Raw genomic sequence first — 111,473 nt, forward strand, 5'->3', positions numbered from 1 at the left:
GGGACATCTGGGAGAGCGTCTCGACGACCGTCTCGCTGTCCGGCGACGAGGACGAAATCGCCCTCTCGCTGACCAGCGAGGACACCGGCGGTTTCAATCTCGATTCGATGGCGGTCACCGAGTCCGGCGAATCGATGCCCGAACCCGAGACCGCTCCTATCCGCGGCGAGACCGTCGACGCGTTCCAGTTCATCGAGGACGTGCCGGCCGCCGGCTGGGACGACACGCGCGTCCTCGACGCCGAAATCGGCGATTATATGATCACCGCACGGCAGAAAGACGAGGAGTGGTATCTCGGCGCGATGACCGACGAGGGCGGCCGCGCCGTCGACGTGCCCCTGGAGTTCCTCTCACCCACCTCGGACAGCGACGGGCAGGGGCCGGGGAACGACAACGGAAAGAAGAACGGAACGAACGGGGCCAGCGGCAACGAGAAGAGTAACGATACCGGCTCCAACGGCCCGAAGTACGTCGCCGAAATCTACTCGGACGGCATCGACGCGGCCTACGACGAGAACCTGACCGAGGTTCGCGTTGACGAGGCCGTCGTCACACCGGGGACGACCCTGCTCGCGTCGATGGTCGGCAGCGGCGGGACGGCTGTCCGCTTCCGGCGCGCAACAGGTCAGGAGATCAACGACCTGCCGGAGTACGAGCGGCCCGAGCAGGACTTCGACGTCACCATCGGCGACGAGGTGTTCATCCAGGAGCCGTTCATCCGGGCCACCGGGCGCAACGACGGGGCGTTCATCGGCGGGACTACGGTGACGCTCCGCGTCGACGGTGAGGCCGTCGGGACGGAGAACGTCCGCTTCCCGCCCAACGCCAGCGACGCCACCTACGACTTCGACTACAGCATCGACGCAGCCGGCGACTACGACGTGTCAGTCGCGCTCCCGGACGGCACGACGCTCGCCAGCGGAACGGTGACGGTCAAGCCGCCGGCGACGGTGGCCGAACTCGCTGACCCGTCCGGCGACGACACCGGTCCCGGCGGGTACACGTATCCGACCAGCGGTGACTTCGAGGACGGCGCGTTCGACTTGGAGTCGCTGACTATCGAGCAGACGCCGAGCCTCCACCGCTTTACTTTCGAGGTGGCAACCCTCTACAACGCCTTCGGTAGTAGCCGCGGCTTCTCGCCGCAGTGGTTCGTCCTCTGGCTGCGCGACCCGACCGCCGACAGCGGGTCGACGAGTAGCCTCGACGACCTCGGCACGAACGTCGACTTCGAGGACCCATGGCAGTACCGCATCGAAATCAGCGGCTTCTCGAAGAGCGCGGTCGACGCCAGCGGCGCGGCGCTGACCGACGCCGACGGGGACGCGGTCTCACTCGGCGAGGCCGTCGACGTGGACGCTGGGACAGTCACGCTCTCTCTCAATAGGGAAGCCGTCGGTGGCACTGACGCGGAGGATTTGGAAGTCGTCGCGATGGTGCAGTCCGAGGACCGCGGGTCGCTACGGCCCGTCGCCGAAGAAGCCGAGGGCTACGTCTTCGGCGGTGCCAAGCCGGACGCAGTCGAGAATGCTCCGCGAATCATGGACCTGACGACGCCCGAGGGCGTCAGCCAGTCCGACGCGCTAGCCTACAGCGCCGATTCGCGGGCGACGCTGCCGTTCGTCTCGCTCGGTTACCCCTCGGCGAGCGCGTCAATCGCCGCGTCGAGCGTGAACTGCCCCTCGTAGAGTGCGCTGCCGACGACGACGGCGGCGGCCCCTGCTGACCGGAGCGCAAGTACGTCATCGATGGTCGCGACGCCGCCGCTGGCGATGACGGGGATGTCGACGCTATCGACCAGCCGGCGGACCGGCTCGGTCCGAACCCCTTCGAGTTGCCCCTCCACGTCCACGTCGGTAAACAGGATGCCGCCGGCCCCGAGGTCGGCGTACCGCTCGGCGGCGTCGGCGGGGTCCAGACCGGTCCCTTCGGTCCAGCCCGACACCACGACCTCGCCCTCCTTTGCGTCGAGGCTCACGAGGACACTGCCGGGGTGCTCCTCGCTGATCTCGCGGACGATCTCCGGCGTCTCGACGGCGGCGGTCCCGAGGATAACACGGTCAAGCCCGCGGTCAAGCAGCGAGATGGCGTCCTCGGCGGTCCGGATGCCGCCGCCGAGTTGCACGTCCACGTCGGCTCCCACCGCGTCGAGGACGGCGTCGATGGCCGCCGCGTTCTGTCGCTCGCCCTCGAACGCGCCGTCGAGGTCAATGAGATGGAGCGTCCGTGCGCCGGCGTCCACCCACCGCTGTGCGGCCTCGACTGGGTCGCCGTAGGTTTTCTCCGTGCCGCGTTCGCCGCCGACCAGCTGGACCACCTGTCCGTCCTGCATGTCGACCGCGGGAACGACCTCGAACTCGGGATACATGGCCGGAGGTCCGGCGGCAGCCGTCGAAAGCGTGTCGGTCCGATACGTACAGGCGGCTGTCTGACCCAGTGTACCCCCATGCTTTTACGCTGTGATAGGAAAGGTCAGCTATGGTTATGGCAACAGCTGTCCTCACACCGCTCGCCCGTCGGCTCGAAGCAATCATGTTTGGGCGGTACGAGCGCGAATACCAACTTTTCGAACAGGCCGTGCTGGTCGTCGCTGTCGGGCTGGCGCTGGCCTGGGGACTGGCCGCGTTCGGTGTTTTGCCGCTCGGTGCTGGCACGGAGTCACTGCTTGCGACCGCTGCGAGCATCGCCATTTCGGCGTTCGTCGTTGTTGGCTTGCTGCAGTTCCTCGTCCTCGCGAACGTTCTCGAGCGGACAAACGAGGATGTCGCTACCAAAGCCGCTGAACTCGAAGAGGCAGCCGAGCAACTAGAGACGACTGCCGAGGAGCTAGAGACGACCGCCGACGAGGTTGAAAACGCCGCTGAAACGGTTGACGAGGCTGCAGAGGACGTCGAGCAGACGGCGGACGAAGTCGAGCAGACGGCCGACGAGGTGGAACAGACCGCGGGCGAGGTGGAAGAAACCGTCGACGAAGTCGAACAGACAGCCGAGGAGGTCGAGCAGACGGCCGACGAAGTCGAACAGACTGCGACCGAGACCGGCGACGAAGACGCCGCCGAGAAGGTCACCGAGGTCAAGGACAAGACGACCGAAGTCAAGGACAAGACAACGGAAGTCAAAGACAAGACGACTGAGGTCAAGGACAAGGCGACGGAAGCGAAAGACAGGACGACCGAAGTGAAAGACAAGACCACGGAGGTCAAGGACAAGACCAGCGACGCGAAACAGACCGCCGAATCCGTCACTGACGAGGTCGAAGCGGCCAAGGAAACGGCGAGCGAGGTCGAGGAGACCGCGGCGGAGGTCGAAGAGACGATGCCGGCCGACGACGAGCACCTCGCTGACGAGGCCAGCGAGGCCGACACCGACGACGAGGGCTCGGACGCGCCATCGCCGTAGCGGCAGCCGTGGCAGATCACCCGTTCGGTACGTTTTAACGCAGTGGGGGACTGGCATCTGTATGGTCGAAGTTCTCTTTGCACTCGGTGTTCTGGTGGCCATCTTCGTCGGATTCAATATCGGGGGATCTTCGACGGGTGTCGCGTTCGGGCCCGCAGTTGGGTCAGATACGCTTTCGAAACTGTCCGCGGCGGCCCTGATGACTATCTTTGCCTTGGCTGGCGGACTCATCGTCGGGCCGGAAGTCGTCGAAAGCCTCGGCAGCGACCTCGTCGAGACTGCCTTCTCGCCGCTCATCAGCATCGTCGTGCTGTTTTTCATCGGCGTCGCGCTGTTTCTCTCGAACGTGGTCGGTGTTCCGGCGTCGACCTCGATGACGGCCGTCGGCGCAATCGCCGGTCTCGGACTCGCTCGTGGGACGCTAAACGCCGCCCTGATGCTCGAAATCGTCTCGTGGTGGCTCGTCTCCCCGATCATCGCCTTCTGGGTCAGCGGCGTCATCGGCCGGTACTTCTACCCGCGTCTCGTCGAGTGGTTCGCTGTCTCCCAGAGCGAGGGGTCGCTGCTGGATTTCGACCGCTCGGGCGCGATACCCCGCCCCGCTCTCGGTGAGAACACGACACAGCGGGAGTTCGTCGGAACCGTCGTCGTCATCGGTATCGGCTGTTACATGGCCTTTTCTGCGGGCGCGTCGAACGTCGCCAACGCCGTCGCCCCCCTCGTCGGGAACGGCTCGCTGGAGATGTACCCGGCTATCCTGCTCGGCGGCGGTGCTATCGGCCTCGGTGCGTTCACCATCGCCCGCCGGACAATGGACACGGTCGGCAACGACCTGACCGACCTCCCGCTGGTCGCCGCAATCGTCGTCGCGACAGTCGCCTCCACCATCGTCACCTTCCTCTCCGCGCTGGGTATCCCGGCTAGTTTCGTCATCATCGCCACGATGAGCATCGTCGGGCTTGGCTGGGGCCGTGCAACGCGAACGACGAGCCTCTCCGACACTGTGCAAGGTGAGGCACCCGTCGCGTCTGTCGGCGCGCTGACCACTGACGCGGAAGCCGCGGATGCGCCGACTGTTGGCGGAAAAAAAGGGACACCGAAGCCGGCCGAGACCGAACCCATCGGCGAGGAATCGCGGGAGGATATCCCGTCGGCGTCGGATCTGTTCGAACCCGGGACCACTGCCAGAGTGATCTTCCTCCAGAACGTCGTCCCCTCGATTGCGACGCTCGCGGCCTATCTGGTGTTCAAGTTCCTGCCGATCGCCTGAGCAATAATCGGCCCCGAACAACTGCCGTCAGTTCTCGATGAATCCCCGCGTTGTCCCTCATTATTTTGCACGGCCTAAAACCGAAGGGCAAAGTCTAACAGTGCGGGGTTCGAACCAATCAGGTGATGCCCACGGTAGAGTACCTTAACTACGAAGTAGTGGACGATAACGGCTGGGACATGTACGACGACGACGTCTTCGCAGAGGCGTCAGATATGGACCTCGACGGCGAGGACTACGGGTCCCTCGAGGTGAACGAAGGCGAGTACATCCTAGAAGCCGCCGAGGCGCAGGGCTACGACTGGCCCTTCTCGTGTCGCGCCGGTGCCTGTGCGAACTGTGCTGCCATCGTTCTCGAAGGCGACATCGACATGGACATGCAGCAGATCCTCAGCGACGAGGAAGTCGAAGACAAGAACGTTCGGCTGACCTGTATCGGCAGCCCGGACGCCGACGAGGTCAAGATCGTCTACAACGCCAAGCACCTCGATTACCTGCAGAACCGCGTCATCTAACGCGGCTCCTGCAGCGCACTACACTTTCTTCTTCCAGTAGCGACTGCGTCCGACAGCCGTCGTACCGGAACCATTAGGGGAACCCCTGTACTGCGTATAGCCGTGCTCGGGTCGATACCGGACCTGCTTCGGCTGGTCGCCGTCCCGGTGTTCGGGTGGGCGGCCTACCGCGACGTGAAAACCCGCCGGGTGCCGAACCGGACCTGGACCCCGCTTGCCGTGCTGGCGGTCGTCCTCCTGCTGTGGGACGCCTACACCGTCTGGGCCGGCCCGATAGCGGTCGGCCAGCGGCTGTTCTTCATCAGGGTCGCGATCAGTCTCGGCTTCGTCATTCCGCTGTCGTACGGCTTCTGGCTCATCGGTGGCTTCGGCGGTGCTGACGCGAAGGCGTTCATGCTCGTCGCCGTCCTCTTTCCGGTGTATCCGGTGTACTACCTGCCGACTGTCGCCCTGCCCCTTCAGCAGACTGCTATCGGCGTCTTCTCGCTGACGGTGCTCTCGAACACCGTGCTTGCCGGCGTCGTCTACCCGCTGGCCGTCGCCGCCGGGAACCTCGCCCGGGGACGGTTTTCGCTGGCGATGTTCATCGGACGGCCCGTCGCCGCCGCCAACGTCACCGAGGAGTACGGCCGGCTGCTCGAATCGCCCGACGGGTTCGACCGCGGCGGCCTCGATCTCGACGCGCTCCGGATGTACCTCCAGTGGCGCGGCTGCTCGCTCGCCGATATTCGTGCCGACCCCGAGGGCCATCGGCTCCCGACCTCGCTGCCGCGGGTCCCGAACGACCCCGGCGACGGCTCGCTGGCGACCGACGGCGGCGACCCGGTGGCCGGCGACGGGACAAGCGGTCGTGGTGACGATGCCACGACGGAAGCAGTGACTGACGCCACCGACCAGATCGACGATCCGTGGGGTGCCGAGCGGTTCCTCGCGGATATCGACCACTCGGCATACGGCACGTCGCCGGCTCAGCTCCGGGACGGGCTGGACGTGCTTGCCGAACAGGACGAGGTGTGGATATCGCCGGGGATTCCGTTCCTCGTCCCGATGTTCGCCGGACTGGTCGTCTCGCTTACCTACGGCGACGTGCTGTTCTCGCTGTTGCAGGCGGTCGGGCTGGCCTGACTCCTGACAGCAGAAGACCTATTTTGCGGACACGCCTCGGCCCGAGTATGACCGATGTCGACCTCGCCTTCGACGAGCAGGAGTACATCCCGGCGGTCGCTCAGGACGCCGACTCCGGTGAGGTACTCATGCTCGCCTACGTCACCGAGGAAGCGCTTCGGAAGACCCGCGAGACGGGGGAAGCCCACTACTACTCGCGGAGCCGGGACGAACTCTGGCACAAGGGTGGGACGAGCGGCCATACACAGGCCGTCGAAGAAGTGCGGGTCGACTGTGACGGGGACGCGCTGCTGTACATCGTCGACCAGACCGGCGGCGCCTGCCACACCGGCTACGAGTCCTGCTTCCACCGGACTGTCGACGGCGAGACGGTCGGTGAGCAAGTGTTTGACCCCGACAACGTGTACTGATGGTGCGACCTGACACTGAGATCGAAAGCGGCGCGGGACCCCCCGACGCCGTGGAGCAACTCGAACAGGCCGCCGACGCGTACGCCCGGGCACAGGCACGCGTCGAGGAAATCGGCGCGAACGCACTTCGTGACTGTCGTGAGATCTACCGCGAACTGTGGAACCTGCTCGAAAGCTACGACGGCCGGGCGACCGGCGGTGGCGACTTCGAGGCGTTCATGGAGTTTCAGGGTCAGGTCGGAACGCTGACCGACGACCTCCCCGAGGAGTTGCCCGAACGGGAGACCTTCGAAGAAATCGACGATTTCCTCCAGCAACGGCGGCTCACCGAGGATGATTTCGAGCAGGCCCGCCAGATGCTCTCCCCCATCGGCGACCTCGTCGGGCGACTGGACGAACTCGACGACGCACGTGAGCAGTACAAGAAAGCCCGAATGGACGCCGGGCGTCGGCGCGACGAACTGCGCGACCGCATCGACGACCTCGAACGCCTCCAGCGGCTCGGCGACGCCGACCTCGACGCGCCGGTCGAGCGTCTTCGTGAGCCAATCGAGCGCTACAACGACGCCGTCACCGAGGCGTTCACCGAGTTCCGGCGCAACACGCCGGCCAGAGACGTTCTGGCCGTCATCGAACGGGCGGACGCGTACCCGCTCGTCGAGTTCCAGTCCCCGCCCTCGGAGCTGCTGACATACGTCCGCGGCCACGACGCCGGGACCGAGCCGATTCCGAAACTACTGGAGTACGCCGACTACTCCGCCTCGAAACTGGACCACTACGTCGACGACGCCGCAGCGCTCCGCAGCGCTGTCGCCACCCGACAGACGTACCTTCGGCGGCTCGACGCCGAGCCGGTGTGGATCGACTGGCCGCCGCCGGCGGCTGACGCCCTGCCGTGGTATTGCCGCGAGTACCGCTCGGTTGTCGCCCGCTTCGCCGACGAGTCGGTCGTCGCGGCACTCCGGGAAGTGCGTGGACTCGCGGAGCGAGACGACTACGAGCGACTGCGGGAGAGCGCCCTCGCTCGCTCGGAACTCACAGAAACAGAGCGCGAACGGCTCGCAAGCGGTGCTGTCGAGCAAGAACTGTCGGCTGCTCGTGAGGCCAGAGCAGCTATCGAGGACGCGCTGGACACTTATTCGTCGCTGTAGGTATTCGTCCGCTGGGTCGCTCGGCTGACCATCGTTTCGGCGAGTTCTTCGGCGCGGTCAAGTGTGCGCGCTTCTGCGTAGACGCGGACGACGGGCTCCGTCCCGGACGGTCGGGCAAGCACCCAGCCGTCGCCGTAGTCGAGGCGGTAGCCGTCAGTCGTGTCCAGGTTGGCCGTCGCGTCGTTGGCGTGCGATTCGATGCCTTCGAGCATCGCCTCGCGCTCTTCTTCGGTCTCGTATTCGAGGTTCCGTCGGACGTTGTAGTAGTCGTCGTAGTCCGCGGCGACTTCGCTTGCGGGCCGGTCAGCGACGAGTTCGAGGAACTTCGCGGCGGTGAACGCGCCGTCTCTGGCGATGCGGTAGTCGGGGAAGAGAATGCCGCCGTTGCCTTCTCCGGCAATCGCGACGTGGGTCCCCTCGTTTTGCAGTTTGCGGATGCGGCTGACGATGTACGTCGAGCCGATAGGAGTCAGTGAGAGGGTCGCGCCGGCGTCCTCGACCACGTCGACCAGGCGCTGGGAGGCGTTGACCGCCGAAACGACGCCGTCGCCGGACTCGATCTTCGCCGCCGCGAGCGCGGCCAGCGCGGCGTCGCCTTCGATGTGTGTGCCAGTCTCGTCGACGAACATCCCACGGTCGGCGTCGCCGTCGTGGGCGAATCCGAGGTCGGCGTCGGTCGCACGGACGAACGCCCGCAGGTCTTCGAGGTTTTCGGCGACGGGTTCGGGGTCGCGGCCGGGGAAGTGACCGTCGGGCTGGCTGTTGACGGTGTGGACTTCACAGCCGAGCTCGCGGAACAGGTCGGGGCTCGTGAGGGAGCCGGCACCGTGGCCGGAGTCGACGACGATCGTGAGGTCGGCGTCGGCAATGCGGTCGCGGTCGACGGCGGTAAGCACCTGTTCGCGGTATCGGCGGCGAGCGCTGTCGATGGCGGTGTCGGACCCGACAGTCTCCCAGTCCGCGTAGTTTGGAGTGTCCTCCCGGAGCGACTGTTCGACGTGGTCGAGCGTACTCCGTGTCAGTTCGACACCGTCCGCGCCAATGAGCTTCACACCATTGTACGCGGCCGGATTGTGACTCGCGGTAATCATCACGCCCGGAACTCCCTCGCGCTCGCAGTAGGCCTGCAACCCCGGTGTCGGCACGACGCCGAGCCGGTCGACATCGAACCCAACGGTCGTCAGGCCGCTGGTCGCGGCGTTGATGAACGTCCGCCCGGTCGTCCGCGTGTCCCGGGCGATTGCCACGCGGTCGTGGTCGTCACGCCAGACGTCCCCGGCGGCCTGTGCAACCCGAAGGACGTACCGCGGTGTCAGCTCGTCGCCCGCGACACCCCGGACGCCACTCGACCCGAACACTTGCATTCGAGCGAGTGTCTGATGCGGAGGGGCTTAGGAATGTCGCTGTCCGAATTCAACAATCATTAGCCCCGTGACCGTGCAGTAAGCGTAATGGCAAACGACGAACTCATCACGGCGCTGCGAGACGCTGACGCCGTCAAATTCGGAGAGTTCGAACTCTCCCACGGCGGCACATCGAACTACTACGTCGACAAGTACGTCTTCGAGACCAACCCCGACTGTCTGGACCTCATCGCCAGGGCCTTCGCCGAGCGCATCGCCGAGTGGGACACGGACGCCACGCTCGCCGGTGTCGCCCTCGGTGCAGTTCCGCTGGTCGCGGTCACCAGTGTTGAAACCGACATTCCATACGTCATCGCTCGCAAACAGGCCAAGGAGTACGGGACGGGCAACCGCATCGAAGGAGACCTGACCGACGGTGAGGAGGTCATCATCCTCGAAGACATCGCAACGACCGGCCAGAGCGCGGTCGACGCCGCCGAGGCGCTCCGCGAGGCCGGCGCTATCGTCAACCGCGTGCTCGTCGTCGTCGACCGCGAGGAAGGGGCCAGCGAGAACCTTGCCGACCACGACCTCGAACTGTCGTCGCTCGTGACCGCCTCTGACCTGCTCGCCGACGCGCCCGACGACATCGACGTGTAGCGCTGGCCGGAACGCTTTCGCCCCTGCACAGCCGGGACACACCACCGATGTGTTCTTGACGCTGGCTCGCTTATGAATGGGTGTAATGGCTAATCTCGAACTCTACGAGCTCGAAGGCTGTCCGTACTGTGCAAAGGTAATCAAGAAACTCGACGAGCTGGGCCTCGACTACGAATCCCACATGGTTCCGCGGTCCCACGGCGAGCGGACCGAAGTGAAGGAGGTTTCGGGCCAGACTGGCGTACCGGTACTCGTCGACAAGGACAACGGCGTCGACGGGATGCCCGAATCCGACGACATCGTCGAGTATCTCGAAGAGACGTACGGACAGTAGACCCGGCGCTTACGCTGTTTCTCGTTTTTACTTGGCAACGAAGACTGATAGCGCCCGCTCAGGCGACCTCTTCGCGGTCCTCGCCACGCTCCATAATCAGGTCCCGCAGATCGATGGCGTCCTCAATGTTCTCCATCTCCTCTTTCTCGATGAGCGCGGTTCCTTCGACAGACTCCCGCCGGAGTTCGTCGACGACGTACACCGACCGGGTCCGGGTCACCTCGCCGACTGAGGACATGATGCGGGCCCGTTTCTCGGCCGTCTCGGTGAACGCCGAGTGGCCGGCAAGGACCTGCCCGTGCTCGTCATCGCTCTCGTTGACGCTCTTGAACGGCGCGCGGTCCGTCGGGTGGACCTCGAAGCCGATACGGGTGAACACCGTCACAATCGGCTCGTCCTCCGGTGCGACATCGGGGTCGTCCGGTGTCGGCTCGTCGTCTCGGACCTCTTCGGCACCTTCGAGGACACTCACCGGCGAGGTCAGCGGCGCGTCGAACAGGTCTTCCAGTTCGGCGGCCACCTCGACGGAGGCGTCCATCCCGTCCTCGTATTTCGAGACTGTCCGCCGGGAGACGCCCAGTTCCTTCGCCAGGCGGCCCAGCGACCAGTCGCGGTCCTCGCGCACGTCGGCGAGAATCTCGGAGTCGATGTTGACGTAGAGTCCACCCGGGGCGGCGTAGATGAGCGGCGGCACCTCCTCGACGAACAGGTCCATCGCGGTGTCGGGCGACAGCACGGGGACGCCGTGCCGGAAGTAGACGACACCGGGTTTCAGCTCCTCGTCGCGCGTTCGGAGGCCGATCACGATCGGGGTGGCATTCAGATACGTGCCCAGTCGCCGCATCTCGCCTCCGGTCTGTGCATCGAAGGCGTCGATGTTGCCCAGTATCTTCAGGAGCAACACGTCCTCACCGCGACGGGCAGCGATGTCGAAACTCTTCGGACGGATCGCACAGCGGTCGCTGACGAGGAAGCCAGCGTCTTCGAGCATCGCCATGACGTTTTCCACCAGCGCCGACCGTGACATAGTACTCTGTACCTCTACTGAGTCTAGCCCGCTCACCCATTATATGTATTGCGCCGTCCGTTGACCTCTCAAGCCGAATCGAGGGCCCGTGACGAAAGGCGTTTGACCGCTTCGGGGCTACAGCGTAGCGTGACCGTCGTCGGCCTCGATGATACGGACTCGCGCGAACGGGGAATGTGTACGACCTACGCTGCCGCGACCCTCGCCGAGTCGATACGGAACGCTGGGGGGACTGTCGAGCGACTGCTCCTCGTCCGTCTGAACCCCGCCGTCGAACACAAGACTCGCGGGAACGCGGCGTTAGCGGTGCATACGGACCTCGACCCCGACAGAGCGCTTGGACTGGCCGAGGATGTGCTCGACATGGCTGAAACCGACGACCCACGGACCAACCCCGGCGCTATCGTCGCCGACTGCGACCCTGAAGATGTCCCGCCGCAGGTCGCAACGTTCGCCCGTGAAACAATCCGGTCCATACAGGACCCGATGGCCGCGACGACGCTAGCTGACGTGGTGGGGTTCGCTCGCTGCCAGCGGGGCAACGGCCGCGGACTCGTCGGCGCGCTCGCGGCGGTCGGAGCCTGGGCCGCGCTGTCGGACTGGACCTACGAACACATCGCCTACCGGGAGCAAGACCTGTGGGGCACTGAGCGGGCGGTCGACGGCGAGAGCGTCCGCGCCGCGGCTGAAGAGTACTATCCGGACGTGTGGGACACTGTCGACCGAGAGTCGGGGTATCCGGTCTGTGTGCCGCGGACGCCCTGTCCGATTCTCTACGGTATTCGCGGTGACGACCCCGACGCCTGTCGCGCCGTCGCGGATGCAATCAATAGTGAGCTCATCGCTTGCCGGGCGACGTTCGTGACGAACCAGGGGACCGACGTGCATCTACAGGACGCCGCTGTCGACGCAGTCACAGCCGACAGCGCTTACCGCGTCACCGGTGACGTGATCGAAACGCCGGAGACGCGGGCGGGGGGACACGTGTTTTTCACCCTCGAAGGCGACGGTGCGGCCCTCGACTGTGCGGCCTTCGAGCCGACGAAGGGCTTTCGCGACCGGGTCAGATCGCTTAGGGTCGGCGACCGAATCACCGCGTGTGGCGAAGTGAGCGACGGGACGCTCAAACTGGAGAAGTTCGCGGTTCGGGAACTCGTTCGGACGGAATCCGTCACACCGGACTGTCCGGGCTGTGGCCGGTCGATGAAATCCGCCGGCCGGAATCAGGGCTATCGGTGTCGGGACTGCGGGACCGGCGCTGACGGCAAGACCGAGCAGTCCATCGAGCGGGGACTGGAACGCGGCTGGTACGAAGTGCCGCCGGTCGCACGCCGCCACATCGCGAAGCCGCTGGTTCGCGGCGGGTTCGACGCGCCTACCCACCCATCTCGCTGAGACGGAGCGGTTCGAACCGGCTACCGGTGAGTAAGCACCACGAATATTCCGGTAATACGGGGATATACCTCGATTTAGACTACGGATAACAATATTGATATACCGTTATGTGCGGCCATGTGCACTGAGAGGTCGGATACCCAGCAGCGAAATACGGCAGACGGCGAAGTCGCCGAGAAGCTACTGACTATCGAACACGAACCGGCTGCGGGTGGCGGACAGCGGTCGATCCTGTATCCGCCCGGCAGCACGGGCTCCGAACTGGAAGCGAACTGGCTGGCCGTGTCGTCGGACCTGCTCGTCCCTCTCGACGACGTTCAGTAGTCCTTACGCCCGATAATCGACTGGTAACAATAATAACACCTGTCGTGAATCGGACCATGGACTCCGATACCCGGTCGACGAGCGAGGTGACGGCGGCGACTGACGCCGACGAGGGAACGCTGCCTGCCGTGGTACGCTCCCGTCCCGACGGCAGCGAGCGACTCATCTGCTACGCCCCGGATGTCGACACGGCAGACGTTGAGGATCAGTGGCTCTCCGTCGATGCCGAGTTTCCGGTTTCGACGCTGCTGATGCGTTAGTCGTTTCGTCCGGTCAACGCGACAACCACGTCGTCACCGTCCTGGAGTTCTCCCCGCTCTCTGAACTGAGTCAGCGCCGCTGTCGCCGTCGCACACGTCGGTTCCACGTGAAACCCCGCTGCACCGAGCCGATCACGTTCTCGCGCCGTTGCCGCCGCGGAGACAGCGACGGCGGCCCCATCAGTCTCGTCGATGGCGTGCCGTATTTGCCGGCCGCGCGGCGGGTCCCGGATGTGAATCCCGTCGGCGAGGTCGTTGGCGGCACCGTCGTCCGAACCACTCCCGTCCTCGTCGGCGATCGGACTGTACCCGACTGCCTGCGTCCCTAGTATGCGCGGGATAGTGTCTGTCCACCCGGCTTGCTCCAGTGCCCGGAATCCACGATAGAGACCGAGGAACAGCGTCCCGTGACCGAGCGGCGTAACGACGACGTCTGGGACGTTCCAGTCCCGCTGGGCGGCGATTTCGTAGGCGGCCGTCGCCGTCCCGGCGAAGAAGGCGGGGTTCCAGGCGTGGCTGGCGTACCAGCCCGAGCCGTTCTCCACGGCGGCGATACAGGCGTCGGTTACGGCCGCTCTGCTTCCCTCGACCGGGACCACGTCGGCTCCGGTCCGCTCGATTCGGCGAACCTTCGCTTCCTTCGCGCTCGCAGGGACGTATATCTCCGCGTCCAGACCCGCCCGTGCCGCGTAGGACGCGACTGCTAGCCCAGCGTTGCCTGAGGAGTCCTCAAGCACGCGGTCGGCCCCAACCTCAAGCGCTTCGGCGATGACCGTCGCCGCGCCGCGGTCCTTGAAACTTCCCGTCGGGTGGAGATACTCCAGTTTGAACGTGGCGTTCCACTCGGGCGCGTCGACTAGCGGCGTCCAGCCCTCGCCGAGGCTAACTCGTTCGTCCATCGGGAGGAATTCGGCGAAGTCCCAGACACCGCTGGTCCGTGAGAATTTCCCCGGGCGGCCGTCAGGCAGTGGCTGCGTGGCATAGTCGAGCGGTGCCCCGCAGGAACACCGCCAGGGTTCCTCACGCGGATACTCCCGGTCGCAGGCGCTACAGGTGCGCATAGAGGCACTGGGGCACCGATCGTTCAAAAACCGGCGGCATCTCCGGCCACAATCGTCGGTGTCTGTGGCCGCGGCGGAGCGCACAGAGCGGCGGCCGGGCGGCCGCTCCGTCGGCCGCCACGGGGAAAGGCAGGTCTGCAGGCGGGCGTACGCGGCGCTTTGCACCCCGTGCCACAGACCCGAGCGAAGCGACCGTGGTTTTGCCACGTTCACAGGAGCAGAGGTTCGCTGCGCGACCCCCCTGCAATAAAAAGTGGTTTCTAGTAGGTATCGATGTTCGTCCCGACCGAGCAAACGTACTCGCCGGTCGCGACCTGTGGGAGCCGGCGGGCACGCCAGAACACGCCGCTTGAGTCGGCAGTGATTTCGGCCTTCGGCTCGCCGAACACGTCGGTCACTTCGAACAGCGTCTCGCCGCGGGCGACGCGGTCACCGAGGTCGGGCTTGAGGTCGATAAGGCCACCGACAGGAGAGCCGTACTGTTCGAACCCGGTGGCGCGGGTCTGGGGGCGCGTATCGTGGTGGCCATCGAGGAAGCCGTAGTAGTGCAGTACGTTGAACACACCGTCGACGCCCCGCTGGATCGAGTCCTCGTCCCAGCCGACACAGCCGCCGAGTTCCGGGTCGATCGTCGGAACGCCCTCGTCGGGGGCGGCGCGGGCCAGCTGTCCGTCTGGGCCTTTCTGATCGAGGATGTAGCCACAGCCGAACACTTTCGCGAGTTCGAGACACTCCTCGTGGAGGCGATGGCGAGTGCCACACCGGACCCGAACCTCGTCGATCATCTGCGAGGTCGACCCCTGATGCAGGTCGAGCACGTAATCTGCGCTGATGGCGGCGTTAAACGTCGCTGCGGCGATACGCTCGCTCGATGTCCCCGTTTTGTCGCCCGGGTACGCCCGGTTCATCTTCGTGTCGTCGACCGGATTGCGGTGCTCGGCAACTTGGAACGCGTGGTAGTTGACGACGCCACAGACCAGAATCGTCCCGGACAGTTCCGTTGGATCGAGTTGCGGGAGTGTCCGCTGGATGACGCCGACGCCGTTCAGTTCGTCGCCGTCGCTGGCCGCCTGTATGTAGAGCGTCCGTCCGTCGTCGACACCGTTGACGACGGCGACCGGTAGCCCGAACGTCGACCCGTCACGGGTCTCACCGACCTCCAGCCGCCCCGTGTCTTTCTCACCGGGAGCGGCGGTCGCCGTACCGAAAGTAACCATTGTTCCCACGTTTGCCTTGGGAGCCTTTACTGGTTCGGATTTCGCCAACAGTTGCGCCGGACCGACGGCATCTTGGGGCCGCCGACCCTACCAGCCGGTGTGTCCCAGTCCGAGCCACAGAGCGGCAAAGCGGCGATGGTTACGGCACTGAACGTGCCACGCAATGCGAAAATCGGTTTTGTACTCGCTGGCCTGTTCACCGCGGGGCTGTTCGCTCTGTTCGTCCTGCCGGGAGCGCAGCGGCCGATCGGATTCTACGTGGCGCTTTCGTTCGTCCTTGTGACATCGCTTGGCGGGCTGCTGACAGCGCTGTTCACTGCTGTATCGGCCGTGCGACTCGCAAGGCGGTAACAGACCGCTACGTGTCCTTAGCCAGGTCGGTAAGCCGGTCGCCGCCGGTTCGAGTCCCTTTTGCGATAAGCACGTCGCCCGTCTGGATCTGCGTTTCCGGACCCGGTGAGACGACCCAGTTGCCCCCTTCGCGTCCGGTCCGCTCGCTTTCTCCAGCGCCGCGCCGAATCGCGATGATCCGCATACCCGTCGCCGTTTTGACTTCTGCGTCGCCGATGGTCGTCCCGGCGAGGTCGCTATCGGGGTACACCGTCGTTCGGACGATAATCTCGTCGGACTCCTGTACGGCCTCGGCGACGACCGGATGTGTCGATAGCCCCCGCAGAACGCCCTCGCTCATCTCCAGTGCGGCGTCGGAGATGACCTCCGTCGACCGGGCCAGATGGACGAGGCCCCGAAGGGAGACAGGATCGTCGATGTCGGCGGCGGCCCGGAGCGTCCAGGCCTCGAACCGTGACTGCAGCGCATCGACCTCGGCTTCGAGTTCGACGACTTCCTCGGCGACCTCCGTGCTGTCGAACAGGACCGCGCCGTAAGCTAGGTCGACAGCTAACTCACCCATGTCCTTCATCAGAACGATGGAGTCGACGGCCCGTTCGAGGTCGCGGACGCCACCTTCCCGGGGCTCCGGTGGTTCGTACACCTCGCCTGTCGCGTCCTGATACACCTCGGCGACACCGTCTTCCGGCCCCCGGAACAGCACCACGTCGCCCGCTTCGAGGCGCGTCTCCCGGTCGGGGTTGAGCAGCCAGTTCCCCTGCCGACGGATCGCCAGGGCCCGGACGCCCGTCTCGGTTTCGAGATTCAGGCTCCCCAACGTCTCATCGGCTAGCGGAGAGCCTGAACCGATCGTCGCCCGCACGAGCGTTTCGACGGCCTCGGGCAGGGCCGCCCGCATCGTATCCGGTAGGCCGATGTCCTCTAGCACTATTTTGGCGATGTCACCGGCTGCGTCGCTGATCTTCTCAGCGGCCCCGACCATCCCCAGGACCGGCGCGAGCGACTCCGCGTCCGCCGTCGACCGACAGGCCATCAGGAGGCTCATGCGTGCGCGTAACTGGAGCACGTCCATCTTCTCCTCTAATTCCAGCACCTCCGCAGCCACGTCGTCGCTACCCAGCAGAACGGCCGAGTACGAGAGGTCAATGAGCAACTCGGCGGTGTCTTTCATCTCGGCCAGCACCTGCTTGACGCTGACCGGTTCGTACTCGACCGTCCCTGTCGGGTCCATAGCCGCCGGTTCGATGGCCCCGAGCAAAAACGTTCCTCACCGTGTGGCGAGATAGCGCGGACCGCTAGCAGCCGTGACTGGCCGTTTGCATACCAGTGTGGGTGCTACGTTAGGATATAGACGCAAATAGACCGGTAATCAGCTGGACAGTCGTCCAATAACGGTTCCTGACATTGTGCCACACACGCTCAGAAAGAAAATGTTTTTCCCGGAAGGTAGGGAACTGATTGCGTATGTCCGACGACCTCAAGAAGGGACTCGAGGGTGTCATCGTCGCCGAGTCCGAACTCAGCGTTATCGACGGCGACGCTGGCAAACTCGTGTATCGGGGGTACACCATCGAGGACCTCGCGAAGGGTGCCAGCTACGAAGAGGTGCTGTACCTGCTCTGGCACGGCCACCTGCCGAACCGGGACGAACTCTCCGAGTTCAAGCAGGCGATGGTGGCGGCACGCGACGTGGACGACGACGTCATCTCGACCGTGCGACAGCTCGCCGAAGCGGACGAGAACCCGATGGCAGCGCTCCGGACTGCGGTGTCGATGCTTTCGGCGTTCGACCCTGCGCCCGAGGACGCCGAACCGACCGACGAGACGGTCAACCTCGAAACTGGGCGGCGGATCACGGCCAAGATCCCGACCATCATCGCGGCGTTCACTCGTATCCGCGACGGCAAGGAGCCCGTCGAACCCCGCAATGACCTCGACCACGCCGCGAATTTCCTGTATATGCTCAACGGCGAGGAACCGGACGACGTGCTCGCCGATGTGTTCGATCAGGCGCTCGTGCTCCACGCCGACCACGGCCTCAACGCCTCGACGTTCTCGGCTATCACGACGGCATCGACACTGTCGGACGTTCACAGCGCGGTTACCTCCGCTATTGGGACACTGAAGGGGCCGCTCCACGGCGGGGCCAATCAGGACGTTATGGAGATGCTAAAGGAGGTCGACGACGCCGAATCCGACCCGCTCGACTGGGTCAAGAACGCCCTCGACGAGGGTCGCCGCGTCTCCGGCTTCGGCCACCGCGTCTACAACGTCAAGGACCCGCGCGCGAAGATTCTCGGCGAGCGTTCGAAAGAACTCGGCGAGGCCGCCGGGACGCTCAAATGGTACGAGATGTCGACCACCATCGAGGACTACCTCATGGAAGAGAAGGGACTGGCCCCGAACGTCGACTTCTACTCGGCGTCGACCTACTACCAGATGGGCATCCCCATCGACATCTACACCCCCATCTTCGCGATGTCCCGCGTCGGCGGCTGGGTCGCCCACGTCTTCGAGTACATCGAGGACAACCGTCTGATCCGACCGCGCGCCCGCTACGTCGGCAAGAGCCCCGACGAGACGGAGTTCGTACCGCTGGACGAGCGATAGCTGCCTGACCGCTGTCAGTCGTCCGTAGCCCGTGACTACCATGGCCGTGAGCGGTTTCACTGCGCGAACCGCCGTCAAAGAGCGCTCTGACGGGCCGCGTGAAAACCGAATATTTTCCGCATACTGGGGAGCGGCGACGCTACAAACGGTGGGTGTTAGAACGTCGACTTGAACCGCGTCACGCCGTCGTCGGTGCCGGCGATGACGAGCTTGTCAGTCGGTTCGATAGTCACGTCAGGGCCGAGGTCGGTGATGACGGCACCGTCGCGTTCGATAGCGACCACCGTACAGCCCGTCCGTGAACGGATATCGGCTTCGCCGATTGTCGTATTACCGAGGCCGTCGGCAGCGACGCGGATGACCTCGACCTGCTGGTCCATCGAGATGACGTCTTCGTCTTCGAGAATCGTGGAGGCGAGCATCCGGCCGCTGACCGTCGACAGCGCGAGGACGTAGTCCGCGCCCGCACGGTACATCTTCTGGACGTTCTCGCTTTCCTCGGCGCGGGCGATGATTTCGACGTCCGGGTTGAGGTCACGGATAACCAGCGTCGCGAATTCGGTGTCGGTATCCTCCGATAGGGCGAGAATAACCGTTCTGGCGGCGCTGACGCCGGCGTGTCGCAGATCGTCGGGCTCCGTGGCGTCGCCGACGACATCGACGCCGGTCCCGTCGGTTTGATCGAGCACCGTATGCGGTACCCCGGCGTTCGTGAGCGCCGACGTGATCGTCTGGCCGACCTCGCCGGCACCGATGATGACCGTCTCCCCGCGGCGAAAGCCACGCACGCTGGAGAGGGTCATCTCCTTGAGCCGCTCCAGTTGGCGTTCGGTTCCCGAGACCAGCAGGACCGTGCTGCCGTCGAGTTCGGCGTCGGGGTCGGGCGGACTCACGAACTGGCCGCGGAACCACGCACCGATGACGTTGACGCCGGTTTCCTCGCGGATACCGCTGTCGGCCAGCGTCGTTCCGACGAGGTCGCTCCCGCGGTGGATCGGCAGTTCGGCGATGTCGAAGTCCTCGCCGATCTCTATCGAGTCCCCGAGTGTCGTCGAGACACCGGTCGTCACCTTGCTGGCGAGGCTCTCACCGAGCAGTCCGCGCGGCGACAGGACAGCGTCGGCTCCGGCAAGGTCGTGGTACTTCGCGCGGTCGGGCTCCTTGACGACGCTGACAGTCTGGACGGACTCGTCGACTTCGCGGGCGGTGAGGATGATACTGGTGTTCACTTGGTCGGACGCGTCGGCCACGACCGCCCGGGCGGACGACAGGTGGGCTCGTTCGAGCCCATCGACGGACTGCGGGTCGGCGTGGATGACGTAGTACCCGTCTTCGTAGAGGGCGTTAGCCCGGTCTCGGTCGGGTTCGACGATGACGTAGTCGACGTCCCAGGTGTCGAGTTCGGTGACGAGCGTCTCACCGCGGGGGGAGAACTGACAGATGACGACGTGGTCGCTGAGGCTGTTCTCGACTGTGTTCGGGGCTTTCGTCTCCATCGCCTCTTCGAACAGCGGAAACAGCAACACCGGCAGCGCGAGGAAAATGAGCACGACGCCTGTGATATCCATCACGATGACGAGCAGCCGCATTTCCGTGGTACTCCATGGGGCGTCCGAGCCGTACCCGGTCGTGGTGAACGTTTCGACCACGACGCGAAGCGACCGCAGGAACGGTTGCGGGTTGTTTTCGAACACTGCCATTCCGTAGTCGTATGCGAACGCGTACCCCAGAATGATGCCGCCAAGCGCGACGATATACAGCAGCGTCCGTCGCAGCCAGGTATCCATCTACTACGTTCTGGGATACCGAGTGTAAAACAGTTATGTCCGGCTAGCCGACGGTCGCTTCCCGTGACGAGCAGTAGCGGTGCGCAACCCTGTCCGGTTGCTGTCTTGCACTTTCACTTTCACCGCGCTACGACGGGATTTAAGTCAATCGCGTTCGTTCTCCCGCATGCAGTCACACGCTCCCCCTTTCCGTTTCAGGCCACTACCCGTGTAGTTGCGACTGTAACACCTGTCGAGACTGCATAGTCGGCCCACAGTATAACATGGTCCGGTGAATAGCCACTCCCATGCTCTCATTTGAGGATGTCCTCGCGGCACAGGACACCGTCTCCGAGACGGCCAGACATACACCGCTTGATTACTCGCACACGTTTTCGGCGATGACGGGCGCGGATATCCATCTCAAGCTCGAACTGTTCCAGCGCACGGGGTCGTTCAAAATACGGGGTGCGACCAACCGTATCGCGTCGCTTTCAGATGCTGAACGGGAGGCTGGTGTCGTTACTGCGAGCGCCGGCAACCACGCCCAGGGGGTCGCACTGGCCGCCACGCGAATCGGCGTCGATTCGAAGATCGTGATGCCGGAACGGGCCCCGGTCTCGAAAGTCAAGGCGACCCGGAGCTACGGTGGTGACGTGGTCCTCCACGGTCGAGACTACGACGCGGCCGCCGAACACGCCCACGAACTCGAGCGCGAGGAGGGCCGGACCTACGTCCACGCCTTCGACGACGAGAAAGTGATGGCAGGGCAAGGGACCATCGGACTGGAGATCTACGAGGACCTCCCCGGCGTTGATACGGTCGTCGTCCCTATCGGCGGCGGTGGCCTCATCAGCGGCATCGCGACGGCGCTCAAAGGCAAGGACGAACGCATCCGTGTCATCGGCGTGCAGGCCGAGGGGGCGTCCAGCGTGGCAGAATCTCTGGAGAAGGGCCACCGCATCGAGCGCGACAGCGTCGAGACTATCGCCGACGGCATCGCCACTCGTACCACCGGCGAGCAGACGTTCGAGGTCATCAGCGAGCGCGTCGACGAGGTCGTGACAGTGTCGGATTCCGAAATCGCTGTCGCGCTGACGACGCTGTTAGAGCGCTCGAAAACGCTTGCCGAGGGCGCGGGGGCCGTCGCGCTGGCCGCCGTCATGGAGGAGAAGTTCGACTTCGAGGACGACGAGACGATCGTCCCCGCGCTGTGTGGCGGAAACATCGACCTGAACATGCTGACCAACGTCATCATGCGTGGCCTCGTCGAGACCGGCCGCTATCTCAAAATCCGGACCGTCCTTCAGGACCGCCCCGGCGCGCTGGAGGAACTCGTCGAGGTCCTGTCACGCGAGCAGGTCAACATCTATGGCATCGAGCACGACCGGACCAGTCGCGACGTGGCGATGAGTTCGGCCGAGGTCGAACTGGACCTGGAGACTCGCGGCCACGACCACGTCGATGAACTCATTGACGCGCTCACCGACGAGGGGTACGAGGTCGACGTGCTCGTCTGACCCGAAGCGGCCGCCTCGCGGCGCTCTCGCTGTCGGCTTCCTCTTGATGCAGGCTCTCGCCATCGTCCTGCGCTGATTCCGGCGGGGTTTTAGCCGTGGCGGCCACCGCTTCGTGTATGGGACGGCCCGCACGGACAGTACCTGCCGAGACAACAGCACGGAGCGGAGGACGCTGATGGACCCACGAACGAAGGCCAGCCTCCTGTGGGGCGTTGTCGGGGGCCTCGCGTTTCTGGTTCTCATTCAGGGCTACGAACTGCTGGCCGGGGTACCGGTGTCGATACCGGCCAAAGCTGGTGTCGCCGTGGCTGTCGGTGTTGGGACGACACTCGCATCATACCGTATGCAACCCCGGCTGTTCGGAAACGAAAGCCCTTAATCGCCCGCCCTCACACTCTCGAAGTACGAGCCAGGATGGCCGAACGGTAAGGCGCACGCCTGGAAAGCGTGTTCCCTTTCGGGATTCTGGGTTCAAATCCCAGTCCTGGCGTCTTCTGCAACTGACTGTGAGTGAAGAGCGACAGCGACGACCGAGCCAGCAGTCGTGAAACGCTGACGACTGGGATTTGAGCACGGTAGTCGCAGCCCCGGAACAGCCGAACGAAGTGGGGACCACACGCCCGGAACGTCTACCACCTGTTCAAATCCCAGTCCTAGCGTAGCGCGGTTCGAACGACGTGAGAACCTCGGAGAACGCGAACGGTGAACGAAGTGAGCCGTGAGCGGGCGTCTTCTGTGACTGACTGCGAGCGAGGAGCGTCCACTTCTGGCACATTGGTGCGTCTCTCACCGCCGAACCACCGTACCGTTTTGCCGCCCCAGTACTGATACTCGGTCGATGGTCGAACAGCGCGACGGTGACGAGATAGACCTGCTGGACTCCTCGATTCGGACGACCAGCGGAGCGCTGGTATCAACGACGCTATTCGTTCTCAGCGGCATCGTCTACGCGTTCGTTACGTCGCCTGCGGCGACCGGGACGTATTTTTTCATCGCCCTCTCTGTCTCCTTGGTCCTGCGTCCGATTCGAGGTATCAGCCAGGCGCTGAAGAAGGTTGGCAGCGAACGGGGTGAACTCGTCGGCCCGTATCTCGGTCTGGCGGCGCTGTTTGCCCTCGGATACCTCCTCATCGTCGGTGTGATCGTGGCCGCGCTGGCCGGCGCAATCGTCCGGAACACGGTGATTTCTCCGGGGCTGCTCGCCCCAATCGGCCTGTTTGCGGTTTCGGTCGCGCTGTCGATGATTGTGTCGAGCCTGGTCGGTGCCATCGGCTACCCGAGCGTGGAGACATGGCTCACCAGTACGCAGAGCGCTATCCAGCTCATCATCCTGCTGGCGCTGGCCCCGACACTGACGAGCGCCGTCGACCTGTTGCTGATCGTCGCCGGCGTCCGGCTGGCGGTGCTCGGTCCTGTCGCTGTCGCGCTAGGTGTCGTCCCGACCCTGCCCGACCGACACGCCATCGAGCGCGCCTGGGACTTCGCCAAGTGGAGCATCCCGGACCAGATTTTCGACCGCCTGTCGTACAACATGCCGGTGTACGTGCTGGGCATCGTCGCGACGCCGGCGGCCGTCGGTATCTACGAGGCCGCCGACCGGTTCGCCGACTTCGGCGCGACGATCTCCTGGCATCTCTCCTCCCCGCTGCTCACGAAGGTCAGCGGGGACTCCTCCGCTGGCGACACACAACTCGCCTACCTCGATGGCGCAGTTACCGGCGGGACAGGTGTCACCTTCGTCGTCTTCGGCTACCTGCTGGCCGCACACGACGTGGTCGCGCGGATCGCTTTCACCGGTTCGGAGGGCGTCTTCTCGGCGACTGTCCTGCTCGTCGGGGGCGTGAACATCCTCCGTGGCTTCTGGACGCTCACGTCACACGCGATGGAGGGTGTCGGAAAACCAAGCGTGAGCTTTCGTACGAAGCTCTACGGACTGGTGTTCAGTGTCCCGGTCCCAGCGATATTCGGTGCGGAGTTCGGAGCCATCGCCGGGGCCGCCGGGTACGGCGTCATGAATCTGGTCATCTTCGGGTACGTCCTCTACTACTCTCGGGACGTCTTTGGACGGATTCCGCTCGAACCGCGGGTAGCAGCATCTCTCACTGTTGGCCTCGGCGTCTCGTTCGTACTCACGACGGGCGCGGTCGCCGGCCTCACGCGCACTGGCTTCTCCCCGATTGCCGTCGCCAGCGTGGCCGCTATGACGTGTCTCGTCGGCTTCGGTGGCTTCCTCGTTGTCGTGTCTGCACCGGCTAGACTCGTCGCTGTTCGGACAGCAACGCTGTGGCGCAGTCGCGCCCGCTCCCTGTTCGGGTGAGCGCCGCCGTTCGTCGCTGCCGCCGCGGCTCAGAGCCAGCGGTAGAACTCCAGCGTGTACCCTTCGGGGTCCTCGACGAACGCGGCGAAGGCATCGGCGGCGTCGACTTCCGTTGGTTCGAGCACCGGCGCAGCGCCGGCGTCGATGGCCGTCTCGAAAGTTTTCTGGACATCGTCGACGTTGAACGCGATGTGGTCCACGTCGGCGCGGTTCGGCGCGACCGGGGTGGTTCGGTCGGGGTCGTAGCGCAGTTGCAAGTCTCCGTCACCCTCGCGGCCGAGATAGACGTTTTCGACGCCGTCTAACGTGAACCGATTCGTCTCCTCGAAGCCCAGCGTGCCGTAGAATTCCATCGCACGGTCGAGGTCCGAGACGCAGATAGCGGTGTGTGCGAGGTCCATGCCGCGGCGTTGTGGACGGGGCGAAATGAGTGTGCCGGTACCGCGGCTGTCGCGGCCAGTTACAGCAGATCGCCGCGAGCGACGGGAACGACGCTGCCGCCGACCCGGACGCTGATATCCTCGCCGCTGCCGTCAGCCGAGAGATGCAACAGCGACGGTCGTCCCATCTCATAGCCCTGCTCGACACGGGCCTCGACGGCGGGGCTTCCGAGCATCTCGTGGCGGGCGAGATACGCGGCCAGACAGCCGTTCGAGGAGCCGGTCGCGGGGTCTTCCGGGACGTTGTAGAACGGCGCGAACACGCGGACGGCGAGGTCGTTGTCCTCGCTCCGCGGCTCTCGACAGACCGCAAGGACGTTCTTGGCGTCGCGGTCGCCGGTCACAGCGTTGTATGCGTCGCGGTCCAGGTCGATGGCTTCCAGCGCGTCGCGGTCGGCCACCGGGACGACAATCGTCGCCAGCCCCGTGGAGACGATTTCGACGGGCCAATCGCGGTCCAGTCGGTCAGCCGGCAGGCCAAGCACAGCGGCGAGGTCCTCGTGGGCCAACTGCTCGCCGAACTCGGGGGCCTGCTGCGTCATCCATAGGGTCTCGCGGCCGTCGCGCTCTCGAACCTTGACCGGAACCTCGCCAACAGGCAGGTCGAGCGTCACCGTTTCGAGGTTCCCGTCGGCCAGATGGTCCCGGATGACTTGTGCCGTCCCAAGCGTTGGATGGCCGGCGAAGGGTATCTCTGCGGCGGGGGTGAAGATGCGGACCGGCCACGCACCGTCGGCCGGTTCGCCAGTAACGAACGTCGTCTCGGAGTAGTTCATCTCAGCGGCGATGGCTTGCATCTCGTCCTCGTGTAAGTCATCGGCATCGGTCACGACGGCGAGCTGGTTCCCGGTGTATCGCTCCCGGCCGAACACGTCGACGATGTGAAACGGATGGGACATACCTGTTCGCTCGGCGGCATCCCCAAAGAACACTCCGGATGCCTGACGGATGGTACCGTGACACTCACAATCAACAGGCTATTTGTCGCCGTCAGCCGTGTCGTGGGCATGGACACTGTCGCGGTCGCCTGTTTCGACGGATTCGACGAACTGGATGCCATCGGTCCCTACGAGGTATTCCAGAACGCAGCGCGCTTTGGTGCGTCGTGGGACGTGACGCTCCGGTCAGTCCGAGAGAGCGACACCGTCACTGCGAGCCACGGACTCCGGGTCGAACCGGACGGGTCGCTCGCCGACGTAACTCTGGACCTGCTTGTCGTGGCCGGTGGCGGGTGGAACGACCGGAGCGAAGCCGGCGTCTGGACGGAAACCGAACGTGGGGAGCTACCCGAGGCCGTCGCGGCGGCACACGACCGCGGCGCGACCATCGCCGGCGTTTGTACCGGCGGCATGGTGCTCTCCCGGGCCGGCTTGCTCGATGGCCGTCCGGCGGTGACACACGGCGGCGCAATCGAGGACTTGCGAGCGACCGACGCGACAGTTGTCGACGCCCGGGTCGTCGACGACGGCGACGTTCTGACCTGTGGCGGCGTCACGTCCGGGCTGGACCTCGCCGTCCACCTCGTCGAGCGCCAGTGGGGCGCGGATGTGGCCGCCGCTGTCTGTGAAGAGATGGAGTACGAGCCCCGCGGCGACATCTTCAGCGGCGACTCGGTATAAGAGCGCTCTCCGGACGGGCGTCTCAGGCGTTTGCGCGGGCGTCGTCGAGCAGCGCCTGCACGTCGACGGCCTCGCCGGTCTCGCTGCTCTCAATGGCGGCGAAGACGATGGCCATCGACTGGAGGACGCTGTCGACGTTCGTCGGCATCGGCTCGCCGCCGTCGATCCAGTCACAGAACTGCTCGATGAGCCAGGCGTTCTTCCAGTGGGGCCGTTCGGCCAGCGGCACCGTTTCTCCGTCACCCTTGCCGATGCTCTCGAAGTTCCCGGTGTCGTACGCGTCGGCGTGGAACCGCTCGACATCGCGGCGGTCGAGGACGACGGTCTGGTCCGAACACTCGGCGCGGAACTGCTCGTGCCCCCAGCCGTTCAGCGTCGTCGCGTTGGCGTAACTGCCCTCGTACTGGGCGCGGGTCCCGTCGGCGAAATGCAGCGTCACGAGGCCGCTGCAGTCTCCGTCGTAGTCGGCCTCCTCGGGCGTCCACGTCTCGGCGTACACCCGCTCACAGGGTGAATCGGCCAGCGATGCGAGGATGTCCAGGTGGTGGATTGCGCCGTCGAGCAGGAGCATGTCGTCCATCTCGTAGACGTAGTCAGCGTAGAAGCCGCGTTCGCGGACGTTGCCCGTGTACCGGGCTGTCAGATAATCGATGTCGCCGGCTTCCTCGACGGCCCGCCGGAACGTCGCCTTGTCCCGGTCGAACCGGTGGCTCATCGTGACGCCCATCTTCTTGCCGGCCTCGTCGACCTTCTCGGCGACGCGGACCGACGCCTCGAGCGTGTCAGCAATCGGCTTTTCGGAGATGATATGCAGGTCGTGGGCGAGTGCCGTCTCCACGACGGCCTCGTGGGTCGACGGCGGCGTCACGATGGAACAGATGTCGGCCGGGCGCTCCGAGAGCGCGGTTTCGAGGTCGGTGTAGCACTCCTCGGGCGACAGGCCAAGTTCCTGCTCTGCCAGTTCGTGCCGTTCCGGGTCGGTATCGACTGCGGCGACGACCTCGATTCGGTCGTCGTGAACGTTCGGCGGAATCGCGTCTGTCGCCCAGGTAGAGCCCTGGCCACCCAGACCGACGTGGACTAATCGGTATGTCATGGCTCCGCTATTGCTTCAACGAATAAATGCTGCACTATCTCATCAGTACTCGTCCGCGTCCGGGAACTCGACACGTCGCTCCATCCCGTCTTCCGCGAGCACCACTTCGCCGTCGAACGCGTCGCGGGCTTCGTCGACTAGCTGGTCGGCGCTCGCAGCGTAGCGCGTCGAGATGTGCGTCAGCGCCAGCGTCGACGCGCCGGCCTGTCGCGCTACGTCGGCGGCTTCCCGGGCAGTGGAGTGCGCTGTCGCCTTCGCCCGTTCCTTCCGGTCTTCGGCAAAGGTAGCGTCGTGGACGAGCAGGTCCGCGCCCTCGCTCGCCTCGATGACGCTCTCCGTCGGCAGCGTATCGCCGGTGTAGACGAATCGCCGACCGGGGCGGGCCGGACCGACGACAGCTTCCGGCTGGATAGTCTCACCTTCGTGTTCGACGGCCTCACCGCGGTGGAGCTTGGAGTACTTCGGCCCCGGTGGGATGCCGAACTCCGCTTCGGCTTTCTCCCGGTCGAACTTCCCTTTCCGGTCGTCCTCGTCGAGGACGTACCCGACGCTGGCACAGCGATGGGTCGTCTCGATTGCCCGAACCTCGTACTCCGACCGGTCGAGGACTACGTCTCCGGCCGACACTTCGTTGATGCGGACGGGAAACGAGGGGGTCGTCCCGTTGGCCTGGATGAGCTGTTTGATGTTCCCGCGCGTGCCCGCCGGCGTGTGGACGGCGATCGGCCGCTCGCGTTCGTTGAAGTCCCACGTCTGGAGGAGTCCCGGAATCCCGAGCACGTGGTCGCCGTGGAGATGCGTGACGAACAGGTGGTCGATAGCGAAGCCGGTGCCAAAGCGCATCATCTGACGCTGTGTGCCCTCGCCGCAGTCGAAGAGGAGGTAGTCGCCGTCGCGATTGACGAAGATGCTGCTCGTGTTGCGCTGGGTCGTCGGCACGGCCCCACTCGTCCCGAGAAACGTCACGCGCATAGTCATCGCATCCTCTACTGCCGACGGGTAAACCGGTGTCGAAAGGTCGTCGTCACAGTAGCACTCTTCGTCTGGTTCAGGCGGGTCGCTACGACGGTCTTTGTGTGTCTAGTAGTGACATGGCTATTCGTGCTGGGCGGAAATAACGGCCGCTTTCCGACATTTCTCGCCATCTCGCGCTCTTCTCTGCCGAGAGCTTAATCACCAGCAAAACAATTTAACAGCGAGTACGTCTCGCTCAGTCTCACTTTCCCGATTCGGCGGTCACAGGGACCGGCTTAGCAGGTTATTATGTTTTTCTGAACTGTCTCGTCGGTTTATACGTCGTTCACCCGTCCTATCGTTCGCATTGCCTGCCGATCACTGCATGACCAACTCATGATAAACACTCGTACACTTGCCGTTTTCGCTGCGTTGCTCGTCGTTGGCGGCCTCACCGCACAGGTTGGGGCTGTACCGGGCGTGACAGCGCAACAGGAATCGCCGTCGGAACAGGCCGGGAACACAGGGATCGCTGTCGACTCCCTGACTGCTCCAGAGAGCGTCGCACCGAACTCGACTGCTGACGTAGCTGCAACGGTCACGAACAACGAGAACACTTCGGTGACTGAATCCGTGGCGTTCCGGTTCGACGGAGCTGTCGTCGACCGGACGCTCGTCACGCTTGAGCCCAACGAGACCACCACAGTCCAGTTCTCCACGGACACGACCGGCATCGAACCCGGTGACTACCGCCACGGTGTCTTCACTAGCGACGACGGACAGGTCGCCGAGATTACCGTCTCCGACTCGTTCACGCTGGAGAGCCTTGACGCGCCGACGAGCGCCACCGCCGGTGACAACGTCACCGTCGACGCGACCGTGGCCAACCCGAACGCGTTCAACACAACGCAGACCGTCGAGTTCCGGCTGGGAGGTCAGCCGCTTGCCTCCGAGTCAGTGAGCCTTGACGCGAACGAATCTACTGACGTGACGTTCACCGTCGACACGACCAGTGTCGAGCCGGATACGTACATCCATAGCGTCTTCACGCGCGACGACGGTGCGTTCGACGAGATCACCATCGAGTCTGCTACTGACACGCCTGAAGAGCCAACTGAAGACGAAACCGAGGAGCCGCCAGCGAACGAGACCGAGGAACCGACTGAAGACGAAACTGAGGAACCACCCGCCAACGAGACCGAAGAACCGCCAGCAAACGAGACGGAAGAACCGACCGAAGACGAAACTGAGGAGCCGCCCGCGAACGAGACGGAAGAGCCGACCGAAGACGAAACTGAGGAGCCGCCAACGAACGAGACGGAAGAACCGACTGAAAACGAAACTGAAGAGCCAACTGAAGACGAAACCGAGGAGCCACCCGCAAACGAGACCGAAGAACCGACTGAAGGCGAGACTGAAGAGCCGCCAGCGGACGAAACTGAGGAGACTGACGAAAGCGACGAGACCGACGAAACGGACAACGCGACCGAAGAAGCCGGGACGACAGAAGGCTAACGCGCCACCCTGTCACCCGTTCACATTTTTAATGGTGGCCGTCGTACCGTAGTCCATGAAGTTCGTTATCGTTGGCTATGGCCGCGTCGGCATCCGGACCGCACGGATTCTACAGAGCGAAGGGCACGAAGTCGTTATCGTCGACAACGATCCTGTGAAAGTCGAACGGGCCAGAGAAACCGGGTTTGAGACGATCCAGGGTGACGGCAACGAGGAGAGCGTCCTCGTCGATGCCGGCATCGAAACCGCGGACGCTATCGGCGGTCTCACCGGCGACCTGAACACGAACTTCACCGCCTGTATGATCGGCAAGGAGTTCGGCTGTCGGACCGTTCTACGGATCGACGCCGACTACCGCGAGGAGATCTACGAGAAGTACGCCGCCGACGTGGACGAGATCATCTACCCCGAGCGGCTGGGCGCAGCCGGCGCGAAGACGGCGCTGCTGGGCGGTGACTTCAACGTCCTCGCCGATCTGACCGAACAGCTCTCGGTCGCGAGCATCCGCATTCCCGACGACTCACCGTTTGTCGGGAAACGGGTTGTCGAGGTGGAACTCCCTGGCGACGCTCACATCTACGCACACGGGAGCGACCACGAACCGATGACGATTCCGCTCCCGCGGACAGAAATCGAACCCGGTGACAGCGTTGCGATCATGGCTGATCCCGGCGGGCTGGACGACATTCGAGCGACGCTCCGTGGCGACGCGCCAGCCTAAGATTCCGGGTATCCGGGCCGCTCTGTCGAAATATCTCTCAGACTGACAGTATCTGCTGTGTTCGACGAAAGCCGGGGGGAAGTAGGATATGAAAGGGAGGATCGCGGTGTCCGGGCGCGTCTGGGGAGGATAGGATGGCACGCAGTGGCACCGACATCCACTGCAGCCGTGGAAGCGCGCCCGTACCGGGTGGAATGCTACCGGTAGACATAAATACCCGTCAGACAGGCGGCCGACGGACGACAGACGACACGGCTTTTTGCCCGGCCAACCACTGTTTTCTGTTATGACATGGGCGACGCTGTTCGAACGTGCGGCGGACTACCAGACCACGGGCGAGGCCGTCTGTGCGGCGCTCGACGAGCACCGGACGGAGGACGAGGACGATGCATGAGCCGTCGCCAGCGCGTGTCGTCGCGGACGCCGATGTCCTCGCTGCCGACCTGTTGTGTGGGCCAGACAGCGACGCCCGTGACGCTCTCGACCACGTTCGCCGCCACTCGTGGGTCGTGCTCGTCGCGAGTGACCACCTGTTAGACGATGCTACTGCCGTCATCGCCGACCTCGCCGACGACGCCTTGGCGGCCGACTGGCGGGCGCGGATCGAACCCGACTGTGACATAGTCGACCACCCGGCCGGCGACCACCCCGCGCTGGCCTCGGCCTACCGGGGCGGCGCACAACATCTCCTTTCTTACGATGACGACCTGCGAAGCGCCCGGACCAGCGCGTCGCTCAACCGTCATATGTCTCTGAGTGTCAGACCACCGGACGCCTTCGCTCGCCTGTTCGATCCGGAATCACTGTACCCCGTCGTCGAGAACGGCGAATACCCAGGTCCTGACCGGGACCCGCGTGCGTAGCGAGTCCTCAGTCGTCAGCCGTCGTTACCGTGGTTGCAGAGGCTGTCCCTGACGGCCCGGCCGCGTCCTTGGCAACCTCGAACGCCGCAAGTACCTCGCGCAGCTCGTCTGTCTGGGCTGCCATCTCCTGCACTTCGTTGGTCACTTCGGTAATCGTCGCGGTCTGTTCCTCGGTCGCGGCGGCGACGGCCTCGGACTCCTCGTTGGTCTGCTCGCTCACAGTCGCGACTTCGTCGACCATATCGACGACCTCCTGTGTGGTCTCCGCCTGCTCGGAGGTCGCTCCCGAGATCTCCTGAATCGAGGCGTTGACCTCGCCGAGCACGTCGACGATGTCTTCGAAGTCCCGGAGCGCCGACTCGATGGTCGCGGCGCTGTCGGTCACTTGCTGATTCGTCGCCTCTACGTCGCTGACGGTCTCGCTGGCCTCGTGCTGGACTGATTCGATGCGGTCCGACACGTCCGTCGCGGCGTCGCGGGTCTCTTCTGCGAGTGTCTTCACCTCGTCGGCGACGACAGCGAATCCGTCTCCGCTCGCGTCCGCGCGAGCCGCTTCGATAGAGGCGTTTAGCGCGAGCATATTCGTCTGCTCGGCGATATCCGTGATGACTTCGACGATGTCGTCGATCTCGCTGATCTGGTCGACCAGACTTTCGACCGCGACGGCGATGTCGTCGATACGAGCCTCCATCTCGTCGAGTTCGTCGATCGCCTGCTCGGCGTCCGCGCGTCCCTCGCGCCCTCGCTGCGTCGCCTTCTCTGCGGTGTCGGCCGCGTTTTCGGCGGTGGCGGCGATCTCTTCGACGGTGGCAGATAGCGTGTTCATCTCCGAGGCGACGTCGTCGTGGCGCGACGCCTGCTGGCTGGCTCCAGCCGAGATCTCCTGAATCGACCGGGAAATCTCGTCGCTCGCATTGTCGATCTCTTCGACGCTCCGAGTGACGTGGTCGCTCGTCTCGTCGACGTCCTCGGCGAACGTGGCGACGGTTGCGACTGTCTCCCCCAGCGTCGTCACGAGGTCGTTGTAGTTCTCGACGACGGCGTCGAACTGCTCGTCGTCGGCTTGGAAGTCCTCGTCGATAGTGGCCGTCAGATCCCCGTCTTTCGCCCGCTCGGCGGCGTCACCGAAGGCGACGACGAGGTCGTTGAGCGCCTGAGAGCGCCGTTCGAGGTCGCTGGTCATCTCCTGTAGTTCGGTCGTGTAATCGTCCATGCTGGCGGCCATCTTCTCCAGCGACTGTCCGAAGGTTCCGGGCACGTCCTCATCGAGGACGTCGGCGTCGAACTCCTGCCGAGAGAGCGCGTCGGCCTGCCGGGACACCGTCAGCAGATAGGATTGCATCGAGCGAAACGACGAGAGCAGTTCGGCGACCTCGTCGTCGCGCTCGCTCTCGGGCAGTTCAACGTCGAGTTCGCCGGCCGCGATGTGGTCCGCACCCGCGGCCATCGCTGTGACGGGTTCGACGAAGTCTTCGCGGGTGATGAACACCGTGTTGGCGAACGCGACGATAGCGCCAGCCAGCAACACGCCAGTGACGACGAACCGGACGGTCCCGCTGGCGACAAGCGAGACAACTGCCAGCGCGACTGAAGCGGCGAACTGCAGACCGACGGCTGCGAGCACCTTCCGCTCGACTGAACCGGAGACGCCAAAGAGATCGAGTGAGTCACGTATCACCGACTTGTACTGTCCGACGGGGTCTGTGAGCATACGCACCTTTTTCTTACAGTGTATAATAAGGTTCGAGTCCGATTCTCGGAGATTGAAAACGAATCAGTGGCTGAAAGCCCGACAGAAGATGATTTGAGCGCTGAAATCACCCATGGTATCGGAACTGATTCTCTACCTGTCCCGATTGACCAGCGCTGCAACGCGCCGGACGAGCCAGCGCGGTGTCACCCTGACAAGTCGGTCGATCAGCCGCATCGACCGCCGCGGAATGACGACAGTCCTCCCAGCGGCGGCCCCCTCGTAGGCCGCCGATGCGACTGCGTCGGGCGCATTCGAGGTGACCGATCCGACAGTCGAGTCCGCCATTCCGGCCCGTTCCTGGAACGCCGTGTCGACCGGGCCGGGACAGACTACCGTCACGTCGACCGGTGTCCCCCGAAACTCCTCGGCGAGCGCCTCGCTGAAGCTGTTGATGTACGCCTTGCTCGCGTAGTAGCCGGCGAGGTTCGGCCCCGGCTGGAACCCGGCGACTGAACCCATGTTGATAACCGCGCCGCCGTCGTCGAACTCGTCTATGAACAATCGTGTCAGCTCGACGGGGAGCATGACGTTCAGTCGCAGTTGCGTTCGCTCCACGTCGAGGTCGCTTTCGGCGAACGGCCCGTAGGTCCCCACACCGACGTTGTTGACGAGGACATCGATGTCCAGGCCGCGCTCGGTCACCTCCTCGTACAGCTCTTCAGCGGCCGCCGGGCGGTCGAGGTCCATCACGACAGAGGTCGCCGTGACCGCCCTCGTTTCGAGGTCGTCGGCCAACCGCTCCAGTTTCCCTTCGCTCCGGGCGACCAGCACTACGTCGTGTCCCCGTGCGGCGAACTCGTGTGCCAACGCTTCGCCGATGCCCGCTGACGCACCAGTTATCAAGGCGGTGCCGCCGGTCCCGACGACCGGTACGTCGCTACCGCTCACCGTACCACTCCGCGACCGTTGTCGCTTCGGGTTCCAGCGCCGTCGGTCCCTCGCCGCTGGAACTTCCGAGGGATGTACTGCATCCCTCGACGGACGGTTCGCTACCGCTCACCGTACCACTCCGCGAACTTCGCCAGCGCCCGACCCCGGTGGGAGATGGCGTTCTTCTGCTCGGTGCTCATCTCTGCGAACGTCGTTCCGTCGTGCTCGAAGATAGGGTCGAAGCCGAACCCGCCACCGCCGCGCGGCGCGACGATATCGCCGTTCACGCGCCCCTCGAACAGTTTTACCGGAACTGTCTCGCTGCTCTTCTCCGCGCTCCCGTCGTGAACCTGCTCGTCCGTCGTCGCCGTGCCGCGGTCGTCGGCCGCTAGGTCCTGTCCGCGCCGGTCCTCGCGGTCGATCCCGCCCGGGTCCGGCGTCGCCTCGAACCCCTCACCGTCGCAGTACGCGATCACTGTTTTGAACGCCGCGCCACGGTCATCCTCCGGTTCGGTCATGCGCCAGACGCGCTCGACGCCGACGGTATCCTCGACGTAGGAGGAGTACGGCCCGGGGAACCCATCGAAGGCGTCGATGAACAGCCCCGCGTCGTCGACGATGACCGGCCCGTCTGCTGCTCGGTAGGCTGCCCGCGCTCCCTCGGCCGCGACCGTTTTCAGGTCGTCGGCCTGGACTTCCGGGTAGTCGAAGTCGAACTGCTGGACGTCGTCGTCGAGATACTCGGTCGCCTCCCGGACTTTCCCGGGATTGGTCGTGACAAAATTGAGCATACCGGCACACGGCGACCGGCGATAAAAGAGCCGTCGAAACTCTGCTCGGGCGGACTGCTGTAGAGTATTTCCGGACCGTACCGGGGGCCGGCGCGGACCGCACCTCTCCGTCAGTCGACGACGACTTCGACCGGTTCGTCCTCGCTCTCGGAGTCGAACTCCTCGCTGCTGCCGCCGCGTTCGAGATACAGCATCACGCCGGCGACCGCCAGCACGACCCACGAGCGCCAGTTCGCCAGGTTCAGCGTGTAGCCGATGCCGAACGGCTTCTCGACCAGCATGTCATCGCCCGGCTTCCAATAGGCCGACACCAACCGCTTGAGGCTCGGTCGTTCGAAGTTGTACGGCACGCCGAACAACGTTCCCGACTGGGGTTTTTCTGCCATACTGCGTTCTATTCGGGCCGAGGTTAAACCATTTGTCCACCACCTTTTTGCTGCGAGGGGTGTCCTCGGCCGCGTTGCGGCCTGCGGGCACCCACGCTTGCAAAAACGTGGGCGAAAAAGGCGCGAATCGCGGAGCGGTTCGCGTGAAACCGCGGCCGAAGGCCGCGGTATGCTTGCTCCACCGACCGCCACTCAGCACCTCCCTTGGGGTCTTCACCTACTGATACCGGCCCCGACCCTCGATATCGTCGAGGCTGGCGAATACCGCCTCGGCGTGGTCGCTCTCAGTCCGGTAGGCGTCTTCAGCGGCCGACAGCAGCGCCTCGGGGTTGTCCGCGGTTCCGGCGAGCGACTGGGCGAGGACGTGGAGGTCCATCGCGTGGTCCTCGGCCTCCTGCGTGTAGTACCCGAGGCCGAAGTCGATGAGGAACGTTCGGTCCGTCTGGTCGTCGTGGCTACCGACCCGGATGTTCCGCGTCGTCGGGTCGCCGTGCACGAAGCCGGCGTCGTGGATGCGAGCGAGCCAGCGGCCCACGTCCGCGACACGGGCTTCTGACAGCCCCTCGCGGAGGTCGGTTTCGCCCACGCGCTGGAAGACAATGCGCGACTCCTGTGGATCCACGTCCCGCACTAGCGGCGTCGGGACGCCGTTTCGGCGCGCCTCGCTGGTGAGCCGGGCTTCCTGTCTGGTGCGTTCGATCCGCAGTCGCTCGTCCAGCGTCGGGTGACGGTAGCTCCGCGGCACGCGCTCCTTGACGACTCGGTCACCGTCAAAGCGGACGGTCGCCTCCGCGCCCTGAACTTCGTCGCCTCCCATCCTGTAGCTGTCCACCGACTCCTCGGTACCGCGCCAGGTGACGGCTACCTCGTCGGGCCGGAAGTTCGAGTCGATGCGCGAGTTCTCGATGGCGATGGTGTCGCCGGCCGCGTACATCTTCGCGCCGAGCATCGCTATCATCCCGGCGTTGTCCCGCAGGAAGCGATGTTCGGGGGCGTAAAACGCTGCGCCGCGTTGCTCGCACATCTCGCCGAGCATCCGCTGGAGGCGGTCGTTCTGGCCGACGCCGCCGCCGAGCACCAGTTCGTCGGCCCCGGTCAGCGACAGCGCCCGCTCGGAGACTTCCGTCAACATCGCGAAAATGGTCTCCTCCATCCCGCGACAGACGTCGTCTACTGGGACGCTATCGTCGACGGCCTGCTTGGCGGCGCTCATGATGCCCGAGAAGGAGAAGTCCATCCCCTTGACGACGTAGGGCAGTTCGTGGTATTCGCCGTCACGAGCGTGCTGTTCGACTTTCGGTCCGCCGGGGTGTGACCAGCCGATATGTCGCGTGAACTTGTCGATAGCGTTGCCGACGCCGGTGTCCATCGTTTCGCCCAGCACGCGGTACCGGCCGTTCCGATAGCCCAGAATGTGGGCGTTCGCGCCGGAGGCGTTCAGGCACACCGGCGAATCGAAGCCCGAGCGGTGGCGGCCCACTTCGAGGTGGGCGACCATGTGGTTCACACCGACCAGAGGCACGTCGAACCGCTGGGCGACCGCCCGGGCAGCTGTCGCGACGATTCGCAGGCAGGGTCCCAGTCCCGGACCGCGGGCGAAGGCGACGGCGTCGATTGGTGCGCCGGTTTTGCCGCTCCCGTCCACCCCGCCACCGGCCGCTCGCTCGTGTGCGTGCTCGATAGCTGTCTCGACGACGGTCGGGATGGCTTCGCCCATATGTTCGGCGGCCTCGCGCGGGTGGATGCCGCCGCTGTCTGGCGCGTACGCGTCAGTTTCGATGAAAACGTGGTCGTCGTCGGTTACCTGCGCTGGGTCCGGCGTCTCGAACACCGAAGCACTGGCTGCCCAGGCGGTACCTTCGATACCCAGAATACGCATCGGGTGGCCTTACTTCCACTCGGTGTAGCCGCACTTGCCGCAGTGCTGGCGGTCCTCGTGCTCGGCGAGGACGGTGTCACCGCACCGGGGGCAGGTCTCACGGTCGAGTTCGCCGTCGTCGCTGTAGTACTCGTTGTGTGGCATCTATGCTTCCTCCGCTTCCTCTTCGCCGTCGGCGACGATCTTGTTGCGTTCGAGCATGTGGTCCTGCTCGACGTCGCGGGCGTACTCGGGGTTGTCGTAGACCTTCGCGTAGCCGACCGTCTTCCGCATGCCGAACTTGGTGTCGAGCTTGTGGATGACGACTTCCTCGGCATCCTTGTTCAGCGTGGCCGCAAGAGAGTCGCGGACAGAGAGACGGGAGGGGGTGGCTTCGTCGTGGACGACCTCGAACCGGACGTCCGTGCGGTGCAACATGGGATTCTCGTCTTCTTCGATGATGTCGATATCCATGGTTCGTTGTCCGTATCTACCCGCCGAAGCGCGTAAAAGGATTTCGAAGCGGCTGACGCCGTCTCCATCCGCGATTCCGTGTCACCGTGCCGTGCAGCGATTCGGCGAGGGGACGGGAACATGCTGTAGCGGCTAGCTGTGTCCGGTACAACACTTCTATAGCAATAGCGGCTGGAACCTCCCTACTGCTCGCCCAACTGTGCGAGGAGGTGTGAGAGATGGATTCGCTCGTTGGCCGCGTCGACGAGCGCCATATCCGTCTCGCCGGCCATCGTGTGGATCTCGGCCAGTCGGTCGCCGGAGTAGCGTGACCGGGCCACTGCCAGCATGTCGTCGAGGATGTCGGACGCGCCGTACCCTTCGTCGACGAGTAGGTCGTCGAGCGTCGACCGGGCATCGGTAAAGCGCCCCTCCTCGGCCGCGTCGATCATCTGTTCGACCTGATCGTCGGCTTCGACGGCGTTCAGCGTCTCGAAGGCGGCGTCCATCGTCACCTCGCCTTCGGCTTCGGCGGTCGTCTGGGCGGCCAGCACTGCCGTCCGGAGGTCCCCCTCAGCGTAGCCGGCGACGTACTCGATGCCCTCCTCGTCGTGGTCGACGCCCTCTGCGGTGACGATGTCCTCAAGCACCGACGCCGTTTCTTCGTGGGTCGGCTCGCGCATCACGACCGGGAAACACCGCGAGCGGATCGGCGGGATGACCGCCGAGGGTTGACGCGTCGCGATGACGAACTGCGTCGCCTCGTAGTACTGCTCCATCACCCGACGCAGCGCCTGCTGGAAGTCCTCGCGCATCCCCTCGGCGTTGTCGAGCAGAATAGTCTTGTAGCTACCAGATACCGGCGAGTAACTGGCGGACTCTTTGAGAACGTGATTGATGAGGTCGGCCTTCGAGGACTTGCGCCGTCGCTTGCTGTCGATGAACGACGCGAACCGCGGGTCGTTGGCGACTTCCTTTTTTGTCATCCCGAACACGTCGGCCATGTTGAGTTCAGTGAAGTCCGCGTCGGGGTTCTCGTGGACCTCCCGGGCAAAGGCTCGGACGGCGGCCGTCTTCCCGCTCCCTTTTGGCCCGTGCACCAGGAGGTTCATCGGCTCCTCGATGGCTCCCTGCAGGTGCTCGCGGGCCTTTGGCTGGCGGATCTCCGACAACTCCGGGGCGTGTGTCTCCGTCCACAGCGGCGCGTCCATCTGTTGGCACTGGGTATGCCCGGCCCCGACAAGTATCCCGCGGTCCGCGGGCTCACACTACCCGCTGGTACCTGTGGGACAGTAGCGGCGCGTTCGGTGAGTCCTCTCACGACCGAGATCCAGCAGCGACCGACACACTGGGACCGGTAGTCCTCGATCCTCGCTTACGAGAGCAGACTGTCCTCGGCTGGCTGCCACCCGCATTCCACGCACTCGAACTCCTCGTCGCCCGTTTTGATCACCGGCTCGTCGCATTTCTTACATTCCCGGAAGGGATTGTGGGGCCGAGTGGATGGTCGCGGCATACGTTAACGTACTATACATTCTTTTCATATAACCGTTCGTTCTACGTACCTAGAATCATGCCGCTACGATCTGGGGTGCCGGAACTGTATGCCGTCTGTGAGAGGTGATTCCGACTGCATTTACTGCTCGCGAATCACTCGCAGCAAAATGCGCCGGCCGGGAGTGAGCGAACGCAGCGCGTTCGCGAACATCGGGCGGCAAACGACCGCAGGGAGTGCGCCGGCCGGGAATTGAACCCGGGCTATTGCCTTGGGAAGGCAATGTCCTACCACTGGACCACCGGCGCGCATCGTTCACTCGCGCGCCGAGGCTCGCGATTCCTTCGGAATCGCTCACCACCGGCGCGCTGTGGTAGACTGCAGGTCGGTCGGACCTGCGAACCCCGTACCGAACTGTCAACAGCGACTGCACTTGAACGTAGCGTTTTGACTGGACGCGTGTCCGAAAATATCACGCCGATAGATGGGTATTAGTTCCGTCCGTCCAACCAGTAGATATGGCAACAGCGGACTCCGTCGTACGGGCCAACGACCCGATCGACCTGACGTTCTCCGAAGCTGAACTGGACGCCCACCGCGACCATATTACGTCGTTCATCGAGGAGCAGGTCGACGCTGCCGGTGTTGATACAGTGGTGCTGGGGCTTTCTGGCGGCATCGACAGTACACTCGTCTCGCATCTGGCCGTCGAAGCGCTTGGCCGTGACGCCGTTCACGGACTTGTAATGCCCAGCGAGGTCAACCGTGCTGACAACATGAGCGACGCCGAGCGAGTGGCAAACGACCTGCTTGGGATTGAGTACGACGTCATCGAGATCAATCCGCTGGTCGACGCGTTCCTTGACGCCTACCCCGACGCCGAGGGCGACCAGCTCGCCGTCGGCAACCTCCGGGTTCGCTGCCGGGCGGTGCTGAACTATCTCGTTGGTAACCACGAGCAGGCGCTGGTACTGGGCACTGGGAACCGTAGCGAGGCCCTGGTCGGCTACTACACGAAGTACGGCGACGGCGCAGTCGACTGCCACCCTATTGCGGCGCTGTACAAACAGCAAGTCCGACAGCTGGCGAAACACGTCGGCGTCCCTGATGACCTCGCCGAAAAGACAGCCAGTGCCGAGATGTGGGCCGGCCAGACCGACGCCGACGAGATGGGAATGGACTACGACACGCTCGACTCCATCCTCGCCCTGCACATCGACGGTGGTGTACCGGCAGCCGCGACAGCTGACCGGCTCGGTGTCCCGATCGATGTCGTCGAGACTGTTCGCGAGATGTACGAATCGAGCGCCCACAAGCGAGCGATGCCGCCGGGTCCGGACCCGCTGTACTGATCCTTTCCCCTCGTTTTAGCCGCTAGCGAACCGGGTTCTCCGGGCCGCGACCCAGATACTCCGAGAGGAATGCGTGGATCGTTTCGGCGTCGTAGCTGTCCATCGTTAGTTCGTGCTGCCATGCCGTCACAACGTAGGTCGCTCGTGGGTCGTCGTTGGGGTTCGGGACGGCGACGACGCTCCGCCAGGTGCCGGTATGACTACTGGAAAACTCCCGAAGGCTCTGTTTGGCTGCAGGCGAAATCTCGTCGGGGTTGTAGTAGACGATGACCGCGCCGTGTTCGAGCGTGTGGACGAGTGAACCGAGCAGCGGCGTCGCCTCGTAGAAGCCTGCACTCACCGTTGACGCATAGTGTGTCCCGGAGAGTGGCGGGAACCGCTGGTAGTCGATAGCACTGCCTTCTTCGACATGGTTGTTCCCCCGGTCCGGGAACTGTTCCACACTGGACAGTCGGTCACTGTTGCCGGTCTCGTCCAGTGACGACGCTTCGACCCCGGTGGCCTCGACCGCGGAGAGCGGCTGTGCACCTGTCGTCCCGACCAGGTCCGCGTCACTTCCGCTGCCGCCGTCGCCACCGCTCAACTGAGTCACGTACACTGTGAGCCCAATAGCGAAGACCACGACGACGCCGATAACAATCGGCCCAACCGGGAGGGCGTTCCCCTCTTCGCCACCGGTATGCTCTTCGACGCGCCGTCGGTCAATCGCACCCAGCTCGCCGTCGTGGGCGTCGGCGAGGTGGTCAAGATAGGCGTCGTCGCTGTCGAACGATTCCGCGCAGTACTCACAGTCGACCATTGGCGGTCCGTATGCAAGGCGTCGTCTTGTACTCTTTCCTACTCAATCTCTGCGTTGAGGTCGGCGAAGGCCTGCTGTTCGCGGCGCTCCTGTGTCTCCCTGTCAGCGTCGTCGTGTATCCGCGCTTTTAGCACTCGAAGCGCGTCCGCGTCGACGGCTGCCAACTCTTCAGCGACGGCCCGTGGTTCCGCGGTAACCCGCGAGACCAGTCCCATCTGTAGCGCCGTCTTAGCGTCGAGCGTCCGGCCGGAGAGCGCGATGTCGAGCGCGTCGCCGGTCCCGACGATGTCGGGGAGCCGCGCTGTCCCGCCCCACGCACCAAAGAGGCCGAGTTTGACCCCTGTTTCGGCCAGCGTCGCGTCTGGCGTCGCTACACGGATATCACAGGCCAGCGCCAGTTCGACGCCGCCGCCCCGTGCCGCGCCGTCGATACCGGCGACGACCGCCCCGTCGTAGGATTCGAGCGTCCGGGCGACCCGCTGACCCAGCGCCGCAAACGTCTCGGCGCTCTCCGAATCGAGGGCCTTGACTTCGTCTAGATCTGCGCCAGCACAGAACGCCTCGCCAGCGCCGTGGAGATACAGCACCGACTCGGTCGCTGACTCGACTGCCGCTTCGAGGTCACGCAGTGCCGTGCTGGTGAGCGCATTGCGCTGGTCGGGTCGGTCGAGCGTCAGGGTCCGGATACCATCGCCGCTCGTGGTCTGTACCATGCCTCCTGTGACTCTGCGGTTTCCAAAGGTCTTTGCCCTTCCCGTCGCTAGACCCTCATAATGGAGGAAGTGGCGGCAGTTCGCCGAGCGGCGTTGGCGGCGGTCGACGATGTCGAGCCTGACCGGCTTCACGAGCGAATCGACGCTCGCCTTGACGACGCGTCGCTGGCGCCAGGCGTCCTCACGCTCGTCAGCGCGGGCGCAACCAGCGACCCACCGGTTGATCTGGCTGACGGCGTCGCTGACAGAGCCGCCGGCGTCCAACTCATCTACGAGGGGCTCTCGCTCACTCGCCAACTGGCCCACGACGACCCCTGGGTCAACGGCGACCGCGACACAGCCGACCTGGATATCCTCATCGCCGATATCCTCGTCTCGCGTGGGTTCTACCTACTTGCCAGAACCGAAGCTGCCGACGCCGCTGTCTCTGTCGTCCGTTCGTTTGGCCACGACCAGACAGTCCGTCAGACGACCGATGATGAAAGCTTCGACACCGCGCTCGAAACGGACATTCTGGAGCTCGCCGTGGTCGCCGGCGTCACCGCCGCAGGCATCCGACCCACCCCGACACTCCGCGAGTACGCGACTGAACTAGCCGTCGACGGCCTTCCACCGAACGACGAGTTGCTCGGTGAGGAGGTCGCCGATGCGCTCCGAGCGCGGGCAGGGGCCGAACAGCCATCCGGGGACGGAACCGAGGCCGCCGCCGACCACTGAGACTAATCGACACACCGGCCCCGAATCGAAACGACTTTAGACAATTGCCGGATACACACTGTTGCGTGCCTGGGTAGCTTAGCGGTAAAGCGCGTCCTTGGTAAGGACGAGACCCCGGATTCAAATTCCGGCCTAGGCTTGCGCCTGCGGCGCAGACTGTAATTCACAGACAGCGCCCTTCTAACATAACTCTGTCGCCGATTAGCGGTTAGAATCCCACCCGTTTTTCGGAGTATATCACCGGAAAATAGTGCTCGAAAAGGATTCCCGTGAGCGCAATGCGGCACCGCCCTCTTTTGATTCTCAGAAATTACGAGCTTAATTACCCGTAGTTATTCCGTATGAAGCCTATTCTCAGATAGTCTCTCAACAGCAGGAACGTGACGCCACCTCAGTTCTCTCTTGCCTTCGTCTCAACTATTTCGGTCCCCTGATTTTCCTAAGATGGTCTTGACATCGGCCCACCTTTCTGTGTCCGGGTGAATAATTTTCCGTCCATATACAGAGGGAGCCCCGCGATCAAGCGTCGGGAAGATGTCAGTTCGGATAGCCCCCCCCTACACCCGGTTTCGGCCACGCTCTCAGCAAACACCCTAATTTGATACGAGAGATACGCCGTCAGGAGTAAATACGTTCTCGGCGAAGCCGAATTCAGCGGGAACCTCGCCCCCAGTACAGGCAGACCAATCCTGTTCTGATAGAACACCACGCTTCATAGGTGCCAGATTTTGGACGCCGCGTTCCCGCCAGGTTCGGCTCTTTCCTGTTACGGCGGGAAGGCCACCAGTCAAGGTGGGAGAGTATCTTATCCGGAGGAATCGGTCTACTCCTTTGATACTGGCCGTTCTCCGGTTATGGAAGTTATCCTATATCGGTATCCGGTAACTGTACCTGTAGCTCTCCCGCCGCCTCACTAATACTAATATACAACCATTTATATACCCGGTCAGGGGTTTATATACTCCTCCCAGTCCACCGGCTCCCACTCAACGTGTCGAAGTGCTTTCTGATAGCAACTCCGCACGACTGAGGCTCGGTACGGGAGGCTCATAAGCAACTTGAGGAACAGTTCGTCCTGCGATTCATTTTTCCTGTCAGGATTGTATTCCCGTCCGAATCTCGGGTCTTTCAGTCCGACAACGGCACAAATCATAATCGCTGTTATTGTTGCGTCAATGCCGTTTGGTGAACTCCACTCCTTGAGAGGAGCCCGATCGAACTCTTGTCGAGCCACTCTATGTTGATATTCTGGGAATTCGAGATAGTTGGCTACCGCGTCAAGAATGGCAAGATTGTCGGCTTCGCGGCGTTTCTCTCGGGGGAACCACTCTCCGAGGACGCCACGGTTATGTCTCGATAGCCGGTCGTAATGATTCTTGAATTTCCGAGAATTATCTAATCTATATCTTTCCCCGTAATTGGCTTCTGTGTCATTCCCGTGGAAGGTTGTCTTGTTCTCAGTATCTGGCTCAACGATTGGCTCTGGTTGTGACTCGTCGTACATTGATTTTCACCATTGGGGGAGAGAAATTGTCGCGGGGGTGCGCTTCCCGCCGCTAACGATTAGACTCAGCAGTTATCGAACGGATGATCCACAGTAAGACGCACCGAGTCGCTCTCCCCCATCTTGTTCTCAAGCAGTATATTATATCTATCGGTGCGTTGTCCGTCGGTTACGATTCCAGAAGGGGCCTTACACGCGAGGCACTCAGCAGAATTTGTCGAGACGGGTTACATCAGCTACAGTCCGGGCGTGGAAATGGTGTTCTAACTCTTTCCTGTTTGGTTGGCCTTCTCGCCGTAGCCAGTATCACCGCAATCCTTTGCCTATGAAGGACTGCGGTTTTTTTATATCACGTCATATCTATCATCATACACAATGTCGGATGAAGAGGTCAACGCAGACCAAGTTGAATTAGATGTTACGGAAGAGAATTGTGAGAGACTCATCAAAAATATGGTTGACCGCGGGGTTCTCGATTGGCGCACAATAGCCAAGGAAATGCTTCAGGCCCTACAGCCACCGCAAACTGCCACCCACGTCCCTCAGCTAGACGGTATTCGAGAAATATACGAACGGGGGGACCGTTGGGCTCCATCTCGTCGCTGGATGTACAGTCAGTATGGCCCCTGCGAGAATTGTGGCCGGACGACTAGCCTGAACCACGACCACATTGTTGAGCGAGACGTTCTTGGTTTGAAAGCCGATCGACTGGAAAATATGCGTTTCTTGTGCCGGAGGTGTAACCAATCGCGGCACTGGGACAAGGGGAATATTCTAGAGATGGGAACTGCGGCCTCAGTAATGTATCTCTTATTTACAGAGGAACCAGAGACGTTAGATGAACTCACAGACCTAGGGAGGGAACTCGGTCTAACTCAGAGTAATCAACGTTTTGAGGAGGCATGGGCACTTCCAGTATATCTCTATTCACAAGGCGAGTATGACTTGGAGGAGATCCACTCGGAGATTTCTGAAGAGGAATTGGCCCAATATCGGGAATACTACGATGCGGCTAGCGGCTACTTCAACGAACTCCACAATCGACTCGCAGAAGAGAGTGAGTATCAAGAAGCATGGGAAATAAAGGAGAATCTTGACAAAGTTGTTCGGGGTCAGAAGACGAAGGTTGAAGACCGAATCAAGGTTGCTAACAGACTAGGAATTGATGATAATGGCACCGTGATGGAGATTCTTCGAGAAGATACAAAGCTAAGAAACGATGATAAACGTGCGCTACTGGAGGCAGTCGGAGAGTTCACGTCAGACGAAATTGACCAAGTTGTAAGTGACAATAAAATAACTCTGTTCCAGGTGCTCAATGAAACCGATAAAGAAGAGTTACTACAAGAAATAGATGAGAGGCTTTCCGAACTTCAGTCAGAGTATCTGGATATCGAAACAGAGGAGCAGGAGAGTCTATCGACTTTCCGGGATTAATCCTTCAAACTCAGTTTCAATCTCACTTTCCAGCTTTTGAATCTCTTCCTTGTTCCGTTGAATTCGCTGTTCCTTTTCTAATATGTCGCTCATGAATCTAGAGATGTCCCCATCTTCCGGGACAGGTATGCTAATATCATCTAGATTCTTTGCTTTCAGCTCTGGTGAAGCCGCTCCCGTCGTTTCTCGGATGAGTTGTTCCCTCACGAAGCTCCGTTGGAGAACGTGATTAGCAAATTGAGTGACTGGAGACTCGGATGAGGCAAAAGAATCACGCGCTTTCAATTGAATAAATCGATTCGTTACCACAAATCCTCGGAACTGACCTTCCATCCGTAGGTCAGCTTCTTTAGCATTGGAGATATCGTTTGCCTCAATATCGTACTCCACTTTTACGGGGAAATCCACGTTCTCCAGCGCTTCTTCAGGTTTCACCCAGTCTCCTGACTCTGAGTCTAGTGCTTTGATACTAACTGTTTCAATCTCGTCGTCAAATATCCGGAGAGTCCCCGATTCAGTTACTGAAGCCTCGAAGGAATCCGGAACCAGGACTGGATCTCGGTCAGCTTTCAATGAATCACGGTGATTTGGAAGCATTATAGTCCCGGGTTCCAGCCAATATTTCAGACGACTTGGGACAGAATCCTTGCCAATAACTATATCTCGCCACTTCTCAATTTCTCCGGCCTTACTGCAACTTCCGACCTGAACATATGCAAAATGGTTCCCATCCTGGGATTTGACTCTTTTTGAGACCGTCGTATTATCTTCCTTTACGATATCACTCAGAGGGACGGAGTTATCTTCTGAACCCTCTGCACGTTCCTGTAAACGAACCCGCTCAGGGTGATAGTATGTCGGGTCAATACGCCCCTTCTCACGGAGAGTGGAAAGGCTGTAATAGTGCTCTTTAGTGGCATTGTCATTGTGATACCGCTCTACAATGTCGGGAAGGTCGTTCCGCCCGATTTTGTGCCCAAGAGAGTCATAGCCGACGTGCTCTGCCCAGTCAAAGTAGATCTCATAGTCGTTATCAACTGGTGTTTTTTCAATAAACAGTAGTGCGCCTTGTACACCGGTATCCGTGTGATAGAAAGCTTCCGGGGGTAGACCGATTAGAGCAATAATTTTGACATTCTCATATAGGAACTGTCGAATATCCTCAAACTGCTGGCTCTGGTTGTTGAAGACGCTTTCTGGGAGAACGATTCCCGCCTTCCCGCCCTCATCCAACCAATTAATTATCTTCTCGATGAAGGGGAGTTCCTTGCTAACCGAACGAACTGAGCCATCATCTTTTCGACCTATATCATATTCTTGAAGAACTCCGTCACGATCCTCCTGCCCCGCAAACGGTGGGTTCGAGAGAATCAGGTCAAATGACTCCTCAGCGAACTCAGGCTCAGGAGGCCGAAGAGCATCGCTAAGATGGATGTTACCGGTGGAATTGGAGTAGGTGAAAAGGTTAAATCGGGAAGTTCGAGCCATCCGGTTATTGATATCTAGCCCCCAAACGTTCTCCTCGACATAATTCGTGATTTGCTCAGAGCTATCGACTTTATCTGATAGGTGGTCAAGTGCTCCCACGAAGAAGCCACCACTTCCACAGCTTGGGTCAAGCAATCGGTCGTCTTTTTCCACACCGAGGAAATCGACAATAAATCGGACAATCTCTCGGGGTGTAAAGTAAGCACCTAGCTCAGCACGGAAGGTCTCCCCCACCATCTCCTGGAACATTTCTCCCTTGATATCAGGGCTATCAGAGCCCGCATATGTGTCTGTGAAGCTATAATCCTCCAAGATAGCTACCAATTTGTCCACCGTAGCTGAATCTAGTTGGAAGAGAGTATCATATCCGTTTGAGTCATTGCCGTTAACGGATAGCACTTCAGCATACGAATCCTGCTCAATAGCGTGTTCCTGTCTCTTATACACATCNCCATCAGAGATGTGTATAAGAGACAGTGTCAGCTCATCAAAGGCTCTCGCCGGGTCTAACCCTTCATCCTTGTACAGCGTATTATGACAACGCTTGATGATAGTTCGTACTTCAGAGCCTTCGGAGAAGACGTTCGATTCCTCCTGCGATGTGAAATCGGAAAGGGTTCGTTCTGGCATTTTTGTATTTGGTTTTGTTTAGTGGAAGACACCCACAGAAGCTCGTCAATCCTGGGTGCGTCCTTGTGCTATTTGAACTCGTGTACTCGGAGTGCCCTATATGTCCCGGATGTGGTCTCGGCGTCTTTCAGCTTTTTCGGCGCTTGACCCCTTATCATAGTGCTTGTCCAGAACCTTTCCGCTCATATTTACCCTTTCGCCAGTCACGTCTTTTGGCTGTCCTGCGTTCCGAGCCGCCGTGACGTAGCCTCGACGCAGGGCGTGTGGGCTGACCGAGCCTGGACATTTGCACGAGGCATTCCACGACATTGCCTCGCAGGTCTCGGGGTCCCGGTCGAACGGGCAATCCCCGCCGTTGTAGTAGCAGGGCCGGCTCGCCGTGTAGACGTACCGCTGGATAGTCGTTTCCACCACGCGCCCGGACTCTGAGGCAAGGAGCGGCTTCCTGCCGTGTTCGTCCTCTGCGTCGGGCCGACTCTGTTCGATGTAATCAACGACCACCTCGGACGTCTCAGGCGTAATGAGAACGTCCCGCTCACTCTTTTCCTTGTTTTTGAGCGGTGTCCCGGTAGTGGGTCGATGTCGAAGTTCCAAGGCGGGCCGCCCCTCATCGAAGTCCCCAAGGTCGAGCGCCCGGAGTCCACTCATCCGCATACCTGTCTTCCAGAGAAGCAGTAACGTGACGTGTCGGTTACTGGCGTACTCGTACTTGCCGAGGAAGTCCAGTATACCGGTGGCTTCGTCCCGAGTGAGAAGGTCGTCACAAATCTCGTCGTTCTCGCTGACAGAGGGTATCCGAACCATGTCGGCCATCCCGCGCGGGACAGCCGCGATATGCTCGCAGAACTCGATGAACTGCTTGATGGTCATCATATCCTGCCGAGCGGTGATGACCTTGACCTTGGACAGCCGGAACTCCTTGTACCGCTGGATGAGTTCGCTGTCGAGGCTGTTCAGGTTCGTGAGTTGCTGGTCGTCCAGCCAGTCGCAGAACTGGCGTAGTGACGTCCGGTAGTTCTTGAGCGTCTTCCGAGTGACGCCCGGCTTCTTGTCGTTGAGGAATCGGTTCTTGGCTTCGTGCGGTGGCGTTGGTTTCAGAGTCATAGGCTGTCTGGGTACAGCCTGCGTAAACGGCGCGCCCGTTGGTGTCCCAAAGCGCCGAGGGCGTGAAACCGCCCGAGAGCGCGACGAGACCCCGGATTCAAATTCCGGCCTAGGCTTTTTCCAATCGACTGACCCAGAGCGTCGGCGATGGGTCCGGAGCGCGTGAAACGCCGGATGCGGGATTTGGATCCCTGTCAGTCGCAGCCCGCGCAGGAGCGTAGTGACGAGCAGGACCGTCTGACTTCGGTTCAAATTCCGGCCTAGGCTCTTCTCGGAGACAACCTTCGAGTGGCACGTCTCGTCGCGCCACGTCACGTATCGATGTGAGCGACTGCTCCGGGATTTGAATCCCTGGAAGACGACCACTGAGAGTCTTCCTCTGATTCAACCGGCCCATGCTTTCTGCAACGAACGAGCTTCGCGGAGGTCCATCTCTGCGCAACCTCGCCGTGTGTGTCCCGCTGAGGCTTTTTACGAGGAACCAACTGCGCAGGCTTCTGGCGGTTCGTCAGTGGATGGTGTGCCAGTGGCAGCTATAATCCCGAATATCGGTCTCCTATGAGGTTTTGAGGCCGTCAGTTCTGCTGACCCCTTGCAAAGGGATATACCGGAGTAGGCCTAACATTGCATGTGAGTACCACGCAGGAAAAGGGAGACGCGGCGTCGCAATCGGAAAGCGACCGCCGCTCCGGCGTCCGTTGCGCTGGCGCTATATTTCTACGCCGTCCGCGGCGACAAACAGTCGGGCCAGTTCATCGGCTTCTGGCCGACAACCGTCTTCGGCCTCCCTCACTTCGCACCGCAAAATCAAACGGCTGCTCCAAGCGGACGCTAACTGAGCAGGGGTTGCCGTCGATTCACACCAGTGTAGCAAACGACGCGTAAGCACGGCCCGACCAGCCACAACCACATGAGCTCAACCTTCACACAGACCATCGCACGCATTGACCTCGACACACGAATCCAGTACGGCATGATGCTCCTCTTCGGAGGGCTCTGTCTGATAGCGGCAGCCTCTCCGCTTGGTACCCTCACCAAAGCCGTCGTCGTCTCCGCACTATTCGGATTTACCGGCGGACTCTGGGTATCGCATCTCGTACAGATTATTCAGGAGGCAGCGACGGCACAGTCTGAGGCCGACCAATGAGTGAAGATGTCGTTGAGGAACAACAGCCACAGACGTCGGGCTTCCTCAATGGCCTCGAATTTCTCACCGGTGAGGACCCAAGCGCAGGCTCGTTTCTCCTAGTCGTCGGGATGGTTACCTGCGTTTTTATCGCTGGCTTCCAGTTTCTGCTGAACCCTCCGATTTCGACACTTCTCACTGGGCTTGTTCTGGTCATCAGTGTCATCAGCTTCATCATGGGCGCGGTGCTGGATATGCTCGATTACTTTGAAACCCCGTAGCAGTCGCTACTTGACTACAGAGAGCCGCAGTTAGTGGCCAGGCGGTGACGTTGTGCTACCGGTTATCGACTGCTACCGATCCGGCTCCTCTGCAAGTGCCGTTTCGCGCAACCGTTTGCACTCCTCGCTCTCGGCAGCCAGTTCGGGGACGGGCGTCGGTTTCCCGTCGTCGACGGCGACGAAGGTGGCGTACGCGCTGGTCGTCTCCTCCGTTTCGCCCGTGTGTGGCTCCTCTCGTGCAACCTCGATGCGGACTCGGACGCTGGTTCGACCCGTAGCGTAGGCATAGGAGTCGATGAGGGCAGTGTCGCCGATTGGAATCGGTCGTTCGAAGTCGACGCGAGACATCTGCGCGGTCACGCAGGACTCTCTGGCGGCCCGCATGGCCGACATCGCGCCGATTTCGTCCATCCACTTCATGACGATGCCGCCGTGGGCGCTCTGGTAGTTGTTCGCGTGAGTCGGCTGGACGCGCTCGCGGTTGATGATGTGCGTCTCGGCGATAGTCGGCATACCTCCTCGTAGAGCCTGTGCCGGCAAAACGGTGTGGTACGCCCCTGATGGGACCTGACGGCAACCGTACGTGATTATACTGTCGCCGTGAGGCGCAAGCGCCAGTCACGCGTTCGAACTGCTGGCGCTACCCGGTGAACTGGTGGTATTCGAGGCCTTTGTGCTTCATCTCGTTGTGTTTGCGTTCGAGGAACGAGTAGACGGAGCCGTGGGGCGCGCCGTCCAGAATCATCTCAGCGGCTTCTCGCACGGCGTCGACCTGTTCGGGGCCGCCGATGATGCCAAGCGTCGACCCGTAGATGACCACGGCGGCGCCGGAGAGTTCCTGCATGAGCTCCCGCGTCCGGCCGCCCTCACCGATGAGACGACCCTTCTGGCGACGGAAGTCGTTCTTGTTACGGGAGGCGGCCTCGATGTCGATGAGTTCGAACATCATCATATCGTCCTCAAGCAGCGCCAGCGCGTCGTCGGGCGCGAACCCGCGGCCGATGGCCTTCACGATGTCGGGGCCTTTCAGCGCCGTCACGGGGTCGCCGACGGACTCGACTTTCACCGTGCCGTCCTCGGAATCGATATCCAGCCGGACCTCTGCGCGCGACTCGATTTCGCGCATGGTCTCACCGCCCTCGCCGATCAACACACCGATACGGTCCTGCGGAATCTTCACGTGTTGCATAAGTATACCTTTCTGTAGGAGGGTCTGCCTGTTTAAAACTTCGGCGTCCGGAGCCTTCGGCACCGTGCCTCACCGTCGGCCGGTTCGGACTGCAGACTACACGGCGAGGCGTGGCCGATCAGCCACCCAATACCGCGGTGAGGAACCAGATAAGACCGAATATACTACCCGCCGCACCCACCACTCTCGTGAGCATGACGTTCCAGTCGGCGGGCTCGACCTCGCCGGAGCGGGTTGTGCTCCCGATGGCGTCCAGCTGTTCGTTGAACTTTGTGATGCCGTACGCATACCGGTACATGAGCGCTCCACCTATCGCTATGAGCGGACCCAAAAAGAGGCCGGACTGGGTGTCCTCGGACTCTCCGTCTTCGGGCCCGACATTGTAACTGAAGGTTTCCGGTGTCCCTGTTTCATCGCTCTGTGCCGCTGAGGCTGTGGTTTGGACGGGCGTTGCTGCTGACTGCTCTCTGTCTTCGGTGTCAGTCTCTCCGTTGTCAGCCTCCCCGGTGTCGGCCGGCTCCGTGTTGTGGGACCCAACTGCGATTTCGTCGAGATACGCCCGGCCGTCGAGCTGGACCTGCCAGGAGGTATTCTGAACGCTGGTCGAGACCGTTCTGGTCACGCGTTGCTGGCGCTGCCGGTCAGTATCCCACAGCGCGACCTGTGCGGTCTCGTTTGGATACCACTGGATTTCGACCACGAAGAACCGACCGGTAGGAGCTGTGACGCGCTCGGATGTCACCACTGCGCCGCTCTCGTTCGTCGAAACGATGTCGACGCGGTCGTTATTTTCCCGGCCGACATTCCGGATGGATACCGAAGCCGTGGTGTTTCCGTCAGGGCGCTCGACGACCCGAAACGCTCCGCCACGACCCACGTCGACGACGCCGGTCACAGTGCCCTGACTGGTGTTGACTGTCGTCGCGGTCAGTGTCGCGGTGTCGTTGGCACGGACGCCGAGCGAACAGTCCCCGTTTGCCCCGATACGCAGGGTTTCGCCGGTGGTCCAGTTGGTTGTCGACGTGGCTCCAAGCCCATCGAGGTAGTGGTACTCCGAGTCCGTCTCCGGTGGCTGGGGGCGCTCGTCTTGCACCGAACACGCTGGCTGTGGCGTCGCTGCCTCGGTTGTGGTGGCGTGGCTGTGTGTGGTACTCCCCGAGTGTGTCTCATCGGGTGCCGCGTTGCTGAAGCCGGCGGCGACTCCGGAGACGGCAACAAGGGCGGCTATCCCGAGCAGGGCAACGAGCGGCACTATCCGTCCGGTCGTGGGGGTTGGAGGGCGTCCCATAGATGGATGGCGGAGGTCGTGTAGCCGTCGCGGTCTCTCGTCGTTGGGCATCACTGCCCCATCGGTTATTGCTCTTCTGCTTCTATGGGACACTCACCCACGAGGAGCGCGCGGACGTGGACTCCCCTCTGCAATCGATGGGTGAGGCGAGAAATGGACGCTGTAACCGAGCAGGGCGCTGCCGACCCTGCTGTCAGCCCAGAAACTCGACACCGGTGACTTCGAACCGTGCCCCGCCCGTGTTGCTGTCGGTGACGAGGATATCCCAGCCGTGTGCGCCCGCGATGGTCCGGACAATCGAGAGTCCGTAGCCACTCCCGTCCTCGGCAGTGGTGAAGCCGTGGTCGAACACATCGTCCTTGATTTCCGCTGGGATCCCCGGGCCGTCGTCTTCGATGTAGAAGCCGTTGTCAAGCGGACCGACGCGGACGATAACGGCCCCATCGCCGTGCCGAATGCTGTTCCGAAAGAGGTTCTCGAACAGCTCGATGAGGCGGTCGGCGTCTGCGCTCACTGCGCCGATGTCCGCGTAGTGGAGTGTGGCTCGCTCGGTGCTTTCGCCGCTCCCTTCCCAGGCAGTGTCAACAACGGCCCGTACGTTCGTTGTCTCCGGGTCGGTAACGACGTTTCCCTGCCGCGCGACGCGGAGCAGGTCCTCGACGAGACGGGCCATCCTGTCGCTCGTTTCTTCGAGGGCATCGAGATGTTCCTCGTCACCCGTCTCGCGGGCCAGATCGACCCGCGAAGAGATGACGCTGAGCGGGCTCTTCAGGTCGTGGGCGAGGATATCGGTGAACTCCTTGAGCCGGTCGTTCTGGCGTTCGAGCATCTTGTCGTACTGGTGTTTCTCCGTCGTATCCTGGCTGACTGCGACGAACCCTTCGGGGTCCCCGTCTCCGAGCGGCGAGAGCGAGAGGGTCGCCCAGAACACTGACTCATCAGCCCGCCGATGCCAGTGCTGTGTCTCGACGGGGCCGTTCGCCGCCTCCGTCAGCAGTGATTCGACGGTCGTCTCCATCTCCTCGGGGTCGGCAAACAGCATGTCGACGTGGTGGCCGACCGTCGCGTCCCGGTCGTAGCTGTACAGCGACGCTGCCGGCTCGGGCCACGTCGTGATGATGCCATCTGTGTCGAGCATGAACACTGCATGCGAGGATAGCCCATCGATGAGTCGCTCAGACACCGAGCTGTCACTGTGTGCTGTCTGCTGGTCCGAACTGCTGTCTGCTGGGTCGGTGTCCATCAGCCACACCTACTCGAGCCAGGCCAGTGGCGGCCCACACGGCACGAGAAACACTGTGACAGGTCACTCATGCTGAGATATATTCAATCTAACAACTTACACACTGTGGTTTTCACGATCAAAACGAGTTGTGAGGAAGCGGGTAACAACGTCGGAGTGATGTGGTTTGTCTGTCGGAACTCAGTGCCATGGGTGTGAATGGCTACAATTCACATGTCTACGTAGCGACAAGGCTCCTCCTCGCAAAACTCATCACGCGAACAGAAAGCTAGTGGTTACTCGTCCTCACGACGGTCGGCTGGCGTCCCCTGCGGGACGGCGTCGTCGTCGCTGCCCGGCGCGGTGTCGTCCTTGTCCTTCGGTGTCGCGTACTCCCGGACGTACGCGAGCAGGTCCTCCGGCGTGGCGTCGACGCCCTGTCTGGCGAAGAAGTTCGCGACGTTGCGGCAGTCCCGTTCCAGAAAGTCGTCGGCGTTGGGATGGTGGATTGTGACCGCCTGCCCGAGGTCGATGATGTATAATTGCCCCTCGTGGAAGACGATGTTGTACTCAGAGAGGTCCCCGTGGACGAGGCCGGCGTCGTACAGCCGGCGGGTGTACTCCTTGACGACCTCGTAGGCCGTCTCGGGGTTCTCAATGTGAACCTCACTGAGACGCTTGCTACGGCCCTCCTCGGTCCCGAGATACTCCATCACGAGGACGTTCCGCTCGACAGCAATGGGTTCCGGCGTCCGGACGCCAGCCCGCCGGGCGCGCTTGAGGTTCGAGGACTCTTTGCGGACCCACGCGGTGACGACCTTTTTTTTGTCAGAGCCGATCCCCTCGAAGCGGGGGTCGCCGTCGAGATAGCTCCGCATGTCCTTGAAATCGGAGGCGTTGATGCGGTACACCTTGACGGCGACCTCTGTTTCGCCCGATAGCGCCGTGTAGACGTTGGCCTCTTTCCCGGTCGAGATCGGCCCGCCGAAAGCGTCGATGTGACCGTCCTGTACGAGCTTGTACAGCGCGCCGTAGGTCGCATCGTCGAAGACGCTGGCCTCGACCTTAAACTGGTCGGCGTCTTTGATGCGCTTGCGGAACTCGCTAAATTCGCGGTCCCGCTTGCGGGCGATACGGTCAGCTTCCGTGTCGGAGACGTCGACCTCTTCCCATTCGTCACCCGGTGAGTCGACGTCGTCCGTATCGAGTAGGCCGAACTGCCCCTCGGTCACGCTTGCGCCCCCGTCTGCGCCGCGGCCAGATACATATCAGGCTACTCCTGGATGTGTCCCTCCTCGCGTAGCTGGTCGGCGTCCTGTTTCTCATAGCGCCACGTGATGTCGGCTTTCTCGTCCTGCCAGTCCCATGGTTCGACGAGGACCACGTCGTCCTCGCGTATCCAGATCCGCTTTTGCATCTTGCCCGGAATCCGGGCTGTGCGCTCGACGCCGTCCATACAGCGTACCTTGACGCGGTTCGCGCCAAGCATGTCCATGACGACGGCGAACACCTCGTCTTCTTCCGGCATCCGCAGGTTCTTTCTGCTGTCGTTGTCGCTCATATTCGGTACTTCGACGGGGAGAGGTTTAAGGTTTGGAAAAGTTGGACCATGAACCCGGTCCGTGGCCCCCGTCACGGTGTGGGACAGACGCTGGGGCCGTACGGAAAAACGCGGTCGCCGCGTCAGTCAGCGCCGAGGCAGCCGACCCACGAGCAGTCGGTGCAGGTCTCGATGCCTTTCGCCGTCGTCGTCTCGCCGCGACAGCGCGGACAGACGGAGCCGACCGACTGGGACTGGACGGACTTACTCATCGGTGATGATATCGGCTGACAGACCCTGTGCCATCTCGATGTCCTTGGAGTTGTTCAGCGTCCAGGCGGTGCGCTCGGTGACGGCCTCGATGACCTCGCGGCCACTCGGGAGGCCGTTCCCGGACTTCTTGACGCCGCCGAAGGGCAGGTGGACCTCCGCGCCGATACACGGGAGGTTCCCGTAGGCGAGACCGATTTCAGCCTCGTCACGGAACTGGTTGATCTGGCGGTAGTCCTCGGAGATGATAGCGCCGGCGAGGCCGTAGTCGACGCTGTTGTGCATCTCCAGCGCCTCGTCGAAGTCACCCGAGTACTCAAGCAGCGCGACGTGGGGACCGAACACTTCCTCGTTGATGCAACGCAGGTCCTCGTCGTAGTCGATCTCGTAGACGAACGGACCGACCCAGTGGCCCTCTTCGTGGCCCTCAGGGATCTCCTCGGCACCGAGGTCGGCGCGGTCGACGAGTACGTTTGCCCCCTCCTCACGGGCGAGGTCGTTGTAGCGCTTGAACTTCTCGACCTGATCGTCCTCGATGAGCGGCCCCATGAAGGTGTCTTCCTCCAGCGGGTCGCCGACGGCGATGTCTTCGGCGACATCGACGAACCGTTTCTTGAACTCGTCGTAGAGGTCCTCGTGGACGATGAGGCGCTCCGAGGAGACACAGCGCTGGCCGGTCGTCTTGAAGCTAGACATCACTGCCGAGTGAACGGCGATGTCGAGGTCGGCTTCCTCCGTGACGATGACAGCGTTCTTCCCACCCATCTCGCAGGCGGCGATCTTCCCGGGCTCGCCACCGACCTTGGAGGCGATCTTGTGGCCGACTTCGGCGCTCCCGGTGAAGAGGACCGTCTCGACGCGGTCGTCCTCGACGATAGCGTTGCCGGCGTCGCCGTAGCCCTGCACGAGGTTGAACACGCCGTCCGGGATGCCAGAGTCTTCGAACATCTCGGCGATGATGTGGGCACACCACGGGGTCTGTTCGGCGGGCTTCCAGACGACCGTGTTGCCCTCGACCAGCGTCACTGCGAGGTGCCAGAACGGGATGGCGACCGGGAAGTTCCACGGGGTGATACAGCCGACGACGCCTTTCGGCTTGCGCCGCATATAGGCGTCCTTGCTGGCGATTTCCGACGGTACCACGTCGCCGTGGGGGTGGCGAGCGTTGCCGGCGGCCCACTCGACCATGTGCCAGGACTCGGTGACGTCGGCCAGCCCTTCGCTGATCTCCTTGCCACACTCCATGGTGACGATTTCGCCGAGTTCCTCGTGGCGGTCACGCAGCTCGTGGTAGATGTCCCAGAGGTACTCCGCGCGGTCGATGTGCGAGAGCGAGCGCCACTCGTCGTAGGCGTCCTCTGCTGCGGCCAGTGCGCGGTCGACATCGGCTTCTGTTCCGCGGTGGAACGAGGCGAGGGCCTCGCCGGTGGCCGGGTTCTGACTTGTGAACGTTTCGTCGCCGGTGCCTGTCGTCCATTCACCGTCGATGTAGTGTCGACGTGAGTCGTCTGTACTCATGATAGGTACTGTACGCGTCCCCTACCAATATGTTCCACCGTCCATGGTCAGGGGGACGGCAATAACCTGATATGCCATCCATAATCAGGCATTGTCTCCCATGGTCGGTGTTCCCCTTATGAACCGCACCTTTATTTGCATCCACATCGTGGCTATCCCTAGCATCCCTTCATACGGAGGGCGCTCAGTATGAGTAACGCACAATCACAACACGGGGGACTCCAGCTTACCCTGAGCATCTGGCATCCGGACTGCTGGACGCTCGAAGTCACCGACAAGACGGCGGCTGGGCTACTGGCCCACGGCGTGTACAACACACAGAACGGTAGCGTGAAGGGCCTGTTCACCGCGTACGCCGACAGTATTAGCGACGTTGAGGCTCTCATCGATGCGACTCGCGACTCGTCACTGACAGACTCTGTGCTGGAGCTGCGCGAGCGCCACGGCGCGACCGGCACAGGCTCGTCGCCGGGGAACACGACCCGCGAATTGTTCGTCGAGTACGACCCGGACAACACCATCAGCGACAGCCTGCTCTCGCGGGGGTTCATCCACAACGACCCGGTTCGGGTCCGGCACGGTCGCGAGCACTGGCCGGTGTTTTTCCCGGACTCCCGCGACGAAGCCGAGTCGCTCCTCGACGAGATCCGCGAGGAGCAGTCGGCCGATATCGAAGTCACACGAATTACATCCGCTGGCGGCGGCAATCCGAAGCAACTCCGGCGAATGGACCGGCTCTCGGATAGCCAGCGCGAGGCGTTCGAACTCGCCCGACAGGAAGATTACTACGCGTGGCCACGTGGTATCTCGACGCGCGAACTCGCGTCGAAACTCGGTGTTTCGAAGACGACGCTGCTCGAACACCTTCGGAAAGCAGAAGCGAAACTACTCGACCCGGACCAGTAGTTCAACTCAGGACGGCCCGGACGGCGAACAGCGCGTTCTCCTTGCGCTCGCGGACGCGCCGATAGAAGTAGGAGAACCACTTGTCGCCGTAGGGAATGTACTGCCACATCGGGACCCCCTCGGCGGCGAGGTCGCGCTGTTCGTCGTCGCGGACCCCCATCAGCATCTGCACCTCGTAGTCGGTGCCGTACTCGTCGTGGAGCTCTTTCGCGTGGTCTATCATCGCGGGGTCGTGGCTGCCGACGGCGACGCCACCTTCGAACTCCTCGAACATCAGTTCGAGACAGTCCCGATAGGCTTCGTTGACACGCTCTTTCTTTTTATACGAGACCTCTTTCGGCTCGGAGTAGGCACCCTTGACAAGTCTGACTTTCCCGGGGAGGGGCGCGAGCCGTTCGAGGTCCTCGGGCGTCCGTTTGAGGTTTGCCTGCGTACAGACGCCGACGCCGCCCTCGTGTTCCGTGACGAGCCGCTCGTATGCGTCGAGAGTGACGTCGGTCGTAGTGTAGTCCTCCATATCGACCCAGACGAAGACATCGTGGTCGTCACCCGCCGCGACGATGCGTTCGAGATTCTCGACGAACACGTCGTCGCCAACGTCGAGGCCGATCTGTGAGGGCTTGACTGAGATACAGCAGTCGAGACCGCTTCTGTCGATCTCCTTTATCAGCTCGATGTACTGGTCTGCGTCCTCGTCGGCTGGCTGGCGCTCGTCGTAGTGTTCGCCAAGCAGATTTAGGATACCCTTGACATCGTCGTCGTTGAGCGAAGCGACGTGGTCGAGCGCTCCCGGCGCTGTCTCCCCGGCGACGAAGTTGTTCGCTATCGGCGGAATCATTATCGAAACTACGCCACTATATGGGCCTAAACGCACCCCCTACCAAAAAAATCACTCTCCGAAGTCTGAAATCAAGCGAGCGTGAAACTGCCGAGCGTATCGTCGTCAGTCCGGTAAAACGTGTGCTCCCCCGTGATGTGCGCTGTGCCAGAAACGACCGGGCTGGTCACGGTGACACCGTTGTCGACGCTGGTGTCGCTGATGTACCCCTCGAACGCTGACCCGACCGGGCCAGTCACTTCGACACGCTCGCCGACGGCGAGGTCGCCGTCGACGTGATGGAGCGTCAACCGCGCACACGTGCCTGTTCCGCAGGGGGAGCGGTCGACGGAGCCGTCGGCAAACACCACACAGCTCCGGTCGCCGTCGCCGCTGGCGGTGAGTTCGACTGCAGAGACGGTCGCCCGCGCTCCGGTGACCGGGTCCTCGGGTGCGGCATCGTTGACTGCTCGCCGGAGGTCCAGTGCGGGTTCGATACACTGCGTGGCGTCCTCGCTGTCGAGCGTGACGCCGAGACTGTCAGCGTCGACGACGGCAAAGTAGTTGCCGGCATAGACGATACGAACCTCGACCGGGACGCCGTCCTGTTCGACGGGAACCGTCTCACAGACGTAACTGTCGACGTTTTCGAACGCAACGCGGCGGACGACGCCATCAGCTATCTCGACTGTTACGTCGACCAGTCCGGCGGGAGTTTCGACGGTCAGTTCGGGCGACTCGGGAAGTTCGCCCCGTTCCACGAGTGCGGTCACGACGCCGATGAGGCCGTGGCCGCACATATCCAGATAGCCATCAGTGTCCATGAAGAACACCCCGAGGTCGGCCCGGTCGGTTGGCACCGGGACCGCTCCGAACATATCCGCGTGGCCACGGGGCTCTTGCATGAGGAGTTGCCGGACGCCGTCAGCCGTGGCTTTGAACCGGTCGCGTCTCTCCCGGACGGTCGCTCCGGTGAGCGTGTCAGCTTCGATACCGTCGAGGACGATGCGCGTCGGTTCCCCGCCCGTGTGCGTGTCTACCGTGGTAAACTCCGTTCGTTCCATAGCCGTAGCGATACTCTATACGGCAAACGCGTTCCAGAAGTATTAATTCACGGCTTCTCGTATGCTGTCCAGAACGTGGTGCCTACCATGGACGGTGACAGGGTTATACAGGGACTTACGAAAAAGGATATCAGTATACCATGAACGACCATGACACGCGTTCGATTGACAGGCGAAGCGTAATCAAAGCCGCTGCGAGTGCCGGACTCGTCGGTCTCGCCGGCTGTTCCGGTGGTGCTCCCGAAGACGGTGGTGGGGGCGACGGTGGTGACGGCGAATCGACGGATGCCTCGACGGACTCCGGGTCCGAAACCTACACCATCGGGATGGTTGACAGCCTCTCCGGGTCACTGTCGGCGTTCGGTCAGCGGAACCAGCGCGGCAAGGAAATCGCGCTTGACGATATCAACTCCGTCGGTGTCAGTGGCGGCGAACTGGCGATCTCACAGCAGGACGACCAGAGTACGAGCCAGGGTGGAGTCAGTGCAGCCCAGACACTCGTCAATCAGGAAGAGGTTCCGCTGCTCATCGGTACTGTCGGGAGCGGCGTCAGCACGGCTATCCACGAAAGCGTCGTCCAGAACACGGACGTCGTCCAGATCAGTCAGAACAGCACCAGCCCGAACCTGACGAACTTCCCGGACCTGCTCCGGATGCCGCCGGCCGGCAAGGCACAGGCGGAGGCAATTTCGTCGCTCCTCAACGAGGACGGCAACGAGTCCGCCGCGCTGGCCTGGATCAACAACGACTACGGCCAGTCCGTCGGCGAGGCTTTCATCGAGGCCTACGACGGGGAGATCGTCTACAACGAACCCCACGATCAGGGCCAATCCTCCTATAGCAGCACCATCTCCTCGATGTCAGACACCGACGCTGACGCGTGGGTGTTCATCACCTACCAGCCGGAGTTCGCGACGATGTCTCAGGAAGCGTTCGATCTCGGCGTCACCGATCAAGCCGCTTGGTACGGTGGTGACAGCGTCAAGGGCCCGAAAGTCCTCGAATCAGCTCCCGAGGGCAGTCTCGACGGAATGAAGGCCGTGGTTCCGAGCGTCCCGCAGGACGCCGAGAACTACCAGGCGTTCGTCTCGGAGTTCGAAGAGCGCTTCGGCGAGGAACCCACGTCGTGGTCGGCCTACGCCTACGACGCTGTGGTCGTCAGCGCGCTCGCTATCGAAGCCGCCGACGAATTCACCGGCTCGGCGCTCATGGAAGTCGTCCGGGACGTGACCCGTCCCGAGGGTGAGGAAGCGACTACCTACGAGGAAGCGCACGAAATTCTGGCAAACGGTGGCTCGCCGTCGGACGTGGACTACACCGGCGTGAGCGGCCCCATCGACCTCGACGAGAACGGTGACCCCGTTGGGTTGCTGCAGGTGTTCGAAGTCGTAGACCACGCGTACGAACCCGCCGGCTTCATCGAGGGCTAACGCAGCCACAACCCTTTCCCCATTTTTACCAATGGCGCAGATATTACAGTACCTGGCAAACGGGCTCGTTTTCAGTAGTATCATTATCCTCGGGAGTATCGGGCTCTCGCTGGTCTACAGCATCGCCGACTTCGCGAACTTCGCACACGGCGATACGATGACGCTTGGTGCCTACGGAGCGTTCGTCGCGTTCGGCGTGTTCGGCGGTCTCGGCGGCACTGTTCTCGGTCTCCCGATCGGGTTCTTTCTGGCCCTTGCGGTCGGGATGGCGCTCGCAGCGATCGTCGCCGTCCTCACTCATATTCTCGTGTACAAGCCCCTCGATACGGACTCGATCGGGCTGCTCATCACGAGCATCGGTGTGGCGTTCGTCTACCGCGCGGTGCTACAGGCGTCCTTCGGGACGGACTTTCTACAGTACGACATCCGCCGCAGCGGTCCGATTCCGCTGCTGCTGGACACGCTCGATGTCGCAGTGACACAGCGGGACGTGGCGATCATCGTCAGCGCGGCGGTCCTCGTCGCCGGCCTGCATCTCCTGCTCCAGCGGACGACGCTTGGTCGGAAGATGCGCGCGACGGCTGACAACCCCGACCTCGCACGCGTGAGCGGTATCCGAACCGACCGCGTCATTCTCGTCATGTGGGTCGTCGGAAGTGCGCTGGCCGCCGCTGGCGGCGTCTTCCTCGCGCTGTACAGCCAGCTCGACCCGCGCATCGGCTTCAACATTCTGCTGGTCGTGTTCGCCGCGGTCATCCTCGGCGGCATCGGCTCGGTGTACGGGGCGATGCTCGGTGGCCTACTCATCGGGATGCTCCACGAACTGACGCCGCTGCTCAGTGATGTCGGCCTTCCGATCAGCAACGCCTACGCGCCGGCTGTCGCGTTCGTCATCATGGTCGCGGTCCTGCTTGTCAGGCCCCGCGGCATCGCAGGTGATATGACATGAGCACGCTCGATGTCGGTGCGTACTCGCCCCGCGAAAAGGGCGTCGTGGGACTGCTCGGCGCGCTTGGCGCACTCCTGCTCATTGCGGTCGTCACCGGCTTCCTCGCCCCGGCGTACCTGCTGTATCTCGTCGGGCTGTCGGCGATGTACATGCTCCTCTCGATGGGGCTGAACGTCCAGTGGGGGTACGGTGGCATGATCAACTTCAGCGTCGCGGCGTTCTTCGGCCTCGGCGCGTACGGGACCGCGTTGCTGACGGCGTCCGGCTCGCCGATCTCCGGCGGCGTCAGTCCCGTCATCGCACTGTTCGGCGGTCTCGCCCTCGCTGCGGTGCTCGCGGTCATCATCGGCTACCCGACGCTGAAGCTCCGCGACGACTACCTCGCAATCGCGTCGCTGGGTCTTGCAGAGGTCGTCCGTATCTTCATCCTCAACGAATCGCAGTGGACGGCGGGCAGCGCCGGCTTGACCGGCATCCCGCTGTTTTTCTCCGACTGGCCCGTGCTCGGCGACCTGACCTACCCGTACGTCTTCTACGCGGGCGGGACGCCGGTGTTCAACATGAGCCAATCGGTCGTCACCAGCTTCCTGAACGTCGTCCTCGTCACGGTCATCGTCGCGGCCGTCTATCTGTTCCTCCGGCGGATTCACCAGTCGCCGTGGGGCCGCGTCCTGCGGACGATCCGGACCGACGAGGACCTCGCGGAGACGCTTGGCAAAAACACGTTCGCGTTCAAGATGCAGGCGTTCGTCATCGGGAGCCTCATCATGGCGCTCGCGGGCGTGTTCTACTCACACCTCGTGCTGTTCGTCAGCCCGCAGGACCTCCAGCCGATCACGACGTTCTACGTCTGGGTCGCCGTCATCCTCGGCGGCACTGGCAGCGACCGCGGCGCGATGCTGGGCGGGTTCACCATCGTCGCCATCCAGCAGGGAACCCGGTTCATGACCGACACCGGCGCGCTACCCATCGGTGCCGCACCGCTTCGACTCATGCTGGTCGGCCTACTTATCATCTTCATCGTCAGGCTCCGCCCGGAGGGGATTCTCCCGCCGGAGCGCGAACTTATCTGGCCCGACTCGCTGGGGGGCGGTCGCGATGAGTGAGCAGTCGCTCGTCTCCGACGGCCCCGTTCTCGGGAAGACCGACCCGGTACTTCGGGCTGAGGGACTGGAGAAACGCTTCGGCGGCCTCGTGGCGACGGACGACGCGTCCATCGAGGTCGAACGCGGCACGATTACGGGCCTCATCGGCCCGAACGGAGCCGGCAAATCGACGCTGTTCAACCTCGTCTCGGGCTTCTACGAGCCCGATGCGGGCTCTGTCTCAGTCAACGGCGTCAACGTGACCGGCCAGAAGCCCCACGAGATCGCCGATCAGGGGATGATCCGGACGTTCCAGACGCCGCGCAAACCGGAGGGGATGACCGTCCGGGAGGCGCTGCTTGTGGGGCCACACAACCAGACCGGAGAATCGATAATCCCGTTGTTCACATCGCCAAGTACCGTCGAACAGGAGGAACGGCGCTCGCTGGAACAGGCCCAGCAGATGCTCGAACGGTTCGAGATCGGTGATCTGGCCACCCAGCCTGCGACGGATCTTTCGGGCGGACAGATGAAACTGGTCGAACTGGCCCGCGGAATGATGGCCGAACCCGATCTGCTGCTCCTCGACGAGCCTGTCGCCGGTGTCAACCCCGTGCTAGCCGACAAACTCGCCGGGTTCATCGAGGAACTCAACGAGGAGGGGATCACCTTCCTCATCATCGAACACGACATGAACTTCATCATGCGGCTGGCCGACCCCATTATCGTCCTCAATCAGGGGAGTGTCCTCGTCGAGGGGCCGCCCGAGGCGGTCCGGAGCGACGAGCGCGTCATCGACGCCTATCTGGGAGGGCCGTCGGAATGACCGACCCCATCCTCACTGTCGACAGCGTCGACAGCGGCTACGGCGAAGTACAGGTGCTCGATGACCTCTCGCTGACCCTTGGCGAGGGGGAAATCGCCTGTCTCGTCGGCCCGAACGGGGCCGGCAAGTCCACCGTTCTCAAGACGGTGTTCGGCATGCTGGAGCCTTGGACCGGCTCGGTACGTCTCGGCGACCGCGAAATCGGCGGGATGGCCCCCGAGGACATCGTCCGTATCGGCGTCGGCTACGTCCCACAGACGGAGAACGTGTTCGGCTCGCTGACCATCGACGAGAACCTCCGGATGGGCGGAGTCGCTCGTGACGGCGGCCTCGACGAGGTCGTGGCCGAACTGTACGACCGGTTCCCGATCCTCGACGACAAGCGTACCGCGAACGCCAAGACGCTCTCGGGCGGCCAGCGGCAGGTGCTGGCCTTCGCCCGCGCGCTCGTGATGGAGCCCGACGTGTTGCTTATCGACGAGCCAAGTGCCGGGCTGGCTCCCAACACGGCCAAGGAAGTGTTCGACGACGTAGAGACAGTCAACGAACTCGGCACGTCGATCCTGATGGTCGAGCAGAATGCCCGTGAGGGACTGGGCATCTCCGACCGCGGGTTCGTCCTTGACCAGGGGACGGTCAAGTTCGAGGGCGAGGCCGACTCGCTGCTCGACGACCCCGAGGTGTCTCGGCTGTACCTCGGCGGCGAATCACGCCGCTGAGACCTCGTTCGACAGTTTTCCTCGCGTTCGCCGCGGAGCCACAACGACGACTTCCCGGGTGTTGCACTCGAAAGGACAAGGCAACACAGAAAAGCCCCCCTTGCATACCGCCTGCCAATGACTGTGACGCTGCCGACCGACGCCGATGACTGGGCCGCCGCGTGGCGCGACCGGATCAACGAGCGGGCCGCGTTCGCTGACAGCGCCGACGACTTCACCGCTGTATTCTGTTTCGAGATCCGTGCCGACGACGCCTACACCGGTGAACCGATACAGTTCGTCGTTGTGATCAAGGACGGTGTCTGTACTGCCGCCGGAACGGTCGCAGACCCCGAGTACGACTTCGCGTTCCGTGGCCCCTACAGCGAGTGGGTCACGATGCTGCAGGGCGACCTCGACATCTCCGCCGCCGCGATGGACGGAACCTTTGACGTCGAGGGCGACACGATGCGGCTGCTTCGCCGGCAGGACACTATCGCCGAAATGGTCGCGGCGGCACAGAACGTCGACACCGAGTTCGAGTACTGACCGACGGGCTTTTGTCCGCCCGCCGGACCAACACGGGTATGTTGGATAAACTCGGTGCGGTTGGTATCGGCGGTATCGTCGTGTTGCTCGCCGGCATCGGTCTGGTCGCGTGGAAGGCACCCATTGTCGCCGTCGGCATCGCTCTCGTCGTTGGGGGCCTCGGACTGGTCGTCTACGGCCTCGTCACGAGCCTGCTCGGCGCGTTCGGACTTGGTGGTGGCATGGGCGGTATGGGTGGCGGCGGCATGGGCGGTGGCGGTATGGGCGGCGACGGGATGCCCTGAAGCGGAAACGACTAACAGGCGGTGTCCGCATCGATATCGAATTCGAACCGTGCACCGCCGTGTTCTCCTGTTGTGACACGCACTGTCCAGCCGTGGGCTTCGGCGATTGTCCTGACGATATAGAGACCGAAGCCGGTCCCGTCAGCCGCCCGTGACGCGCCCGGTTCGAACACCCGCTCCCGTTCGTCGGGAGCGATTCCCCGGCCGTCATCCTCGATCGCGAAGCCGTCGGGTGTCGGTACGATGCGAACCGTTATTTCGGTGGCGTCGCTTCTATCTTTCTCATCGGCTGCGCGTTCATTGCGCTCAGGCCCGTGTGTGACGGCGTTAGCGAAAACGTTCTCGAACAGTCGGAGCAATCGCTTTGGGTCAGCTTCAATCAGTATCGGTGGCGGCGGTTCCAGCACTGCGCTGTCGGTCTCGACGTGGGTCCACGCCGTCGTTGCCACGTCAGCGATATCGACGGCCTGCTCGTCGGCTGCCAGCGCCCCGTCTCTGGTCGCGGTCCGCAGATCCTCGATAATCGATTCTAACCGCCCTAAACCATCTCTGGCGGCGTTGATACGCTCGACCGACAGCTCCTCGGCAGCGAGTTCGAGGTGGCCACTAGTGACGGCAAGCGGCGTCCGGAGGTCGTGTGCCAGCAGGTCAGCGAACTCTGTGAGCCGCTCGTTCTGTCGCTGGAGGTGCCACTCCCGTTCCCGCCGGTCTGTAATATCCCGGCCGACACCGCTGAACCCCTGAACTGTGCCGTCGTCCGCCGTGAGGAGCCGGCCGCTGAGTTCGAACGTCACCACCCCCTCCGTCGTCTCGGCCCGCGCTTCAACGGTCGTTTGACCCGACTCGAACACCTCCTCGAGAGCTACTTCAACGGCTTCCCGGTCATCCGCGACAAAGAACTCGGTCGGCTCTGTGCCCGACAGTTCGCTATCCGTCAGGTCGAACAGCTCGTTCAGCCGAGTGTTCCAGTACGCAAGTTTGCCGTCTGCGTCGTAGACGTAGAAGACATCGTCGAGAGTCTCGACCGCGGCCGCCAGAACACGACACTGGTCTTCCATGCGAGACAGACGCACCCGAAGGACATAACTACGCAGTACGGCTGGCTCGCTGTCGGAGCAGTCCCGCACCGCTGGCGGGGCCGACTAGCGACTGTTCACCGGCCGCCAACACAGCGCCTAGTTCTCGCTCGTTGGCCGGTCAGCCCGGTGTTCGCTGATGATCTGGTCGACCATCTCCGCGTTCTGCTCCTTCCGGCGGTCGGCGGCGCGCTCTTCCCAGTCCTCGATTGCCGCCTCGATTTCGCCTTCGCGGGTGACGGCCAGTTCGTCGACCTCCTGTACGGTGACCATCTCCGCTGGCGCGACGGGAATGTCGTTGTCGAACAGCACCTGATCGGCGATGTCAGAGAGGTTCCCGTTCCGGAGGACGATTTTCGGGTCGATATCCGCCAGTTGCTGGGCCGTCGACCGGCCCGCGCCCGAGGCGTCCCGGAACATGACGATGTCGTCCTCCACAAGGCCGAACCGTTCGTCGGCGTCGGCGATGGCGTCTTTGGTGAACTGTTCGACCACTTTGACTGGGGTCAGTCCCTCCTGCTTCTCCGAGACATCGGCGAAGTTCGAGTGATCGAGCTTCCACAGCGCTTTCAGCCGTTCGAGCTTGTCAGCCAGCGCCTCGCGTTTCTCCTGTTCGTCCTCGACTTTCCGTTCGAGGGCCTCGTTACGCCGCTGAAGCCGCGTCACCTCGCGGTCCTTTCTGACCTCACGCCGGCCCTCACTTCGGGCCTTCTCCAGTTGCTTGTCCTTCTCCGAGATCTGGTCGTCTTTGCGCTTGATCGTCTCTTTGAGGTCGTCGACGTGTGATTCGAGCCGTTCGATGCGGGCGTTCAGCCGCTTGATCTCCTTCTCGTCGTCAGTGAGTTCCCGTGGTTCGTGCGCCGTGGTGTCCTCGTCTTCGCTGTCGTCGTCTTCGAGATCACGCAGCACCGTCTCGACGCTCTCCTCGCCAGCGACGACGCGGTCGATGACCGGCCCCACGTCGTACTGTGGCGGGACCTTGCCCGCGACGCGTTCGAACTGGTCGGCGTGGCGGTCGAAGGCGTAGAGGGCGGCGGCCATCGCGTCCCGCTCGTGGTCGTTGTCGTAGACCTCCTCCCGGGTCCGGTGTTTCTTTTCGTCGACCGGGAGGTCGGTGTCGGGCTCCCAGCCCGCGGCGCTAAAGGAGCGTCGGAGTTTCTCGACGGTTTCGGGCATCGGCGTCACGTCAGCGGCGACGATGACCGGTCGCCCGCGCTCGATGATCCACTCTGTCGTCGCGGCGGCGTCGTCGGTCCGCGAGGAGTACACGTCCAGCACAGTGCCGTCGAGGGAGACGATGGCGACGGCCGTCGTCGTTCCGGGGTCGACGCCGACGACGACGTGGTCGCGCCGCTTTGCCAGTGGCTTGAACTCGATGCCGTCCCGCCGCTGGCGCTCAATCTCGACGCGCGTGTCGCCCGACCGGGATCTCGATACCGGGATGTCCTGTGGTCGGGCCGAGACCTGAAACACGGCATTGGAGAATCCGCCGTACTTCTCTGTCACGTCCCGTTCGTACTCCAGTCCGGCAGCGTCGAGTTCGGACTCGATCTCACGCGCCCGCTTGCGGACCGCGCCGTGGATGCGCCGGGTGTAGCGGTCCTCTGACCACCCGCCTTTTCCGGTCGAGCGGCCCCGCGAGACCTTCACCCCCGTCGTGTCGGTGAAGGCGGACACCTCCTGCCCGACGTTGGCGGCGGCCAGCCTGGCCGCGGCTTCGGCCTCCTCCATCGGGTCCTTGCCGTAGGGGACGCCGTGACGCTTGGCGACCCGGGAGAGCGGTTCAGGCTGCTCGTCACCGGTCACCTGCACCAGTTTCGTCTCGTCGGGGAGCGAGCCGAGGACGTGGATCAGGGCGTCCTTGTCCTCGGCGAGTTCGTACATGTTGTCCGTCGCGACGATGGCCGGCTCCTCGTCCTCAATGCGCCGGCGGAGCTTCCGCCGCGAGACCACGTCTCGCTCGACTGATTCCCCGTCGAAAACCACCAGTGCGTACGACGGTGCGTCACCGCGCACGTCGCCGCTCTGGATGTCGACACCAAAGACGACTGCGTCGAGCGCTGCCGTGCGGTTCACGAACCATGGTAGGCGACGGTCAATTATAAATCCGTTCCGGGCTCGAACCCGATTTCCGGTCCGGTTTCCGATAGCCAACCGCAACGTCTCTTAGCTGGGCGGGTCAATCGAAAGACATGATCGCACAGCGACACCCCGATAGCCGCATCCCGGAGGCTGGTCGGCATGCCCTCTGAGAAAGAGAAGATGCTCGCTGGCGAGCGCTACGACGCGAGCGATCCGGAACTCGTCGCCGCCCGTGAGCGTGCGAACGAACTTACCCGGGAGTACAACCGGACCGACCCGTCGGAGGCCGACACCAGACAGGCGCTCATCGAGGACCTGTTCGGCTCGGTCGGCGCGGACTGTCACGTCGAACCGCCGTTCCGGTGTGACTACGGCGACAACATCCACGTCGGCGAGGGGTTCTACGCGAACTTCGACTGCGTCGTGCTGGACGTCTGTCAGGTCGATATCGGCGACGACTGCCTGCTCGGGCCGGGCGTCCACATCTACACCGCGACGCACCCGCTTGACCCGGATGAACGACGTAGCGGCGTCGAGTACGGGAAGCCGGTGACTATTGGCGACAACGTCTGGGTCGGCGGTCAAGCGGTCATCAACCCTGGCGTCACCGTCGGTGACGACGCCGTCATCGGGTCCGGTTCGGTCGTCACTGACGACGTCCCCGCTGGCGTCGTCGTTCAGGGGAACCCCGCATCGGTCGTCCGTGAAATCGAGGACTGACGGCCCCGGACAGCAGCCACAGCCGAACGGGCGTGACTCGTCGCGGGGTTCTTCGCGTTGTGGCACGTACTGCCCCCATGGAGACGAAAACGGAACACAGCGTTCAGACGGTCGAAACACGGGACGAACTCGACGACGTACTGGCGACAGCCGACCGCGTGCTGGTGATGGTCCGAACGACTGGCTGTACTATCTGCAAGTCGATGGAGCCGATACTCGATATCGCTGCGAAGGCCACTGACGCCACAGTGGTCGTGTTCAATCCGAAACACGACCTCGATGCTGTCGAGGCGTTCGACGTCCGGAGCGTCCCGACGTTCCTGCTGTTTGCTGACGGGGACCTCATTCACCGCCGTGCCGACGGATTCGTCCCGGCCGAGGAACTTATTGAGTTCACCGAAAGCGGGTCGGAATCGGACGTGTGAACTGGGTTGTAGTGTCACACTGAGGCAACACTTTTGTCATTGCTTGTCGAAGCGGTCCGTCGATGGCCCTCCAAATCGGCTCCGCCCTTGAAGAGGCGGGGTACCGGCTATTCAGTCGTACCGGCGGGATACTACTCGCAGCGTTTTTAGCCCTGATAGTTAGCTTGCAGGCACTGCTAAACACTATTCTGGCGACGACCGTCACCAGAATGGGGTACGGCGAGGTTACCGCAGCCATGCCGCTCACCTTCGACATCCCGCTTACTGTCGCTGGTGCCGGTATCGCTGTCAGCTCCGTGATCTCACTGTATCTCACTATCGTGTCCTTCCGAACGTTTGTCGCTGGGGCACGCACCAGCTTCCCGGAGGGTGCGTTCACGCGGAACGTGCCACTCGCGATGGTGAACGTGCTAGTTGGCGGACTCGTCTACGGGTTGCTGGTGTTCATCGGATCGATCTTGCTCATTATTCCCGGCATCTTCGCGTACGTCGTGTTCATCTTCATGGCACCGTACATCATCGCCGAAGACCGGAACTTCATCGCGGCGCTCAAAGAGAGCTACCGGCTCACCGAGGGCGACCGGATAGCGCTGTTTGGGCTGCTGTTCATCGTCGTTGTTGCTGCGGGGCTCCTCGGCGGAGTTATCGGACTCCTCAGCCCATTGGTGCTTTCGGGACCGGCCTCGCAGTTACCGACTATCGTCCTCCAACCGCTGCTGTCGCTGTACAGCACTGCGGTTATCGCAGTCGCGTTTGAGCAACTCCGCGAGAGTGGTGGGCGGCCACCGTCGGCTCCGAGCGAGGACGACACGACGATGTCGGCGCTCTGACCGCTGTCGTCCCTACTCGGGCCTATAGCACCGCTTTGTCGGACCGTGACTGTCTTACCCGTCCAGTTTCCTATCGGGAGCAATGCGACGGCATCGGGTCGGAACGAGCCTGTACGCTGGCGTGCTGTTCGTCGTCCTCGGGATACTCGCGTGGGTGACCGGCCAACCGTTCATCTTCCCGAGTCTCGGCCCGTCTGCGTTCATGCTCGCGTTTCAGCGGGACCGCGACCGGACGGGACTGGTCCGCGTCGTCGTGAGCCATCTCATCGGCGGTCTCGCGGGGCTTGTCGCGTACGTCCTGCTCGCAACAGGCGTCTCACTGGTCGCGGACCCGGCGGCGTTCTCGATGGCCGGGCTCCGCCTCGTCGCGAGTGCGACGCTCTCGCTCGTCGTGACGAGCTGGGGGATGATTGCGACCGATACGGTTCACGCGCCGGCCTGTGCGACGACGCTCATCGTCTCGTTGGGACTGCTATCGACGCCACGCCAGGTCGCGACTATCGTGGCCGGCGTCGGCGTCCTCGTCGCGTTCTATGCGCTCGTGCTATCCGCGTACCACCGAGCGACTGATTCGGCCCGACCAGGGCTGGTCGATGGCTGATGCGGTCACACAGATCGGTGTACCGTACTCACTCCTCGGATAACTGGACGGTCAGCACCGGCACCGGCGATTCGCGGACGACCGTCTCCGCGACGCTGCCGATGAGATAATGGTCCAGCCCGGTCCGGCCGTGGGTTCCCATCACGACGAGGTCTGCCGGAACATCCGTGACGGCGTCGACGATCTCCGTCTTCGGGACGCCCTCTCGCCGCGTGGTCTCGACCGAAACGCTGTCGGGTAGCTCGGCGACGGTCGCTTCGATGGCCGCCTCGGCGCGGTCGCGCTCTGCTTCGAGCCACGCGTCAGCCGAGAGGCCGCTCGACGGACTCTCGAACCGGTTTCGAGTGTCGACGACCGAGAGCACGTGGACCGTCGCGTCGAACCGGTCCGCAATCGTCCCCGCGTGTCTCGCGGCCGTACCGATACCGTCGCTGCCATCGGTCGGGAGGAGAATCGTGTCGTACATCGGCTCAGACACCACCCGTCGCCATTAGGAACAGCGCTGCGGCGATGACTGCGAACAGCCCGCCGACGAATTTCTTGATCGTCCCGGTATCCAGGGCGGTCGAGACGTACGGTGCGATCTGGCCGCCGGTGACGGTCGCAGGCACGGTCCAGACGACCATGTTCCACGGCGTCGACGCGAGGTCAATGGAGTGTGCGCCCGGGACGAGGCCACCGCCGAAGACGTGGACCAGCGAGGCCAGAACCGCCGTCAGCGCCACGACGATGTGGTTCGTGCCGATGGCGACCCGGACCGGGACATCGGTTCGGAGCATCGAGATGATGCCCAGTTCGCCGACGCCGAAGCCGGCCAGTCCCTGGAAGACACCGCCGATGCTGTAGTTCGCGAAGCGTTCGAGATAGCCGCCGCGTGTGTAGCCGTAGTCGTTGCCGTCCCGGTCGACGCGCGTCACCGTTCCGTTGTCGGCCGTTTCGACGCCGGCCGGCCCGAGTTTGTTGTCGTCGTCGGGGAGCGTCGCGTCGCCACCGTCAGCCGACACCTCGGGGTCATTGTCGCCTGCCTCACCCGGTTCCTCGTGACTGAGGTCGGCCTTGAAAAGCAGGTACGACGCCGCCAACAGGGCGATACCGAGCAACGCGTGAAACACCGGTTCCGGGATGACAAACGACAGTAGCGCGCCGGCGACAACAAAGGGCACGCTCCCGAGGACGAGGCTCAGCGCGAGCCGTCGGTCGACGAGCCCGTACTGGATGAACGCGAGTGCCGAACTGGAGAGGCCGAACGATTCGCTGATGAGTCCGACCTTCACCAGTGTCTCCGGTGTCAGCGTCTCCCCGGCGAGTACCGGGAAAATGAAGATGAGAAACGGGACGAACAGGGCCGACCCGCTGATACCGACCGTGTTGACGATGGTAGCACCGGTAACGAAGGCGATACAGAGCCACCAGTACTCAAACCAGTAGCCGGTGCCCGCGTCGGCGGGTGTCGGTGCCGCGGTGTACACACCGGCGACAAACAGCAGTGGTGCCAGAAATACGAAAACGTGCTGGTACTTGAGAAACCCCTTCTGAAGTCGACTGGACGGTGACGACGTGGTCATTGACGCGTGAAGCCAGCATTGTGAACTATCGCTTAAATCCCTTGTTGTCTGTACTTGTTTCAAAAATGATGGCAAAAACCGGCGAAGACGGCAAAAACGCATGGACCCCCCGGCGCCCTAATACCCCTAATATTTATTACATAGACTGTGGTAACACATACCGCTATGAGTTTTCCAGAGGGACCAATGGAGTCAGGCGGCCGGTCGAGTTACGACGAAGACGCTCCTGCCGACGCCGCGGACACAGACGGACTCTTTGGACCCCTGCGTCGGTTCTCGAAGCGGTGGTCCCGCCGCTACATCGAGATGCGTGTCGACGCGCTCGATAGCCGCTGGGACTAACCGGCTCGACACCTCGCTCCGTTCCGGAAAAGGACTATACTGTCCCCGCCGCAGGGACGGATATGGATATCGCCAGAATCGCTGTCCACGAGTCGGTCGCAAAGGCCTGTCCGCTGGAGGCGATGGTCGCCGCGTTACAGGGGTCTGCGATTCCCGTCGAGATTGTCGGTGACGACGCTTCATTCGATGCCAGTGACTGCGTCGTCACGTTCTCCCCGCGGGACGCATTTCTGGACGCCGCCTGGGTCCACGGTATCCGGGCGGGCTACGACGAGTTCGACGTGACTGCCTACGAGGCCGCTGGAACCGCATTGATGAACAGCACCGGCATCCACGGCGACACCGTCCCGGAGACTGTCGTCGGCTACATGACGGCCTTCGCCCGCCGTCTCCACGTCTATCGGGACCACCAGAGCGACAGCGACTGGATGCAGGAACCGTACGACGCGCCGTTCACACTGACCGGCGAGCAGGTGTGCGTGGTCGGCCTGGGCACCATCGGTCAGGGCGTCGCCGACCGGGCCAACGCGTTAGGGATGGAAGTCGTCGGCGTTCGCCGCTCCGGTGACCCTGTTGAGAACGTTGAGCGCGTGTACACACCCGACGAACTGGACACTGCCGTCGCCGACGCGCGCTTCGTTGTGCTGTGTTGTCCACTCACTGAGGAGACTGAAGGCATGGTCGGCGCTGCTCGCCTTGTGCAGATGCGGACCGACAGCTACCTCGTCAACGTCGCCCGAGGGCCCGTCGTCGTTGAGGACGCGCTGCTGAACGCGCTCGACGACGGGACGATTGCCGGAGCGGCTCTCGACGCCCACTGGGAGGAACCACTCCCGGAGGAGCATCCGCTCTGGGACCACGAATCAGCCATCGTGACGCCACACGTCGCCGCGTCCACGAGCCAGTATCACGAAGACATCGCGGCACTCGTTCAGGAAAACGTCGAACGGATTGCTCGCGGCGAGTCGCTTCGGAACCGCGTCGCGTGAGAATCGGCTGTCCGGGGACAGCCTCCGGCCGCCCCGCTCAGGTACCTTCGACCAGTCGTTCTAGTTGCTCGGGCGGAACCGCGCCACGGGCGGCGTGTCCATCGTAGGCGAACGTCGGGACGCCGGTGATGCCCTGACGCTGTGCCGTGGTGAATTTCTCCCGGACCGCCGACTGGAGAGCGTCGTCTCCGAGTGCCGACCGGATTTCGTCGCTCTCGACGCCCGCCTCCTCGGCCAGTTCGACCAGCAGGTCTTCGTCGCCGATGTCCTGTCCGTCCTGCCACAGCGCCTCGAAAACGGCCACGTCGAAGGCTAGCCACGTCTCGTAGTCGTAGTGCTCTTTGACGTAGTACGAGGCGATCTGGGCGGGCAGCGAGTCGATGTCGGTGGCGATGTCCAGATCCATCTCGACGTCGTATTTCGCCTGCAGCCGGCGGACGCTCTCTCTGGCCTGCTCGTAGTAGTCCTCGTCTTTGCCGTCGTCGACGGAGTGATCGATGGAGCCGTCCGGGTTGCGCTTCCCGCTCCGGAGGTCGAAGGGATGCCAGTCGATCTCCAGTTCGTCCTCGCGCGTCGACTGGTACTGCCTGAGCGATTCGCGTCCGAGATAACAGAACGGGCAGACGTAGTCCGAGAAGACTGTGATCTGCTCGCTCGACTGTGTCTCACTCATACGTCCGGGTATGCGTTGCTCGCGGTTAAACGCGGCCACCGTCTGTGCTGGACCAGCGCACGACCGACTGACCGGCTACACGCTGTCCTCGACGGTCCCGTGGATGGTTTCCACACGCGAGACGAGGTCGTCGGCGCTTTCTGCGAGCAGCGTCACGCGCCCGCCGGTACCCATGCCCTCGCGGCCGACGACAGCGACGGGTGTCCCTTTGCTGGTCTCGACGGCCCGGCCGACACCCCACGTCATAGCGTCGGCGGAAACCCTGTCCGGTCGCTCGTTGGGATTGTACGAGGCGATAGTGCCGTCCAGCGACGCCAGCGTGTCTTCGATGGCGTCGGTCAGCCGGCAGTCGACTGCGAACCGGACCACTGGGTCGTGCTCCCGGGCGGCAAGCAGGGCGCGAGCCACTGTCGTCGATGCGCCGAAGCGGACGCCGCGGTTCGGCCGGACGCCGTCCATCGTGCGAGTGAGACGGCCTTCGACGGCGGCCACCGCGTCCGGCGTCTCCGCGTACGGGGTCGCGCCGGCGATGGTCATCCCCCGCTCGGGAACCAGCGCTGACACGTCCGCATCGACGAGGGTAGACACTGCCCGCTCGACGGCCTCGCTCGTCGGATCGCGCGCGGCATCATTGCGCGTCTGGACGAGGTGGTGGACCGCACCGGGTCCCTCCCCGACGTCGACGTTGTACCGGACCGCGCTCGCAAGCAGGTCGATACTGCTTCCGACCGCCGTCGGCAGGTCGTCGCCGTGGGCCAGCTGTGTCGCGATGGCCGAGGACAACGTACAGCCGGAGCCGTGGGTGGCCTCGGTGTCGACCCGGTCGTGGCGGAACGTCGTCACCCCGTCTTCGGTCACGAGGGTGTCGACGACGGCGTCGCCCGGGACGTGGCCCCCCTTCACGAGCGCGCTGTCGGCCCCCATTTCGACGAGGTCGCGGCCCGCCCGCTCCGCGGCCGCAGGGTCGTCGACGTCGCGCCCGGTCAGGACGGCGGCCTCGTCGGCGTTCGGTGTGACAACCGTCGCTTCGGCGATAAGGGTCTCGTAGGCGTCTTCGGCTTCGGCGGCCAGCAGTCGGTCGCCCGAGGCCGCCACCATCACCGGGTCGACGACGAGGTTCGGCAGGTCGGCGGCGTGGTCCGCGACCAGATCGATGACCTCGCGCGTCGCGAGCATCCCCGTCTTGACCGCGGCCACGTCGAAATCTCCCGTGACCGCCTCAATCTGGGCCTCGATCTGTTCGATCGGGAGCAGATGCTGGCCCTGTACGCCCGTGGTATTCTGTGCCGTCACGCTCGTGATCGCGCTGGTCCCGAAGCCGCCACAGGCTTCGATGGTCTTGACGTCGGCCTGGATGCCGGCCCCACCACCGGAGTCGCTGCCGGCGACGGTCAGCACGACTGGCGGTGTCACTGGGGCGTCCGCTCGTGTCATATCTGATGCCTTCAGCGGCGGCCACATATCGGTGCTGGTCTCTCAGTCGGACGAAACTATGTGGCCAAATCCTAGTATGGTAATAATACTACATACTACATCTGAGAAACATTTATGTAGCGCTGTGTCGGATGTGCCCTTGTACCACAATGGAACCAGCGTCGCGCGATACTACCGACTCCGACGAGCAGTACGGCAGCTTCACCACTGGCGGCGGCGACGTCGTCGTCTATGACACCGAGAACCCGACCGCGTGGCTCCAATCGAGCTATGCGGTACAGGTTGGCTGCTCCTCGGAGCGAAAGTCGGCCTGACCTTCTTACCCGACCGATATCATCGCGATACCGACGATAGCCAGCCCCGCAGCGGCCAGGCGGGCCCGAAAATGCGACTCATCGAGAACGATCGCGCCTAGGATGACGGCGACGATGGCCTGCCCGTTGACAATGGGCGAGACGATACTCGCCGGGAGCAACTGGAAGGACAGCAACACGATGTGGTTCGCGTAGGCGACGAACATCGCCGCGACGACGAACTTCGAGAGGTCCCCTCGCCACCCCGGTGGGACCTGGTATCGGAATGCGAGCGGCGTCATTAAAACGGCGATGCCGACGGCCATTACCGGGATGTAGGTCGTCGGTTCGATAGCCAGTTCCTGCATCAGTACCCGCTTGCTTACATCGACGAGCGCGAACGCCGCAGCCGACAGTAAGGCCAGTTGCGCAGGCCGGGACTTCTGGGCCCGCCTAAGCGGGGCCAGTAGCGCTGTGCCCTGCCAGTTCGCGACGTAGACGGCGGCGGTCGCGACGACGACACCGCCGACCTGCAGCGGCGAGAGGTGCTGGCCCAGCAGGCCGACTTCCAGCGGTAGGACGAACACTGGAACGATCTTGCTGATCGGCGAGACGTAGGAGACTTCGCCGACACGGATCGCTCGAAAGAGTGTGAGCAGTCCCACTGCCGTCACCGCCGTCACAGCGAGTATCGACGAGAGGACATTGACGCGGTTTCCCGCCGGGAGGAAGGGCTCGTTGCTGACGAAGACGATCGGGAGGTAGACGATGGGGACGAGGCTGTACGTCAGCAACAGGAACACCGGCGACGGATACTCCGTGAACCATCGCTTCATCACGAACAGGTACACACCGAACACCAGCGCCGACAGGACGGCGTACGCGATTCCGACGTTCACGGTTGACAACGGCTAGCCGACTGCAATAACTGTTCCCTTCGGGCTCGTGTCAAGAACTGTGATGGCGGGCGAGCACCGCCACAAGCAACACTGCGAGACCGGTCACGAGCGCAGTAAAGCCGTTGCCCTCGCCGGCTGTCGTCTGTGTGTCTGTGAGCATCGCCGTCGGAGTCGACGCTGGTTCCGCCGTTTCCGTCGAAACGACCACGTCGACCATCGTCGTGTTCCGTCCGTCACCTGCCGACAGCGACACCGTTCCAGGCTCGCCGAGGGTGACTGGCCGGGCGACCGTTGTCGTCGTCTGTGGCGGGAGATACAGCCGCTGCTCGGCGAACACGACACCGTTGCGGCGGAACGTGACCGCTGCTGTCCCCGGAATCTCGTTGTCGTTAACGACAGTGGCGGTCACGTCGACCTTGTCACCCTGCCTGACTTCTCTCGGACTCGCGGTGACGTCGGTCACGCTGGCGGCTGCCGGTTCTGTCACCACGACAGTGACGGTGTCGCCGTCGACGCTGAGTACGTATCGGCCGGGGTCGGCAAACGTGTGTGTCAGTTCGACCTCTGTCCGTACCCCCGGTTCGATCTGGTCCTGTTTTGCGGCGACGACGGTCTCGTTGACCCCGAGCGTCACGTTGTACGCCCCCGCCTCGCCGCCGGCGTTCTCGACGACTGTGTCGACCGCGAGCGTCTCGTTGGTCACCAGCCGGATCGGTTCGCTCCCGCCGACTGGTGCGTCCGACCGGTAGAGACTGTCTGCGCGGTAGTCGTCCGCGCGGTCGACCGGTGGGAGGCTGTAGCCGATACGGGCGGGAATCGCACCGAACAACCGCTGGTGTGTCGCGTCATTCCACATCGCCACCGTCGCTGTCGTTTCGGTCTCCGTCGCGGTCGTGTTCCGGACGCTTGCCCCGCCAGCGGCCTCGACCTCGGTGAGGAACTGCGATTGCGTGACCGGGTCACGGTAGCCGTTTAGCGACTGGAACACAGTCTGGAGTGTCTTGTTGCGGTCCGTGGCCGAGCGGATATGGACGTCAGTCCGTCCGGCGACGAGCGCGCCCTTCCGGTAGTTCGCGTCGTTCGTCCAACTCGACCTGTCGGTCAACGCCACGTCGCTGTAGACCGGTTGCTCGCCCGCTGCGAGCTGTGCTTGGAACTCGTCGAACCCGATCAGGTCCTGTTCCAGCGTCAGGACAGCGGCGTAGTACGTCGCCCAACCCTCGACCGTCCACCGCGTCTCCCGTGTCGTCTCGTAGGCCTGCCGGCTGTGGACGTACTCGTGGAGCCAGACGTTATTGGCGGCATCCAGCGACTGCCGGGACTGGACCCACATATCTGCGTCACCGATCTGATACCCCTCGACACCCCAGTTGACAGTCCCGGATGGCGCAGCGACGACGAACACCTGCTCGTCACGGTCGCCGACCCGGAGGGCGTTCGACGCGTTCGCCATCGAGTCGAGGACCGAAATCGGCGAGGCCGTCATCGTCGCCCGCTCCGGCACAGCCAGCGTGAACGTCTGGTTGTGCGCCGTCTCCTCGAAGGTCGCTACTTCGCCGAGGTACACGATCTCCTCGCCCGCCGCACCCGGGCCCGCCGTCCGGAGCGTGCGGTTGTACCTGACGGGCTCCTGACCAGTGTAGCGCCAGCGTGTCGGCGTCAGTGACCGTGTGAGTAGCGCCCACTCTCCCGTATCGACGCTGAGATACCGTCCCTCGGCACCCTCAGGCCCGCTCTTCTCGATTGTCCGGTTCGGGTTGATACGGTAGCTGATCGTCGCGGGGCCCTGCGTTTCGTCCCACTCGTACACGGACTCGTTGACGCGCTCGAATCCGTCTGTTCCGGTCACTGTCGCTTCCGCTGGAACGTGTGTTTCGAGGTCGATGACTCGGTCTGGCACCTCGTAGGCCAGAGTCACTGCGACTTCGCCCGGCTCCTCCTGTACGCGCGCGTAGGTCTGTGTCTGCTGAATCACGTCACCGTCGCTGGTCTGTGTTGCACCCGACGTGGCAGTCCCCGTCGCCATACTGGCCGCCGCTGGGGCTACCGTTTCGGCTATGTCCCCACCCTGCCCGCGTGGCTGGCGTCGATGCGTGTCGGCGCTTCTCGTTCGGACTCTCGAGCCATTTGACTCGTTAGTGGCTACCGACGACTGCACCGCCTCAACTGCCTGTCCACGCTGAGCCGATGTCGTCTCGGTTTTGTACGTGCAGTTTTCGTCGGTTCCAGCCGCCGCTCCGTCGGTAGCGCCGGCCACCGTCCCGTGGTCAGCGGTCGCCGCCACTGGGAGCGACGCGATTCCCCCACCAAGGAGAAGGACCACGAGTCCGACGGCCACCACCCGCCGGGGTACACCGAGCATTGCAAACAGTTACCGCCCCATGGTTGAAATAGTTGACCGCCGATTTTGGGTGTCGGTATCATGCACCAATACTTGGGTTGACCGACCGCTGCCGGAAGCTCCCACGACGGAAAAAACGGCCAGACCTGAACCACTCGTAGCCGACCGCAGCGAACGCTCGCGAGCAGACCGAGCTGAAAAGCTGGCGAGCAGGTTATACCAGCGGCTTGCCACGGCGCTTTCACGAGAACCGCTGGCAGTCAGGAGTTCAGGCGACGTTGAAACCTTTGTCGCGGAGGAAATCCTCGACGCGGCCCGTGTGATTGCCCTGGAGCTCTATCTGCCCGTCCTCGACAGTGCCACCGCAGGCGAACTTCGATTTGAGGTCTGAGGACAGCGAGTCCATGTCGACGTCTTTCGGGTCGAATCCCTCGATAATCGTTACCTCCTTCCCGTAACGGCGCTCGTCGATGCGGATGTTAATCTCCTGGGACTCCTTAGCGACGTCTTCACAGACGCAGAGCTCCTCAGGCAGCCCGCACGTCGAGCAGACTTCCGACATTACAATCGCGCCTACGAACACGACCTATTAAACACTGTCGGGGACTATTGATCGGAGACGATTTCGTCGGCAATCTCGACAGCTTCGTCGGCCATCGCCTCGCTTACCTCGCCGCCGTACCGGAGTTGCTCCCGTAGCGCCGCCAGTCGCCGGACCCGGTTGTCAGCCTCTATCGCGTCGAGATACGCCCGTACCGTCTCACCGCTCTTGCGGCTCCGGTATTGCATCGCAAGGACGTGCATGGCCCGCTGGAACGCCCGCTCGATGTCGGTCTCGGGGTCCACGCGGCGCTGGTAGCGCAGCCATACCGCGCGGTAGGCTCGCTCGCTGAGGCCGGACCGGCGCGCGCCCGCTGCGATGCCGAGCAAGGCGACGACGCCGAGCGTCAGCTCCTCACGCGACGGGAGTTCCGGCAGGCGCAGCCCCCTTCCCTCGTCTGTGTCCGACGCCCCTGCTGTGCCGGTGGACGCGTCGGATTCCGTGAGCGTTGGTGTCTCCGTCGGCTCAGTCTCAGTTCCGTCGGTCTCGGTCAGCGGGGCGGGCGTCGACGTGTCGGATGGCGTGTACTGCTCTACCGGGTTCCCGTCGCCGACGGTGGGCGACGATTCGTCCGAACTCGCGTCCTCGATACGTTGCTGTCTGACCGCCTCACGCGGCCCGGACGGCGTCGGGTCGAACTGTACCCAGCCCTGATCGGGGAAGTACACCTCGACCCAGGCGTGGGAGTTGAGCCCGCGCACGACCCACTGGTTCTCGTCGATTCGCTGGCCGGACGTGTACCCGACGGTCATGCGCGCCGGGATGCCCTGGGTCCGGAGCATCGTCACCATCGTCGTCGCGAAGTAGACGCAGTACCCCTCGTCCATCTCGAAGAGGAAGGCGTCCGCGACGTTGAAATCGGGGCGGTCGACATCGAGCGAGTAGCCCTTGCTGTCCTGCAGCCACCGCTCGACGACCAGCGCCGTCTCGTAGGGGTTCTCGGCGTTCGCGGTGAGAATCGCCGTCCGCTCCCCGACCCGATCCGGCGTGCTGTCGGGGAGCTGGGTGTACAGCTCCACAGTCGCGTCGTCGTAGTCAGTGCCGGCCGCACGCAGCCCGTCCGGGGTCGCCACGAGCAGCTCGCTCCTGACCTCGTAGCTCTCGCCCGCCGAAAGTGTCCCATCCGGCTGGAACCCGCCCTCACTGGAGACCGATACCGACGGCGCTCCGGAGTAGCGGACGGGCTTCCAGGCGGCCGGGACGGTCCCGATGGTCGACTCCGCCCGGAACTCCTGTCGAAGCGTCCGGGTTTCACCCGGTGGGCTGTCGAGGCGCTGGTCGTCGTACGGGGTGGGGTTCCCCGTCCGCACCCACCCGTTGCCGGTGTAGCGGTCGTAGGAGGTGACCCGCCAGTAGCGCGGTTCCTCGCTTTCGACCGTGTACCGGATCTCCGGCGTCAACGAGATGCTCCCCTGTACTGAGAGAGATTCCCCGGCGTCGAAGAGGCTCCCTTCGACGGTCTGGCCGTCTGACCCGTCATCGTACGACAGCAAACTATCGCGGGTAATCGGGACCTGCGAGAGCGCCGCCGGGACGACGATTATCGCCGCCAGCTGTTCGAGGACGGCACGCCGCCCGGCGTCGATGCCGTCGCTGTCACCGCCCGCGCGCTCCGTACCGTCACTGTCGGTCATCGCGTCCGGTCGCTTCGTCAGGTCCGTCGGCTCGTCCGCCGACAGCGTATCGAGCGTCCCGAAGCCGATCGTCGCCGCGATGCCGACGACGCCAAGCAGGGTCGTCACCACACCGGCGTCGGTCGTCAGGGCGAAAAACGCGAGCGCCGTCCCGGCCGCCAGCGTCGCCGTCACGTACCAGCGCCGTAGCGCGAAGTACCACGTCAGAAACACTGGTGCCGGCGCGAACGACAGCACCCACAGCCTGACCTTGGCGATCTGGAGCAGCGACCGCCCAGTCAGCAGGGCGGCGGTGTCGCCCAGCAGCTCCGTTATGGCCGGATTCGTCGAGAGGTTCAGTATGTACGCGCCGAGCCCACCGGCGAACAGCACTGCGCCGACACCGACCGCGAGGGGCGGTCTGAGCACGCGGGCCAGCAGTGTCGCGCCGACGAGTGAGAGCGCGGTAAGCGCCAGAAACAGTGTCGGGTCGCCGACTACGTCGCTGAGGTAGTACATCGTTCGCAGCGGTGCGCCGATGGCCAGTGCCGCCGCAAGCAACGCCAGTATCCTCGACTGGCTCCACGGGACTCGGCGACGGACTCGTTCCACGACGCCGCTCATCCGTTCACCTCCCCTGCGATAGGGTTGTCCCGGCTGGCGGTCACGTCGGCGAAGGACCGGTGGCGGCCATCGACCGACACCGTGACACCGTCACCGGTGGCCGTGACGACCACGTCAGCGTCGTCCACACGGCCGGTCTGGCCCGCGTCGGCCCGGGCCAGCAGTTCGAGCAGCCGCGTCCGGTGAGTGTCGCCGTATCCCTGCTCGACTGCGTCGTTCGGGACGGCGAGTTCGACCGCGAGACCGCTCTCCAGTGCGGCCATCGTGATCGTTGCTGCGGCGGCGGCCATTTCGTCGGCATGGCCTTCGCGGGCCTCCGCAGCGACGAGCAGGGCCCTGTCGCTCCGGCTGTCGGCGAACTCCTTGACCAGCAGGTCCTCCCGCTTGGCGCTGGATTTCCAGTGCACGTCCCGTAGCGAGTCGCCGCTGACGTACTCCCGCAGTCGGTCGAACGACTGCCGGTCCTCGCTTTCCGGCGTGAACGTTCGCGCGAACGCATCCGTCCCGCCCAGCCGGTAGACGGGCGGATACACGAGCACGTCGGTTTGACTCTTGACAGTGTACCGCTCCGTGACGAGTTCCATAGCGTCAGTTACCGTCACGTCGACGGGGCCGACCCGCTGTTCGCCTCGGCCCATGTAGGTGACCCGGTAGGACACTGTCGCTGGAAGGGACTTCCTGACTGTCGTCTCCCCATTGAGGCCCTCAGACAGCTGGTCGGTGACGGTCGCGATGCCACTGCCGTCGACGCGGAACTCCACGGGCTTCGTCTCGCCGGGAAAGCCGCGGCGGAGGCGACCCCGTTCGACGGTCGGCGCGCCACCCCAGCGGACTTGGACGGCAGCGGCGAACACGCCGACGAACAGCGGGCCGGCAACGGCAGTAAGCCCGGGTTGACCGAATCTGGCACTGACTAGAAGGGCGGCAACGGCGACGGCGAGGACGGCGAAACCGCGGCGTGTCGGTCTCATTCGACGTAGACGGTGTCGAGCGCCTCCGCGACGAGTTCCCGGGCATCCTGCTCGCTGCTCTCAGTGCGGATACGATGTGGCAGGACGACCGGTGCTTCCGTCTGGATATCGTCGGGGATGACGTAACTGCGACCATCGAGGACAGCGCGGGCCTGTGCCGCCCGGAGCAGCGAGATACTCCCCCGTGGGCTGACGCCCAGTTGTGCGTTCTCCCGCGTGTACCGCGCCAGCCGGGTCGCATACGAGCGGATCGGCTCCTCGACGGTCACGTCGGCTACCGTCTCCCGGGCGGCGGTCAGCGCATCGAGGGTGGCGACCGATGTGAGTTCCTCGATGGGGTGTTGCCCCACCACGTCACCCAGCATCTCCGTCTCCGCCGCCTCGTTCGGATAGCCGAGATGCAGCTTCATCATGAACCGGTCGAGTTCGGCCATCGGCAGGTCGTAGGCCCGGTTCTGCTCGACCGTGTTCTGCGTGGCGATGACGGTAAACGGCTGTGGCACGGGGTGTGTGGTCCCGTCGACCGAAACCTGCTGTTCCTCCATCGCTTCCAGCAGCGCTGACTGCGTCTTCGGCGGTGCACGGTTGATTTCGTCGCCGAGGACGACGTTGGCGAAGATGGGACCCGGCCGGAACTCGAACTCCTGTGTCTTTTGGTTGTAGATGTTGACGCCGGTCACGTCGGTCGGGAGGAGGTCTGGCGTGAACTGAACGCGTTTGAATTCGCCGTCGAAAGACGCCGCAACAGAACGGGCTAACATCGTCTTGCCGACGCCGGGGACGTCCTCAAGCAGGACGTGGCCGCGGCCGAGCAGCGCGATGACGATGTGTTCGATGGCGTCGTGTTGCCCGACGATGACCTGTTCAACGTTTTCGATCACCTGATTGGCGACGCGTGTGGCGTCGCGGAGGGGGCTGTCCGACTGTTGACTGCGTGATGTGTCAGTGTCTGTCATAGTCGCAATCTCGTGGGACGACGCCGTGGCACGGGGACTGGTAGGATAGTCTGCCCTGTCGACCAGTAAGTGTCTTGTGTGGGGTACCACGTCCTCCGGGCCGTTCAGTTGTAGCCGCGTCTATGGTGTGCGCGCATGTAACTCTGTGGATGGGTGACAACAACACACATTCGGTTTACGGCCGGTAGCGCCGTTCACCAGGACTTACACGCCCCACAGACGAGGTGCCTCTCCTGTGTCCACCGCCGTTCGACGACCTCTCCACACTCGGCACAGGCCGCTCCTTCGGGCGACCACGCGTACGTCGTCACGGCGGGGTCGACCGCGTCGGCCGAGGCTTCGCTGTCGGGGGTGTCGCTTTCGGTCTCTGTCGTATCGTCTTCCGCAGACGTACCGCTCTCTCCCTCGTCCTCGCTCTCGTCGCCAGCGTCGAGAAAGTCCTCCAGCGAGGTGTCTTCGGCCATACACGTTGGTTTTGCCCGCGACCACAAAATACCCTGTCGGTCGTTCCGCCTTCGATCTGCGTCTCGACTGGCTATCGGCGGTTATTCGGTAGCGACGCCGACGGTCAGCAACGTTCCCAGTTCGCGGTAGCGCTTGACCATCGCCTCGCGCGTCTCGAACTCGTCCGTGGGGAACGCATCCGCTGGCGGGATCTCCACCTCGCGGTCGGGGATCGTGTCCTGTGCGGCTACGGCCAGACCCGCTTCGCGGAACGCCTCGCGGTACTCCGGGCCGCTCCAGCGAGTCATCTCGATGTCGATGAAATCCTGCCACTCGTGGGAGTGGACGTTCTCCTCGTAGTAGTTCACTGCAATGTGGGCGGTTCCGCCGGGTCGCAGCACCCGCGTGATTTCTTCGAGGGTATGTGGCGGGTCGCTGGCGTAGTAGAACGCCTCCATAGAAAACACGTGGTCGATGCTGTCGGTCGCAAACGGGAGGGCATCGAAGTCCCCACGCAGAAACCCGATGCCGTCGTCGTCCGTGTAGTCCCGGGCGTTCCGGAGCATCTCCGGTGAGCCGTCGAGGCCGTAGCAGGGACCGGCATCGTTGGTGTCCCGCAGCGCACGGAGCGCATAGCCTGACCCAGTCCCAAGGTCGAGCACCGTGTCGCCCGGTTCGACCGGCATCCGGGCGAGAACGTGCTTGGCGGTGTGCCAGTGCCGGTCTTCCATCCCTCTGTCTTTACCTTCGGCCGCCCACGCGTCGAATTCCTCGCGAACACTCATACGTCTCTCCAGCAGTTGCGGCCTCAAAATGCCCGCTATTTCGGCCTGTCAGAAACACGTGTCCACCGATAGCCGTACCCGTCTGGCGATGGACATCTCAGCCCACCGCTGTACACAAAATATCGGATGGAGAATAAGACGGTCGGCGTACTGCGACACAGCATGCGCTCGTACAAGGCCAAATCGGTAACCTCGATACAGCTTCCGCCCCGTGACCGACGTGAGACTGCGCTCACCGAGGCCGGACACAACGTCTTCAACCTCGCTGCGGATGACGTCTTTATCGACTTACTGACCGATTCGGGGACCGGGGCGATGAGTGACGACCAGTGGGCGGACGTGGTCCGAGGCGACGAGGCGTACGCCGGCTCGCGCTCGTTCAAACGCTTCAGTGAGGCGGTCGCCGACGTGATGGGGTTCGACCGCGTGGTCCCGACACATCAGGGCCGTGGCGCAGAGAACGTCCTGTTCGGGGCGCTACTGGACGACGGTGACGTCGTTCTCAATAACACGCATTTCGATACCACCCGCGCACACGTGACGAATCAGGGCGCGACCGCGGTCGACTGTCCGGCGGAGACGGATCTGACCACTGATAGCGTCGGGACGTTTGCCGGAAACTTCTCCACAGATCGTGGGTGGAACGCCGTCGAGGAGTACGGGCAGGACGCTGTTTCTGCCGTCGTCCTGACGATCACGAACAACTCCGCCGCCGGCCAGCCGGTGTCGATGGAGAACATCCGCGAGACAGCCGCTTTCGCCACAGAAATCGACGCAACGTTCGTCATCGATGCCTGTCGGTTCGCCGAAAACGCACAGTTCATCAAGCAACGGGACCCCGAATACGCCGACACGCCCCTCAGTGAGATCGCCCGCGAGCAGTTACGTCCCGCGGACGCAATCACGATGAGTGGGAAAAAGGACGCACTCGCAAACATCGGCGGGTTCACCGCCGTCCGCGACGCTGCCCTGTTCGAACAGTGCAAACAGCGTGCAATCCTGTACGAAGGGTTCCCGACCTATGGGGGCCTCGCGGGTCGTGACCTCGAAGCGATGGCCACTGGTCTGCGGGAAGCGGTCCAACCGCCGTACGTCGCCGAGCGGATCGAACAGGTCGCGACCCTCGGCGACCTCCTGCGTGATCGCGACATCCCAATCGTCACGCCGACCGGCGGTCACGCTGTCTATATTGATGCGGCCGCCCTGTTCCCGGACATTCCCGCCGACCAGTTCCCCGGGCAGCGACTCGTCTGCGAACTCTACCGCGAGGGCGGCGTCCGGACAGTCGAACTCGGTTCGTTCGCCTTCCCCGGGACTGACCGTCCGGAACTCGTCCGGCTCGCCCTGCCTCGACGGACGTACTGGCGCGAACACCTCGAACACATCGCAGAAACCGCTGCACGTGTTCGTGACCATCGCGAGGAGTACTCCGGTCTGGAAATCGTCTGGGAGCCACCGATGGAAGAACTCAGGCACTTCTCAGCCGAACTTGAACCCGTTGCGTAAGATTGCTCGCTCGTGACTCCGGACGACAGCGACTCGCGAGCGACCATGCGGTGGCCGGGAACGCAAACGCAAAGTAGGGCCACGCGAACGTTCAAGTAATGCAAGGACTGCTGTCGGAACTGCTCCAGAGCATCATCGACATGCCCGGCTGGTTCCTCGACGTGGCACTGAACGACCCGCTGGCGGCACTCATGCTCGCCGTCGGTGCCGTCATCACGACCGTCTCGGTCGTATTCTTTGGGTACCTGTCGCTGGGGGCCGTCCTTTCGCTGTTCAGCGGCTCCGGCGGTCGAGGACCGCCCCAAGCAAATCGATAGCCGTCTCGACATCCGGTCCGAGCGGCGACGCGAACACCACGCTATCAGCGTGTTCTTCTAACGCCGCCGTGCGCTCGGCCACCGTCTCCGGCGTCCCGGCGATACAGAACGCGTCCAGCATCGCCTCAGTCACGCCCTCAAACGCGGCCGAGAACTCGCCGGCCGAGATCGCCTGTCCGATGTCGTCGGCGGCTTCGTGGTCGATGCCGTGCCGGTCGAGTACCGGCGGCGGCGACCCCGCGGCGACGAACGCGACCGGCGGCCGGGCAGCCTCTCGTGCCTCGGTCTCGTCTTCGGCGACAGAGACACTGGCGTAGGCTGCGAGGTCGAACTCGCCGTACTCCTCGGGCCGCTCGTCGACCATTTCTTTCACTTGCTCGCGTGCCCACGCGAGGTCCTTTGGATGTGCTCCGTTGTACAGCGCGCCGTCGGCGTGTTTCGCCGCCATCCGAGTCATGTGGGGCCCCTGCGCACCGACGTACACCGGGATATCGTCGACCTCGTAGTTCAGCCCGGCGTCAACGGCCTCGAAGGTTCCATCGTTGTCGACTCGCTCGCCGTCCCAGAGTTTCCGCGCAGTCGTGAACGTCTCAAGCACGCGCCGCAGCGCGTCGTCGTGGTCGAAACCGAGGTTGCTGAGTGTCGATCTATCCCCCGGCCCGATGCCGAAGACGGCTCGCCCGTCGCTCAGTTCCTCGAGCGTCGCCACCCGCGAGGACAGCGTCACTGGGTGCGTCTCGTAGGGGTTGGCGATACCGGGACCGAGCAGCATCTCATCGGTCCGCTCGGCCATCGCAGTCAGCGCCATGAACTGGTCGCGGTTGTTGTAGTGATGGCTGACGTACACGGCGTCGAGCGCGTTCGATTCGGCCTGTTCGGCAAACGAGGCGAGCTGTGCGACCGGGTGTTCCGGGGTAATTTCAATCGCGTACATGGGACCACTCTCTGAGTGCTTGTCTGACTACATCTTTCTCCGGGTCGCGGAACAGTTGCTCGCTGCCCGCGTGGTCGCCGAAGTCGAAATCGCGGACGACTGCGGCGGGTGTTCCGCCGTCGCCTTCGCCGGTGACGAGGTTCGCCGCGGCGGCGAGTTCGTCGACGACAGCTTGGACGGTGGCTTCGAGTTCGCGGCCGTCGCGGTCGTGTTCGCCCCGCCAGTCACGCGATGCGGGGAGACCGTCCCAGCCCAGTGCGACGCCGCGTTGGCCGAGGCGGAACGGCCGCCCCGACGTGTCAGTGACGATGACGCTGGGTTCGACACCCGTCCGCTCGCGGATGCCGTCGCAGATCGCTTCGGCCTCCGCTGTCGGGTCTTCGGGGAGCAAGAGGAGGTCCGCGCCGGGCACGTTCGAGCGGTCGATGCCCGCGTTGACGGTGATGTGCCCGAACTCCGTCACACCGAGGATGAAGGGGGCCTCGACCAGCACCTCCTCACACTCGTCGAGAATCGCCTGTGCCATCCGCGGGTCTTTCTCCTCGTTGGCGATGTCCTCGATGGTCGCTGCGATGCGCTCCGCACGCCCGCTTGGCTCGTACGATGACAGCGACCGCCCGCGTCCGTTGGCCTTGGAAACGATAGTGCTGGCGACACAGACCACGTCGTCGTCCCGTAGGTCGGCCTGTCTGACGAGTAGCTCGGCCACGTCGTCGCCAGGGCGGACCTCGGGCAGCCCCTCGACCGCGAAGACTTCCATACCACTTGTGTGGTCTCTGCCCGAAAAAGACCCGCGTTCGCTGCAAAGCCGGACAACAGTGGCAACAGCTGCCGGTACATCGCGGTCGCGACGGCGCTCACCAACCGCGCTACAGTTCGTGCTGGGCCACGTCGAGGGAGCCGTCTTCGACTGTCGCAGTCAGCATCGTCGGACGGTCTGCCGGCGATGCGCCCGTGACGCTGCCGGGGTTCAGGAGTCGCACACCCTCGTAGACGGTGTCCACACGTTCGTGGGTGTGGCCGGCGACGCCGACGGCGCTGCTGTCGGCTTCCTCGCGGACCGCAGCGGCGACACGGTCCGCCCAGCCCTGCGGCGATCCGGTGCCGTGTGTCACGACGAACGTGACGCCGCCGAGTTCGACTGTCGCTCGCTCCGGCAACCCTATCTGTGGGTCGATGTTCCCCGAGACGGCGGTCAGTGCCGTCGCCATGTGGCGGATATCAGCAAGCGCCCCTTTGCTGTCGAAGTCACCGGCGTGGATGACGCGGTCGGCGACCTCGATGCGTTCCCGGAACGACGGCGGAATCTCGTGTTCCCGGGAGGGGATGTGCGAATCGCTGATGAGAGCGACATCCATATCGACCCATCACGTCGGCGTTCGAAAAGGGTTACTGCCACGGAAACGGGTCCCGACTGCTCGTCCCGGCAGCGCTACTCTGTGGACGAAAACACGTCTCGCAGCCCGTCCAGCTGTTCGACCAGCCGGTCGATGCCATCGTTGATCGTTGCGACCCGCTCGTCGATGTTGTCGACCGGGATCGCGCCCTGTGGCGTCGGCTCGATGAGTTCGTCGTCTTCCAGCATCCGTAGCGAGTACCGCACCTTGTGTTTCGGGACATCTGTCTCCTCGGCGAGCCGAACGATACCGATCGGCCCGTTTTCGATGACGGCTTCGAGGATCGACAGGTCCCGCCCCTCCTTTTCGACTTGATCTTCTAGTCGGTCCATTCCCATAGCAAATCGTATCTGTGCATTTAGGGTCGTGACACATAAACGCCTCAGTTGCGGCACTGCGACGCGGGTTGTCCTTCTGTACCGTTCTACGAATCCGTCTCTGAACTGTCAGTCGCTACTCGTCCGAAACTGGCGTGCGACGAAGTTCGTCGAGCTGGTCCCGGAGCTTACTCAGCTCGGTTTCCAGTTCCTCGCGGCGGTCGATGAGCGCACTCAACTCCTCCGTGTTGACCGAGTAGTCGTTGTCCATCGCCACGTCCAGCGCGTCGGTCGTTGCGCTCGTGAGGTCGGACGCCACCCGCAACACCTCGCTTGGTGTCCCGCGAGATTCGTACAGCTCCTGTTCGCCCGACAGCGGGCTGTAGGTCACCATCGGCGACTCGACGCCGCGGTGGTAGCTCACGGCGTAGCTCGTGTCCGTCACCGGATTGAGGCGGTCGTCCGCCCGCTCCGTCCGGACGATGTTGAACGGCTCGGCCAGCGCGGGAAACGTGTCGGCGAGGTCTCGCAGCCGGTCGGCAGCGGTCACGTCCAGCTGTGCCTCCACGTCGCCGAAGAACTGCCGCGAATTGGTCAGACTGAACGCCACCGTGTAAAACACTGACTCGTCGCTGTCCGCCAGATTGCGAACCCGGTCGCGCACCTCCTCATGGCGGCCCTCGATAGTGAGCTTCTCCAGTTCCTCAAGCAGCGCTCGGACGCCCTCCTCGCGTTCGAGGAACGCCTCGACGATCGCGCCGGGCATCTCCTCGCCATCCACGTCCTCCATGGCCCCTCTTTTGCGGGGCCTCGTAAACAGTTTGTCGCTGGCAGCCGCTAATCGGCACGCCTTACAACCAACACAAAACATATGCCGCACCGCGTGGAGTGATAGCACGTCCGACCTCGGTGGACGGACACTATGACAGGCCAAGGGGGAACATTTCCCCGGACGTCTGCTATTGTGCCGGGTGTGTAATATCAGTATATGCCGTCTTATCGACCAGTAGGGGGTGTTTACTGCCTACTGGATGGTTACTAAATGCGTACTAGAGTGGGATGTAGAGCGATCGCGACGCGATGAACCGCGTCGCTCGTCGAGTCAAATTCAGAGAAACGCCCGGAGCGGGATTTGAACCAGAGCAAGACGTGCTCGCTCCTGCGTTCGCTGTGCGCGACTAGCAGGCTTCAAATCCCTGTTGCGCGTTTCATCGCTCACGATAACGAGCACACGCTAAGCGGTGCTCGCCAGTTTGATTGCAATAGGAACGCCCGGAGCGGGATTTGAACCCGCGTCACGACCGTGACAGGGTCGTATGATGGGCCACTACACCNGGTGCTCGCCAGTTTGATTGCAATAGGAACGCCCGGAGCGGGATTTGAACCCGCGTCACGACCGTGACAGGGTCGTATGATGGGCCACTACACCATCCGGGCCTTCGTTGCATTTCTTCGTATCTTGGTGTCGGTATTAAGACTTTCCAAAGCAACCCGCCCCGTGATGAGTGCACATGACGGGACCCAAAGTTCTATGTCCGGTCTGCTTCATGTGGTTGGTAGGAGCAACCACGCCCGCAGTCGGTGAGGGTGGGCGGGTCCGATAGCCACGGCAGAGCGACTTGGCAAGTGTTATATGAACCCCGACAGTATGACCCTGTAGTATCTCGTGACAGCCACCTTCTCCAGCAGCAGGCCAAACGCACACGCACACACATGGTAGATGTAAGTCAACACGACCTCGTCCCAGACCACAGTGTCGTCGACGAGGACGACCTCGAAGCAGTACTCACCGAGTATGAAATCAAGAAAACGGACCTTCCGAAGATCAAGCGCACCGACAAAGCGCTGCCTGATGACGCCGAAGTCGGTGACGTGGTTCGGATCGTCCGCGACTCCAGAACGACGGATGAAGCCGTCGTGTATCGACTGGTGGTAGAATAATGGACACACAAGATCGCCGCGCTATATCGCGTGAATATTTCGCCAAGGAACGGCTCGCCGAACATCACTTCCGCTCGTTCAACGCGTTCCTCGACCGAGGGATGCAGCAGGTCGTCGACGAGAAAGAGACCATCGAGACTGACATCGGTGACAAGGAAGGGCAGGAACCGGTGTGGGTCGAACTGGGCGACGTCCGCGTCGTCACTCCACGGGTCCGCGAGGCTGACGGCAGCGAGGAACTGCTGTACCCGCAGGAAGCCCGACTCCGAAACATCACCTACTCCGCGCCGGTGTTCATGGAGATGGCCATCGTTCGCGGTGGCGAGGAAGAACCGGAGGAAGTCGTCGACCGGACGGAGACCAAGATCGGGCGAATGCCCATCATGGTCGGGTCGAACAAGTGTAACATCGCGGGCTTCACCGACGAGGAGCTCATCGACATCGGCGAGGACCCCGCAGACCCAGGTGGCTACTTCTGCGTCAACGGCTCCGAGCGGGTGCTGATGACCAGCGAGGACCTCGCCCCGAACAAGATTCTGGCCGAGTACGACACCAAGTACGGCGACGAGGTGCAGGTCGCCAAGACGTTCTCCCAGCGCCGTGGCTACCGCGCGCTGGTACTGTGTGAACGAACGCGGGACGGACTGCTTGAAGTCTCGTTCCCGTCCGTCTCGGGCAGTATCGACTTCGTCACGCTGGTCCGCGCGCTGGGGCTGGAATCGGACGAGGAGATCGTCCACCGCGTCAGCGAGGACCCGGAAATCGTGAAGTTCATGCTGGAGAACCTGGAGGAGGCCGAGGTCCAGACGACCGAGGAAGCCATTGAGACGCTGGGCAAGCGTGTCGCCTCCGGGCAGGGCAAGAACTACCAACTCAAGCGGGCGAACTACGTCATCGATCGCTATCTCCTCCCGCATCTGCACGAGGAAGGCGTCGAAGAAGAAGAGGTCCGCATCAACAAGGCGTTCTACCTCTGCCGGATGGCCGAGGCGTGTTTCGAACTGGCACTGGGCCGCCGCGAATCCGACGACAAGGACCACTACGCCAACAAGCGCCTGAAGGTCAGCGGCGACCTGATGACCGACCTGTTCCGGACGGCGCTGAACAAGCTTGCTCGGGACGTAAAATACCAGCTGGAACGGGCCAACATGCGGAACCGCCAGCTATCCGTCTCAACGGTCGTTCGCTCGGACGTGCTGACCGAGCGGCTCGAACACCCGATCGCGACGGGGAACTGGGTCGGCGGCCGCTCCGGCGTGAGCCAGCTGGTCGACCGGACCGACTTCATGGGGGTGCTGTCACACCTCCGCCGACTGCGCTCGCCGCTCAGCCGCTCACAGCCACACTTCGAGGCACGGGACCTGCACGCGACCCAGTGGGGTCGCATCTGTCCCTCTGAGACGCCGGAGGGCCCCAACTGTGGGCTGGTGAAGAACTTCGCCCAGGCGATGGAACTGTCACAGGACGTATCGGACCCACAGGGTCTCAAACAGGAACTCGCAGAGATGGGGGTCCAGGGCATCCCCGGTATCGAGTCGATCGAACAGCAGCCCGCGGACGATTAACATGAGTCAGGGACGCGAAGCCAAAGTATACGTAAACGGTAGTCTGGTCGGGACACATCCCGACCCGGAACAGCTCGCAGAACAGGTACGACAGGCGCGACGACGGGGAGACGTCTCCCAGATGGTCAACGTCTCGGTCAAGAACCGGACCGGGGAGGTCATCATCAACGCCGACGCCGGCCGTGCCCGACGCCCGCTGCTGGTCGTCGAGGACGGCGAGCCGCTGATGACCGACGAGGAGGTCGAGCAGGTCAAAGAGGGCGAACTCGAATTCGAAGAGCTCGTCGAACGCGGCCTCGTTGAGTTCATCGACGCCGAGGAAGAGGAAGACATCCTCGTCGGTGTCGACGAGGGTGAACTCACCGAAAACCACACACACCTCGAAGTCGACCCGCAACTGATGTTCGGTATCGGTGCCGGGATGATTCCGTACCCCGAACACAATGCCTCGCCCCGGATTACGATGGGGTCGGGGATGATCAAGCAGTCGCTTGGCCTGCCGTCGGCGAACTACCGTATTCGTCCGGACACGCGCCAGCACCTGCTACACTACCCGCAGCTGTCGATGGTCAAGACCCAAACCACCGAACAGATCGGCTACGACGACCGCCCGGCGGCACAGAACTTCGTCGTCGCTGTCATGAGCTACGAGGGGTTCAACATCGAGGACGCACTCGTCATGAACCAGGGATCGGTCGACCGCGCACTCGCCCGCTCGCACTTCTTCCGTACGTACGAGGGCGAGGAACGGCGCTACCCCGGTGGTCAGGAGGACCGCTTCGAGATTCCCGACGACGAGGTCCGCGGCGCACGCGGTGAGGAAGCGTACACGCACCTCGACGACGACGGCCTCGTCAACCCCGAGACGAAGGTCGGCGAGAACGCTGTCCTGCTCGGCAAGACCAGTCCGCCCCGGTTCCTCGAAGAGCCGGACGACATGGGCGGTCTCTCACCACAGAAGCGCCGGGAGACGAGCGTGACGATGCGATCGGGCGAATCCGGTGTCGTGGATACGGTGACGCTGATGGAAGGCGAGGACGGCTCGAAGCTCTCGAAGGTCTCTGTGCGTGACGAGCGAATCCCCGAACTCGGGGACAAGTTCGCGTCACGGCACGGCCAGAAAGGTGTCGTTGGCCACATCGCCCCGCAGGAGGACATGCCCTTCACCGAGGAGGGTGTCGTCCCGGACCTCATCATCAATCCGCACGCACTGCCATCGCGGATGACCGTCGGCCACATCCTTGAGATGATTGGCGGAAAGGTCGGTGCGCTCGAAGGCCGCCGCGTCGACGGTACCGCCTTCACCGGCGAGGACGAGGACGAACTCCGTGGCTCGCTCGAAGAGCACGGCTTCGACTCCAGCGGTAAGGAGACGATGTACTCTGGCGTCACCGGCGAAAAGATCGACGCCGAGATCTTTGTCGGCGACATTTTCTACCAGAAGCTGTACCACATGGTCTCGAACAAGTTGCACGCCCGCTCGCGCGGGCCGGTGCAGGTCCTCACCCGCCAGCCGACCGAGGGGCGCGCCCGCGAAGGTGGCCTCCGTGTGGGTGAGATGGAACGGGACGTGCTCATCGGGCACGGTGCAGCGATGGCGCTCAAGGAGCGCCTTCTCGATGAGTCCGACCGCGAGTGGATCAACGTCTGTGGGCAGTGTGGGATGACCGCCGTCGAGAACGTCGAGCAACGGCGCATCTACTGTCCGAACTGCGAGGAGGAGACCGACATCCATGAGGTCGAGATGTCCTACGCGTTCAAGCTCCTGCTCGACGAGATGAAGGCGCTCGGAATCGCCCCGCGGATCGAACTGGAGGACGCAGTATGAGCTCACAACAGACACCCCAGGAAATCGGTCAGCTCAGCTTCGGGCTGATGGACCCAGAGGAGTACCGAGAGATGTCGGCCACGAAAGTGATTACGGCCGACACGTACGACGACGACGGCTTCCCAATCGACATGGGGCTGATGGACCCGCGACTCGGGGTCATCGACCCCGGGCTGGAGTGTAAGACCTGCGGGAAACACAGCGGGTCGTGTAACGGCCACTTCGGCCACATCGAACTCGCAGCCCCCGTCATCCACGTCGGCTTCGCGAAGCTTATCCGCCGACTCCTGCGCGGGACCTGCCGGGAGTGCTCCCGGCTCTGTCTCGACGAGCACGAGCGCGACGAGTTCGCGGACCGACTGACACGAACTCAGGATCTCGGTCGCGACCTCAACGACGTGACGAAGGCCGCCATCCGACAGGCCCGAAAGAAGGATCGCTGTCCGTTCTGTGGCGAGAAGCAGTACGACATCAAACACGAGAAGCCGACCACCTACTACGAGGTGCAGGACGTGCTGGCCTCGGACTACCCCGAGCGGATCGCCGCCGCGATGGAAGAATCCGAGGAGCCGATTTCACCCATCGAGCTCTCCGAGGAGACCGGTATCGACAGTAGCCGCGTCCAGGAGATCCTCAGCGGCGAGTTCCGCCCACGCCAGGAGGACCGCAAAGCGCTGGAGAAGGCGCTGTCGGTCGACCTGACCGAGGAGGACATGAACAAACTGATGCCCAGCGACATCCGGGACTGGTTCGAGGACATCCCGGACGAGGACATCGAAGTGCTGGGGATGAAGCCGGCCCGCTCCCGACCGGAGTGGATGATTCTGACGGTACTGCCGGTGCCGCCGGTCACCGCTCGTCCCTCGATTACGCTGGACAACGGCCAGCGCTCCGAGGACGACCTTACCCACAAGCTCGTGGACATTATCCGCATCAACCAGCGGTTCATGGAGAACCGCGAGGCGGGTGCGCCACAGCTGATTATCGAGGACCTCTGGGAACTGCTGCAGTACCACGTTACCACGTTCATGGACAACGAGATCTCGGGCACGCCGCCGGCGCGACACCGCTCCGGCCGGCCGCTGAAGACCCTCTCCCAGCGCCTGAAGGGCAAGGAAGGTCGCTTCCGTGGCTCACTGTCCGGGAAACGCGTGAACTTCTCCGCTCGTACCGTCATCTCGCCGGACCCGACGCTCTCGCTGAACGAGGTCGGTGTGCCGGATCGGGTCGCCAAGGAGATGACCCAGACGATGAACGTCACCGAGCGCAACCTAGAGGAAGCGCGACGGTACGTCTCCAACGGGCCTGAAGCCCACCCCGGCGCGAACTACGTCAAGCGGCCGGACGGCCGCCGGCTGAAGGTGACCGAGAAGAACTGCGAGGAACTGGCGGAGAAGGTCGAAGCGGAGTGGGAAGTGTCCCGCCATCTGGTTGACGGCGACATCATCATCTTCAACCGCCAGCCGTCGCTGCACCGGATGTCCATCATGGCCCACGAAGTCGTCGTGATGCCGTACAAGACGTTCCGGCTGAACACGACGGTCTGTCCGCCGTACAACGCTGACTTCGACGGGGACGAGATGAACATGCACGCCCTGCAAAACGAGGAGGCCCGGGCCGAGGCCCGCGTCCTCATGCGCGTGCAGGAACAGATGCTCTCCCCGCGCTTCGGCGAGAACATCATCGGGGCGATTCAGGACCACATCAGTGGGACCTACCTGCTGACCCACACTAATCCGAAGTTCAACGAGACGCAGGCGCTCGACCTGCTCCGGGCGACCCGAATCGACGAACTGCCCGAGGCCGACGGCGTCGACGAGAACGGCGAGGAGTACTGGACCGGCCGCTCGCTGTTCTCGGAACTGCTGCCGGACGACCTGAACCTGGAGTTCACGTCCTCCGCCGGCGACACGGTCGTCGTCGAGGACGGCCAGATGACTGGCGGCACCATCGACGAGGACGCCGTCGGGGCCTTCGGCGGCGAAATCGTCGATACCATCGCCAAGGACTACTCGCGGACCCGCGCCCGGATTCTCGTCAACGAGGTCTCGGCGCTGGCGATGCGGTCGATCATGCACTTCGGGTTCTCCATCAGCATCGACGACGAGTCCATCCCGCGAGAGGCCGAAGAGCAGATCAACGACGCCATCGACAGCGCGTACGATCGCGTCGAGGAACTCATCGAGACTTACGACCGCGGCGAGCTCGAATCGCTGCCGGGTCGGACCGTCGACGAGACGCTCGAGATGAAGATCATGCAGACGCTGGGCAAGGCACGTGACTCCGCCGGTGACATCGCCGAGGACCACTTCGGCGAGGACAACCCGGCCGTCATCATGGCCGAGTCCGGTGCGCGTGGGTCGATGCTGAACCTGACCCAGATGGCCGGCTGTGTCGGCCAGCAGGCAGTCCGTGGCGAGCGGATCAACCGCGGCTACGAGAACCGCACCCTCTCACACTTCGAGGAGAACGACCTGTCGGCCGACGCCCACGGCTTCGTGGAGGCCTCCTACCGCTCCGGGCTCGGCCCGAAGGAGTTCTTCTTCCACGCGATGGGTGGCCGCGAGGGGCTGGTCGATACGGCCGTCCGGACGTCGAAGTCCGGGTACCTGCAGCGTCGCCTCATCAACGCCCTGTCCGAACTCGAAACGCAGTACGACGGGACCGTCCGGGACACCTCGGACACCATCGTCCAGTTCGAGTTCGGGGAGGACGGCACGTCGCCGGTCGACGTGTCCTCGAATCAGGATGGCGACATCGTGGATGTCGAACAGATCGCCGACAGCGTCCTCGACGAGGAGTTCGAGAGCGAGAAGCAGAAAGAGAGCTTCCTCGGGACCCGCACCGAGCGGACCAACCTCTCGGAGCACGCGGACGACTGGTGGATGGCCGAGGGTGACGACTAACAATGACAGCACACGACGTATCAGCAGACATCGAGGCCGTCGTCGAGGACACTGAACTGCCGCGACGGCTGAAAGACGAAGTGTACAGCACTATCGAGGAACGCGGCGTCGGCGTCGACGACGCCGACCGCATCGCCAAGGCTGTCGAGACCCGCTACCTCGACACGCGCGTCGACCCGCTGGACCCGGTCGGGACCGTTTCGGCCCAGTCCATCGGCGAACCGGGAACGCAGATGACAATGAACACGTTCCACTACGCGGGGGTCGCCGAGATCGACGTGACGCAGGGCTTGCCACGACTCATCGAGCTGGTGGACGCCCGGAAGACGCCAGACACGCCGATGATGACGGTCCACCTCGACGAGGAGTACGCGACGGACCGCGAGCGCGCCCACGAGGTCGTCTGGAAGATCGAGGCGACGCGCATCCTCGCGCTGGGTGACATCTCGACGAACGTTGCGGACATGCTCGTCGAGATCGACCTCAACGAGGACACGCTGCTGGAGCGGTGGCCGACGGTCAACGACACGGACGCCATCGCCGAGGAGATCGCCGAGACCATCGAATCGAACCTCGGCGTCTCGACCCGGCAGGCCGGCACGCTCATCGAGTTCGGCCCGGAGGAACCCAGCTACCGCGACCTCTTGCAGCTGGTCGAGGAGCTTCGGGAGATCGTGTTCAAGGGGATCGAGGAGATCACCCGTGTTGTCATCCGCAAGGAGGAAACCGACAACGGCGAGGAGTTCGTCCTCTACACCGAGGGGTCGGACTTCGGCGAAGTGCTGGACATCGAGGGCGTCGACGCCTCCCGGACGACGTGTAACAACATCCACGAGATCTACCGGGAACTCGGCGTCGAAGCGGCCCGCGAGACGCTCATCAACGAGACGATGAACACGCTCGAAGAGCAGGGGCTCGACGACGTGAACGTCCGGCACCTGATGCTCGTGGCCGACATCATGACCAACGAGGGGACCATTGAGTCCATCGGCCGCCACGGCATCTCGGGGTCGAAAGACTCCGTGCTCGCCCGTGCAGCGTTCGAGGTGACGGTCAATCACCTGCTCGACGCCGCCATCCACGGCGAGGTCGACGAACTCGACGGCGTCACGGAGAACGTCATCGTCGGGAAGCCGATCAAACTCGGCACCGGTGACGTCAACCTCCGGATGGGTACGACCCAGGACTGATGCGGGTCGAACTCTCGGACGAAGCACGTCGACTGGTCGCCCTCTTCGAGGACGAGGCAGCCGTCACCGTCCGGGATTGCATCGTCGACGAAGACCACGACCAGGTGGTGTATCTGGTCAAACGCGGGGAGATGGCTGACGCCATCGGCCCGGGCGGCCAGACGGTCGAGCGCGTCGAGGAGCGTCTGGGCCGCGAGGTCAAACTCGTCGAAGCCGCCGAGACAGCCGAGGACTTCGTGGCCAACGCGCTCGCGCCGGCCGCGGTGTACAACGTCACCGTCTCGGAGAACGACGACACCGTCGCCTACGTCGAAGTGGCACAGGAAGACCGCGGGGCTGCAATCGGCCGTGAAGGCCGAAACATCGATGCTGCTAGGCAACTGGCGAAGCGACACTTCGAGATCGACGGTATCGAACTGACCTGAGTGGGGCGGTCCCGCTCGTATCGTCTTTTTCTAAAGCTTACCGGAAAGCGACTGCGTTCAGTCGTCGCCCACTGAGACATCCGACGCGTCGTGCTCGTACACGTCGGTATCACTGTGTGTGGTTCCGCTCTCGACGTCGAACGTCTGCAGGAGTTCGCTGAGGTCGCCGGCCTGGTCCGACAGGGATTCGATGCCGCTGGTGACTTCGTTGATCGTCGCGGTCTGTTCCTCCGCGGCGGCGGCGACGTTCTCGGCGCTGGACGCGGTTTCCTCGCTGATCGTCCCGACCTCGTCGGTCATCGCCACGACTTCCTCCGTCGTTGCGGCCTGTTCGTCGGTAGCGTCGCTGATGGACTGAATGCCGTTGTTTACCTCTTCGACGCGGTCGACGATGGCCTCAAGCGATTCGATGGCGTCGTCGACGGTCTCGATACCATCAGTGACGGAGTCGCCCATTTGTCTGATGTCGGTCACGGCGTCGCCGGTGGTGTCCTGCACGTCTTCGATAACCGTCGAGACTTCCTCGGTGGCTTCGGTCGTCTCCTGTGCGAGGCCTTTGATCTCGTCGGCGACGACGGCGAACCCTTCACCCGCTTCACCGGCGCGGGCGGCCTCGATGGAGGCGTTCAGGGCGAGCATATTGGTCTGTTCGGCGATGTCGTCAATCAGGTCGACGATATCACCGATCTGCTCCATCTCCTCGTCGAGGGACTCGACGCGGTCGATTGTTTTGTCGGCTCGCGTCTCGATGTCGTTCATCACCTCGATGGCCTCCGATGCGCGCTCGCTGCCGGTTTCGCCGATCTCGGCAGCCTCGCTCGATGTCGTCGCGACTTCGTCGGCCTGTGCTGCGACCTCCTCGACCGTCGCGGAGAGGCCCGACATCTCGTCGACCGTCTCCTCGATGTTCTCGTACTGCGTCTCTGCGCCGTCAGCGATCTCTTGGACGGATTCGCTAACCTCCTCGCTGGCGCTACGGACCTCAGTGGCGCTTGCGGTGATCTGGCCGGCGGAGCCGTCGACGTCGTCGGCGAACTCCCGGATACGCATGACGGTCTGGCCGAGCTGGGCGAGCATATCGTTGAACGCGGCGGCGATGTCGGCCATCGCGTCGTTATCCGTGTCGGTGTCGAGGCGCTGCGTGAGGTCGCCGTCGGCTGCTTTCCGCATCACGGCCGAGAACTCCTCGGCCTGCTGTTCGAGCGTTCCTGCTATCTCTTCTGCCTCCGCCTTGGACTCCTCAGCCTCCTGCTGGGCCTGTTCGAGGTCGCTGATGAACGATTCGAGGTTCCCGTGCATGTTCGATAGCGACGTTCCGAGCTGGCCAGGGACATCCTCGTCGAGTGCGGGGTCGTCGAACGCCTGTCTGGAGAGCGCGTCCGCCTGTGCGGCGACGGTGTCGAGATACGTCTTCATCTCGTAGAAGGCGTTCTGGACGTCGCCGACCTCGTCGAGGCGGTCAGACTGTTCGATGGCTGTGTCGAAGTTCCCCACCGCGAGGGCTTCCGCCTGTGTCGAGAGCCGCCTGAGTGACTGCATGATGCCGCGACCGACGAGAATGCCGATGAGTGCGAACCCGGCCAACGAGACGCCGATGATGGCAATGAAGCTCCCCTGAATACTGTCACGTAGTGCGAAGGCGGCCGACTCCGGGGCCTGCTTGATGACAATCCACGGCGTGTCGTCGACGGACTCCGCGGCGATCAGATACGGCCCGCTCCGGGCTACGCCGCTGTCTTCCGCTGTGAGTGCGGTCAGGTTGGCGGAGACGTTGTACTGCGTGCCGATGGTCGAGGCGTCCTCGGCGAACTGGACCGTCCCGTCCTGTCGGATGATCCGCGTTTCACCGCCCTCGATGGAGTTGCGGAACTGGGCCGTCCGCGCGGTCACGTTGTGGACAACGACAACCAGTTTGTCGCTTCGGGCGACCGGGCTCGCGAAGGCGATGTACTTCCCCCCATCGTAAGTGTATACTTTCGACATATCGACCGAGTTCGACCCGGTGACTGAGAGGCTCCCGCCCTCCCACGCGAAGTCGTCCGTCCGGAGCGACGTCTCCCGTCGGTCGCTCAGCGACGACTCCTTGATCTCTAGAGTCTCTTCATTGACGTAGTGGATGGCGTACACCGAGTCCGGCTGGTAGAACGCTTGCCGCTGTAACGCGCCACGGATCATCGTCGGACTCCCCTCCTGAACGTCGGACAGCGTCGAGAGGGTTCGCGCGGCGTTTCGCTGGCTCCGAACCCAGTCAGCCGTTGTCGTAGCCGTCTGGACGGCTCCGGTCTGCAGTTCGTTCTCGCGCTGTTCTGTCAGTTCGTCTGCAACCGTCCGCTCCGCGGTGACGCTAACACCTGCAACGAGCAGGGCAATACAGAGAATGATAAGCGCCAGCTTCCGGAGATACGTTTGCCGGACGACATCTGGGAGACGTTGTTCAAGTTTCATAGCTACTACGGCAGGTCTGTCTGAATAACTCAAGCGCCGGTACTAGAAACCACCTGCCCAGTTATCACACCTGATTCCGTACGCGCGTGCTGTCCCCTCCGTTTGACGGGCTGTGGCACCGTGACCTGTGGCTTCTGGCGTGCAGACTGTCGGCTATGCGGCTGTGAATTGCCTTGCCAATTCAGGCTATCTCTCCATCGAAGTGGTTACCGCCAATAGTATCAGTCGACTCCGACACGCGGACGAGGTTGTAGAGAGCAGGTTCCCGACGGACGGCGGGAGTACTACGTGACACCTCATCCCGGCTGAAACACCGTGCTGACCGTTCCTCTCCCGTTGTTGTGGCCCCACCCCGCGTTATCCACTGTACTTTTTCACCCGTCTATGGCACAGAACGCCACACACGCCGACGCTACCGGCTGAGTCCGAAAGAGGAGTCTTAAGTACCTCCGAAAGGTACCAGTGCCTACTATGGCGAACGGCAAGTACGCCGCGCGCAAGCTCAAGAAGGACCGTCAGAAACACCGGTGGTCCGACACTGACTACGCGCGTCGCGAACGCGGCCTGGGCAAGAAGTCCGACCCGCTCGAGGGTGCGCCCCAGGGACGAGGTATCGTACTGGAGAAAGTCGGAATCGAGGCCAAGCAGCCTAACTCCGCTATCCGGAAGTGTGTCCGCGTCCAGCTCATCAAGAACGGTAAGCAGGTCACCGCGTTCTGTCCCGGTGACGGCGCTATCTCTTTCATTGACGAGCACGACGAGGTCACGATCGCGGGTATCGGCGGGGCGAAGGGCCGCGCGATGGGCGACCTCTCCGGTGTCAACTACAAGGTCGAGAAAGTCAATGGTGTCTCTCTCATCGAACTCGTTCGCGGGAACGCGGAGAAACCGGTCCGATAACCATGAGTGCCGAAGACACACCCGAAGCTGACGCTGACGCGGCTGAGGAAAGCGAGCCGGAGACGGCCCGTGCGAAGCTGTTCGGCGAGTGGGAAATCACGGACATCGAGTACACCGACCCCTCGACCGAGCGCTACATCACTGTCACGCCGATCGCCCACACAATGGGGCGACACGCGGATAAGCAGTTCAAGAAAAGCGAGATCAGCATCGTCGAGCGGCTGATCAACCGCCTGATGCAGACTGACGAAAACACGGGCAAGAAACAGCTTGCGACCTCCATCGTCACAGAGGCGTTCGAACTCGTTCACGAGCGCACCGACGAGAACCCGATTCAGGTGCTTGTCAGTGCTGTCGAGAACAGCGCCCCCCGAGAGGAGACCGTCCGCCTGAAATACGGTGGTATCTCGGTCCCGAAGGCCGTTGACGTCGCGCCACAGCGTCGCGTCGACCAGGCCCTGAAGTTCCTCGCTGAGGGCGTCTACGGTGGCTCGTTCAAGACCACCACGAGTGCCGCCGAATCGCTCGCACAGCAGCTCATCGGTGCTGCTAACGACGACGTTCAGGCCTACGCGGTCAACCAGAAAGAAGAAAAAGAACGCGTCGCGGCTGCCGCTCGCTAACTCGGCTGTCTCCGACATCTTTATTCTTCTTTGCTCTGCAGTGAAATCTATGCGAAAACCGTGCCGGGACGGCCGGTCTCGCCGCACTCGCCACTGTCGGGGCCACCGGGCTGGCCGGCTGTCGCGGTGAGTCCGGGACACAGGACGAGTCCTCGGACTCGACACCGACGGGCACAACGACGGCAGGCTCGGCGCGGGCGCTGGATCGCTACGACGTGTCTCTCAGCCACGAGCGCAGCCAGTCACCCGACACCGACTGGACGGCCCCGACCACGTCGCCGACAGACACGCCGCTGACGACGGAGGCGCTCATTGAGGACCTCGAAATTCCGTGGGACCTCTCGTTTGCCGCCGACGGAACGCTGTTTCTCACCGAACGGGTCGGTCGCGTCCTTTCCTTTGTGGACGGCAGCGTCCGAACAGTTACCGAACCAGCCGACGTTATCGACGCGGAATCGAGCGACGACGGCTGGTGGGTAACGGGCGGCGAGGGCGGCACGCTCGGCATTGCTGCACACCCGACGTATCCCGATCCGCCGGTGGTGTACGTCTACTACACGACGATGACTGACGACGATGAGCGAGTCAACCGGGTCGTGGCCATGGACGTGTCGGCCGAGGACCCGGCCGCCACAGAGTCCGTCCTCGTCGACAACATTCCCGGGAGCAAGATACACAACGGCGGTCGGCTCACGTTCGGCCCCCAAAACTACCTCTGGATTACGACGGGGGACGCGGGCAACGGCGAACTGTCCGTCGACACCGACTCGCTCGGCGGGAAGGTCCTTCGTGTGACGCCCGCGGGCGACCCCGCACCCGAAAATCCGGACCTCGGCGGAGACCCCCGAGTGTTCACCTACGGCCACCGGAACCCACAGGGGCTCGTGTGGCTTCCGGACGGCACTGTCGTTGCCTCCGAACACGGTCCGACCGGACGGGACGAACTCAACCGCCTCGTGGCCGGGGGCTACTACGGCTGGCCCGACACCCGCAAGCACGTGGAATACGCCGACGCTGGCCCCGAGGTCCGGCGGCCGCTCGCAAACACGGGCACCACTGGTGGGTGGGCTCCCTCCGGGTCGCTGTTCTACACCGGCGATGCCGTTCCATCGCTCCGGAACCGACTGCTTACTGGCGGCCTGAAGGGCCAGAAACTCCTCGTAACGACGCTGACACCGGCTGGTGCGGACCTGCCACCGGGAGACGTCGCCGAGGTGTACGATGCCGACTGGACCGACGACGCCTACACCGCGACGACTCACTCGCTGCTGGCCGACGAACTCGGCCGGATTCGCCACGTCGAGCAGGGACCAGACGGCGGGCTGTACCTCGTCACGTCGAACCGCGACGGGCGGGCCGGTGATGGCTTCCCGCGGGAGCGCGACGACGTGCTCGTCCGCGTCTCGCCGGCCGAGTGAGCGGTCCGGACGGTCGGCGGAAACGCGCTCTGTGAACCACTGGCTATATTTCGGTTGACGAGAGAGGGAGACCCATGGCAACAGAGCAATCCGTCGACCTTGTCGACGACGAGACTGTGGGCTTGTTCACGAAGGCGGTGCTGCTTGCGGCGCTGACTGCGGCGCTCGCACAGATATCGATCCCGCTCCCGGGGACGCTGCCGCCGTTCTCGCTGCAGCCCTTCGGGATGTTTTTCGCCGGTCTGTTGCTGGGGCCGCTGTGGGGCGGCGTCGCCCTGCTGCTGTACGTGCTTGTCGGTATCGCCGGCGCTCCGGTGTTCTCGAACGGGGCCGCAGGTATCGGGTATGTCATTGCCGGGAAGGGGACCGGCGGCTTCCTCGTCGGCTTCCTCGTCGGCGCGGTCGTCGCCGGCGCTATCGCACACCGGAGTATCGCGCCGAAACCGGTCGCTGACCTCTCTGTCCCGGTACAGGTCGTCGCACTCGTCGCAGCAGTCGCCATCGTCTACGCTATCGGCATCCCGTGGCTGGCAGTGGTCACCGGGCTGCCGTTCGCCCGCGCCGCGGCTACCATGGCTCCGTTCATTCCATTCGACCTCCTGAAGCTCGGTATCGCGATCGCCATCGTGCAGGGTGGGTATCTCGCCGGTCGATGATCGAGGTCAGCGACCTGCGCTATCGGTACGGCGATGTCGATGTCCTCGATGGGGTCACACTGTCGATACCTGATGGTCAGTACTGTCTGCTCGTCGGGCCGAACGGGAGCGGCAAGACGACGCTCGTCCGGCATCTCAACGCCCTGCTGACGCCCGACGCCGGAACGGTCACCGTCGACGGGACCGACGTGACGGACGACCCCGTCGTCGCCCGGACACGTATCGGGATGGTGTTCCAGCACCCGCGCGACCAGTTCGTCGCTGCGACCGTGGCGGCTGACGTGGCCTTCGGCCCGGAGAACCTCGGGCTCGACAGGGCTGAGATCGATCGCCGGGTCGACACGGCACTCGACGCTGTCGACCTCGGTGATGCCGCCGAGAGCCGTATCGACGCCCTCTCGGGCGGCGAACAGGCCCGCGTCGCCATCGCCGGGGCACTCGCCATGGAACCGGACTACCTCGTGCTCGACGAACCGCTCGTCGGGCTGGACTGGCCGGCGAGGCAGTCAGTACTCGACCACCTCGACGCGCTCGCCGCTGATGGCACGGGTGTCATCGTCGTCACGCACGACCTCCGGGACCTCCACGAGCGGGCCGACCGCCTCGTCGCACTGCACGAGGGGCAGGTCGTTCTCGATGTGCCGCCAGCTGAAGCGCTCGATACCCTTCCAGACCTCGGCATCAGAGACCCACGATGTTGAGCTACCGACCCGGCTCGACGGTCGCACATCGGCTGGACCCGCGGTCGAAGCTCCTATTTCAGTTCGGGCTCGCTATCGCTGCGGTCGCTCATCCAACGCTCCCGTGGCTCGTCGGGACGACTGCGTTCGCGCTGTGTGCGCTCGCGGCGGCCCGGCTCTCGCCGCTGGCCGTTCTGCGCTCGTATCGGATCGTCCTTGCCGTGCTGGCGCTGGCCCCGTTCGTCGCCGGTGTGGCGCTTGGCCCACCGTGGTTTCGGGTCGACCCGGCGCTCCGCTCGGCGCTGCACGTCGGACGTATCCTCCCGGTGTTGCTCGTCAGTGCCGCCTACCTCACGTCGACGCCGGTTCGGGACACGCGGGCGGCGGTCCAGCGTCTGATTCCCGGGAAGCCAGGCCAGATTCTCGGCATCGGGATGGCGCTCGTCGTCCGGTTGTTCCCGCTGGTGCTCGCTGACGTTCGGGAGGTGCGTGACGCCATCCACGCTCGTGGCGGCGAGGCCCGCCCGCTGTGGGACCGCGCTCGGCTACTCGCCGTCCGGTCGCTCGAACGGACGCTCGACCGATCTGACCGGCTCTCGGTCGCCCTGCGGGCCCGCTGTTTCGCGTGGAACCCGACGCTGCCGCCGCTTGCCTTCGACCGTCGTGATTACCCGGTGCTCGCTGTCGGTATCGCGTTGGCGGTATCGCCGCTCGTCTCGGTCTAGCCGGTCAGTTAGGTGCCTTGAGTACAATTGGCGGCTTCGCCGCGCACTCACTCCACGATATCGACGCCGGTAATCTCGAACCGTGCGCCGCCCTCGCTCCCCTCGTCGATAGTCACCGACCAGTCGTGAGCGTCGGCGATTTCCGCGACGATCCAGAGCCCGAACCCCGTCCCGGCGTCTGATGTCGAGTATCCCGTTTCGAACACGCGCGACCGGTTCGCCTCGTCGATACCCTCGCCGTCGTCTTCGACGTAGAAGCCGTCGTCAAGCTCTCCGATGGTGACTACCACGTCGTCACCGCCGTGTTCGACGCTATTGCTGAACAGGTTCTCGAGCAGTTGTTCCAATCGGCTCCTGTCGGCACGAACGACGGCGTCCGTCTCGACAGCGAGTTCGGCGTCGCTGGTTTCGACGTTGTGCCAGCACTGTTCGGCCGTGTCCGTGAGCGCAACTACGCCGGCGTCAACCGCCGACTGCTCATCGCGTGCGGCCGCGAGCAGGTCGTCGATGAGCGTCCGCATCCGTTCGAGCGCGTCACTGGCGCTGTCGAGGTGTTCGCTGTCGGACTCCTGCTGGGCCAGTTCAATGCGTCCCTCGGCGACGGATAGCGGGTTCCTGAGGTCGTGGCTGACGATGCTCGTGAACTCTTCGAGACGTTCGTTTGTCTCCTCCAGTTCCTGCTCGCGGCGCTTGCGCTCAGTGATGTCACGGTCAATACCAATCGCCCGGACTGGAGACCCATCGTCGTCGGATTCGACGCGCCCTTTCGCCTCCATCCAGCGGACCTCGCTGTCACAGATGATCCGGAATTCGGATTCGTACGTCCCGGTTTCGGCCGCCGATTCGATGCGGGACGCCACTTCCGCCTGGTCCTCGGGATGGACCAGCGGTAAAAACTCGTCCAGCGACTCGATGTCAGTGCCGTACAGTGTTTCGGACCCGGGGTAGTACGACAGGCCGCCGGACTCGAACTCGCGGTCCCAGACGACTGTATTCGTGGTCTCTAGCGCGATTTCCATCCGCTCGCGAGCCCCTTCCAGTTCGCGCTCCCGGAGCTTTCGGTCCGTGATATCCTGGACAGAGCCACGGATTTTGACAACGTCGCCGTTCTCGGTGACCGGTTCACACAGCGCGCGGACCCACCGGAAGTGGTCTTCGTCTCCGATACGCACCTCCATGTCGTATCCGTTAGCCGTTTCTATCGCCCGCTGGAACTCTGCTCTGACAGTTGCCCTGTCCTCTGGGTGGTACAGGTCGACGATAGATTCGACGGTCAGTTCATCGTCCGGGGTCAGTCCGTGCAGCCGGTAGAACTCGCTTGTCACCGTCATCTCCGGCGGTTCGCTTGTCACATCTATCTCCCAGCCGCCGACACTCGCGATCCGCTGGGCCTGGTCGAGGAGTTCCTTCGTCCGCGTAAGTTCCTGTTCGCGTGCCTTCCGTTCGGTGATATCCCGGCCGATACCGGCCAGCATCGGGTTCCCATCGGGGTCCTCGACGCGGGTCGCCGTGAACTCGTGAGGGATCTGGTCTCCCGATTTCGTAATAAACGGTGCTTCCACGCGGGTTGTGTCACCCTCGAACACCGATTCGATAGCGGCCCCGACGAGGTCCTGGTGCTCTTCCGGGAAGAACTCGGCTCCGTGAGTCCCGGCCACCTCCGCGGCCGAGTACCCGGTCACGTTCAGCAGACTCTCGTTCCAGCGCCGGAAGCGGCCATCGCTATCGAGGACGTAGAACACGTCGTCGATGGCCTCCAGCATGTCGTCGGTGTACTCCTTATACCGTTCGAGGCGCTCCTCGCGCTGCTGACGTTCGAGCTCGTAGCTCACCCACTGGGCCGCGAGATGAACGAACGTCTTCTCGTCCTCGGTGAACGGCGTCTCGCGAGACGATCGGTCGACGAAACAGAGTGTCCCCGAGTGCGTATCGCAGACGCGGACCTCGCCGCTGATGTACGTCTCGAATTCCCATCGTTCGTACGCTGGATCGGACGCCCAGCCCTCTTCGGACGCTTCCGCGATTGCCATGACGCTTCCCGCGTCGGTCATCTTCCGGCAGTACGACTCCGACAGCGGCGTGACAGTTCCCGGCGTGAGCCGTTCGTCGCTCCCGCTCGCATAGCGAACAGTGAACTCGTCGCGGTCAGTATCGTTCGAGGACAGGAACGCGCCGGCGGTCCCGAGACGCTCCCGGCCTAGATCCAGAACCGCCTGAATCTTCTCTTCGAACGAGGCGTCGGCGTCGGCGCTGATTTCGTAGAGCTTCCGGAGCGTCTGGTTGTGCTCTGCGAGCTGGTTCTTCGTGGCTTCGAGTTCGCGCTCGTGGTTCCGGCGCTCGGTGATGTCACGAGCGAACCCGGCCACGCGAACTATCTCGCCGGCGTCGTTCGTGATCGGCTCACCCTGTATCCAGACCCAGCGCTGATACTCCTCTGTTGCGTTGACACGGCATTCGACGTCAGCCGATTCGCCGTTCATGAGGCTCCGCATCGTCTCTTTCATCAGTTCGCGGTCCTCGGGATGGATGCCCTTCAGGAAGTCGTACGGGTTGTCACGGAGCCTGGCCACCGACCGCCCCCAGATGTCCTCGTAGGCTGAGTTGATCACGAGCAGTTCGCTCAGGTCGGCGGTGAACTCCCAGAGGATGTCGTGGGTCGCCTCGGTGAGTTCACGGACGCGGCGCTCTGACTCGGCGGCTTGTCGTTTCGCGCGGTACTCGGAGACCGCGTTTTCGATGCGGTTGGCCAGCAGTTCGTACACCTCGACGCCGAACGACTTCTGTAGATAGTCGGTAACGCCCATCGAGATCGCTTCGCTGGCTACCTCTTCGCTCCCTTTGCCGGTGAACAGAATGAACGGCAGATCCGGGTTCGTCTCCCGAATCGCGTCGAGCAGTTCGATGCCGTTCATCTTCGGCATATCGTAGTCGGAGACGACAGCGTCGAACCCGTCTTCGGCGAGCCGGTCGAGCCCGTCTCGTGCGCTGGTCGCGGTTTCGACTGAGATTCGGTCGTCCGCGGCCTCCAGGGAATCCGCTGCGACAGCCACGAAATCGCGATCGTCGTCGATGTGTAACACCCGAATTTGTTCGCCGACGACATCGGTTTCCCCGTCGAGATGTCGGCCACGAAGCGCCTCGGTCATAGTCAGCTAGTTCACAAGTCCATGCAAAAACAGTTCTGCCGGTTGATTCGTGTTCGCGCGTGAGCGAAGCCGGCAGTCGTTGACGGCGAGGCCCTACCTGTGTGTGACGACACGGCCCGTCAGTAATCCGACAGCACCGGGACATCCGGCTTCAGTCTGCCGCGCGACCGCCGCCGGCGTACGCGCGAGTCACGTCGACGAGCGCCTTCCGGAATTCGGACTCGTCTGGTTCGGGCGAGAGTGCCGCGAAATGGTGCTTGAATTCCGCGAGATCGACCGATTCGGCGTCCTGTGCCGCGGCGTGTGCGAGGTCGTACAGGCGGTGGTCCGAGCCGACCAGATCGTGGCGCTCACACAGCGCAAGAGCGAACGCTGCGTTGACAGCTGTGATGTCCGGATCTGCAGCCGGCGTCAGCCGTGCGGCCGGTTCGCTGGGGTGACGCACCCGGGTCAGCGATGCCGAGCGATCCCAGGTCGGCGGATCGCCGGGGCGGTCCGCGACGGCAGCCGCGAGGCTGGCTTCCAGAAACGGCACCAGCTTGTTGCCGGGCACCACCGGCATCCAGATATCGTCGGCGTAGACGTCCTTCATGTGGTTGGCGATCTGGTAACAGTGCGTGAGCTTTCGCTGTTCG

General features: G+C 63.2%; 114 protein-coding genes and 6 tRNA genes (2 of these 120 cut by a window edge). 58 read left to right on the forward strand and 62 right to left on the reverse strand.

The genetic code is table 11. The features are described 5' to 3' along the window. Positions 1-1,688, forward strand: partial view of a glycoside hydrolase family 97 catalytic domain-containing protein gene (locus tag C443_RS13340; protein ID WP_005537010.1) — the 3' portion only. The gene continues 2,086 nt to the left of window position 1, outside the view; the window shows 1,688 of its 3,774 coding nt (coding positions 2,087-3,774); its start codon lies off the left edge, out of view; it ends in the stop codon at positions 1,686-1,688. Here C443_RS13340 and hisA read toward each other — a convergent pair. After that, complete coding sequence (gene hisA / locus C443_RS13345; RefSeq protein WP_005537011.1) at positions 1,634-2,368, reverse strand: 1-(5-phosphoribosyl)-5-[(5-phosphoribosylamino)methylideneamino]imidazole-4-carboxamide isomerase; 735 nt, start codon at positions 2,366-2,368, stop codon at positions 1,634-1,636. The genes C443_RS13340 and hisA overlap by 55 nt on opposite strands. A gap of 110 nt (positions 2,369-2,478) precedes the next feature. On the opposite strand from hisA, the gene C443_RS13350 reads away from it, so the two are divergent. The 6 genes from C443_RS13350 to C443_RS13375 all read left to right on the forward strand — a co-directional run bounded on the left by C443_RS13350 (position 2,479) and on the right by C443_RS13375 (position 7,870). Continuing rightward, positions 2,479-3,399, forward strand: coding sequence for a hypothetical protein (locus tag C443_RS13350; protein ID WP_005537012.1), 921 nt, complete (start codon positions 2,479-2,481; stop codon positions 3,397-3,399). Positions 3,400-3,460: 61 nt separating this feature from the next. Continuing rightward, on the forward strand, positions 3,461-4,669 hold the full coding sequence (locus C443_RS13355; RefSeq protein WP_005537013.1) for an inorganic phosphate transporter: 1,209 nt from the start codon (positions 3,461-3,463) through the stop codon (positions 4,667-4,669). 125 nt (positions 4,670-4,794) lie between these two features. Further along, positions 4,795-5,184: a ferredoxin Fer1 gene (fer1, locus tag C443_RS13360; RefSeq protein WP_004590522.1), complete on the forward strand. Its 390-nt coding sequence runs from the start codon at positions 4,795-4,797 to the stop codon at positions 5,182-5,184. Positions 5,185-5,286: 102 nt separating this feature from the next. Beyond that, positions 5,287-6,309, forward strand: a complete 1,023-nt coding sequence (locus C443_RS13365; RefSeq protein ID WP_005537017.1) for an A24 family peptidase — start codon at positions 5,287-5,289, stop codon at positions 6,307-6,309. A 47-nt stretch (positions 6,310-6,356) separates the two neighbouring features. Beyond that, positions 6,357-6,719: a phosphoribosyl-AMP cyclohydrolase gene (hisI, locus tag C443_RS13370; protein ID WP_005537018.1), complete on the forward strand. Its 363-nt coding sequence runs from the start codon at positions 6,357-6,359 to the stop codon at positions 6,717-6,719. Further along, positions 6,719-7,870 (forward strand): DUF7118 family protein, encoded by a 1,152-nt coding sequence (locus C443_RS13375; RefSeq protein WP_005537020.1) that lies wholly within the window; start codon positions 6,719-6,721, stop codon positions 7,868-7,870. The genes hisI and C443_RS13375 overlap by 1 nt, the downstream gene beginning before the upstream one ends. Here the strand turns inward: C443_RS13375 and glmM are convergent. Further along, a complete protein-coding gene (glmM, locus tag C443_RS13380; protein WP_005537022.1) occupies positions 7,855-9,234 on the reverse strand; it encodes a phosphoglucosamine mutase in 1,380 nt (459 codons plus the stop codon). The genes C443_RS13375 and glmM overlap by 16 nt on opposite strands. Before the next feature lie 87 nt (positions 9,235-9,321). On the opposite strand from glmM, the gene pyrE reads away from it, so the two are divergent. Both pyrE and C443_RS13390 read left to right on the forward strand, forming a co-directional pair. Further along, entirely contained in the window at positions 9,322-9,873 is a 552-nt protein-coding gene (gene pyrE / locus C443_RS13385) for an orotate phosphoribosyltransferase (RefSeq protein ID WP_005537024.1), read from the forward strand. An 85-nt stretch (positions 9,874-9,958) separates the two neighbouring features. After that, a complete protein-coding gene (locus tag C443_RS13390; protein WP_004590529.1) occupies positions 9,959-10,207 on the forward strand; it encodes a glutathione S-transferase N-terminal domain-containing protein in 249 nt (82 codons plus the stop codon). Positions 10,208-10,265: 58 nt separating this feature from the next. Here C443_RS13390 and C443_RS13395 read toward each other — a convergent pair whose 3' ends face one another. Beyond that, the gene (locus tag C443_RS13395; RefSeq protein WP_005537026.1) at positions 10,266-11,234 is read right to left on the reverse strand and encodes a transcriptional regulator; all 969 of its coding nucleotides are present in this window, start codon (positions 11,232-11,234) and stop codon (positions 10,266-10,268) included. A gap of 129 nt (positions 11,235-11,363) precedes the next feature. Between C443_RS13395 and C443_RS13400 the strand changes: the two genes are divergently transcribed. The 3 genes from C443_RS13400 to C443_RS13410 all read left to right on the forward strand — a co-directional run bounded on the left by C443_RS13400 (position 11,364) and on the right by C443_RS13410 (position 13,213). Next, complete coding sequence (locus tag C443_RS13400) at positions 11,364-12,629, forward strand: tRNA(Ile)(2)-agmatinylcytidine synthase (protein WP_005537027.1); 1,266 nt, start codon at positions 11,364-11,366, stop codon at positions 12,627-12,629. 117 nt (positions 12,630-12,746) lie between these two features. Beyond that, positions 12,747-12,953 carry a hypothetical protein gene (locus C443_RS13405; RefSeq protein ID WP_005537029.1) on the forward strand — a complete coding sequence of 69 codons (207 nt, stop codon included), beginning with the start codon at positions 12,747-12,749 and terminating at the stop codon, positions 12,951-12,953. Positions 12,954-13,009: 56 nt separating this feature from the next. Then, positions 13,010-13,213, forward strand: a complete 204-nt coding sequence (locus C443_RS13410) for a hypothetical protein (RefSeq protein ID WP_005537031.1) — start codon at positions 13,010-13,012, stop codon at positions 13,211-13,213. Here C443_RS13410 and C443_RS13415 read toward each other — a convergent pair. Together C443_RS13415 and C443_RS13420 are read right to left on the reverse strand one after the other, a co-directional pair. After that, on the reverse strand, positions 13,210-14,274 hold the full coding sequence (locus tag C443_RS13415; protein WP_005537032.1) for a pyridoxal-phosphate dependent enzyme: 1,065 nt from the start codon (positions 14,272-14,274) through the stop codon (positions 13,210-13,212). The genes C443_RS13410 and C443_RS13415 overlap by 4 nt on opposite strands. A 260-nt stretch (positions 14,275-14,534) precedes the next feature. Next, the gene (locus C443_RS13420; RefSeq protein WP_005537033.1) at positions 14,535-15,491 is read right to left on the reverse strand and encodes a succinylglutamate desuccinylase/aspartoacylase family protein; all 957 of its coding nucleotides are present in this window, start codon (positions 15,489-15,491) and stop codon (positions 14,535-14,537) included. 99 nt (positions 15,492-15,590) lie between these two features. Here C443_RS13420 and C443_RS13425 point away from each other — a divergent pair, with 99 nt between their 5' ends. After that, positions 15,591-15,842: a DUF7536 family protein gene (locus C443_RS13425; RefSeq protein WP_229727288.1), complete on the forward strand. Its 252-nt coding sequence runs from the start codon at positions 15,591-15,593 to the stop codon at positions 15,840-15,842. A 7-nt stretch (positions 15,843-15,849) separates the two neighbouring features. Here C443_RS13425 and C443_RS13430 read toward each other — a convergent pair whose 3' ends face one another. Then, positions 15,850-17,073 carry a potassium channel family protein gene (locus tag C443_RS13430; protein WP_049944058.1) on the reverse strand — a complete coding sequence of 408 codons (1,224 nt, stop codon included), beginning with the start codon at positions 17,071-17,073 and terminating at the stop codon, positions 15,850-15,852. 233 nt (positions 17,074-17,306) lie between these two features. On the opposite strand from C443_RS13430, the gene citZ reads away from it, so the two are divergent. Next, positions 17,307-18,452, forward strand: a complete 1,146-nt coding sequence (gene citZ / locus C443_RS13435; RefSeq protein WP_005537036.1) for a citrate synthase — start codon at positions 17,307-17,309, stop codon at positions 18,450-18,452. A 155-nt stretch (positions 18,453-18,607) separates the two neighbouring features. Here the strand turns inward: citZ and C443_RS13440 are convergent, their stop codons facing one another. Beyond that, positions 18,608-20,239, reverse strand: coding sequence for a potassium channel family protein (locus C443_RS13440; protein WP_005537037.1), 1,632 nt, complete (start codon positions 20,237-20,239; stop codon positions 18,608-18,610). Between the two features lie 287 nt (positions 20,240-20,526). Here C443_RS13440 and ilvA point away from each other — a divergent pair, with 287 nt between their 5' ends. From ilvA to C443_RS13455, 3 genes are all read left to right on the forward strand, one after another. Next, positions 20,527-21,738 (forward strand): threonine ammonia-lyase, encoded by a 1,212-nt coding sequence (gene ilvA / locus C443_RS13445; RefSeq protein WP_005537038.1) that lies wholly within the window; start codon positions 20,527-20,529, stop codon positions 21,736-21,738. A gap of 175 nt (positions 21,739-21,913) precedes the next feature. After that, complete coding sequence (locus C443_RS13450) at positions 21,914-22,117, forward strand: hypothetical protein (protein WP_005537039.1); 204 nt, start codon at positions 21,914-21,916, stop codon at positions 22,115-22,117. 29 nt (positions 22,118-22,146) lie between these two features. Then, positions 22,147-22,228, forward strand: a tRNA-Ser gene (locus C443_RS13455). Between the two features lie 150 nt (positions 22,229-22,378). Here the strand turns inward: C443_RS13455 and C443_RS21485 are convergent. Beyond that, a complete protein-coding gene (locus C443_RS21485) occupies positions 22,379-22,528 on the reverse strand; it encodes a hypothetical protein (RefSeq protein WP_160163354.1) in 150 nt (49 codons plus the stop codon). 48 nt (positions 22,529-22,576) lie between these two features. On the opposite strand from C443_RS21485, the gene C443_RS13460 reads away from it, so the two are divergent. After that, positions 22,577-24,055: a hypothetical protein gene (locus C443_RS13460; RefSeq protein ID WP_005537040.1), complete on the forward strand. Its 1,479-nt coding sequence runs from the start codon at positions 22,577-22,579 to the stop codon at positions 24,053-24,055. A gap of 29 nt (positions 24,056-24,084) precedes the next feature. Here C443_RS13460 and C443_RS13465 read toward each other — a convergent pair whose 3' ends face one another. Both C443_RS13465 and C443_RS13470 read right to left on the reverse strand, forming a co-directional pair. Further along, a complete protein-coding gene (locus tag C443_RS13465) occupies positions 24,085-24,456 on the reverse strand; it encodes a VOC family protein (RefSeq protein ID WP_005537041.1) in 372 nt (123 codons plus the stop codon). A 59-nt stretch (positions 24,457-24,515) separates the two neighbouring features. Beyond that, a complete protein-coding gene (locus C443_RS13470; RefSeq protein ID WP_005537043.1) occupies positions 24,516-25,394 on the reverse strand; it encodes a PhzF family phenazine biosynthesis protein in 879 nt (292 codons plus the stop codon). On the opposite strand from C443_RS13470, the gene C443_RS13475 reads away from it, so the two are divergent. Then, on the forward strand, positions 25,386-26,114 hold the full coding sequence (locus tag C443_RS13475) for a DJ-1/PfpI family protein (protein WP_005537045.1): 729 nt from the start codon (positions 25,386-25,388) through the stop codon (positions 26,112-26,114). The two genes, C443_RS13470 and C443_RS13475, sit on opposite strands and share 9 nt — an antisense overlap. A gap of 22 nt (positions 26,115-26,136) precedes the next feature. On the opposite strand, the gene C443_RS13480 is transcribed toward C443_RS13475, so the two are convergent. After that, positions 26,137-27,210 (reverse strand): Gfo/Idh/MocA family protein, encoded by a 1,074-nt coding sequence (locus C443_RS13480; protein WP_005537046.1) that lies wholly within the window; start codon positions 27,208-27,210, stop codon positions 26,137-26,139. 42 nt (positions 27,211-27,252) lie between these two features. Next, entirely contained in the window at positions 27,253-28,188 is a 936-nt protein-coding gene (gene rnz / locus C443_RS13485; protein ID WP_005537048.1) for a ribonuclease Z, read from the reverse strand. A gap of 372 nt (positions 28,189-28,560) precedes the next feature. Here rnz and C443_RS13490 point away from each other — a divergent pair, with 372 nt between their 5' ends. The 3 genes from C443_RS13490 (at position 28,561) to C443_RS13500 (ending at position 31,263) form a co-directional block, all read left to right on the forward strand. Then, a complete protein-coding gene (locus tag C443_RS13490; protein WP_005537050.1) occupies positions 28,561-29,679 on the forward strand; it encodes a hypothetical protein in 1,119 nt (372 codons plus the stop codon). A 55-nt stretch (positions 29,680-29,734) separates the two neighbouring features. Continuing rightward, on the forward strand, positions 29,735-30,400 hold the full coding sequence (locus tag C443_RS13495; RefSeq protein WP_005537051.1) for a potassium channel family protein: 666 nt from the start codon (positions 29,735-29,737) through the stop codon (positions 30,398-30,400). Positions 30,401-30,786: 386 nt separating this feature from the next. Beyond that, a complete protein-coding gene (locus C443_RS13500; RefSeq protein ID WP_005537054.1) occupies positions 30,787-31,263 on the forward strand; it encodes a DUF7384 family protein in 477 nt (158 codons plus the stop codon). Between the two features lie 7 nt (positions 31,264-31,270). On the opposite strand, the gene C443_RS13505 is transcribed toward C443_RS13500, so the two are convergent. The 11 genes from C443_RS13505 to C443_RS13545 form a co-directional block, all read right to left on the reverse strand. Further along, a complete protein-coding gene (locus tag C443_RS13505; protein WP_005537055.1) occupies positions 31,271-32,974 on the reverse strand; it encodes a methyl-accepting chemotaxis protein in 1,704 nt (567 codons plus the stop codon). A 132-nt stretch (positions 32,975-33,106) separates the two neighbouring features. Then, complete coding sequence (locus tag C443_RS13510; RefSeq protein WP_005537056.1) at positions 33,107-33,904, reverse strand: SDR family NAD(P)-dependent oxidoreductase; 798 nt, start codon at positions 33,902-33,904, stop codon at positions 33,107-33,109. Beyond that, positions 33,894-34,016, reverse strand: a complete 123-nt coding sequence (locus C443_RS22160) for a hypothetical protein (RefSeq protein WP_311241321.1) — start codon at positions 34,014-34,016, stop codon at positions 33,894-33,896. The genes C443_RS13510 and C443_RS22160 overlap by 11 nt, the downstream gene beginning before the upstream one ends. Continuing rightward, on the reverse strand, positions 34,006-34,677 hold the full coding sequence (locus tag C443_RS13515) for a non-canonical purine NTP pyrophosphatase (RefSeq protein ID WP_005537057.1): 672 nt from the start codon (positions 34,675-34,677) through the stop codon (positions 34,006-34,008). The genes C443_RS22160 and C443_RS13515 overlap by 11 nt, the downstream gene beginning before the upstream one ends. A gap of 110 nt (positions 34,678-34,787) precedes the next feature. Further along, complete coding sequence (locus C443_RS13520) at positions 34,788-35,063, reverse strand: DUF5808 domain-containing protein (protein ID WP_005537058.1); 276 nt, start codon at positions 35,061-35,063, stop codon at positions 34,788-34,790. Between the two features lie 217 nt (positions 35,064-35,280). Then, positions 35,281-36,942, reverse strand: coding sequence for a bifunctional N(6)-L-threonylcarbamoyladenine synthase/serine/threonine protein kinase (locus C443_RS13525; protein ID WP_005537059.1), 1,662 nt, complete (start codon positions 36,940-36,942; stop codon positions 35,281-35,283). A gap of 9 nt (positions 36,943-36,951) precedes the next feature. Continuing rightward, the gene (locus C443_RS13530) at positions 36,952-37,086 is read right to left on the reverse strand and encodes a 30S ribosomal protein S27ae (protein WP_004590578.1); all 135 of its coding nucleotides are present in this window, start codon (positions 37,084-37,086) and stop codon (positions 36,952-36,954) included. Further along, positions 37,087-37,395, reverse strand: coding sequence for a 30S ribosomal protein S24e (locus tag C443_RS13535; RefSeq protein ID WP_004516108.1), 309 nt, complete (start codon positions 37,393-37,395; stop codon positions 37,087-37,089). It lies immediately after the preceding gene. Positions 37,396-37,577: 182 nt separating this feature from the next. Next, positions 37,578-38,585 (reverse strand): AAA family ATPase, encoded by a 1,008-nt coding sequence (locus tag C443_RS13540; RefSeq protein WP_005537063.1) that lies wholly within the window; start codon positions 38,583-38,585, stop codon positions 37,578-37,580. A 164-nt stretch (positions 38,586-38,749) separates the two neighbouring features. After that, positions 38,750-38,890 (reverse strand): hypothetical protein, encoded by a 141-nt coding sequence (locus C443_RS21770; protein WP_167321082.1) that lies wholly within the window; start codon positions 38,888-38,890, stop codon positions 38,750-38,752. Positions 38,891-39,106: 216 nt separating this feature from the next. Further along, a tRNA-Gly gene (locus C443_RS13545) sits at positions 39,107-39,177 on the reverse strand. 210 nt (positions 39,178-39,387) lie between these two features. Between C443_RS13545 and C443_RS13550 the strand changes: the two genes are divergently transcribed. Beyond that, positions 39,388-40,221 (forward strand): NAD+ synthase, encoded by an 834-nt coding sequence (locus tag C443_RS13550; RefSeq protein WP_005537064.1) that lies wholly within the window; start codon positions 39,388-39,390, stop codon positions 40,219-40,221. A gap of 22 nt (positions 40,222-40,243) precedes the next feature. On the opposite strand, the gene C443_RS13555 is transcribed toward C443_RS13550, so the two are convergent. Together C443_RS13555 and C443_RS13560 are read right to left on the reverse strand one after the other, a co-directional pair. Beyond that, entirely contained in the window at positions 40,244-41,020 is a 777-nt protein-coding gene (locus tag C443_RS13555) for a DUF3105 domain-containing protein (RefSeq protein ID WP_005537065.1), read from the reverse strand. Between the two features lie 38 nt (positions 41,021-41,058). Continuing rightward, positions 41,059-41,733, reverse strand: coding sequence for an enoyl-CoA hydratase/isomerase family protein (locus C443_RS13560; protein WP_005537066.1), 675 nt, complete (start codon positions 41,731-41,733; stop codon positions 41,059-41,061). Between the two features lie 60 nt (positions 41,734-41,793). On the opposite strand from C443_RS13560, the gene C443_RS13565 reads away from it, so the two are divergent. Together C443_RS13565 and C443_RS13570 are read left to right on the forward strand one after the other, a co-directional pair. Then, positions 41,794-42,450 (forward strand): DUF7114 family protein, encoded by a 657-nt coding sequence (locus C443_RS13565; protein WP_005537067.1) that lies wholly within the window; start codon positions 41,794-41,796, stop codon positions 42,448-42,450. Positions 42,451-42,517: 67 nt separating this feature from the next. Continuing rightward, positions 42,518-42,589: transfer RNA gene (locus C443_RS13570), tRNA-Thr, on the forward strand. 807 nt (positions 42,590-43,396) lie between these two features. Here C443_RS13570 and C443_RS13575 read toward each other — a convergent pair. Continuing rightward, positions 43,397-43,954: a hypothetical protein gene (locus tag C443_RS13575; protein WP_005537068.1), complete on the reverse strand. Its 558-nt coding sequence runs from the start codon at positions 43,952-43,954 to the stop codon at positions 43,397-43,399. Positions 43,955-44,329: 375 nt separating this feature from the next. Here C443_RS13575 and C443_RS13580 point away from each other — a divergent pair, with 375 nt between their 5' ends. Beyond that, positions 44,330-45,391 (forward strand): HNH endonuclease signature motif containing protein, encoded by a 1,062-nt coding sequence (locus tag C443_RS13580; protein ID WP_005537069.1) that lies wholly within the window; start codon positions 44,330-44,332, stop codon positions 45,389-45,391. Here the strand turns inward: C443_RS13580 and C443_RS13585 are convergent. Together C443_RS13585 and C443_RS13590 are read right to left on the reverse strand one after the other, a co-directional pair. Then, entirely contained in the window at positions 45,371-47,509 is a 2,139-nt protein-coding gene (locus tag C443_RS13585) for an N-6 DNA methylase (RefSeq protein WP_005537070.1), read from the reverse strand. The two genes, C443_RS13580 and C443_RS13585, sit on opposite strands and share 21 nt — an antisense overlap. A 96-nt stretch (positions 47,510-47,605) precedes the next feature. Then, positions 47,606-48,613 (reverse strand): tyrosine-type recombinase/integrase, encoded by a 1,008-nt coding sequence (locus C443_RS13590; protein ID WP_005537071.1) that lies wholly within the window; start codon positions 48,611-48,613, stop codon positions 47,606-47,608. A gap of 5 nt (positions 48,614-48,618) precedes the next feature. On the opposite strand from C443_RS13590, the gene C443_RS21220 reads away from it, so the two are divergent. From C443_RS21220 to C443_RS13600, 3 genes are all read left to right on the forward strand, one after another. Next, positions 48,619-48,729: transfer RNA gene (locus C443_RS21220), tRNA-Asn, on the forward strand. Between the two features lie 794 nt (positions 48,730-49,523). Further along, the gene (locus C443_RS13595) at positions 49,524-49,760 is read left to right on the forward strand and encodes a hypothetical protein (RefSeq protein WP_005537072.1); all 237 of its coding nucleotides are present in this window, start codon (positions 49,524-49,526) and stop codon (positions 49,758-49,760) included. Continuing rightward, positions 49,757-50,020, forward strand: coding sequence for a hypothetical protein (locus C443_RS13600; RefSeq protein WP_004959237.1), 264 nt, complete (start codon positions 49,757-49,759; stop codon positions 50,018-50,020). The genes C443_RS13595 and C443_RS13600 overlap by 4 nt, the downstream gene beginning before the upstream one ends. A gap of 72 nt (positions 50,021-50,092) precedes the next feature. Here C443_RS13600 and C443_RS13605 read toward each other — a convergent pair whose 3' ends face one another. The 8 genes from C443_RS13605 to C443_RS13640 all read right to left on the reverse strand — a co-directional run bounded on the left by C443_RS13605 (position 50,093) and on the right by C443_RS13640 (position 57,047). Further along, on the reverse strand, positions 50,093-50,533 hold the full coding sequence (locus C443_RS13605; RefSeq protein ID WP_005537075.1) for an acyl-CoA thioesterase: 441 nt from the start codon (positions 50,531-50,533) through the stop codon (positions 50,093-50,095). Positions 50,534-50,660: 127 nt separating this feature from the next. After that, positions 50,661-51,209 carry a KH domain-containing protein gene (locus C443_RS13610; protein WP_005537076.1) on the reverse strand — a complete coding sequence of 183 codons (549 nt, stop codon included), beginning with the start codon at positions 51,207-51,209 and terminating at the stop codon, positions 50,661-50,663. Between the two features lie 118 nt (positions 51,210-51,327). Next, positions 51,328-52,461 carry a hypothetical protein gene (locus C443_RS21925; protein ID WP_005537077.1) on the reverse strand — a complete coding sequence of 378 codons (1,134 nt, stop codon included), beginning with the start codon at positions 52,459-52,461 and terminating at the stop codon, positions 51,328-51,330. A 229-nt stretch (positions 52,462-52,690) separates the two neighbouring features. Further along, the gene (locus C443_RS13620) at positions 52,691-53,740 is read right to left on the reverse strand and encodes an ATP-binding protein (RefSeq protein WP_005537078.1); all 1,050 of its coding nucleotides are present in this window, start codon (positions 53,738-53,740) and stop codon (positions 52,691-52,693) included. A 275-nt stretch (positions 53,741-54,015) separates the two neighbouring features. Continuing rightward, complete coding sequence (rio1, locus tag C443_RS13625; RefSeq protein WP_005537079.1) at positions 54,016-54,951, reverse strand: serine/threonine-protein kinase Rio1; 936 nt, start codon at positions 54,949-54,951, stop codon at positions 54,016-54,018. Positions 54,952-54,992: 41 nt separating this feature from the next. Further along, complete coding sequence (gene eif1A / locus C443_RS13630; protein WP_004516096.1) at positions 54,993-55,280, reverse strand: translation initiation factor eIF-1A; 288 nt, start codon at positions 55,278-55,280, stop codon at positions 54,993-54,995. A gap of 122 nt (positions 55,281-55,402) precedes the next feature. After that, complete coding sequence (locus C443_RS22165; RefSeq protein ID WP_311241319.1) at positions 55,403-55,531, reverse strand: hypothetical protein; 129 nt, start codon at positions 55,529-55,531, stop codon at positions 55,403-55,405. Further along, positions 55,524-57,047, reverse strand: coding sequence for an aldehyde dehydrogenase family protein (locus C443_RS13640; protein ID WP_005537080.1), 1,524 nt, complete (start codon positions 57,045-57,047; stop codon positions 55,524-55,526). Before C443_RS13640 ends, C443_RS22165 begins: the two co-directional genes overlap by 8 nt. A gap of 189 nt (positions 57,048-57,236) precedes the next feature. Between C443_RS13640 and C443_RS13645 the strand changes: the two genes are divergently transcribed. Beyond that, positions 57,237-57,953, forward strand: a complete 717-nt coding sequence (locus C443_RS13645; RefSeq protein WP_005537081.1) for a helix-turn-helix domain-containing protein — start codon at positions 57,237-57,239, stop codon at positions 57,951-57,953. 1 nt (position 57,954) lies between these two features. On the opposite strand, the gene C443_RS13650 is transcribed toward C443_RS13645, so the two are convergent. Both C443_RS13650 and C443_RS13655 read right to left on the reverse strand, forming a co-directional pair. After that, on the reverse strand, positions 57,955-58,791 hold the full coding sequence (locus tag C443_RS13650) for a proline dehydrogenase family protein (RefSeq protein ID WP_005537082.1): 837 nt from the start codon (positions 58,789-58,791) through the stop codon (positions 57,955-57,957). Between the two features lie 71 nt (positions 58,792-58,862). Then, positions 58,863-59,834: a proline racemase family protein gene (locus tag C443_RS13655; RefSeq protein ID WP_005537083.1), complete on the reverse strand. Its 972-nt coding sequence runs from the start codon at positions 59,832-59,834 to the stop codon at positions 58,863-58,865. A gap of 140 nt (positions 59,835-59,974) precedes the next feature. Between C443_RS13655 and C443_RS13660 the strand changes: the two genes are divergently transcribed. The 7 genes from C443_RS13660 to C443_RS13690 all read left to right on the forward strand — a co-directional run bounded on the left by C443_RS13660 (position 59,975) and on the right by C443_RS13690 (position 65,655). Beyond that, complete coding sequence (locus tag C443_RS13660; RefSeq protein WP_005537085.1) at positions 59,975-61,264, forward strand: ABC transporter substrate-binding protein; 1,290 nt, start codon at positions 59,975-59,977, stop codon at positions 61,262-61,264. A 31-nt stretch (positions 61,265-61,295) separates the two neighbouring features. Next, positions 61,296-62,213: a branched-chain amino acid ABC transporter permease gene (locus tag C443_RS13665; protein WP_005537086.1), complete on the forward strand. Its 918-nt coding sequence runs from the start codon at positions 61,296-61,298 to the stop codon at positions 62,211-62,213. Then, complete coding sequence (locus tag C443_RS13670; protein WP_005537088.1) at positions 62,210-63,319, forward strand: branched-chain amino acid ABC transporter permease; 1,110 nt, start codon at positions 62,210-62,212, stop codon at positions 63,317-63,319. The genes C443_RS13665 and C443_RS13670 overlap by 4 nt, the downstream gene beginning before the upstream one ends. Beyond that, positions 63,312-64,124 carry an ABC transporter ATP-binding protein gene (locus tag C443_RS13675; RefSeq protein WP_005537089.1) on the forward strand — a complete coding sequence of 271 codons (813 nt, stop codon included), beginning with the start codon at positions 63,312-63,314 and terminating at the stop codon, positions 64,122-64,124. Before C443_RS13670 ends, C443_RS13675 begins: the two co-directional genes overlap by 8 nt. Continuing rightward, entirely contained in the window at positions 64,121-64,843 is a 723-nt protein-coding gene (locus tag C443_RS13680) for an ABC transporter ATP-binding protein (protein ID WP_005537090.1), read from the forward strand. The genes C443_RS13675 and C443_RS13680 overlap by 4 nt, the downstream gene beginning before the upstream one ends. A 117-nt stretch (positions 64,844-64,960) precedes the next feature. Beyond that, the gene (locus C443_RS13685; RefSeq protein ID WP_005537091.1) at positions 64,961-65,371 is read left to right on the forward strand and encodes an SCP2 sterol-binding domain-containing protein; all 411 of its coding nucleotides are present in this window, start codon (positions 64,961-64,963) and stop codon (positions 65,369-65,371) included. Positions 65,372-65,409: 38 nt separating this feature from the next. After that, positions 65,410-65,655 carry a DUF7470 family protein gene (locus C443_RS13690; protein WP_004590621.1) on the forward strand — a complete coding sequence of 82 codons (246 nt, stop codon included), beginning with the start codon at positions 65,410-65,412 and terminating at the stop codon, positions 65,653-65,655. Between the two features lie 11 nt (positions 65,656-65,666). Here C443_RS13690 and C443_RS13695 read toward each other — a convergent pair whose 3' ends face one another. Then, entirely contained in the window at positions 65,667-66,713 is a 1,047-nt protein-coding gene (locus tag C443_RS13695) for a sensor histidine kinase (protein WP_005537092.1), read from the reverse strand. A gap of 117 nt (positions 66,714-66,830) precedes the next feature. Further along, the gene (locus tag C443_RS13700; protein WP_005537093.1) at positions 66,831-68,807 is read right to left on the reverse strand and encodes a DUF460 domain-containing protein; all 1,977 of its coding nucleotides are present in this window, start codon (positions 68,805-68,807) and stop codon (positions 66,831-66,833) included. 165 nt (positions 68,808-68,972) lie between these two features. Here C443_RS13700 and C443_RS13705 point away from each other — a divergent pair, with 165 nt between their 5' ends. The 4 genes from C443_RS13705 to C443_RS13720 all read left to right on the forward strand — a co-directional run bounded on the left by C443_RS13705 (position 68,973) and on the right by C443_RS13720 (position 71,389). Then, entirely contained in the window at positions 68,973-69,533 is a 561-nt protein-coding gene (locus C443_RS13705; protein WP_005537094.1) for a sugar O-acetyltransferase, read from the forward strand. 77 nt (positions 69,534-69,610) lie between these two features. Further along, on the forward strand, positions 69,611-69,958 hold the full coding sequence (locus C443_RS13710; protein ID WP_005537095.1) for a thioredoxin family protein: 348 nt from the start codon (positions 69,611-69,613) through the stop codon (positions 69,956-69,958). A 62-nt stretch (positions 69,959-70,020) separates the two neighbouring features. Next, positions 70,021-70,788, forward strand: coding sequence for a hypothetical protein (locus C443_RS13715; RefSeq protein WP_049944061.1), 768 nt, complete (start codon positions 70,021-70,023; stop codon positions 70,786-70,788). A gap of 82 nt (positions 70,789-70,870) precedes the next feature. Continuing rightward, a complete protein-coding gene (locus C443_RS13720) occupies positions 70,871-71,389 on the forward strand; it encodes an HPP family protein (RefSeq protein ID WP_005537097.1) in 519 nt (172 codons plus the stop codon). A 28-nt stretch (positions 71,390-71,417) separates the two neighbouring features. On the opposite strand, the gene C443_RS13725 is transcribed toward C443_RS13720, so the two are convergent. Together C443_RS13725 and C443_RS13730 are read right to left on the reverse strand one after the other, a co-directional pair. Continuing rightward, a complete protein-coding gene (locus tag C443_RS13725) occupies positions 71,418-71,855 on the reverse strand; it encodes a universal stress protein (RefSeq protein ID WP_005537099.1) in 438 nt (145 codons plus the stop codon). Positions 71,856-71,859: 4 nt separating this feature from the next. After that, positions 71,860-72,954: a sulfite exporter TauE/SafE family protein gene (locus C443_RS13730; RefSeq protein WP_005537100.1), complete on the reverse strand. Its 1,095-nt coding sequence runs from the start codon at positions 72,952-72,954 to the stop codon at positions 71,860-71,862. A gap of 165 nt (positions 72,955-73,119) precedes the next feature. Here C443_RS13730 and C443_RS21490 point away from each other — a divergent pair, with 165 nt between their 5' ends. Continuing rightward, positions 73,120-73,296 carry a hypothetical protein gene (locus C443_RS21490; RefSeq protein WP_160163355.1) on the forward strand — a complete coding sequence of 59 codons (177 nt, stop codon included), beginning with the start codon at positions 73,120-73,122 and terminating at the stop codon, positions 73,294-73,296. A 62-nt stretch (positions 73,297-73,358) separates the two neighbouring features. Next, positions 73,359-74,285 carry a D-2-hydroxyacid dehydrogenase gene (ddh, locus tag C443_RS13735; RefSeq protein WP_005537103.1) on the forward strand — a complete coding sequence of 309 codons (927 nt, stop codon included), beginning with the start codon at positions 73,359-73,361 and terminating at the stop codon, positions 74,283-74,285. Positions 74,286-74,322: 37 nt separating this feature from the next. On the opposite strand, the gene C443_RS13740 is transcribed toward ddh, so the two are convergent. Continuing rightward, positions 74,323-74,958, reverse strand: coding sequence for a DsbA family oxidoreductase (locus tag C443_RS13740; protein WP_005537104.1), 636 nt, complete (start codon positions 74,956-74,958; stop codon positions 74,323-74,325). A gap of 75 nt (positions 74,959-75,033) precedes the next feature. Further along, the gene (gene thiD, locus C443_RS13745) at positions 75,034-76,419 is read right to left on the reverse strand and encodes a bifunctional hydroxymethylpyrimidine kinase/phosphomethylpyrimidine kinase (protein WP_005537105.1); all 1,386 of its coding nucleotides are present in this window, start codon (positions 76,417-76,419) and stop codon (positions 75,034-75,036) included. Positions 76,420-76,541: 122 nt separating this feature from the next. Between thiD and C443_RS21775 the strand changes: the two genes are divergently transcribed. Continuing rightward, a complete protein-coding gene (locus tag C443_RS21775; protein WP_004590650.1) occupies positions 76,542-76,706 on the forward strand; it encodes a DUF7331 family protein in 165 nt (54 codons plus the stop codon). Positions 76,707-76,711: 5 nt separating this feature from the next. On the opposite strand, the gene C443_RS13750 is transcribed toward C443_RS21775, so the two are convergent. The 8 genes from C443_RS13750 to C443_RS13785 all read right to left on the reverse strand — a co-directional run bounded on the left by C443_RS13750 (position 76,712) and on the right by C443_RS13785 (position 85,919). Further along, entirely contained in the window at positions 76,712-77,593 is an 882-nt protein-coding gene (locus C443_RS13750; protein WP_049944062.1) for an EamA family transporter, read from the reverse strand. A gap of 40 nt (positions 77,594-77,633) precedes the next feature. Then, positions 77,634-79,946: a hypothetical protein gene (locus C443_RS13755; protein ID WP_005537107.1), complete on the reverse strand. Its 2,313-nt coding sequence runs from the start codon at positions 79,944-79,946 to the stop codon at positions 77,634-77,636. A 247-nt stretch (positions 79,947-80,193) separates the two neighbouring features. Beyond that, on the reverse strand, positions 80,194-80,487 hold the full coding sequence (gene yciH / locus C443_RS13760) for a stress response translation initiation inhibitor YciH (RefSeq protein ID WP_004516073.1): 294 nt from the start codon (positions 80,485-80,487) through the stop codon (positions 80,194-80,196). A 44-nt stretch (positions 80,488-80,531) separates the two neighbouring features. After that, positions 80,532-82,763, reverse strand: coding sequence for a transglutaminase TgpA family protein (locus C443_RS13765; protein ID WP_005537113.1), 2,232 nt, complete (start codon positions 82,761-82,763; stop codon positions 80,532-80,534). Beyond that, positions 82,760-83,734 carry a DUF58 domain-containing protein gene (locus C443_RS13770; RefSeq protein WP_005537114.1) on the reverse strand — a complete coding sequence of 325 codons (975 nt, stop codon included), beginning with the start codon at positions 83,732-83,734 and terminating at the stop codon, positions 82,760-82,762. The genes C443_RS13765 and C443_RS13770 overlap by 4 nt, the downstream gene beginning before the upstream one ends. Then, on the reverse strand, positions 83,731-84,690 hold the full coding sequence (locus tag C443_RS13775) for an AAA family ATPase (protein ID WP_005537115.1): 960 nt from the start codon (positions 84,688-84,690) through the stop codon (positions 83,731-83,733). Before C443_RS13775 ends, C443_RS13770 begins: the two co-directional genes overlap by 4 nt. A gap of 194 nt (positions 84,691-84,884) precedes the next feature. Next, the gene (locus C443_RS13780) at positions 84,885-85,154 is read right to left on the reverse strand and encodes a DUF7573 domain-containing protein (RefSeq protein WP_005537117.1); all 270 of its coding nucleotides are present in this window, start codon (positions 85,152-85,154) and stop codon (positions 84,885-84,887) included. 81 nt (positions 85,155-85,235) lie between these two features. Further along, positions 85,236-85,919 (reverse strand): class I SAM-dependent methyltransferase, encoded by a 684-nt coding sequence (locus C443_RS13785; protein WP_005537118.1) that lies wholly within the window; start codon positions 85,917-85,919, stop codon positions 85,236-85,238. A 162-nt stretch (positions 85,920-86,081) separates the two neighbouring features. Here C443_RS13785 and C443_RS13790 point away from each other — a divergent pair, with 162 nt between their 5' ends. Together C443_RS13790 and C443_RS13795 are read left to right on the forward strand one after the other, a co-directional pair. Next, complete coding sequence (locus C443_RS13790; protein WP_049944081.1) at positions 86,082-87,425, forward strand: tryptophanase; 1,344 nt, start codon at positions 86,082-86,084, stop codon at positions 87,423-87,425. 98 nt (positions 87,426-87,523) lie between these two features. Then, complete coding sequence (locus C443_RS13795; RefSeq protein ID WP_004590669.1) at positions 87,524-87,742, forward strand: hypothetical protein; 219 nt, start codon at positions 87,524-87,526, stop codon at positions 87,740-87,742. Here C443_RS13795 and C443_RS13800 read toward each other — a convergent pair. The 7 genes from C443_RS13800 to C443_RS13830 form a co-directional block, all read right to left on the reverse strand. After that, positions 87,699-88,676 (reverse strand): 5,10-methylenetetrahydromethanopterin reductase, encoded by a 978-nt coding sequence (locus C443_RS13800; protein WP_005537121.1) that lies wholly within the window; start codon positions 88,674-88,676, stop codon positions 87,699-87,701. The genes C443_RS13795 and C443_RS13800 overlap by 44 nt on opposite strands. Then, positions 88,663-89,436, reverse strand: a complete 774-nt coding sequence (locus C443_RS13805) for a coenzyme F420-0:L-glutamate ligase (protein WP_005537122.1) — start codon at positions 89,434-89,436, stop codon at positions 88,663-88,665. Before C443_RS13805 ends, C443_RS13800 begins: the two co-directional genes overlap by 14 nt. 109 nt (positions 89,437-89,545) lie before the next feature. Continuing rightward, a complete protein-coding gene (locus C443_RS13810) occupies positions 89,546-90,034 on the reverse strand; it encodes a metallophosphoesterase family protein (protein WP_005537123.1) in 489 nt (162 codons plus the stop codon). 74 nt (positions 90,035-90,108) lie between these two features. Next, positions 90,109-90,405 carry a winged helix-turn-helix transcriptional regulator gene (locus C443_RS13815; RefSeq protein ID WP_005537124.1) on the reverse strand — a complete coding sequence of 99 codons (297 nt, stop codon included), beginning with the start codon at positions 90,403-90,405 and terminating at the stop codon, positions 90,109-90,111. A gap of 121 nt (positions 90,406-90,526) precedes the next feature. After that, positions 90,527-91,180 carry a hypothetical protein gene (locus C443_RS13820; RefSeq protein ID WP_005537126.1) on the reverse strand — a complete coding sequence of 218 codons (654 nt, stop codon included), beginning with the start codon at positions 91,178-91,180 and terminating at the stop codon, positions 90,527-90,529. A gap of 479 nt (positions 91,181-91,659) precedes the next feature. After that, a tRNA-Asp gene (locus C443_RS13825) sits at positions 91,660-91,724 on the reverse strand. Between the two features lie 30 nt (positions 91,725-91,754). Then, positions 91,755-91,827 (reverse strand) — tRNA-Asp (locus C443_RS13830). A gap of 276 nt (positions 91,828-92,103) precedes the next feature. Between C443_RS13830 and C443_RS13835 the strand changes: the two genes are divergently transcribed. Genes C443_RS13835 through C443_RS13860 form a run of 6 tightly spaced genes read left to right on the forward strand, consistent with a single transcriptional unit; the run spans position 92,104 to position 100,245 of the window. Continuing rightward, positions 92,104-92,331: a DNA-directed RNA polymerase subunit H gene (locus tag C443_RS13835; protein WP_004959115.1), complete on the forward strand. Its 228-nt coding sequence runs from the start codon at positions 92,104-92,106 to the stop codon at positions 92,329-92,331. Then, the gene (locus tag C443_RS13840; protein WP_004959113.1) at positions 92,331-93,896 is read left to right on the forward strand and encodes a DNA-directed RNA polymerase subunit B''; all 1,566 of its coding nucleotides are present in this window, start codon (positions 92,331-92,333) and stop codon (positions 93,894-93,896) included. Before C443_RS13835 ends, C443_RS13840 begins: the two co-directional genes overlap by 1 nt. Position 93,897: 1 nt before the next feature. Continuing rightward, entirely contained in the window at positions 93,898-95,724 is a 1,827-nt protein-coding gene (rpoB, locus tag C443_RS13845) for a DNA-directed RNA polymerase subunit B (RefSeq protein WP_005537130.1), read from the forward strand. Further along, positions 95,721-98,630 (forward strand): DNA-directed RNA polymerase subunit A', encoded by a 2,910-nt coding sequence (locus C443_RS13850; protein ID WP_005537131.1) that lies wholly within the window; start codon positions 95,721-95,723, stop codon positions 98,628-98,630. The genes rpoB and C443_RS13850 overlap by 4 nt, the downstream gene beginning before the upstream one ends. Positions 98,631-98,632: 2 nt before the next feature. Beyond that, complete coding sequence (rpoA2, locus tag C443_RS13855; protein ID WP_005537132.1) at positions 98,633-99,820, forward strand: DNA-directed RNA polymerase subunit A''; 1,188 nt, start codon at positions 98,633-98,635, stop codon at positions 99,818-99,820. After that, positions 99,820-100,245, forward strand: a complete 426-nt coding sequence (locus C443_RS13860) for a NusA-like transcription termination signal-binding factor (protein WP_005537133.1) — start codon at positions 99,820-99,822, stop codon at positions 100,243-100,245. The genes rpoA2 and C443_RS13860 overlap by 1 nt, the downstream gene beginning before the upstream one ends. A 57-nt stretch (positions 100,246-100,302) precedes the next feature. Here the strand turns inward: C443_RS13860 and C443_RS13865 are convergent, their stop codons facing one another. Next, positions 100,303-102,690: a methyl-accepting chemotaxis protein gene (locus tag C443_RS13865; protein WP_005537134.1), complete on the reverse strand. Its 2,388-nt coding sequence runs from the start codon at positions 102,688-102,690 to the stop codon at positions 100,303-100,305. Between the two features lie 471 nt (positions 102,691-103,161). Between C443_RS13865 and C443_RS13870 the strand changes: the two genes are divergently transcribed. From C443_RS13870 to C443_RS13895, 6 genes are all read left to right on the forward strand, one after another. Then, positions 103,162-103,590 (forward strand): 30S ribosomal protein S12, encoded by a 429-nt coding sequence (locus tag C443_RS13870; protein WP_004515440.1) that lies wholly within the window; start codon positions 103,162-103,164, stop codon positions 103,588-103,590. A 2-nt stretch (positions 103,591-103,592) separates the two neighbouring features. Further along, a complete protein-coding gene (locus C443_RS13875; protein ID WP_005537135.1) occupies positions 103,593-104,213 on the forward strand; it encodes a 30S ribosomal protein S7 in 621 nt (206 codons plus the stop codon). A gap of 215 nt (positions 104,214-104,428) precedes the next feature. Beyond that, a complete protein-coding gene (locus tag C443_RS13880) occupies positions 104,429-105,631 on the forward strand; it encodes a PQQ-dependent sugar dehydrogenase (protein WP_005537137.1) in 1,203 nt (400 codons plus the stop codon). 74 nt (positions 105,632-105,705) lie between these two features. After that, positions 105,706-106,287, forward strand: coding sequence for a biotin transporter BioY (locus tag C443_RS13885; RefSeq protein WP_005537139.1), 582 nt, complete (start codon positions 105,706-105,708; stop codon positions 106,285-106,287). Beyond that, the gene (locus C443_RS13890) at positions 106,284-106,988 is read left to right on the forward strand and encodes an energy-coupling factor ABC transporter ATP-binding protein (protein WP_005537140.1); all 705 of its coding nucleotides are present in this window, start codon (positions 106,284-106,286) and stop codon (positions 106,986-106,988) included. Before C443_RS13885 ends, C443_RS13890 begins: the two co-directional genes overlap by 4 nt. Further along, complete coding sequence (locus tag C443_RS13895) at positions 106,982-107,692, forward strand: energy-coupling factor transporter transmembrane component T family protein (protein ID WP_005537141.1); 711 nt, start codon at positions 106,982-106,984, stop codon at positions 107,690-107,692. Before C443_RS13890 ends, C443_RS13895 begins: the two co-directional genes overlap by 7 nt. Before the next feature lie 47 nt (positions 107,693-107,739). Here the strand turns inward: C443_RS13895 and C443_RS13900 are convergent, their stop codons facing one another. After that, positions 107,740-110,838: a PAS domain S-box protein gene (locus C443_RS13900; RefSeq protein WP_005537142.1), complete on the reverse strand. Its 3,099-nt coding sequence runs from the start codon at positions 110,836-110,838 to the stop codon at positions 107,740-107,742. 151 nt (positions 110,839-110,989) lie between these two features. Then, a protein-coding gene (locus C443_RS13905) for a DUF5781 family protein (protein ID WP_005537143.1) crosses the window boundary here: on the reverse strand, positions 110,990-111,473 show its 3' portion. 308 nt of this gene lie beyond the right edge of the window; only the last 484 of its 792 coding nucleotides appear in the window; the start codon falls outside the window, past its right edge; the stop codon is at positions 110,990-110,992.

The sequence above is a fragment of the Haloarcula argentinensis DSM 12282 genome (assembly GCA_000336895.1).
GTDB lineage: Archaea > Halobacteriota > Halobacteria > Halobacteriales > Haloarculaceae > Haloarcula > Haloarcula argentinensis.

Excerpts from the sequence above, each read along its gene's own strand:
- hisA (WP_005537011.1), bottom strand. The coding sequence starts at position 2,368 with ATGTATCCCGAGTTCGAGGTCGTTCCCGCGGTCGACATGCAGGACGGA.
- C443_RS13350 (WP_005537012.1), top strand. The coding sequence starts at position 2,479 with ATGGTTATGGCAACAGCTGTCCTCACACCGCTCGCCCGTCGGCTCGAA.
- C443_RS13355 (WP_005537013.1), top strand. The coding sequence starts at position 3,461 with ATGGTCGAAGTTCTCTTTGCACTCGGTGTTCTGGTGGCCATCTTCGTC.
- fer1 (WP_004590522.1), top strand. The coding sequence starts at position 4,795 with ATGCCCACGGTAGAGTACCTTAACTACGAAGTAGTGGACGATAACGGC.
- hisI (WP_005537018.1), top strand. The coding sequence starts at position 6,357 with ATGACCGATGTCGACCTCGCCTTCGACGAGCAGGAGTACATCCCGGCG.
- C443_RS13375 (WP_005537020.1), top strand. The coding sequence starts at position 6,719 with ATGGTGCGACCTGACACTGAGATCGAAAGCGGCGCGGGACCCCCCGAC.
- glmM (WP_005537022.1), bottom strand. The coding sequence starts at position 9,234 with ATGCAAGTGTTCGGGTCGAGTGGCGTCCGGGGTGTCGCGGGCGACGAG.
- pyrE (WP_005537024.1), top strand. The coding sequence starts at position 9,322 with ATGGCAAACGACGAACTCATCACGGCGCTGCGAGACGCTGACGCCGTC.
- C443_RS13390 (WP_004590529.1), top strand. The coding sequence starts at position 9,959 with ATGGCTAATCTCGAACTCTACGAGCTCGAAGGCTGTCCGTACTGTGCA.
- C443_RS13395 (WP_005537026.1), bottom strand. The coding sequence starts at position 11,234 with ATGTCACGGTCGGCGCTGGTGGAAAACGTCATGGCGATGCTCGAAGAC.
- C443_RS13405 (WP_005537029.1), top strand. The coding sequence starts at position 12,747 with ATGTGCACTGAGAGGTCGGATACCCAGCAGCGAAATACGGCAGACGGC.
- C443_RS13410 (WP_005537031.1), top strand. The coding sequence starts at position 13,010 with ATGGACTCCGATACCCGGTCGACGAGCGAGGTGACGGCGGCGACTGAC.
- C443_RS13415 (WP_005537032.1), bottom strand. The coding sequence starts at position 14,274 with ATGCGCACCTGTAGCGCCTGCGACCGGGAGTATCCGCGTGAGGAACCC.
- C443_RS13420 (WP_005537033.1), bottom strand. The coding sequence starts at position 15,491 with ATGGTTACTTTCGGTACGGCGACCGCCGCTCCCGGTGAGAAAGACACG.
- C443_RS13430 (WP_049944058.1), bottom strand. The coding sequence starts at position 17,073 with ATGGACCCGACAGGGACGGTCGAGTACGAACCGGTCAGCGTCAAGCAG.
- citZ (WP_005537036.1), top strand. The coding sequence starts at position 17,307 with ATGTCCGACGACCTCAAGAAGGGACTCGAGGGTGTCATCGTCGCCGAG.
- C443_RS13440 (WP_005537037.1), bottom strand. The coding sequence starts at position 20,239 with ATGGATACCTGGCTGCGACGGACGCTGCTGTATATCGTCGCGCTTGGC.
- ilvA (WP_005537038.1), top strand. The coding sequence starts at position 20,527 with ATGCTCTCATTTGAGGATGTCCTCGCGGCACAGGACACCGTCTCCGAG.
- C443_RS13450 (WP_005537039.1), top strand. The coding sequence starts at position 21,914 with ATGGACCCACGAACGAAGGCCAGCCTCCTGTGGGGCGTTGTCGGGGGC.
- C443_RS13460 (WP_005537040.1), top strand. The coding sequence starts at position 22,577 with ATGGTCGAACAGCGCGACGGTGACGAGATAGACCTGCTGGACTCCTCG.
- C443_RS13465 (WP_005537041.1), bottom strand. The coding sequence starts at position 24,456 with ATGGACCTCGCACACACCGCTATCTGCGTCTCGGACCTCGACCGTGCG.
- C443_RS13475 (WP_005537045.1), top strand. The coding sequence starts at position 25,386 with ATGGGACATACCTGTTCGCTCGGCGGCATCCCCAAAGAACACTCCGGA.
- C443_RS13470 (WP_005537043.1), bottom strand. The coding sequence starts at position 25,394 with ATGTCCCATCCGTTTCACATCGTCGACGTGTTCGGCCGGGAGCGATAC.
- C443_RS13480 (WP_005537046.1), bottom strand. The coding sequence starts at position 27,210 with ATGACATACCGATTAGTCCACGTCGGTCTGGGTGGCCAGGGCTCTACC.
- rnz (WP_005537048.1), bottom strand. The coding sequence starts at position 28,188 with ATGACTATGCGCGTGACGTTTCTCGGGACGAGTGGGGCCGTGCCGACG.
- C443_RS13490 (WP_005537050.1), top strand. The coding sequence starts at position 28,561 with ATGATAAACACTCGTACACTTGCCGTTTTCGCTGCGTTGCTCGTCGTT.
- C443_RS13495 (WP_005537051.1), top strand. The coding sequence starts at position 29,735 with ATGAAGTTCGTTATCGTTGGCTATGGCCGCGTCGGCATCCGGACCGCA.
- C443_RS13500 (WP_005537054.1), top strand. The coding sequence starts at position 30,787 with ATGCATGAGCCGTCGCCAGCGCGTGTCGTCGCGGACGCCGATGTCCTC.
- C443_RS13505 (WP_005537055.1), bottom strand. The coding sequence starts at position 32,974 with ATGCTCACAGACCCCGTCGGACAGTACAAGTCGGTGATACGTGACTCA.
- C443_RS13515 (WP_005537057.1), bottom strand. The coding sequence starts at position 34,677 with ATGCTCAATTTTGTCACGACCAATCCCGGGAAAGTCCGGGAGGCGACC.
- C443_RS13520 (WP_005537058.1), bottom strand. The coding sequence starts at position 35,063 with ATGGCAGAAAAACCCCAGTCGGGAACGTTGTTCGGCGTGCCGTACAAC.
- C443_RS13525 (WP_005537059.1), bottom strand. The coding sequence starts at position 36,942 with ATGCGTATTCTGGGTATCGAAGGTACCGCCTGGGCAGCCAGTGCTTCG.
- C443_RS13530 (WP_004590578.1), bottom strand. The coding sequence starts at position 37,086 with ATGCCACACAACGAGTACTACAGCGACGACGGCGAACTCGACCGTGAG.
- C443_RS13535 (WP_004516108.1), bottom strand. The coding sequence starts at position 37,395 with ATGGATATCGACATCATCGAAGAAGACGAGAATCCCATGTTGCACCGC.
- C443_RS13540 (WP_005537063.1), bottom strand. The coding sequence starts at position 38,585 with ATGGACGCGCCGCTGTGGACGGAGACACACGCCCCGGAGTTGTCGGAG.
- C443_RS21770 (WP_167321082.1), bottom strand. The coding sequence starts at position 38,890 with ATGCCGCGACCATCCACTCGGCCCCACAATCCCTTCCGGGAATGTAAG.
- C443_RS13550 (WP_005537064.1), top strand. The coding sequence starts at position 39,388 with ATGGCAACAGCGGACTCCGTCGTACGGGCCAACGACCCGATCGACCTG.
- C443_RS13555 (WP_005537065.1), bottom strand. The coding sequence starts at position 41,020 with ATGGTCGACTGTGAGTACTGCGCGGAATCGTTCGACAGCGACGACGCC.
- C443_RS13560 (WP_005537066.1), bottom strand. The coding sequence starts at position 41,733 with ATGGTACAGACCACGAGCGGCGATGGTATCCGGACCCTGACGCTCGAC.
- C443_RS13565 (WP_005537067.1), top strand. The coding sequence starts at position 41,794 with ATGGAGGAAGTGGCGGCAGTTCGCCGAGCGGCGTTGGCGGCGGTCGAC.
- C443_RS13575 (WP_005537068.1), bottom strand. The coding sequence starts at position 43,954 with ATGTACGACGAGTCACAACCAGAGCCAATCGTTGAGCCAGATACTGAG.
- C443_RS13580 (WP_005537069.1), top strand. The coding sequence starts at position 44,330 with ATGTCGGATGAAGAGGTCAACGCAGACCAAGTTGAATTAGATGTTACG.
- C443_RS13590 (WP_005537071.1), bottom strand. The coding sequence starts at position 48,613 with ATGACTCTGAAACCAACGCCACCGCACGAAGCCAAGAACCGATTCCTC.
- C443_RS13595 (WP_005537072.1), top strand. The coding sequence starts at position 49,524 with ATGAGCTCAACCTTCACACAGACCATCGCACGCATTGACCTCGACACA.
- C443_RS13600 (WP_004959237.1), top strand. The coding sequence starts at position 49,757 with ATGAGTGAAGATGTCGTTGAGGAACAACAGCCACAGACGTCGGGCTTC.
- C443_RS13605 (WP_005537075.1), bottom strand. The coding sequence starts at position 50,533 with ATGCCGACTATCGCCGAGACGCACATCATCAACCGCGAGCGCGTCCAG.
- C443_RS13610 (WP_005537076.1), bottom strand. The coding sequence starts at position 51,209 with ATGCAACACGTGAAGATTCCGCAGGACCGTATCGGTGTGTTGATCGGC.
- C443_RS13620 (WP_005537078.1), bottom strand. The coding sequence starts at position 53,740 with ATGGACACCGACCCAGCAGACAGCAGTTCGGACCAGCAGACAGCACAC.
- eif1A (WP_004516096.1), bottom strand. The coding sequence starts at position 55,280 with ATGAGCGACAACGACAGCAGAAAGAACCTGCGGATGCCGGAAGAAGAC.
- C443_RS22165 (WP_311241319.1), bottom strand. The coding sequence starts at position 55,531 with ATGAGTAAGTCCGTCCAGTCCCAGTCGGTCGGCTCCGTCTGTCCGCGC.
- C443_RS13640 (WP_005537080.1), bottom strand. The coding sequence starts at position 57,047 with ATGAGTACAGACGACTCACGTCGACACTACATCGACGGTGAATGGACG.
- C443_RS13645 (WP_005537081.1), top strand. The coding sequence starts at position 57,237 with ATGAGTAACGCACAATCACAACACGGGGGACTCCAGCTTACCCTGAGC.
- C443_RS13650 (WP_005537082.1), bottom strand. The coding sequence starts at position 58,791 with ATGATTCCGCCGATAGCGAACAACTTCGTCGCCGGGGAGACAGCGCCG.
- C443_RS13655 (WP_005537083.1), bottom strand. The coding sequence starts at position 59,834 with ATGGAACGAACGGAGTTTACCACGGTAGACACGCACACGGGCGGGGAA.
- C443_RS13660 (WP_005537085.1), top strand. The coding sequence starts at position 59,975 with ATGAACGACCATGACACGCGTTCGATTGACAGGCGAAGCGTAATCAAA.
- C443_RS13665 (WP_005537086.1), top strand. The coding sequence starts at position 61,296 with ATGGCGCAGATATTACAGTACCTGGCAAACGGGCTCGTTTTCAGTAGT.
- C443_RS13670 (WP_005537088.1), top strand. The coding sequence starts at position 62,210 with ATGAGCACGCTCGATGTCGGTGCGTACTCGCCCCGCGAAAAGGGCGTC.
- C443_RS13675 (WP_005537089.1), top strand. The coding sequence starts at position 63,312 with ATGAGTGAGCAGTCGCTCGTCTCCGACGGCCCCGTTCTCGGGAAGACC.
- C443_RS13680 (WP_005537090.1), top strand. The coding sequence starts at position 64,121 with ATGACCGACCCCATCCTCACTGTCGACAGCGTCGACAGCGGCTACGGC.
- C443_RS13685 (WP_005537091.1), top strand. The coding sequence starts at position 64,961 with ATGACTGTGACGCTGCCGACCGACGCCGATGACTGGGCCGCCGCGTGG.
- C443_RS13690 (WP_004590621.1), top strand. The coding sequence starts at position 65,410 with ATGTTGGATAAACTCGGTGCGGTTGGTATCGGCGGTATCGTCGTGTTG.
- C443_RS13695 (WP_005537092.1), bottom strand. The coding sequence starts at position 66,713 with ATGGAAGACCAGTGTCGTGTTCTGGCGGCCGCGGTCGAGACTCTCGAC.
- C443_RS13705 (WP_005537094.1), top strand. The coding sequence starts at position 68,973 with ATGCCCTCTGAGAAAGAGAAGATGCTCGCTGGCGAGCGCTACGACGCG.
- C443_RS13710 (WP_005537095.1), top strand. The coding sequence starts at position 69,611 with ATGGAGACGAAAACGGAACACAGCGTTCAGACGGTCGAAACACGGGAC.
- C443_RS13715 (WP_049944061.1), top strand. The coding sequence starts at position 70,021 with ATGGCCCTCCAAATCGGCTCCGCCCTTGAAGAGGCGGGGTACCGGCTA.
- C443_RS13720 (WP_005537097.1), top strand. The coding sequence starts at position 70,871 with ATGCGACGGCATCGGGTCGGAACGAGCCTGTACGCTGGCGTGCTGTTC.
- C443_RS13725 (WP_005537099.1), bottom strand. The coding sequence starts at position 71,855 with ATGTACGACACGATTCTCCTCCCGACCGATGGCAGCGACGGTATCGGT.
- C443_RS13730 (WP_005537100.1), bottom strand. The coding sequence starts at position 72,954 with ATGACCACGTCGTCACCGTCCAGTCGACTTCAGAAGGGGTTTCTCAAG.
- C443_RS21490 (WP_160163355.1), top strand. The coding sequence starts at position 73,120 with ATGAGTTTTCCAGAGGGACCAATGGAGTCAGGCGGCCGGTCGAGTTAC.
- ddh (WP_005537103.1), top strand. The coding sequence starts at position 73,359 with ATGGATATCGCCAGAATCGCTGTCCACGAGTCGGTCGCAAAGGCCTGT.
- C443_RS13740 (WP_005537104.1), bottom strand. The coding sequence starts at position 74,958 with ATGAGTGAGACACAGTCGAGCGAGCAGATCACAGTCTTCTCGGACTAC.
- thiD (WP_005537105.1), bottom strand. The coding sequence starts at position 76,419 with ATGTGGCCGCCGCTGAAGGCATCAGATATGACACGAGCGGACGCCCCA.
- C443_RS21775 (WP_004590650.1), top strand. The coding sequence starts at position 76,542 with ATGGAACCAGCGTCGCGCGATACTACCGACTCCGACGAGCAGTACGGC.
- C443_RS13755 (WP_005537107.1), bottom strand. The coding sequence starts at position 79,946 with ATGCTCGGTGTACCCCGGCGGGTGGTGGCCGTCGGACTCGTGGTCCTT.
- yciH (WP_004516073.1), bottom strand. The coding sequence starts at position 80,487 with ATGTCGGAAGTCTGCTCGACGTGCGGGCTGCCTGAGGAGCTCTGCGTC.
- C443_RS13765 (WP_005537113.1), bottom strand. The coding sequence starts at position 82,763 with ATGAGCGGCGTCGTGGAACGAGTCCGTCGCCGAGTCCCGTGGAGCCAG.
- C443_RS13770 (WP_005537114.1), bottom strand. The coding sequence starts at position 83,734 with ATGAGACCGACACGCCGCGGTTTCGCCGTCCTCGCCGTCGCCGTTGCC.
- C443_RS13775 (WP_005537115.1), bottom strand. The coding sequence starts at position 84,690 with ATGACAGACACTGACACATCACGCAGTCAACAGTCGGACAGCCCCCTC.
- C443_RS13780 (WP_005537117.1), bottom strand. The coding sequence starts at position 85,154 with ATGGCCGAAGACACCTCGCTGGAGGACTTTCTCGACGCTGGCGACGAG.
- C443_RS13785 (WP_005537118.1), bottom strand. The coding sequence starts at position 85,919 with ATGAGTGTTCGCGAGGAATTCGACGCGTGGGCGGCCGAAGGTAAAGAC.
- C443_RS13790 (WP_049944081.1), top strand. The coding sequence starts at position 86,082 with ATGCGCTCGTACAAGGCCAAATCGGTAACCTCGATACAGCTTCCGCCC.
- C443_RS13795 (WP_004590669.1), top strand. The coding sequence starts at position 87,524 with ATGCAAGGACTGCTGTCGGAACTGCTCCAGAGCATCATCGACATGCCC.
- C443_RS13800 (WP_005537121.1), bottom strand. The coding sequence starts at position 88,676 with ATGTACGCGATTGAAATTACCCCGGAACACCCGGTCGCACAGCTCGCC.
- C443_RS13805 (WP_005537122.1), bottom strand. The coding sequence starts at position 89,436 with ATGGAAGTCTTCGCGGTCGAGGGGCTGCCCGAGGTCCGCCCTGGCGAC.
- C443_RS13810 (WP_005537123.1), bottom strand. The coding sequence starts at position 90,034 with ATGGATGTCGCTCTCATCAGCGATTCGCACATCCCCTCCCGGGAACAC.
- C443_RS13815 (WP_005537124.1), bottom strand. The coding sequence starts at position 90,405 with ATGGACCGACTAGAAGATCAAGTCGAAAAGGAGGGGCGGGACCTGTCG.
- C443_RS13820 (WP_005537126.1), bottom strand. The coding sequence starts at position 91,180 with ATGGAGGACGTGGATGGCGAGGAGATGCCCGGCGCGATCGTCGAGGCG.
- C443_RS13835 (WP_004959115.1), top strand. The coding sequence starts at position 92,104 with ATGGTAGATGTAAGTCAACACGACCTCGTCCCAGACCACAGTGTCGTC.
- C443_RS13840 (WP_004959113.1), top strand. The coding sequence starts at position 92,331 with ATGGACACACAAGATCGCCGCGCTATATCGCGTGAATATTTCGCCAAG.
- rpoB (WP_005537130.1), top strand. The coding sequence starts at position 93,898 with ATGAGTCAGGGACGCGAAGCCAAAGTATACGTAAACGGTAGTCTGGTC.
- C443_RS13850 (WP_005537131.1), top strand. The coding sequence starts at position 95,721 with ATGAGCTCACAACAGACACCCCAGGAAATCGGTCAGCTCAGCTTCGGG.
- rpoA2 (WP_005537132.1), top strand. The coding sequence starts at position 98,633 with ATGACAGCACACGACGTATCAGCAGACATCGAGGCCGTCGTCGAGGAC.
- C443_RS13860 (WP_005537133.1), top strand. The coding sequence starts at position 99,820 with ATGCGGGTCGAACTCTCGGACGAAGCACGTCGACTGGTCGCCCTCTTC.
- C443_RS13865 (WP_005537134.1), bottom strand. The coding sequence starts at position 102,690 with ATGAAACTTGAACAACGTCTCCCAGATGTCGTCCGGCAAACGTATCTC.
- C443_RS13870 (WP_004515440.1), top strand. The coding sequence starts at position 103,162 with ATGGCGAACGGCAAGTACGCCGCGCGCAAGCTCAAGAAGGACCGTCAG.
- C443_RS13875 (WP_005537135.1), top strand. The coding sequence starts at position 103,593 with ATGAGTGCCGAAGACACACCCGAAGCTGACGCTGACGCGGCTGAGGAA.
- C443_RS13885 (WP_005537139.1), top strand. The coding sequence starts at position 105,706 with ATGGCAACAGAGCAATCCGTCGACCTTGTCGACGACGAGACTGTGGGC.
- C443_RS13890 (WP_005537140.1), top strand. The coding sequence starts at position 106,284 with ATGATCGAGGTCAGCGACCTGCGCTATCGGTACGGCGATGTCGATGTC.
- C443_RS13895 (WP_005537141.1), top strand. The coding sequence starts at position 106,982 with ATGTTGAGCTACCGACCCGGCTCGACGGTCGCACATCGGCTGGACCCG.
- C443_RS13900 (WP_005537142.1), bottom strand. The coding sequence starts at position 110,838 with ATGACCGAGGCGCTTCGTGGCCGACATCTCGACGGGGAAACCGATGTC.